The sequence below is a fragment of the Flavobacterium azizsancarii genome, from assembly GCF_027980145.1.
In the GTDB taxonomy this organism is placed as follows: domain Bacteria; phylum Bacteroidota; class Bacteroidia; order Flavobacteriales; family Flavobacteriaceae; genus Flavobacterium; species Flavobacterium azizsancarii.
Genome location: NZ_JAMZNK010000015.1, coordinates 1 through 115,343, shown reverse-complemented (window position 1 = coordinate 115,343; position 115,343 = coordinate 1). Strand labels below are relative to the sequence as shown.

At 33.9% G+C, this 115,343-nt stretch carries 79 protein-coding genes and 1 other RNA gene (1 of these 80 running past the window's edge); 21 read left to right on the top strand and 59 right to left on the bottom strand.

Features of this window, described 5'->3' with window-relative positions:
* On the bottom strand, positions 1–1,256 hold the 5' end (the start) of the coding sequence (locus NJT12_RS11475; protein WP_271336048.1) for a SusC/RagA family TonB-linked outer membrane protein. 1,933 nt of this gene lie to the left of the window's left edge; the window shows 1,256 of its 3,189 coding nt (coding positions 1–1,256); its start codon is at positions 1,254–1,256; its stop codon lies off the left edge, out of view.
* 270 nt (positions 1,257–1,526) lie between these two features.
* Here NJT12_RS11475 and NJT12_RS11470 point away from each other — a divergent pair, with 270 nt between their 5' ends.
* The 3 genes from NJT12_RS11470 to NJT12_RS11460 all read left to right on the top strand — a co-directional run bounded on the left by NJT12_RS11470 (position 1,527) and on the right by NJT12_RS11460 (position 4,919).
* On the top strand, positions 1,527–2,579 hold the full coding sequence (locus tag NJT12_RS11470) for a sensor histidine kinase (protein WP_271336047.1): 1,053 nt from the start codon (positions 1,527–1,529) through the stop codon (positions 2,577–2,579).
* Positions 2,569–3,270 (top strand): LytR/AlgR family response regulator transcription factor, encoded by a 702-nt coding sequence (locus tag NJT12_RS11465; protein ID WP_271336046.1) that lies wholly within the window; start codon positions 2,569–2,571, stop codon positions 3,268–3,270. The genes NJT12_RS11470 and NJT12_RS11465 overlap by 11 nt, the downstream gene beginning before the upstream one ends.
* A 176-nt stretch (positions 3,271–3,446) precedes the next feature.
* Positions 3,447–4,919: an MFS transporter gene (locus NJT12_RS11460; RefSeq protein WP_271336045.1), complete on the top strand. Its 1,473-nt coding sequence runs from the start codon at positions 3,447–3,449 to the stop codon at positions 4,917–4,919.
* 174 nt (positions 4,920–5,093) lie between these two features.
* Here NJT12_RS11460 and NJT12_RS11455 read toward each other — a convergent pair whose 3' ends face one another.
* Together NJT12_RS11455 and fsa are read right to left on the bottom strand one after the other, a co-directional pair.
* Complete coding sequence (locus NJT12_RS11455) at positions 5,094–5,591, bottom strand: hypothetical protein (RefSeq protein ID WP_271336044.1); 498 nt, start codon at positions 5,589–5,591, stop codon at positions 5,094–5,096.
* A gap of 89 nt (positions 5,592–5,680) precedes the next feature.
* Positions 5,681–6,337, bottom strand: coding sequence for a fructose-6-phosphate aldolase (fsa, locus tag NJT12_RS11450; protein ID WP_192187922.1), 657 nt, complete (start codon positions 6,335–6,337; stop codon positions 5,681–5,683).
* Positions 6,338–6,603: 266 nt separating this feature from the next.
* Between fsa and NJT12_RS11445 the strand changes: the two genes are divergently transcribed.
* Positions 6,604–7,890: a GAF domain-containing sensor histidine kinase gene (locus NJT12_RS11445; protein ID WP_271336043.1), complete on the top strand. Its 1,287-nt coding sequence runs from the start codon at positions 6,604–6,606 to the stop codon at positions 7,888–7,890.
* A gap of 28 nt (positions 7,891–7,918) precedes the next feature.
* On the opposite strand, the gene NJT12_RS11440 is transcribed toward NJT12_RS11445, so the two are convergent.
* The 3 genes from NJT12_RS11440 to ffs all read right to left on the bottom strand — a co-directional run bounded on the left by NJT12_RS11440 (position 7,919) and on the right by ffs (position 9,573).
* Positions 7,919–8,722, bottom strand: coding sequence for an SDR family oxidoreductase (locus tag NJT12_RS11440; protein WP_271336042.1), 804 nt, complete (start codon positions 8,720–8,722; stop codon positions 7,919–7,921).
* Between the two features lie 107 nt (positions 8,723–8,829).
* Positions 8,830–9,207 carry a hypothetical protein gene (locus tag NJT12_RS11435; protein WP_271336041.1) on the bottom strand — a complete coding sequence of 126 codons (378 nt, stop codon included), beginning with the start codon at positions 9,205–9,207 and terminating at the stop codon, positions 8,830–8,832.
* A 268-nt stretch (positions 9,208–9,475) separates the two neighbouring features.
* Positions 9,476–9,573, bottom strand: an RNA gene (ffs, locus tag NJT12_RS11430) — signal recognition particle sRNA small type.
* An 88-nt stretch (positions 9,574–9,661) separates the two neighbouring features.
* Here ffs and NJT12_RS11425 point away from each other — a divergent pair.
* Both NJT12_RS11425 and hutI read left to right on the top strand, forming a co-directional pair.
* A complete protein-coding gene (locus NJT12_RS11425) occupies positions 9,662–10,714 on the top strand; it encodes a glutaminyl-peptide cyclotransferase (RefSeq protein ID WP_271336040.1) in 1,053 nt (350 codons plus the stop codon).
* Between the two features lie 164 nt (positions 10,715–10,878).
* Complete coding sequence (gene hutI, locus NJT12_RS11420) at positions 10,879–12,117, top strand: imidazolonepropionase (protein WP_271336039.1); 1,239 nt, start codon at positions 10,879–10,881, stop codon at positions 12,115–12,117.
* A gap of 123 nt (positions 12,118–12,240) precedes the next feature.
* On the opposite strand, the gene NJT12_RS11415 is transcribed toward hutI, so the two are convergent.
* Entirely contained in the window at positions 12,241–13,119 is an 879-nt protein-coding gene (locus tag NJT12_RS11415; protein ID WP_271336038.1) for a hypothetical protein, read from the bottom strand.
* 98 nt (positions 13,120–13,217) lie between these two features.
* Between NJT12_RS11415 and NJT12_RS11410 the strand changes: the two genes are divergently transcribed.
* Together NJT12_RS11410 and NJT12_RS11405 are read left to right on the top strand one after the other, a co-directional pair.
* Positions 13,218–14,264, top strand: a complete 1,047-nt coding sequence (locus tag NJT12_RS11410) for a formimidoylglutamase (protein WP_271336037.1) — start codon at positions 13,218–13,220, stop codon at positions 14,262–14,264.
* Positions 14,265–14,388: 124 nt separating this feature from the next.
* The gene (locus tag NJT12_RS11405) at positions 14,389–15,639 is read left to right on the top strand and encodes a DEAD/DEAH box helicase (protein WP_271336036.1); all 1,251 of its coding nucleotides are present in this window, start codon (positions 14,389–14,391) and stop codon (positions 15,637–15,639) included.
* 129 nt (positions 15,640–15,768) lie between these two features.
* Here the strand turns inward: NJT12_RS11405 and NJT12_RS11400 are convergent, their stop codons facing one another.
* From NJT12_RS11400 to aroC, 3 genes are all read right to left on the bottom strand, one after another.
* On the bottom strand, positions 15,769–17,967 hold the full coding sequence (locus tag NJT12_RS11400) for a response regulator (protein ID WP_271336035.1): 2,199 nt from the start codon (positions 17,965–17,967) through the stop codon (positions 15,769–15,771).
* A gap of 136 nt (positions 17,968–18,103) precedes the next feature.
* The gene (locus tag NJT12_RS11395) at positions 18,104–19,408 is read right to left on the bottom strand and encodes a dicarboxylate/amino acid:cation symporter (protein ID WP_271336034.1); all 1,305 of its coding nucleotides are present in this window, start codon (positions 19,406–19,408) and stop codon (positions 18,104–18,106) included.
* A gap of 53 nt (positions 19,409–19,461) precedes the next feature.
* On the bottom strand, positions 19,462–20,520 hold the full coding sequence (aroC, locus tag NJT12_RS11390) for a chorismate synthase (RefSeq protein ID WP_271336033.1): 1,059 nt from the start codon (positions 20,518–20,520) through the stop codon (positions 19,462–19,464).
* Between the two features lie 188 nt (positions 20,521–20,708).
* Here aroC and NJT12_RS11385 point away from each other — a divergent pair, with 188 nt between their 5' ends.
* Together NJT12_RS11385 and NJT12_RS11380 are read left to right on the top strand one after the other, a co-directional pair.
* Positions 20,709–21,536 carry a UDP-2,3-diacylglucosamine diphosphatase gene (locus tag NJT12_RS11385; RefSeq protein WP_271336032.1) on the top strand — a complete coding sequence of 276 codons (828 nt, stop codon included), beginning with the start codon at positions 20,709–20,711 and terminating at the stop codon, positions 21,534–21,536.
* A gap of 146 nt (positions 21,537–21,682) precedes the next feature.
* Complete coding sequence (locus NJT12_RS11380) at positions 21,683–22,180, top strand: hypothetical protein (protein ID WP_271336031.1); 498 nt, start codon at positions 21,683–21,685, stop codon at positions 22,178–22,180.
* Between the two features lie 271 nt (positions 22,181–22,451).
* Here NJT12_RS11380 and NJT12_RS11375 read toward each other — a convergent pair whose 3' ends face one another.
* From NJT12_RS11375 to NJT12_RS11345, 7 genes are all read right to left on the bottom strand, one after another.
* Positions 22,452–22,880: a protease complex subunit PrcB family protein gene (locus NJT12_RS11375; protein WP_271336030.1), complete on the bottom strand. Its 429-nt coding sequence runs from the start codon at positions 22,878–22,880 to the stop codon at positions 22,452–22,454.
* A 19-nt stretch (positions 22,881–22,899) separates the two neighbouring features.
* The gene (gene bshA / locus NJT12_RS11370; protein WP_271336029.1) at positions 22,900–24,036 is read right to left on the bottom strand and encodes an N-acetyl-alpha-D-glucosaminyl L-malate synthase BshA; all 1,137 of its coding nucleotides are present in this window, start codon (positions 24,034–24,036) and stop codon (positions 22,900–22,902) included.
* Positions 24,037–24,839: 803 nt separating this feature from the next.
* A complete protein-coding gene (locus NJT12_RS11365) occupies positions 24,840–25,322 on the bottom strand; it encodes an ABC transporter ATPase (RefSeq protein ID WP_271336028.1) in 483 nt (160 codons plus the stop codon).
* Between the two features lie 90 nt (positions 25,323–25,412).
* On the bottom strand, positions 25,413–26,204 hold the full coding sequence (locus NJT12_RS11360; RefSeq protein ID WP_271336027.1) for a (Fe-S)-binding protein: 792 nt from the start codon (positions 26,202–26,204) through the stop codon (positions 25,413–25,415).
* Between the two features lie 138 nt (positions 26,205–26,342).
* Entirely contained in the window at positions 26,343–27,680 is a 1,338-nt protein-coding gene (locus tag NJT12_RS11355) for a 4Fe-4S dicluster domain-containing protein (protein ID WP_271336026.1), read from the bottom strand.
* 4 nt (positions 27,681–27,684) lie between these two features.
* A complete protein-coding gene (locus NJT12_RS11350) occupies positions 27,685–28,650 on the bottom strand; it encodes an MlaD family protein (RefSeq protein ID WP_271336025.1) in 966 nt (321 codons plus the stop codon).
* A gap of 51 nt (positions 28,651–28,701) precedes the next feature.
* A complete protein-coding gene (locus tag NJT12_RS11345) occupies positions 28,702–29,829 on the bottom strand; it encodes an N-acetylmuramoyl-L-alanine amidase family protein (protein WP_271336024.1) in 1,128 nt (375 codons plus the stop codon).
* A gap of 49 nt (positions 29,830–29,878) precedes the next feature.
* Here NJT12_RS11345 and NJT12_RS11340 point away from each other — a divergent pair, with 49 nt between their 5' ends.
* A complete protein-coding gene (locus tag NJT12_RS11340; protein WP_271336023.1) occupies positions 29,879–32,635 on the top strand; it encodes a putative LPS assembly protein LptD in 2,757 nt (918 codons plus the stop codon).
* 125 nt (positions 32,636–32,760) lie between these two features.
* Positions 32,761–33,141 carry a RidA family protein gene (locus tag NJT12_RS11335; RefSeq protein WP_271336022.1) on the top strand — a complete coding sequence of 127 codons (381 nt, stop codon included), beginning with the start codon at positions 32,761–32,763 and terminating at the stop codon, positions 33,139–33,141.
* On the opposite strand, the gene NJT12_RS11330 is transcribed toward NJT12_RS11335, so the two are convergent.
* From NJT12_RS11330 to NJT12_RS11305, 6 genes are all read right to left on the bottom strand, one after another.
* On the bottom strand, positions 33,122–33,508 hold the full coding sequence (locus NJT12_RS11330; RefSeq protein WP_271336021.1) for a methylglyoxal synthase: 387 nt from the start codon (positions 33,506–33,508) through the stop codon (positions 33,122–33,124). The two genes, NJT12_RS11335 and NJT12_RS11330, sit on opposite strands and share 20 nt — an antisense overlap.
* A 191-nt stretch (positions 33,509–33,699) precedes the next feature.
* The gene (locus tag NJT12_RS11325; protein ID WP_271336020.1) at positions 33,700–34,074 is read right to left on the bottom strand and encodes a methylglyoxal synthase; all 375 of its coding nucleotides are present in this window, start codon (positions 34,072–34,074) and stop codon (positions 33,700–33,702) included.
* A gap of 12 nt (positions 34,075–34,086) precedes the next feature.
* Positions 34,087–34,938 carry an N-acetylglucosamine kinase gene (locus NJT12_RS11320; protein ID WP_271336019.1) on the bottom strand — a complete coding sequence of 284 codons (852 nt, stop codon included), beginning with the start codon at positions 34,936–34,938 and terminating at the stop codon, positions 34,087–34,089.
* Positions 34,939–35,069: 131 nt separating this feature from the next.
* On the bottom strand, positions 35,070–36,074 hold the full coding sequence (gap, locus tag NJT12_RS11315; RefSeq protein ID WP_271336018.1) for a type I glyceraldehyde-3-phosphate dehydrogenase: 1,005 nt from the start codon (positions 36,072–36,074) through the stop codon (positions 35,070–35,072).
* Between the two features lie 88 nt (positions 36,075–36,162).
* Complete coding sequence (gene pfkA / locus NJT12_RS11310; RefSeq protein WP_271336017.1) at positions 36,163–37,149, bottom strand: 6-phosphofructokinase; 987 nt, start codon at positions 37,147–37,149, stop codon at positions 36,163–36,165.
* A 311-nt stretch (positions 37,150–37,460) separates the two neighbouring features.
* Positions 37,461–41,960 (bottom strand): translocation/assembly module TamB domain-containing protein, encoded by a 4,500-nt coding sequence (locus tag NJT12_RS11305; RefSeq protein WP_271336016.1) that lies wholly within the window; start codon positions 41,958–41,960, stop codon positions 37,461–37,463.
* Between the two features lie 194 nt (positions 41,961–42,154).
* On the opposite strand from NJT12_RS11305, the gene tsaD reads away from it, so the two are divergent.
* The 8 genes from tsaD to NJT12_RS11265 all read left to right on the top strand — a co-directional run bounded on the left by tsaD (position 42,155) and on the right by NJT12_RS11265 (position 49,241).
* Positions 42,155–43,177 carry a tRNA (adenosine(37)-N6)-threonylcarbamoyltransferase complex transferase subunit TsaD gene (gene tsaD / locus NJT12_RS11300; protein ID WP_271336015.1) on the top strand — a complete coding sequence of 341 codons (1,023 nt, stop codon included), beginning with the start codon at positions 42,155–42,157 and terminating at the stop codon, positions 43,175–43,177.
* A 2-nt stretch (positions 43,178–43,179) separates the two neighbouring features.
* The gene (locus NJT12_RS11295; RefSeq protein WP_271336014.1) at positions 43,180–43,893 is read left to right on the top strand and encodes a 16S rRNA (uracil(1498)-N(3))-methyltransferase; all 714 of its coding nucleotides are present in this window, start codon (positions 43,180–43,182) and stop codon (positions 43,891–43,893) included.
* 135 nt (positions 43,894–44,028) lie between these two features.
* Positions 44,029–44,667, top strand: a complete 639-nt coding sequence (locus NJT12_RS11290; RefSeq protein ID WP_271336013.1) for a DUF4159 domain-containing protein — start codon at positions 44,029–44,031, stop codon at positions 44,665–44,667.
* 10 nt (positions 44,668–44,677) lie between these two features.
* The gene (locus NJT12_RS11285) at positions 44,678–45,172 is read left to right on the top strand and encodes a TrmH family RNA methyltransferase (protein WP_271336012.1); all 495 of its coding nucleotides are present in this window, start codon (positions 44,678–44,680) and stop codon (positions 45,170–45,172) included.
* Positions 45,173–45,331: 159 nt separating this feature from the next.
* On the top strand, positions 45,332–46,282 hold the full coding sequence (locus NJT12_RS11280) for a zinc metalloprotease (protein WP_271336011.1): 951 nt from the start codon (positions 45,332–45,334) through the stop codon (positions 46,280–46,282).
* Positions 46,283–46,396: 114 nt separating this feature from the next.
* Positions 46,397–47,488, top strand: coding sequence for an AI-2E family transporter (locus tag NJT12_RS11275; protein ID WP_271336010.1), 1,092 nt, complete (start codon positions 46,397–46,399; stop codon positions 47,486–47,488).
* 2 nt (positions 47,489–47,490) lie between these two features.
* Positions 47,491–48,672, top strand: a complete 1,182-nt coding sequence (locus NJT12_RS11270) for a THUMP-like domain-containing protein (protein WP_271336009.1) — start codon at positions 47,491–47,493, stop codon at positions 48,670–48,672.
* Between the two features lie 2 nt (positions 48,673–48,674).
* On the top strand, positions 48,675–49,241 hold the full coding sequence (locus NJT12_RS11265; RefSeq protein ID WP_271336008.1) for a hypothetical protein: 567 nt from the start codon (positions 48,675–48,677) through the stop codon (positions 49,239–49,241).
* On the opposite strand, the gene NJT12_RS11260 is transcribed toward NJT12_RS11265, so the two are convergent.
* The 36 genes from NJT12_RS11260 to NJT12_RS11085 all read right to left on the bottom strand — a co-directional run bounded on the left by NJT12_RS11260 (position 49,242) and on the right by NJT12_RS11085 (position 113,574).
* Positions 49,242–49,907 carry a M15 family metallopeptidase gene (locus NJT12_RS11260; RefSeq protein ID WP_271336006.1) on the bottom strand — a complete coding sequence of 222 codons (666 nt, stop codon included), beginning with the start codon at positions 49,905–49,907 and terminating at the stop codon, positions 49,242–49,244.
* A 140-nt stretch (positions 49,908–50,047) separates the two neighbouring features.
* Entirely contained in the window at positions 50,048–50,836 is a 789-nt protein-coding gene (locus NJT12_RS11255) for a hypothetical protein (RefSeq protein ID WP_271336005.1), read from the bottom strand.
* A gap of 117 nt (positions 50,837–50,953) precedes the next feature.
* On the bottom strand, positions 50,954–51,154 hold the full coding sequence (locus tag NJT12_RS11250; protein WP_271336004.1) for a hypothetical protein: 201 nt from the start codon (positions 51,152–51,154) through the stop codon (positions 50,954–50,956).
* A gap of 51 nt (positions 51,155–51,205) precedes the next feature.
* Positions 51,206–51,574, bottom strand: coding sequence for a hypothetical protein (locus tag NJT12_RS11245; protein ID WP_271336003.1), 369 nt, complete (start codon positions 51,572–51,574; stop codon positions 51,206–51,208).
* A 216-nt stretch (positions 51,575–51,790) separates the two neighbouring features.
* Positions 51,791–52,285: a hypothetical protein gene (locus tag NJT12_RS11240; protein ID WP_271336002.1), complete on the bottom strand. Its 495-nt coding sequence runs from the start codon at positions 52,283–52,285 to the stop codon at positions 51,791–51,793.
* A gap of 501 nt (positions 52,286–52,786) precedes the next feature.
* A complete protein-coding gene (locus NJT12_RS11235; protein WP_271336000.1) occupies positions 52,787–53,353 on the bottom strand; it encodes a hypothetical protein in 567 nt (188 codons plus the stop codon).
* 353 nt (positions 53,354–53,706) lie between these two features.
* The gene (locus NJT12_RS11230) at positions 53,707–53,904 is read right to left on the bottom strand and encodes a hypothetical protein (RefSeq protein ID WP_271335999.1); all 198 of its coding nucleotides are present in this window, start codon (positions 53,902–53,904) and stop codon (positions 53,707–53,709) included.
* 192 nt (positions 53,905–54,096) lie between these two features.
* Entirely contained in the window at positions 54,097–54,345 is a 249-nt protein-coding gene (locus NJT12_RS11225) for a hypothetical protein (RefSeq protein ID WP_271335998.1), read from the bottom strand.
* A gap of 84 nt (positions 54,346–54,429) precedes the next feature.
* Positions 54,430–54,576: a hypothetical protein gene (locus NJT12_RS11220; protein WP_271335997.1), complete on the bottom strand. Its 147-nt coding sequence runs from the start codon at positions 54,574–54,576 to the stop codon at positions 54,430–54,432.
* 493 nt (positions 54,577–55,069) lie between these two features.
* Complete coding sequence (locus NJT12_RS11215; protein ID WP_271335996.1) at positions 55,070–55,399, bottom strand: hypothetical protein; 330 nt, start codon at positions 55,397–55,399, stop codon at positions 55,070–55,072.
* Between the two features lie 210 nt (positions 55,400–55,609).
* Positions 55,610–55,942, bottom strand: coding sequence for an Imm53 family immunity protein (locus NJT12_RS11210; RefSeq protein ID WP_271335995.1), 333 nt, complete (start codon positions 55,940–55,942; stop codon positions 55,610–55,612).
* Between the two features lie 223 nt (positions 55,943–56,165).
* Positions 56,166–56,594, bottom strand: coding sequence for an RHS repeat-associated core domain-containing protein (locus NJT12_RS11205; protein ID WP_271335994.1), 429 nt, complete (start codon positions 56,592–56,594; stop codon positions 56,166–56,168).
* A gap of 997 nt (positions 56,595–57,591) precedes the next feature.
* A complete protein-coding gene (locus tag NJT12_RS11200; protein WP_271335993.1) occupies positions 57,592–58,605 on the bottom strand; it encodes an outer membrane protein assembly factor BamB family protein in 1,014 nt (337 codons plus the stop codon).
* Between the two features lie 37 nt (positions 58,606–58,642).
* A complete protein-coding gene (locus tag NJT12_RS11195) occupies positions 58,643–68,452 on the bottom strand; it encodes a SpvB/TcaC N-terminal domain-containing protein (protein ID WP_271335992.1) in 9,810 nt (3,269 codons plus the stop codon).
* Between the two features lie 90 nt (positions 68,453–68,542).
* Positions 68,543–70,507 carry a T9SS type A sorting domain-containing protein gene (locus tag NJT12_RS11190; protein WP_271335991.1) on the bottom strand — a complete coding sequence of 655 codons (1,965 nt, stop codon included), beginning with the start codon at positions 70,505–70,507 and terminating at the stop codon, positions 68,543–68,545.
* Positions 70,508–70,538: 31 nt separating this feature from the next.
* The gene (locus tag NJT12_RS11185) at positions 70,539–71,270 is read right to left on the bottom strand and encodes an outer membrane beta-barrel protein (RefSeq protein ID WP_271335990.1); all 732 of its coding nucleotides are present in this window, start codon (positions 71,268–71,270) and stop codon (positions 70,539–70,541) included.
* A gap of 14 nt (positions 71,271–71,284) precedes the next feature.
* Complete coding sequence (locus tag NJT12_RS11180) at positions 71,285–71,986, bottom strand: outer membrane beta-barrel protein (protein ID WP_271335989.1); 702 nt, start codon at positions 71,984–71,986, stop codon at positions 71,285–71,287.
* Between the two features lie 278 nt (positions 71,987–72,264).
* Complete coding sequence (locus tag NJT12_RS11175; protein WP_271335988.1) at positions 72,265–73,086, bottom strand: phospholipase A; 822 nt, start codon at positions 73,084–73,086, stop codon at positions 72,265–72,267.
* Positions 73,087–73,640: 554 nt separating this feature from the next.
* Positions 73,641–75,626: an alpha-L-arabinofuranosidase C-terminal domain-containing protein gene (locus NJT12_RS11170; RefSeq protein WP_271335987.1), complete on the bottom strand. Its 1,986-nt coding sequence runs from the start codon at positions 75,624–75,626 to the stop codon at positions 73,641–73,643.
* A 127-nt stretch (positions 75,627–75,753) separates the two neighbouring features.
* On the bottom strand, positions 75,754–77,202 hold the full coding sequence (locus NJT12_RS11165; RefSeq protein WP_271335986.1) for a glycoside hydrolase family 28 protein: 1,449 nt from the start codon (positions 77,200–77,202) through the stop codon (positions 75,754–75,756).
* Positions 77,203–77,437: 235 nt separating this feature from the next.
* On the bottom strand, positions 77,438–78,997 hold the full coding sequence (locus tag NJT12_RS11160; RefSeq protein WP_271335985.1) for a glycoside hydrolase family 28 protein: 1,560 nt from the start codon (positions 78,995–78,997) through the stop codon (positions 77,438–77,440).
* A 219-nt stretch (positions 78,998–79,216) separates the two neighbouring features.
* Positions 79,217–80,854: a sodium/sugar symporter gene (locus tag NJT12_RS11155; protein ID WP_271335984.1), complete on the bottom strand. Its 1,638-nt coding sequence runs from the start codon at positions 80,852–80,854 to the stop codon at positions 79,217–79,219.
* 216 nt (positions 80,855–81,070) lie between these two features.
* Entirely contained in the window at positions 81,071–82,216 is a 1,146-nt protein-coding gene (locus NJT12_RS11150; RefSeq protein ID WP_271335983.1) for an acyltransferase family protein, read from the bottom strand.
* A gap of 187 nt (positions 82,217–82,403) precedes the next feature.
* Entirely contained in the window at positions 82,404–85,544 is a 3,141-nt protein-coding gene (gene lacZ, locus NJT12_RS11145) for a beta-galactosidase, LacZ type (RefSeq protein ID WP_271335982.1), read from the bottom strand.
* Positions 85,545–85,610: 66 nt separating this feature from the next.
* On the bottom strand, positions 85,611–86,483 hold the full coding sequence (locus NJT12_RS11140) for an inositol oxygenase family protein (protein WP_271335981.1): 873 nt from the start codon (positions 86,481–86,483) through the stop codon (positions 85,611–85,613).
* Positions 86,484–87,182: 699 nt separating this feature from the next.
* A complete protein-coding gene (locus NJT12_RS11135) occupies positions 87,183–90,854 on the bottom strand; it encodes a hypothetical protein (RefSeq protein ID WP_271335980.1) in 3,672 nt (1,223 codons plus the stop codon).
* A 690-nt stretch (positions 90,855–91,544) separates the two neighbouring features.
* Positions 91,545–95,585 (bottom strand): hybrid sensor histidine kinase/response regulator transcription factor, encoded by a 4,041-nt coding sequence (locus NJT12_RS11130; protein ID WP_271335979.1) that lies wholly within the window; start codon positions 95,583–95,585, stop codon positions 91,545–91,547.
* Positions 95,586–95,638: 53 nt separating this feature from the next.
* Positions 95,639–97,468 (bottom strand): metallophosphoesterase family protein, encoded by a 1,830-nt coding sequence (locus tag NJT12_RS11125; protein WP_271335978.1) that lies wholly within the window; start codon positions 97,466–97,468, stop codon positions 95,639–95,641.
* A 33-nt stretch (positions 97,469–97,501) separates the two neighbouring features.
* The gene (locus tag NJT12_RS11120) at positions 97,502–98,350 is read right to left on the bottom strand and encodes a DUF4861 family protein (protein ID WP_271335977.1); all 849 of its coding nucleotides are present in this window, start codon (positions 98,348–98,350) and stop codon (positions 97,502–97,504) included.
* A 71-nt stretch (positions 98,351–98,421) separates the two neighbouring features.
* Complete coding sequence (locus NJT12_RS11115) at positions 98,422–100,215, bottom strand: hypothetical protein (RefSeq protein WP_271335976.1); 1,794 nt, start codon at positions 100,213–100,215, stop codon at positions 98,422–98,424.
* A gap of 615 nt (positions 100,216–100,830) precedes the next feature.
* Positions 100,831–101,403 (bottom strand): hypothetical protein, encoded by a 573-nt coding sequence (locus NJT12_RS11110; protein WP_271335975.1) that lies wholly within the window; start codon positions 101,401–101,403, stop codon positions 100,831–100,833.
* A gap of 11 nt (positions 101,404–101,414) precedes the next feature.
* A complete protein-coding gene (locus NJT12_RS11105) occupies positions 101,415–103,691 on the bottom strand; it encodes a GH92 family glycosyl hydrolase (RefSeq protein ID WP_271335974.1) in 2,277 nt (758 codons plus the stop codon).
* 99 nt (positions 103,692–103,790) lie between these two features.
* Entirely contained in the window at positions 103,791–106,103 is a 2,313-nt protein-coding gene (locus NJT12_RS11100) for a GH92 family glycosyl hydrolase (protein WP_271335973.1), read from the bottom strand.
* A gap of 402 nt (positions 106,104–106,505) precedes the next feature.
* A complete protein-coding gene (locus tag NJT12_RS11095) occupies positions 106,506–108,119 on the bottom strand; it encodes a RagB/SusD family nutrient uptake outer membrane protein (protein ID WP_271335972.1) in 1,614 nt (537 codons plus the stop codon).
* Between the two features lie 19 nt (positions 108,120–108,138).
* Complete coding sequence (locus tag NJT12_RS11090) at positions 108,139–111,150, bottom strand: SusC/RagA family TonB-linked outer membrane protein (protein WP_271335971.1); 3,012 nt, start codon at positions 111,148–111,150, stop codon at positions 108,139–108,141.
* A gap of 237 nt (positions 111,151–111,387) precedes the next feature.
* Complete coding sequence (locus NJT12_RS11085) at positions 111,388–113,574, bottom strand: alpha-N-acetylglucosaminidase (RefSeq protein ID WP_271335970.1); 2,187 nt, start codon at positions 113,572–113,574, stop codon at positions 111,388–111,390.
* A gap of 573 nt (positions 113,575–114,147) precedes the next feature.
* On the opposite strand from NJT12_RS11085, the gene NJT12_RS11080 reads away from it, so the two are divergent.
* Positions 114,148–115,071, top strand: coding sequence for a hypothetical protein (locus NJT12_RS11080; RefSeq protein WP_271335969.1), 924 nt, complete (start codon positions 114,148–114,150; stop codon positions 115,069–115,071).
* Positions 115,072–115,343 lie beyond the last annotated feature (272 nt).

Sequence of the window (115,343 nt, the reverse complement as noted above, 5' to 3'; positions counted from 1 at the left end):
CCAACATTGTTAGGAGAATCACCTAAGCCAGGTCGATTATTTGTTGTTTCCATCATGTAATTTACATTAGCATCTAAAGTAAATTTCTCTGATTTTAAAGTAGCGTTTAAAGTCGCATTATTTCTTTCTAATCCTGAATTTGGAATAACGTCATCATTTTTCATGTTATTAAATCCAAAACGAAGAAATGCGTTTTCACTTCCTCCAGAAAGTGCAATTCCGTTTGTTGTTGTAACACCGGTTCTGAAAAAATCCTGAATATTATTATCCACTTTAGCATAAGGACGCATAGAACCATCAAATATTTTTACCTGTTCTCCTACATGATTAGAAAATTTAGGTCCCCATGCACTAGTCGTATATCCGTAAATTTCACTAGGTGCCTTTAAAGGATCCGGCAAAATTCCGCGGCCTCCAGTACCATATTCATCTTGAAAATCATCATACTTTGCATTTACACGATCAAAACTAACACCGCTGGTCAGTTCTACTTGCAATTTTCCTTTGCTTCCTTTTTTAGTCGTAATTAGTATTACCCCGTTTAAAGCTCTCGAACCGTACAAAGCTGATGCAGCTGCACCTTTTAATACAGTCAGACTCTCAATATCATTCGGGTTAATGCTCGAAAGACCGTCACCGTTATCTCTTCCGTCAAACCATTTACTGGCTGCGGCATTGTCATTATTCAAACCTGAGTTATCAATTGGCACTCCATCTACAATATAAAGCGGCTGGTTACTCTCGCCTATACTAGAAATACCTCTAATAATAACTCTGGCACTCCCTCCTACTCCTGTCGAAGGCATCGAAACATCAACTCCGGCAATTTTACCTGAAAGCGACGATGCTACATTTGTTGTAATCACTTTATTAAGCTGATCTCCTTTAATATCCTGAACCGCATAACCCAGTTCTTTCTTCTGTCTCTTAATACCTAACGCAGTCACTACAACTTCATTTAGGTTTTGTGTATCTTCTGCCAATACAACATTTACTGTAGTTGATTCGCCTACAGTGGCAGTCTTGGTTTTAATACCGATATACGAAAACACAAGAACATCTCCTGCAGATGCTTGTATCGTATATTTTCCGTCATAATCAGATTGGGCGGTTGTTTTCCCTCCTTGAATTACAATACTTACTCCTGGCAGCGGCAATCCGTTTTGATCGCTCACTAAACCTTTGATTGTTTTTACTTGGGCAAGCGTGAGCTGCGCAGTAAACACAAACATAAAGATTAACATAATTTGTTTCATTTTAACATGGTTTTGTTGGTTAAGCGATAAATCTATTGTTAAAATTAACATAAATAAAACATTTTAAACAAACAGCACAAAACCTTAAACCAACGACACAAAACAATCAATAATACGTTTTACGAAAACGATATCCCAAATAGATAATATAAATTTTACCTTTTTTTATAAAATTTTATTCAAAAGAATTGCGTTTTACCCAGTAATTGTTTAAAGTTGCACAATATTTATAAGTAAAAGAATACCTAATAACAAATTGCAAAAGTAAAGTTGACTGAAATCCAAAAATTAAAATTTGACATTAAGCTTAAAAACCACGTTTGGTTTTGGGGCAGCTATTTCACTCTTAACTTTTTACGATGGGGAGCTTACTTTAATGATTATCCTTACTCCTTCAAATCAAACCTGATTGAGTTCTCTTTGCATATCCCACTTGTCTATTTTAATCTTTTTGTTTTAGTACCACGTTATGTATTAAAGCAGAAATATATTACATATACAATTTCGCTGATCATAAGTTTATTTTGCATCTATTTACTAAAAACAGCTCTTACCTATTATATTATATCAGAAAACATCTGGCCTGAGGCGAATAGAGAATATCATCCTTTCGAAATCAACCATATTGTTGCCGTTTGCATTGGCGAATTGTACGTTCTTGCCATGGCATCATCCGTTTACCTTACACTAACGTGGTTAAGAGAGAGAGAAAGAAACAGATCTTTGAGAGAAAATCAGTTTAAAATCAAACTAAAGTATCTTGAAAATCAAATCCAGCCGCATTTCTTTTTCAACACCCTAAACAATCTCTATGCATTGTCATTAGAATCTTCTGATAAGGTTCCGGATGTAATTATAAAACTATCAAATTTGATGGAATATGTTTTATATGATGTAAAAGGAACCAAATTTGTTCCATTAATTAAAGAAATTGATTATATTCAAAATTATATCGAAATTGAGAAGTTACGCTTTGATAATGTAGAAGTTACAGTAAACTTAGAATCTAATATCGATGACATTATAGTACCTCCTCTAATATTCATTTCATTGGTCGAAAATGCCTTTAAACACGGGAGTATAAACAACAATAACTTAAAAATTAAAATCAATTGTAAGATTATCGATAATAAAATATTGGATTTTGAAATCTTAAATAATTTTGTAAATTCACAAAATTTAAATACCAAAGGCGGAATTGGCTTAGTAAATACCAAAAAAAGATTAAAATTAATTTACAAAAACGATTTCAGTTTAAAAAATACCACTAAATTAAACTACTATATAATCCGTTTGCAAATACCTATTAATAATGAAGATTAAATGCGTGTTGATTGATGATGAGCCATTAGCGATCAAAGTCCTGCAAAATTATTTTACAAATTTTACAGATTTTGAGGTAATTGGTACATTCAATAATTCTTTAGAAGCGCTTGATTTTATAAACAGTACTGCTGTGGATGCCGTGTTTCTGGACATTAATATGCCTATGATGACAGGTTTTGAACTTATTAGCTTAATAGAAAACAAAACAAAAGTCATTATTACCACTGCCTTCAGGGAGTTTGCAGCAGAAAGCTATGATCTTGATGTTCTGGATTATTTAGTAAAACCAATTCCATTACCGCGTTTTATAAAATGTATCAATAAAATCACTACTGAATACAATGTAAAAAACAATATCAAGGTTGAAACCACAAAAGGCGATTCTCATATTTTTATCAAAGTCGATAAAAAAATGATGAAAATTAACATTGAAGAAATCCTATTTGTTGAGGGCATGAAGGAATATATAAAAGTTGTCACGCCTGATAAAACTTACATTACCCATAAATCATTAACATCTTTGTCTGAAGAATTACCTGCAGATCGCTTTTTACGCATTCATAAATCGTATGTAATTGCGCTAAATAAGGTAAAATCTATCGAAGGAAACCGTATTCAGATACAATCTTACACCATTCCTATTGGCAGAAATTACAGTAAAGAGGTAAAAAATAAAATTCTTGAATAAACTTTAACTTTTAAATTCATTTTCTAAGTCGGTAAAAATTAACACTTTGTTGAAAAAATGACGTCGTTCGTTTAAATTTAACATTATTTGTGCCTTTTTATTTTTTTTTGATATACTTAACAAATATATTTACGGTCTTCAAAAAACAATAAAATAAAAAATTAACCTCTTAAATTATGAGTTCAGAAAATGTTCAAACCAAATGGGGACAGTTTATCTCGTTGATAATTGTTTTCTTCTTTTGGGGTTTTGTTGGTTCTGCCAATGATATCCTGATTCCGGTATTCAAAAAAGTTTTTACTTTATCTCAAGTACAATCACAATTAGTAGCCTGGGCATTTTACGCCGCATACTTCGTAGGGTCTGTGATTTTCTTTTTAGTATCTACAAAAGTAGATGTTTTACAAAAATTTGGATACAAAAAAACCCTTTCTGCTGGTTTACTTCTTTCAGCAGTTGGATCATTCTTATTTATTCCTGCCGCAACAATGGAAAGCTTTCCATTCTTCTTAACAGCTTTATTTACTGTAGGTTTAGGATTTTCAATCCAGCAAATTGTAGCGAATCCACTTGCAATTAAAATGGGAAGCCCTCAAACAGGAGCTCACCGTTTGACTTTAGCAGGAGGTATTAATTCTTTTGGAACAACAATTGGAGCTATTTTATTAGGAATTGCTTTGTTTGGAATGGGAGATAACAAAAACACATCACTTTCATTAGAAGATATCAAACTACCTTTTATTATCCTTGGACTTGCTTTTATCGCAGTTGCCATTTTCATGAACTTCTCTAAAATCGAAGATCCTGCAAAAGAAGAGGAAGAAGTAGTGAAGGTAGCTCACGAAAAATTCAAAATATCTGACTACCCTCAACTATACCTAGGAATGTTAGGAATCTTCATTTACGTTGGAACTGAAGTTACAATTATCAGTAACTTACCCGCTTTATTGCATACCGCTGAATTTGGTAATGTTTTAGAAGATGCCATAGCGCCATTTATTGCCCTTTATTGGGGAAGCTTAATGATAGGCCGTTGGAATGGTGGTGCAAACGTTTTCAATACTTCTAACTTAGTAAACACAGCATTAAAATTCATTGTACCGGCAGTAGCTTTTGGAGTTATTATTGGAGCTAACATTTTTGCTGCTCACGATGTTTCTGCATTCTATATTTATCCACTTTGGATTTTATTGTTTATTGCCGTAAGTTTTGTAGGTGGTAAAAATGCCGGAAAAACGTTAATGCTTTTCGGAATATCAGGATTATTAATGATGGTTGCAGGATTGGTTTGGCCAGATCCTTCAATTGCTAAATTCTTCTTTATCTCCGGAGGTTTATTCTTATCTATCATGTGGCCGTCGATCTTCGATTTAGCGATTGCAGGTTTAGGAAAAAATACAGGAAAAGCATCTTCATTTTTGATTATGATGATTCTTGGAGGAGGAGTTATTCCTTTGATTCAAGGTAGTATTTGCGACTTTGATCTTACCAGTCCAGGAGGAATCTTCGGAATCACATGGACACATTTCTCTTATGTTATTCCACTTCTTGGATTTGCTTATTTAGGATTTTACGGTTTCTATTGCCCAAAAATTTTAAAAAGACAAGGAATTGATCATAACATTCAAAGCGAAGGCGGAGGTCACTAAGCCAAAATATAAAAACAAAAAAAATCCCAAATCCCAATTTTACATATTGGAATTTGGGATTTTTTTATTTGCAACTTTATCTTTTCCTAAACCCTACCGGTTTTTAAAACCTGTAGGGTTCCTATACGTCAAATCAAAACCTTTGAACCTTTATACCTTTGCATCTTTGAGCCTCTACTTAGCATTTATAACATTTTCCAGATTCTTCTTGAATACTGCTTTATTTTGCGCTGACAACGTATAAACAACATCTTTATCAGCATGTACTATCACTTTGTCTATATTAGCTTCTAAAAGAGCTTTTGGGTCTTTTATTTTCAAAGTGCAGGCACCATCGAAAAAACCATCATCTTCGATAATTTTTTTCGCCTCGATAATAGTTCCGTCATTTAAAACTGCTGAAATTGTCATCGTCTTATTCAGTGTATTAGAGTAAAACCCATCCATGACCAATAATAATCGATATGAATTTTTCAATTCAGGCCCTTTAAACTCATGGCGTGTAATGTTATACCGCAAACCTTTTGCCAGCGTTTGAAATTGCACAGAACAATCCAGTTCAAAACTGGCCACATCACCTGCTTCATTAACCTGTTTTACAATTTTAGCAACCTGAGCATTAGCCACCATATTTCCAATCAAAAAAACGAAAATCAAAATACTTTTTTTCATATACATTTCTTTTTGAGACATATAAATGTAAAAAAAAATCGCCACCTTATTTAAAAGATGACGATTTTTAAATTTTAAATACCTGAGTATTACTTATTTCCTTTTTCGAAATCAGCTACAAATTGAGCCAATCCAATATCAGTTAATGGGTGTTTCAACAACCCGTAAATTGCAGAAAGAGGTCCCGTCATAACATCAGCACCAATTTTAGCACAATTTACAATATGCATTGTATGACGCACAGAAGCAGCTAAAATTTGAGTTTCATAACCATAGTTATCATAAATCAATCTAATTTCTTCGATCAAATTCAAACCATCAGTTGATATATCATCTAAACGACCAATAAAAGGAGAAACATAAGTAGCTCCTGCTTTTGCAGCCAATAAAGCCTGACCAGCAGAAAATACTAATGTAACGTTTGTCTTAATTCCTTTATCAGAGAAATATTTTGCAGCCATTACACCTTCTTTAGTCATAGGCAATTTAACTACGATCTGATCATGCAATTCAGCCAATTCTTCACCTTCTTTGATCATTCCATCATAATCAAGCGCATTAACTTCAGCACTAACATCTCCTTCAACAAGATTGCAAATATCAACATAGTGCTTTAAAATGTTGTTTTTTCCGGTAATTCCTTCTTTTGCCATCAATGACGGGTTAGTTGTTACACCATCTAAAACACCTAAAGCCTGTGCTTCTTTAATCTGAGCTAAATTAGCTGTGTCAATAAAAAATTTCATAATTATATCTATTTAATTGTGTTCCTCTTTTGGGCGTGTCCCTCCGGCTAAGGCTTTCGGCTTTATCTTTTGTTCCGTTTCACTTCACAAAAGGATACCACCTCCATCCCTCACGCAAAATTCCGTGCAAAATTACAATTTATAATTTCCATAAAATAAAAAACTAAAGAAAAATTCTGAATATCAAGATTCAACCACACTATTTCTATAAGATCAAACTAATTTTATTTTTTGTACTTTTAAACAATAAAATTCCCAATAAAAAAGTGCTAGAAGATAACTTCAAACAAGATATAATCAATATCGAGAACATTACAATTGTTCCTAATCTACTTAATGTTATTTGCCAAACTACCGGAATGGGTTTTGCAGCAGTAGCAAGAGTAACAGAGGATCGATGGATTACTTGCAGCGTACAGGACAATGTTAATTTTGGTTTAAAACCAGGAGACGAATTAAAAATAAAAACAACGATTTGTAACGAAATCAGACAAAATCCTAAACCTGTAATAATCGATAATGTAAGCAAAGATCCTGATTATCACGATCACCATACTCCGGCAATGTACAAATTACAAAGCTATATTTCTGTACCAATAATACGTCAGGATGGAAGCTTTTTTGGAACATTATGTGCAATTGACCCAAAACCAAACAGCCTAAAAGAATTCAAAATTAGCGAAATGTTTAATTTATTTGCTGAGCTTATTTCGTTTCACCTTACAGCAGTAGAACAGTCAGCAGAAAACAAACTAATTCTAAAAGAAAAAACACATCTTCTTGAAAAAACAGTCGATGAAAAAAAAGGCATTGAAAAAAAGCTAATCCAAAAGAATATTTCATTAGAAAAAATGAACAGCGAGCTCGAAGCTTTCAACTACATTTCAAGTCACGATTTACAAGAGCCTCTAAGAAAAATTCAGCTATTTACAGATACAATTGAGCGCGAAGAAGCCTGTAATTTATCAGAAAAAGGGAAAGCAGCATTTCACAAAATCAAGTCTTCAGCTTTTAGGATGCAAAATTTAATCAATGATCTTTTGATTTATTCTAAAACAAAATTTGATGATAGAAAGTTCGAACTAAAAGACTTAAATGTTATCGCTAAAGATGTTATTGAAGATCTTACAAATGAGTTTGAAAATAAAAATGTAACTTTTGATATACAAGAATTAGGAAAACTCTCTGTAATAGAATTTCAATTCAGGCAATTACTTTATAACCTAATCAATAATTCATTAAAATTTGCAAGTCCGGACCGCAATTTAATCATCACGGTATCAGCAAAAATTACAAACGGTGAATTAGAAAAACTTTCACCGCTTACCAAATATTATAAAATAACCATTGCAGACAACGGTATTGGATTTGATCCGTCGTACAGCGATAAAATATTTGGACTTTTCCAGGCTCTACACACAAAACCCCTGAAAAGTACCGGAATTGGGCTCACAATAGTAAAACGAATTGTAGAAAATCACAACGGATTTATCAAGGCTGAAGGGATCCTGAATCAAGGAGCAAAATTCGAGATCTTTATTCCAGTAGAATAGATTCGAATTTTGCTCTCAGATTGTATTGTTACAATTTATAATGATTCATTAACATCTTTTCATATACTTTATCAGGAAGAGCACGTTTTAAGACAATCGAAAACTTTTGCATGAAAGCCCCCACTTTATAATGCACGTTTGGCTTTTTTTGCTGCATGATCTTATAAATAAATTCAGCCATTTCAGTAGGATTACTTCCCGCATCGACATGCTTATTCATTGTTGCAAGCGTTTCTCCATATACTTTTTCGTAGGCAGAACCTTTTACAACCGGCGCGTGATAACGTCCTGATGCAATATTTGTTGCAAAATCTCCAGGCGCCACATTCGTAATTTCGATTCCAAATGACTTTACTTCCATACGCAAAGCTTCTGTAATCAATTCCAAAGCTCCTTTTGATGCAGAGTAAACACTGCGATATGGCAATCCCATATAAGCAGCAATCGAAGTAATATTAATAATCAAACCAGATTTCTGCTCACGCAGTTGTGGCAAAACAGCCTTCATTACTTCAATAGGTCCAAAAAAATTAGTCTCGAAATTATTTTTAATTTCTTCCATCGGAATTTCTTCCAAAGGTCCGGTAATTCCAACACCTGCATTATTAATCACCACATCTAATCGACCTGAATTTGCAATAATTTTATTTACGGCCAACTTTATCGATTCGGCATTGCGAACATCCAAAGCAACCAACGGGAAAATTGAATTGAGTACTTTCTCAGGATTTCTGCTTGTTCCGTATACTATGAAACCTTTTTTATGTAAAAATTCTCCAATTGATTTTCCAATCCCAGAAGATCCTCCGGTTATTAAAACGACTTTGCTCATTGCAAGTTAGATGTTAAATGTTATTAGGTAAAAAATTAATGTTTTTTTTATTGCGGTCAAATATACAAAACAATGACTATTTTTTTAAACGATAAACTACGGCCTTATTAATGATCAAGCCAATATTTAAATTCAAGTTTTGATTCTAATTCTTTTATCATTGTTGAATCCTTTACTTCTTTAGAAAAATCAACACTAATCTTATCAGGATCTATTGTTGAATATTGTACTACGAAATATTTATTTAATTTAAATGTAGAACTATCAGGACAAGCACCTGCTCTATTTCGGTATAATTTATCATTTACATAATATTTTACATACGCATCACTAGTTTTTCCTGTTGGCCTACATAAAGTATATCTACAAATAGTCTCACCAGGATATTCTCTGATTTCTTTTTTATAATTTTTTCCTTTAACAACAAGATAAATCAATCCAAAAAATAAAAAGACAAAAAATAGTTTCGAAAATTTTTCTTTCATTAATTAAAGAATTTCAGGCGTAAACGAATAATACATTATAATCTTAGAACTAATTTGTTTATAAACATTTTCCAGATACGTTCCCAGGGTTAAAACCTCGGGCTAAGACTGAAATACAACAAAAATATAGAAATTAGAGCTCTATCTTCTCACATTTCACTAATAACACTTCAAATTCAAAACATCCAAAAATAAAAAAATCCTCCATAAGGAAGACTACTTTTCAATTAATTATAAAAAAAAATCCCGAAAGATCGGGAATAAAAAAAAATGGCAAGCGACCTACATCGCACCGCTCAACCACGTACCCTTGCTATGTTCCCATCCTGGGGGAGTCTGCAGGAGCTGGTCGTGTAGGACTTGCCGGTGCAAATATACAATCTTTTTATATTTTTGCAAGACCTTTGTTGCTATAAAAATATCGTCGTATATTGGCTTATTCAAATTTTTAACTATGAAAAAATATAACTTCCTAACTGTCATTTTATTAGGAATCACATTAATTGGATGTGGAGATAAAAATAAAGCTGAAAATTCTTTATTTAATATTGATGATTCTGCTTTTCCGGCTCATTTTACACAACAAGAATCAATTTCTATTGGAATTTTGAACCCAAATTCGAAAGAAATCGACAGCATTGCATACTTTGTCAACGACAAAAAAGTGGGAAGCACAAAAGGTGCTCAAAAATTTAATTTCGCATTAAAAGATCAAAAATTAGGATATCAATACTTAAAAGCTTCAGTTTATTTTGGATCTGCTTCTTCTGATGCAACCAAAAGAATCGAATTAGTTTCTAATATTGAAGCTAAACCTTTAAAATATAAAATAGTCAATACTTACCCTCACGATAAAAAATCTTTTACTGAAGGTTTAGAGTTCTATAAGGATACTTTGTATGAAAGCACAGGACAAGAAGGCGCTTCTTACTTAAGAAAATACGATTATAAAACAGGAAAAATCTACAAACAAATTGATCTTGACAAAAAATATTTTGGTGAAGGAATTACTTTTATCAACGGAAAATTGTTTCAGTTGACGTGGCAAAACAAAACCGGTTTCATTTATGATGCAAACACATTAAAATTAGAAAAAACATTTGCTTACGATAAAGACATTGAAGGCTGGGGAATGACAAATGATGGAAAATACATCTATCAGACTGATAAAACAGAGAAAATCTGGAAAATGGATCCGGCAACTCAAAAAATGGTAGATTATATCAATGTATACTCAGGAACGTCAAAAATTAAAGCAATCAATGAATTAGAATGGATTAACGGAAAGATTTACACCAATGTTTGGTTTAAAGATGCGATTGCAGTTGTAAATCCAACATCCGGAGCGGTTGAAGGAATTCTGGACATGTCAGGTTTACGCAAATTGATGCCGGATGTAACCAAAGATGATGTTTTAAACGGTATTGCTTACAATCCTAAAACAAAAACAATCTTTGTAACAGGAAAAAACTGGAGTAAAATGTTCGAAATAACAGTTTCAGAATAAAAGTTAAAAGGAAATATTCAATTTTTTTTAATTTCAAATTCCAATATTAAACACGAATTTCACAGATTTCACGGATTAGCTCGTGATAATTTGTGAAATTTGTGTTTTAATCTAATAGCTAAATATCAAAAAAGTCTTTTCTCTAATACAACTAAATTCATATAATGATTACTCTCATCAAAAACATAAAAGAATTACTTCAGGTTCGTGAAACTTCTGTCCCTAAAGTTTCAGGGGCCGAAATGGCAGTTCTTCCTTCTATAAAAAATGCATTTTTAATTATAAAAGACAATCTTATCATAGATTTTGGTTCTATGGGAAATCTTCCGGAAATCAAAGCTGACAAAGTTATTGATGCAACAGGAAGAATTGTTTTGCCTTCATGGTGCGACAGTCATACACATATTGTATATGCAGGAAATCGCGAACAGGAATTTGTAGACAGAATCAACGGATTCTCTTATGAAGAAATTGCTAATCGCGGCGGCGGAATTTTAAATTCAGCCAAGAAACTCAACGAAACTTCTGAAGAAGAAATTTATGAGCAATCAAGACTACGCTTAGAAGAAGTCATGCATTTAGGAACCGGAGCTGTCGAAATAAAGTCCGGTTACGGCTTAACAATTGAAGGCGAACTAAAAATGCTGCGTGTTATTAAAAAATTATCTAAAAATTATCCAATTTCAATAAAAGCTACCTTTTTAGGCGCTCATGCTTTTCCGCTTCATTACAAAGACAATAAAGCAGGTTATATCGAAGAAATCATCACTAAAATGCTGCCGGAAATTGCTCAAAACAAATTAGCAGATTACATTGATGTGTTTTGCGAGACTGGTTATTTTTCTGTTGAAGAAACTGAAAAAATAATGGAAGCCGGAATTAAATTCGGCTTAGAACCAAAAATCCATGTAAATCAGTTTAATTCTATTGGAGGAATACAGGCCGGAATTAAATTTAAAGCCCTTTCTGTCGATCATCTCGAAATTATGACACGAGAAGATATCAACGCTTTAAAAAACACAGAAACAATGCCTGTAGCATTACCATCATGTTCTTATTTTTTAAGTATTCCGTACACGCCAGCCAGAGAAATGATAAAAGCAGGCTTACCAATTGCTTTGGCTACAGATTTTAATCCAGGTTCTACTCCGTCCGGAAATATGAATTTTGTAGTGGCAACAGCTTGTATCAAAATGAAAATGACTCCTGAAGAAGCCATTAATGCTGCAACAATAAATGGCGCTTATGCTATGGGAATCTCTGAAACCCACGGAAGCATCACTAAAGGAAAAAAAGCCAATTTAATCCTTACGAAACCTATTTCGTCTTATTATCAGATTCCATATGCTTTTGGCAGTAATCTCATCGAAAGCGTTTTTCTTGAAGGCGAAATCTTAATGTAAAAGACTTTTCAAACAGATTCTAAAAGCAATTAAAGAGATCATCTAATTCCATAAAAAAAGGTCTGCGAAAACTTCGCAGACCTTTAATATTTTAGTGGTATTATTATTCTAAAATACTAGTTTTTACCTTAAGTTAAAACTAGTTTTAGAAACTAATTCATCATTATCAAAAACATTGATAAAATAAGTTCCTTTAGCAAAATCTTTACCTGGTAAATCTTCACTAACATTCACTGTTTTGTTTTCATACTTAACAGTAGTTTTAAAACTATAAGTTAAAGTATTATCACCAAAATTTTCTGTTTTTTTATCTCCTAAAACATTATTTTTAGCATCGATAACTTGTACATAATACGTTTTATCACCTGATTTTGCAATTTGGTTTTCAGCAACAGTAAAACTAATCTTCAAAATATCTGCACGGCTTGCTTTATCAGTTTCAATTTGTTTTCCAGAACTTCTAAGTTTGTAAGCAGAAGTTTTTGTGTTCAAAATTGATAATTTAGCCCCTTTTTCAACAGTTTTTGCTAATTCTTCGTTTTGACCAACTAATACTTCATTGTACTTTTTAGATTCTCCTAAAACTACGATTGTACTATCTCTTTGAGTTGTTAAAACACCATTTTGTTTTTTCAATTCATCATTTTCAGCAACCAGAGTTTTCATTTTACCTTGCATTGCCTGAACCTGAGATCTAAATTTAGATACATCTCCTTTTGATTTATTCAAATCATCCATTAGAGCTACTACTTTATCTCTTTCCTGAATTAATTCATCAGACATAGAAGTATTTTCAGCGATTGCAGCATCATAAGTTGTTTTTAACTCTTGCAGATCTTTCATAACAGATTCTTTCTCTGTTAGAGTTGTTGTAAGTTCAGTTTTTGTAACATCTGAATCAGACGATAATTTAAAAATATACACTAAGCTACCAATCAGTAGGACTGCTAAAACTGCGATTACCGCTTTTAGACTTGAGTTGTTGTTCTTTGGGTTTTCCATATTTAAAATAATTTTCTTTAAAACAAATTTAAGAATTAATATAAGGTTATAACGTAAGTTACTACAATTATATTATTTTTGGAAAATAAAATTTTTTCATGGAGAAATTAATTCCTTTTACTATTAATGATTTAGCAAAAGTCACAAATCATCGCAGTGGTGAAATAAAGTTCGGAGAAAAGATGATTATCATTCCGAAAGGAGTTGATAAAATTAATTTTCTGAAAGAAAGCGAAGCCAAATATGTGCTTTTGGGAATCCCCGAAGATATTGGTGTGCGCGCCAATTACGGAAGGCCCGGAGCAGCATCCGCATGGGAAAGCGCTATAAAAAGTATTGCGAACATCCAGCACAATCGCTTTGCTAAAGGCAGTCAGATTATTGTTTTAGGACAAATTAATGTCACCCAGGAAATGCGTGATGTCGAAAATCTTGATTTCAATGATATTGACGATCGCTCAAAATTGAGCCAGCTTGTTGAAAAAATCGACAAGGAGGTCTCGCATATTATTTTTAATATCGTAAAAGCAGGAAAAATCCCGATCATCATTGGCGGAGGTCACAATAATGCTTACGGAAATATAAAAGGTTCTGCTCTGGCCAAAGGAAAACCAATCAATGCTATTAATTTTGATGCCCATTCAGATTTTAGGATCCTTGAAGGCCGTCATAGCGGAAACGGGTTTTCATATGCGTATGAAGAAGGTTTCTTAAAAAAATATTTCATTTTTGGCTTACATGAAAACTATACTTCAAAAAGTGTTTTGGATATCATCAAAAAACTGGAAGACAGGGTTCGATACAATACTTACGACAGTGTAAATATTCGCAAAGAAAAAGACTTTAACAGAGAAATGGCTTTAGCATTAGAATTTATCAAAACAGATTCTTTTGGTATAGAAATAGATCTGGATGCAATTCCCAATATTGCCAGTAGCGCCATGACAATCAGCGGATTTTCAGTTGAAGAATTACGCCAGTTTATTTCCTTTTTCGGACAACACAGAAACGCGACTTATTTGCATATTTGCGAAGGAGCACCCGATTTGGCAGATTCTCCTAACAATAATTTAATTGGTAAATTGATTGGTTACTTAATCACTGACTTTATAAAAGCAAACAACGAAAAAGAAAAATTGCCATGAAGGTCAACCGGCTTAAAACCTCATATTTTCCAAATAATAGAAGATTCAAATAAACGATTGGTCGAATAAACCTATCTTTGCACAGAATTTTAGTACTTAAAACTAGAATCTTAATACCTAAGATATGTTATTCGAAGATTTATCACTTTCAAAAAGTATACAAAAAGCCGTATTTGAAGAAGGCTACCTTAACCCTACTCCTATTCAGGAACAATCTATCCCGATTGTTTTGGCAGGAAGGGATTTAATTGGTTGCGCACAAACCGGTACAGGAAAAACTGCAGCATTTGCAATCCCAATCATACATCAATTACACCGAATTGTAGGCTCAACAAAAAAAGCTAAAGTAATTCGTGCTCTTATAGTTACTCCAACACGTGAATTAGCGGTTCAGATTGGACAAAGTTTTGATACTTATGCCAAATATACTAACCTGACTCAATTGACGATTTTTGGTGGGGTTTCGCAAAATCCACAGGTAGATGCGTTAAAAAATGGAGTTGATATTCTGGTTGCAACACCAGGAAGATTATTAGACTTACAAAAACAAGGTTTTCTTGATTTAGATCATTTACACACTTTAGTTTTAGACGAAGCAGATCAAATGCTGGACATGGGTTTTATAAACGATGTAAAAAAGATCGTAAAACTAACACCTAAAAACCGTCAGACTTTATTGTTTTCTGCAACAATGCCAATTGCAATTCGCGAATTAGCCGAAATGTTTTTGCAGGATCCTGCAAAAGTCGAAGTTTCTCCGGTTTCATCAACAGCAGAAAACGTTGAACAGCGTGTTTATTTTGTTGAAAAAACAGAAAAGAGAAATTTATTATACCATTTAATAAAAAACGAAGATTTATCGAATGTTTTGGTTTTCTCAAGAACAAAACACGGAGCTGATAATGTTGTAAAAGCACTGAGAAAAAATAATATCGCAGCCGAAGCAATTCACGGCGATAAATCTCAAAATGCAAGACAACGTGTTCTTGATGCTTTCAAAAATAAAGAAGTTGGTGTTCTGGTTGCTACAGATATTGCTGCCCGTGGTATTGACATTGATCAATTACCATTTGTAATCAATTTTGACTTACCAAACATTCCTGAAACTTACGTACACAGAATTGGACGTACAGGACGTGCCGGAAACGGAGGAATTGCAATTTCGTTTTGTAGTAAAGATGAACACGGATATTGGAAAGACATTCAAAAACTTATAAAAGTGGATGTTAAAACCATTACTGATCATCCGTATCAATGGCATGCAGGAAGTCCTGAAGCAGTGGCAGAGAAACCTAAAAATTCAAACCGAAGCAGTGGAGCACATAAATCCAGAAAGTCAGACGCTTCTAAGCAAAATAAAAAACGCTGGTATTAGTATTAGCATACTATTATTGTAAATAGTTCTGAACACGAATTTCACAAATTAGCACAAAGTTTAATAGTTAAAATTAGTTTGAAAAATTAATTTAACGAAAGAATTAGTGGCAATGAATGAAATTCGTGTTTATTTGTTTATACTCAACTCGTTTTTCGCCTCATTTATTAAATAGCTTATAATTTTAAACAATTTAATAGGTTCAAATGGCTTAATAATAATATCATTGATTCCAGACGAAATTGCTTCATCAGTAATTTCATCCTTGTCAAAAGCTGTCAGAGCTACAATAGGCGTTCTTATCCCTTTTAAACGAATTCTTTTAGTAGTTTCAAAACCATTCATCAAAGGCATATTAATATCCATTAAAATAAGATCAAAATCTTCTTTTTCTAATATATCCAAAGCGCCAAAACCATCGTCAACTACTTTACAGATATAATTATTTTTTTCGATGATCTTCTTTGTTACCAATTGATTTATGAGATTATCCTCTACAATTAAAATTCTATAAACTTCATGTGATGTTAAATCAACTTCGATTTCATCAATAATATTTTTTGTTCTCTGAGGATCATATTCAAAAGGAATAACAAACAAAAACGAGGTTCCTTCGCCAACATTACTTTCAAGACTTATTGTACTGCCAAAAAGCCCTAACAATCTTTTTACAATACTCAGGCCTAAACCAGTTCCCTGATAATCCTCGTCATTTCTGCCAACCTGAACAAATTTCTCAAAAATTTTCCCCTGATCTACAATTGCAATCCCAACGCCATTATCTTTTATAAGAAAATCAAGAAAATAGATCTTTCCCTCTACCTTCTGCAGCTTTACAATAATCTCAACTTCTCCATCTTTGGTAAACTTTAATGCATTACTCACTAAATTCATAAGAATTTGTGCAAGCCGCAACTTATCCCCAATTAAATATTCCGGAATCTCAGGATCTATAGTGATTGAAATCTTATTATTATTTTTTTGAGATAAAAAAGAAAGAGAATTTTTGATCATTGTAATTTCATCTGAAATATTAAATGTCAAATTTTCCAATACCACTTTATTCTCTTCAATTTTATTAATCTGGAGAATATCATTTACTAATGACAATAAATAACGCGCTGAAAATTTCAGGGAACTCAAATGCTGGCTTCGGGATAATTCTTTATGTTCTTCAAGCAACATATTAGTAATACCAACAACACCATACAAAGGAGTGCGCAATTCATGGCTTATAGTCGAAATAAACTGAGTTTTGAGCAAAGAGGCTTCTTCTGCAATTTCTTTTGCCTGAAGGAGCTCTAAATTATGTTTTTTCTTGAATTTTATATTTTTTACTAAAGTGATAATTAAAAAGAGAAGAATAAGGGAAATCAGAATAAACAGAACAACTATTATTCTTGATTTTTTAAGACTTTGGTATTGTGAATCTTTTTCATTTTCTATTTTATCTATCTGTCTTTTATATTCATCCAGTTCAAGACTAAAACCGGCACTCGAAGCTTTCTTGAGTTTTTCCTGATTGTACAATTCATCAGTAATTTTATCATATAAAGCGAGGTTTTCATAAGCTTCTTTGTGCCTTTCGTTTTTATTCAAAAACTTCGAATATTCTAAATGAGCGAATGCCAGATCTGATTTCTCTTCACTGTTTTTTCCGGCCCTTATTGCTTTCTTAAAAAAATCATTTGCTGATACATTTTCATTTTTATGACTCATGTACATCCCGTTAAGCATATTAACTACAATACCAGTAGATCTGTCACCGTATTTTTGGATATTATTGCCTACAAATTTCAAATAAGGATATCCTTCTTCGTATTTACCAATATCAAAATAGGCCCAGGCTATATTTACATTTGTAAAATAAACCTGGCTCATGTCATTAATTTTTAAACCGTAAGCAATTGATTTTTTATAGTAACTGATGCCTTTATCAAATTGTTTTTTTTCGAAACAATATATATTCCCTAAATTATTATAAAGACTGTATTTTATAGAATCGTTGTTTGTTTTATTAGCATAAAACAAACCTTTATTATAGAAGAAAATTGCTTTATCAAACTCTGATAATTCACTGTAATTACCAGCAATAATTTTGTATGATTTTGCTATTAAATAATTATTCTTGGCTGCTGTAGCATAATTTAGTGCTACTCTGGAAGTAATTAATGATTTTTCGAAATTGGCTTTCTTATAATCATTCCATGCTTTTTTTACAAGTGCTGTGATTTTCTCATCTGACATGCTTTCAGATTGCGCACTTGCCGAATTGGCGAAACAATTCAGGAGTAAAAACATCAATAAAAAATTCCGCATTTGGGGCATCAATCGGCTAATTTTATCAAATATACACTTAAAAATAAAAAAAAGCTGTATTTCATTAAAAAATACAGCTTTTCTTTATTTGCTTGCTTATTACTTAATATTTCGATATGTTTTTATTTAAAAAACATCGAATATCTTATATATTATCTGAAATAACATCCTGTCCATCCGGAATGTCATCCATATCATTATCATTTTCCCATTGCCCAACAACAGAAGTTGCCAATGCATTCCCTAATACGTTTGTAGCACTCCTGAACATATCACAAAAGTGATCTATTGGCAAAATCAGGGCAATTCCTTCTACAGGAATTTTAAACATTCCACAAGTAGCCGCTACAACTACCAAACTTGCTCTTGGTACTCCGGCAATTCCTTTACTGGTTAACATTAAAACCAGAAGCATAACCATTTGAGTTCCCAAATCTAAATGCACACCATAAAACTGAGCAATAAAAATACTTGCAAAGGTCATGTACATCATACTTCCGTCAAGATTAAATGAATATCCCAGCGGTAACATAAAAGATACAATTTTATTTTTTACACCAAAATCTTCTAATTCTTCTGTTAATTTTGGAAAAACAGCTTCACTGCTCGTTGTTCCAAAAGCAATTGCTACAGGTCCAACAATACGGCGTAACAACTCTGTCATTCTTCCTTTCAGGAAAATATAACCTACCAGAATTAAAACTACCCAAAGCGTACTTATTCCAATTAAAAACGATCCGAAAAATTTAAAATAGGTAATCAATAACTCTTCTGCATCCCGTATTGCAAATACTCCGGCAATTGCTCCAAAAACTCCAATTGGAGCGAAGTTCATCACATAATTTACCATTTTTAAAACGATATGCGATATTTTATCAAAAGCATTAATAACCGGCTTCACAGTACTTCCTAACGAAGCTGCAGCCAATCCAAAAAATATTGCGAATATAACGATCTGCAAAATCTCATTAGTCGCCATTGCCTCAAAAATACTTTTAGGAACAATGTGTTCAATAAAATTTTCAAAAGACAATATTTTTGTTTTAGCAGTTACCTCAGATGCAGCCGCCATATCTACATGATCTAATTTCAGACCAACTCCCGGCTGTAAGATATTTACATAAAACAATCCTATTAATAATGATATAAAAGAAGCTGTGAAAAACCATCCAAGAGCCTTTCCTCCAATTCTTCCTACTGTTTTTAAATCTCCAAGTTTAGCAATCCCCACAACTAAAGTTGTAAATACTAAAGGAGAAATAATCATTTGTACCAATCGGATAAAAATGGTGGCAAGCATTTTTATTTTATCACTAAATGATTGCGCTGCCTCGGCCGAAATCGAGTTGTGCAATATAATTCCTAAAGTTGCCCCAAGAACCATTGCAATTATAATTTGGCCCGTTAACCCTGAAAGAAATGATTTTTTTTTGGTTTCTTTTACTTGCATTAATTTATTTATTTAGAATTAAAATACCAAGACCCTCACTGTCTTAATTTTTATTAATATGTTTTGTTGATCAAATAAAAATCAGCCAAAACAATTGCGGCCATTGCCTCTACAATAGGCACTGCACGCGGAACAACACACGGATCATGACGGCCTTTTCCGGTCATTGGTGTGATATTACCTTTATTATCTAATGAATCCTGAGTTTGCATAATAGTCGCAACAGGTTTAAAAGCTACTCTAAAGTAGATATCCATACCGTTACTGATTCCTCCCTGAATTCCTCCGGAAAGATTTGTTTTTGTAGTTCCGTCAGGATTGTATAAATCATTATGTTCACTTCCTTTCATTTCAGAACCAGAAAATCCGCTTCCGTATTCAAAACCTTTTACAGCATTTATAGAAAGCATTGCTTTTCCCAGCTCAGCATGTAATTTATCAAAAACAGGTTCGCCTAAACCAACCGGAACATTTTGAATCACGCATGAAACTATTCCACCAACAGTATCTCCCTGTTTACGGATATCACGAATGTATTCCTCCATAATGGCTGCTGATTTTTCATCAGGACAACGAACAGGATTACTTTCTATTTTAGAAAAATCCAAATCCTGATATGGCGTATCTAAATGAATTGGCCCTACAGATGAAACATAAGCATTGATTTTAATTTCAGGTAACATTTGCTTTGCAATTGCACCGGCTACTACTCTGCTTGCTGTTTCTCTCGCTGAGCTTCTTCCGCCACCGCGATAATCACGAAAACCATATTTTTGGTCGTACACATAATCAGCATGACTTGGTCTGTAATTATCTTTTATATGAGAGTAATCATCAGATTTCTGATTGGTGTTCGGGATAATAAAACCTATTGGCGTTCCAGTAGTTTTACCTTCAAAAATTCCGGATAAAAACTGAACTGCATCCGGTTCTTTTCTTTGTGTTACAATTGCTGATTGTCCTGGTTTTCTTCGGGACATTTCAACTTCAATTGCTTCTAAATCAATTTCAATTCCTGATGGACAACCATCGATAATTCCGCCCAAAGCTTCACCATGAGATTCTCCAAATGTTGTAACCTTATATAGGGTGCCGTAGCTATTTCCTGCCATTGTAATTTGTTTTGAGCAAATGTAAGTTTTATGAATTAAATTAAAAAATTTAAAATTAGTATTATTAAGTAAAGGTTAAGTAGTTTAAAAATTACAATTTAATAAAATTGTCGCCAAATTGGTAACCTTTTGATAAAATATAGCTCGCCAGAGTTTCTTTTATTTGTTAAACTTCAAAAAAAGAAAAATTGAAAAAACGAAATGTCGAACTGGTCATTCTCTCAGATGTCCATTTGGGAACTTACGGAAGTCACGCTAAAGAACTAAACAACTATCTATCAAGCATTAAACCCAAAACATTAGTCCTGAACGGGGATATTATTGATGCCTGGCAATTTAGAAAATCATACTTCCCAAAAGCACATTTAAGGGTCATTCAAAGAATAATTGGTATGGCTTCCAAGGGTACAAAAGTGTATTATATCACTGGAAATCACGATGAAATTCTTCGAAAATTTAGCGACATGAACATGGGAAATTTTGCTTTGGTCGATAAATTAGTTTTGGAATTAGACGATAAAAAAGCCTGGATTTTTCACGGAGATGTATTCGACGCGTCTGTACAGCACTCTAAATGGATTGCAAAATTGGGCGGATTGGGTTACGATTACTTAATTTTAAGCAATCGATTTGCGAACTGGTGTTTGGCAAAAATTGGGCGTGAACCTTATTCTTTTTCTAAAAAGATTAAAGCAAGCGTTAAAAAAGCAGTCAAATTTATATCAGACTTTGAAACTACTGCCACAGATTTAGCCATCGAGAAAAAATACGATTATGTGATTTGCGGACATATACATGAACCAAAAATTGTAACAAAAGAGAACAAACACGGCTCTACTTTATATCTAAATTCCGGCGATTGGGTAGAAAACCTGACAGCACTGGAATACCATAAAAAACGATGGAAATTATACTCTTACGCTGAAAGTAACTTTACTGAAGAAGAAAACCTTTTTGAAATGGAGGATATTTTAAGTTCTCAGTTAATTTCTTCTATATTAAAAAACAACATCTAAAATTAAAACTGCATTACAGATAAAAAGCTACTTCCTATACTCCTGGTTAGTTTCAAAAATGTGAATTATATAACAATTTTCAAAAATAGTATACGTTTGAAAATTATACGACACAGTACATTTGAAAAAAATTAATAACCATTTTTATGAAAAGAATCATTTTATCTGCCCTTATGCTATTAGGTCTAGCGTTTACGGCTCAATCGCAAGAAATTTCGAAACACGCTTTAGGGATTCGTCTGGGAGACAATAACGGATTTGGGGGAGAGATATCATATCAATTAGGATTAAACCAAAAAAACAGACTGGAATTTGATTTAGGCTGGAGAAACAGCAGTGATGTTGACGCGATTAAAGGTGTTGCTCTTTACCAATGGGTTTGGAACATCGATGGCGGATTTAACTGGTATGCTGGTGTTGGTGGTGGTATCGCTGCTTGGGATCACGATTATTATAACAACAATTTTAAATATAATGACAGCGGAACTTATGTATTCGCAGCCGGAGATATTGGTATAGAATATAGATTTAGCGAAGCTCCTATTACATTATCACTAGATGCAAGACCGGAAATTGGATCAGGATATTATGATGATGACAACTTTGGATTCGATGTAGGATTGGGTGTTAAATTCAGATTCTAAATAAAAAATAATTATAAAAAGAAATCCTGTCGTTTTTAAGCGACAGGATTTCTTTTTTGTTTTCAATCTTGAGAGAAATCGAAGTATTGATTAAGAATGCATTTTAACGCAAAGTGCGCAAAGTTTTTTATATGCTCGATTTTATAAAAAGTAAAGTGCGCAAAGCTTTGTGTCGAAACAGCTTTGCGAACTTTGTGTTTTCTAAGTGTATTATTATAAAAATCTTAGCGCACTTTGCGGTTAAATTCTCAATCTAACCTAAAAAAAGTGCTTATTTAATGATAATCTCTTTTTTAGAATGTATTTTTACTACCGTATAAGGATATGTTATTACCTGCATAACCATAGCATCCGGAGCAGGATTTAGTTCTTTTACTGTAATGATAATATTTTTATCTGTTTCCTCTACTTTTTCAACCTCAATCGAGTAACCTCCGGTATTCTTTTCCCCCATATTCAAAACAACATAGTTCGAATTGCTAATGTCATCATGTTTCATTTTTTCGGCCAGATGAGGATCAGTTTCTAACATTTTGATTTCGTTTGGTTCAGTCAAAATTTCAAAAAACTTGATATTTCCGCCACCGTCAGATTGTTCCGTTAAAACTTCATATAAAGATTTCGAACCCGAATCTGATGTTTTTTTTACTCCACACGACATCAAAACAAAAACCAATAAAACCGTAAGTACTTTTTTCATTTGTATTTATTTTAATAATCTAGCTTTTATAATCATCGATAGCTCTTTGATACAAAGCTTCGTATTTAGGCAATATGTTTTTGATGTCGAATTTTTTAGCAACCTCTAATGCATTTTCTTTAAACTGATTTAAGACTGCATCATCTTTAAGGATTTTAATTGCATTTGCAGCCATTTCATCCACGTTACCAACATCACTCAAATAACCTGAAAAGCCATCGAAATTAACTTCCGGCAAACCTCCGGAATTACTCGAAATAACAGGAACTCCGCAAGCCATTGCTTCTAAAGCCGCCAAACCAAAACTTTCAGTTTCTGACGGAAGTAAAAACAAATCGGTCATGCATAAAATCTTATCAATTTCATTACTGTTTCCAAAGAAAATTACTTTATCATAAATTCCCAGTTCCATACAAAGAACTTCTGCTTTCTCTTTTTCAGGACCATCCCCAACCATCATAAGTTTAGACGGAATCTCTTTCTGGATATTATAAAAAATCTTAATAATATCCGGAATACGTTTTACTTTTCTAAAGTTACTGATGTGGGTAATGATACGTTCATTTTCCTTCGCCATCACATAACGATGACAAGGTGCCTGAGGATCTTTTGCCATTTTATCCAACTCAATAAAATTCGGGATTACGCGTATTTTATTTTTGATCTTAAACAACTTCAAGGTATCGTCTTTCAAACTCTGGGAAACAGAGGTCACATAATCTGATTTATTGATACTAAAAGTCACTGCAGGTTTATAAAAAGGATGATTTCCTACCAATGTAATATCCGTTCCGTGAAGCGTTGTAATCATTGGAAGATTAATTCCCTCGTTCTTCAGCATTTGCTTCGCCATATAACCGGCATACGCATGCGGAATAGCATAATGCACGTGCAAAACCTCAATTTTATACAATTTTACCATATCTACCAATTTGCTTGACAAAGCCAACTCGTAAGGCTGATAATGAAAAAGAGGATATTCAGGAACGTTTACTTCGTGATAATGAACATTAGGATTCAAAAGTGCCAGCCTAACCGGCTGACTATAAGTAATAAAATGGATTTCGTGTCCGCGTCTGGCTAATTCAAGGCCTAGTTCTGTAGCAACTACACCACTACCACCAAATGTCGGATAACAAACTATTGCTATTTTCATGTATTAAATTTAATACTACGAAAGTACTCAAAAATAGCTTTTAATCGAAGTTTTAGATTGTTAGATTTTTGTGAAGATTAGATTTATCAGAGTATTAGATTATTAGACTAACTTAGAATCTTAGACTATCTTAGACATCAGATTACTTAATTTCTAATTCATCGAAAACCAAATAAAAGGCTCAATATTTTAACCAAACTCAAAACTCATATTCATGCTTATTTTCAGGAGCAGAAAAATTAATTTCCAAAAGAACCTTATGTCCCGCTGTCCGCTATATCTTTTCCTTGCTGGCAGCAGCAAGAAAAAGGATATCACTTCCATCGGGGCTAGATAAGAACTCTAGTTTTCATAAGAACTTCAATCCTAAACCCGACAGGTTTTAAAAACCTGTCGGGTTTGTTACGATCTTCCTTTGTCAGAGTTTAAAACCAAGAACGTAAGGAATTTTAAACTTTTTTTGCAAAGATTAATACGTATTTCGCGTAAAACAACCACAATCTTTCATTTCGACGAAGGACAAATCACACTAGAAACTCCGTACAGAAAGATCAATCTTTGTCGAATATTGGATGTGATTTACTGCGTCTGTTCGCTATCGCTCGGGACTCTTCCGTCGAAATGACAAAAAACACACAGATCCGCTTTAAACATAAGCTTTCGACAAAGCTCCTTACGCTCTTGGTTTTAAACTTTGACAAAGGTTTCTACACAAAACGCACGAAACCCGACAGGTTTTAAAAACCTGTCGGGTTTGTTGTGATGGCGGCAATCATGCCTTTTCTATATTATATAAATTCCTCTTAGAAAAACCTGCTATGCCAACTATCGGCAGCAGGAACTTCCCAAGACTCATTGTATTCTTCGATATTGTTCACCAGATTATTAAAAACAATCGTATTCTCAGATACTGATTTATCTTTAACCATTTTCTTGAAATCAATTAAAGGTTTGTGTGCGATATGTTCACCTAGTTTAAAAGTCACGTTCATTTTATCTAACAAATCAACGTTGTACTTTTTCTCTAAACTCTGGATAAATTCTACTGAGCTATCAATAGAACATCCTGTAGCCGCCTGCACATCCTGATTGACAGCCAAAATAATGAATCGGTTGTATTTCAGTTCATACGAAGCTTCTAAACTTGTTCCGTGAGCTGCCCAACCTTCAACAAAAGCTTTCAGGTCAATTTCTATTTCAGAAAATTCTTCCTCAGAAAATTTTCTGTTTGATTGATAAATCCAAATTTTGGACTCACCTGGTAAATCTTCAAAAGGTATATACATTTTTACTTTTGTTTTTCTTGTTTGTTTTTCTTGTTTCAGGTTTCAGGTTTCAAAACTTAAAACCTTAGCATCTTAGTAACTTAGAACCTTTTATAAATCTTGCGCATTAGCAATTAACTCAGCAATGTCCATCACTTTCACTTGCCCTTCTTTCTCCTGGTGCTTGATACCATCTGTTAACATTGTATTACAGAACGGACAACCTGCTGCAATAATATCCGGTTGTACTTCAAGAGCGTCTTCTGTACGTAATACGTTTACTTCTTTGTTTCCTGGTTCAGCATCTTTAAACATTTGCGCTCCACCGGCTCCACAACAAAGTCCGTTTGCTTTTGAGCGTTTCATTTCGACTAATTCAACATCCAGTTTTTCGATTAAATCTCTTGGCGCTTCATAAATCTTATTGGCTCTTCCTAAATAACAAGAATCATGAAAAGTAATACGTTTTCCTTTAAACTGACCACCTTCGATGGTTAATCTTCCATCATCCAGTAATGACTTTAAAAACTCTGTATGATGAACTACCTCATACTGACCACCTAATTCAGGATATTCATTTTTTAAAGTATTAAAACAATGCGGACAAGCCGTAACAATTTTTTTAGCTTCATAAGCATTCAAAACCTCGATATTCATCATGGCCTGCATCTGAAACAAAAATTCATTTCCGGCACGTTTTGCAGGATCTCCGGTACAACTCTCTTCTGTACCAAGAACTGCAAAAGAAACATTTGCGCGATTTAAAATTCGCACAAATGCTTTTGTAATTTTTTTTGCTCTATCATCAAAACTTCCCGCACAACCTACCCAAAACAAAACTTCTGGTTGTTTTCCTTCGGCCAGCATTTCTGCCATTGTTGGTACTACTAAACTTTCTGACATGTCTCTTTATTATTAAATCGGTTAATTGTTCATTTGGTTAATCGCTCTCTTGAAAAACCTTTTCCATAACATTAAAAACCGAACTTTTTATTTTTTACAATCGAATAAACGGTTAAATAAATAACTTTTTAAACTATTTTAATTCTCATTTTTCCAATTCAATCTGTCCTGCTGATTGTATTGCCAAGGCGCTCCATTGTTTTCGATATTCGTCATCATCGCATTTAACGGCATTGGAGCAGCACTTTGTTCCATAACCAGATAACGGCGCATATCCATAATAATAGACAACGGGCTAATATTTACGGGACATTCTTCTACACATGCATTACATGATGTACAAGCCCACAATTCTTCGGGAGTAATATAATCGTTTAATAATGTTTTGTTATCCGGAACAAAAACACCTTTATTAGCATCTATATTCTTTCCTACTTCTTGTAAACGATCTCTTGTATCCATCATAATTTTACGAGGAGACAATTTTTTACCGGTTTGATTGGCAGGACATGACGATGTACAACGACCACATTCTGTACAAGTATAAGCGTTTAATAGCTGAACCCAGTTTAAATCCTGAACATCACTGGCTCCAAATTTACTTGGCACAGCATTTTCATCTGCCGGAGCAGCAGCAAACGGATCGGCATTTGGATCCATCATTAATTTTACTTCTTTTGTAACCGATGCTAAATTATCAAACTGTCCTTCCGGATTTAAGTTTGCAAAATAGGTATTTGGAAAAGCCAAAAGAATGTGCAAGTGTTTTGAGAAGTACAAATAGTTCATAAAAACTAAAATACCTGCAATATGCAACCACCAAAAAACCTCAAACAACAATCCAACCAATTCATTTGACAATCCGTTAAACATTGGTGCAATAAATTGACTTATTGGAAAACTTCCTGCTTTATGAAAATGCGAAAATCCTCCGGGAACATTTTGCAGATGTAAATCTGAAGCATTCATCAATAAAAACAAAAGCATCAAAACTGTTTCGAAGTACAGAATGTAATTGGCATCACTTTTAGGAAATCCGTTTAAATCAGGATTAATAAAACGTTTTAACCTGATCACATTTCTTCTGATCCAGAAAACTACAACAGCAAAAATTACAAGTAGTGCCAATATCTCAAAAGAAGCAATCAAAATATCATAAACGACTCCTAAATAAGGAGCAAAAATTCTATGGGTTCCAAATAATCCATCAATAATAATTTCGATTAACTCGATATTAATGATTATAAAACCTACGTATACAAAAATATGAAGTATTCCGGCTACAGGGCGTCTCACCATTTTTGACTGCCCAAGAGCAATCAAAGCCATGTTTTTCCAACGTGCTTTAGAATTATCTTTTCGATTTACATCTACTCCTAAATTGATGTTTCGGATGATTTTTTTTACGCTCGATGCAAAAAAACCGAAACCAATTATAAGGAGGATAGCGAATAAAATATTATCTAAATAACTCATCTAATTATTTTTTAGTAGTTGAATCTGCTTCTTCTGCCGGTGCCACATATGGCTTATTTTTCTTTCCAAAAAGAGAAACATTTACGTAACGAGTTGGGTACAAACGAACGTCTTGCAATAACAGCTCTAACTCTTTTGAAGTTTTAGCAAGATTATTATACAAAGCATCATCATTTAATAATTTACCTGCAGTACCTTTTCCTGAGTTTAAGTTACTCATAATACCATCTACTTTAGCTAAAGTCTGGTTTAGGTTTCTAACTGTTTTTCCTAAATCGGCTTTGCTTAAAGAATCAGATATCTTATTGAAGTTACTTGACATTTTATTAAAGTTTGTCACTACTCCATTAATCTGACCTTTATTTGTATCCAAGATAGAATTAAGAGTTCCGGAAGCTCTGTGAAACTGCTCCATAGTCTGACTTAATTCTCCTAATGATTTTTTCAGGTCTTCTTGTCCTTTTTTATCCAGAACATTATTTAATCCGGAAACAAGTGTATTGATATTAAGCAGCATTAAATCTAATTTTTGCTGAATAGGCTCAATTTTACCTCCTAACGATTCTGTTAAGCCAAGCTCAACAACAGACTCAAGTGTCTGACCATCTACAGCAGGATCTTTATCCGCAAGATTAGGCATAATCTTTATTTGTTTTCCGCCAATTAAACTTGGAGAATATAAAGCTGCTTTACTTGTTTTAGAAATTGGAAAATCTGTTTTTAACTGAAGTTCAACTAATAACTTACCGGTTACTTCATTGATTTTGATTTTACTTACTTTACCTATTGTAAGACCATTTATAGTAACGGGTGCTGATGCTGACAAATCTTCAACATTATCATATTCTACATATAATGTCTGGTAATTTGTAAAAAGGTCTTTGCCTTTTAAAAAACTATAGCCCCAAATAAATAATAAAATCGACGCGATGACTAAAATAGCCGTTTTAATTTCTCTTGTTAGTTTCAAAATTCTTAGTGTTTTGTACAAAATTAATATAAATATTCGAACAAAAGGCTATTATTTAATCGCCTCTTGAATACTGATTTTTTCTCCGTCTTTATTTGCAATTAAAAAAGCAGCTCCATATCCTTTATCTTTAGCTTCTTCCAAATATTTTTTGGCAGTTGCATAATCCGAAGTTTCCTGATAGAAATATTTATAAATATTGTTTTCATACAACATTGTTACATTTTTCAGGCCTTTGAAGTTTTTAGGTTCCAGTGGTGTTTTTTTAATGCTGGCAATAAGCTGTACTTTAAAGAAAACTCCTTTTGGGGCATTCTTGGCAACTGCAGCACTTTCGACAATTTTATTTTTTACGGGGGTCGAAGTATCTTTTACCGGTCTCGCATCTATAGATTCGTTAGATCCGTTACCAAAGTACTCTCTTTTATAACTAATAATTGCTTCGGCAACGGCTTTTGCAATATCATTTTGTCCTTCTTCTGAATTTAGAATATTTCCTTCTGTAGGATTAGAAATAAATCCGGTTTCTACTAAAACTCTTGGCATATAAGCTTTATGAAGTACCATAAATGGCGCTTGTTTCACTCCGCCTTGTCTTAATTTTTTTCCCAGTTTTTCAAAATTATCTTCGATTTTACTTGCTAAAGAAATACTATTGTCTAAATATTCTTCTTGCATCATAGTAATTCCAATCATAGATTCAGGCGAATTAGGATCGTAACCTTCATATTTACGTTTATAATCTTTCTCAAGGGTAATTACGGAGTTCTCTTTTTTCGCCGCTTCAAGATTCGATGCCACTTTACTTAAACCCATTACATAAGTCTCAGTTCCGTCAGCAGCAGTATTTTTATTTGCATTACAGTGAATAGAAACAAAAATATTAGAATTGGCTCTGTTGGCAATATTCGCTCTTTCGACCAAATCGATAAAAACATCGGTTTTGCGGGTATAAATAACATTAACATTTGGGGTCGACTCTAAAATCTTTCCCACTTTTAGAACAATAGCCAAAGCAATATTTTTTTCGATCCGTCCGCTATAAACAGCGCCAAAGTCATGATCTCCATGCCCGGCATCAAGTGTTACCTTAAAAACATTTGATTGGCTGAATGCACAAAAAGACGATATCATTAGAAAAAAAGTAAATATTACTTTAATTTTGTTAAATATATTCATAAATCTAAAAGTTAATTTTAATAAAACGTAACTGCTATAATTTTTACAATTGATTATTTTTGACAAAAAATTATATGTAAGTTTGACATGTCAAAAAACAAGCCATAATTTTACAAAAATAGCATTTAAACCTTTGCATACAAACTTATTTAATATCGTTTTATTATCATTTTTCCTAACATTAGGATGTGGTAATTTATATTCGCAAGAGATAAAAAACAAAAAAAAAGCATTACCAGCTGTAAAACAAACAGATAAACCCAAAACTGTTGTTACAGATGTTGCTCCGCCAATTGTCGTTGACACCATAAAATTGGATACGGTAAAAACTAAAAAGAACTTTCTTGATGCTGTTACCAAGTACAAAGCAAAGGATTATGCCAAGTATGATAAGAAGGCTAAGACGCTTACTTTATACAACGAAGCAGAATTATACTACAAAGATGTCGAATTAAAATCTGGAATTATCGTTTTAAATCTGGAAAAAGATGAAGTTTATGCCGGACGTATAAAAGATTCTGCCGGAGTTTTGACGCAATATCCAAATTTTAAACAAGGCGCGAGTGAAGTTCAGCCTGATTCTATCCGATTTAATTTTAAAACAAAAAAAGCTTTAATTTATAATTCAAGGACTGAACAGGGAGAATTTAAAATAAAGGCTGCGATAACGAAAAAGGAAAATGACTCTGTTTATTTTCTAAAAGGGGCGCGTTTTACAACTTCAAAGGATATTGACAATCCTGAATATTATTTCCAGACGAGCAAAGTAAAATTTATTCCGGGTAAAAAAGTAATCACAGGTTTAACCAACATGGTTATTGCAGATGTACCAACTCCTCTTGCCCTGCCTTTTGCCTATTTTCCAATGAGTCAGGAAAAAAGTGTTTCCGGTATTATCATACCTAGTTATAATGACTCTAACACGAGAGGTTTTTCATTGCAGAATATGGGGTATTATTTTGCTTTGAGCGAGAATTACGATTTAACTGTTCTGGGAGATTATTATACGAATGGTAGTTATGCCATGCGCTTTGAATCCGCATATGCAGAAAGATATAAATACAGAGGAAATATAAACGTTCGTTTTGAAAATTTGATCAACAGTGAGCGTGGTTATCCTGATTACAGCAAACAATCTATTTATAATATCCAGTGGTCACATTCTAAAGACACTAAGTCGAATCCTAATTCAAGTTTTTCTGCTTCTGTGAATATGGGTAGTAGTAAATATTTTAAGCGATCTATTAATCAGGCGAACATTGGGTCTAATCTAAATAATACTTTAAGTTCATCTATTTCCTATAATAAAACTTTTAATACAATACCGCAAGCCCGTATCTCATTAACGGCAACGCACCAACAAAACACTCAAACAGAAGAGATCCTGATGACATTACCGGCTTTACAAGCAAGTGTTGATCGTGTATATCCGTTTGTTGGAAAAGACGGTGTTAAAAAAGGATTTATAAAAAACATCAACTTACAATATAACTTAAGTGGTAAAAACAATTTTAAAACAACAGATTCATTGTTTTTCAAACCACAAATGTTCAGAGATGCTCAAATAGGAATGCAACACAGTATTCCGATTAGTACAAACTTTAAAGTATTTAAATATTTTAGTGCAGGAGCATCGACTAACTATCAGGAAACATGGGTAACCAAAACTATTGATAAAAATTACGACAATTCTCAGGGTAAAGTCGTAGACAATGTTGTTAATGGATTTGATGCCTACAGAACTTATAATTTCAGCACCAACCTGGGAACTACAATTTACGGTACTTTCAATTTTGGAGAAGATAAAAGAATTCAGTCTATTCGTCACGTCATGCGTCCGACTGTAACTTATGCTTACACACCAAGTTTCGACCAGTATTACAACAATTATACTGTTGATGCTTCAGGAAAAATCTCTACATATTCAAGATTCGATGGTGGTATTTTTGGAGCTCCGGGTAAAAGCAACTCAAACATTGTATCATTTGCTTTAAGCAACACGTTTGAGGCAAAAGTAAGAGACAGAGACAGCACAAAGACGGAACCTAAGAAAATTATGCTGTTGAACAATTTAAACTTCAGTACAAGTTATAATTTTAATGCTGACGGAAAAGAAACTTTAGCCTGGCAACCTGTTCTTGTAAGCGGTGGAACTCAGTTTTTTGATAATAAAATGAATGTCAATTTTGGGGCAACACTGGATCCTTACGCTATAGATAATGGCGGAAAAAGAATTAGTACTTACAACATCGATAATGGCGGAAGTTTGTTCAGAATGACTAGTGCAAACGTGACTTTAAATTATTCTTTCTCGAATAAGGGAACCGGAAAAGATCAGGATAACAAACAAAGTGAGCGGAATGGTGGTCGAAAGGATGATTTGTTTGGAACAAATACGGACTTGAATGACAGTCGAAACAGCCAGTTTGCAAATGAAAAGGATGATGATACAGATGTTATAACGGAGTTTTTTAACTCTAAGATTCCTTGGGATATGACAATGGCGTATTCCTTAACGTATTCAAATGTAAACAGGGAAAATAAAATCACAGGAAACTCTATTATGATATCTGCCAATATGGATATTACCCCAAAATGGAAGGGCGGAATTTCAACTGGTTATGATTTAGTACAAAAGGGTGTTACTTTTACCCAATTTCGTTTTGAGCGAGATTTATTAAGCTGGAGAATGGCTTTTAACTGGAGTCCTCTGGGTGTAAACGCCAACTGGAATTTCTTTATCGGAATCAAATCGGGAATGCTTAGTGATATTAAATGGAATAAACGCAGTACGTCTAATCGCTAATATCTCTCTTTTAAACATACACTATTCTTGTATTCGATTATCAAAAAAATTAAGTTTAGAGATTTAATCTTAATTTCATTATTTTAAATCACAATTCTTTATTTGAGAATTTTAAAACTATTATTATGAAAAAAATCATTTTTACAGACAAAGCTCCAGCACCAATTGGCCCATACAACCAAGCTGTTTTATCAGGAAATACACTTTATGCTTCTGGTCAGATTGCAATAAATCCTGCCTCAGGAGAAATTATTACTGATAATATCAATGATGAAACAACACAGGTAATGCAAAATATTGCTGCGATTCTGGAAGCTGCAAATATGACTTTCGAGAACGTTGTTAAAGCAACTATCTTCATTATGGATATGAATAATTTTGCTGCTATAAACGCCATATATGGTTCTTATTTTGACGAAAAAACGGCTCCTGCACGTGAAACGGTTCAAGTAGCCTGCTTGCCTAAAAATGTAAATGTAGAAATTTCTATAATTGCAGTGCAATAGCATTTAATAACAATTGTGCCGTTGCTTCGTTTGTTGCCAGCGGCACATTATGTACATCGCAAACCCAGAGCAGCATATTTATATCTACTTCATGAGCATGGTTTGTCAGTGGGTCTTTAAAAAAGAAAACGATTTTAATTTTGCCTTCTGCTACTCTGGAAGCAATCTGAGCATCTCCGCCCATCGAACAAGGAAGCATCTTTTTTACCTTAAATCCTGATTTCTCCGCATTTCTTCCCAGTAATCCTGTTGCAATAAGTTTTATTTTATCGTGTTGCAGTGTAACTTCGTTTTTTATTAAAAAATGAATCATATCTGCTTTCTTATTATCATGGGCAATTATCGCAATTAACGTCTTTCTTTTCATGATTTAACAATAAATATAGTACCAAATTTACGTCTAAAAAGCGAACAAACTCACAATAAGACCATGAATATCAAATATTTAAATAAACCACAATAAAAAACAGCAATACTATTATTATGGCGAATTTAAGGCATAAAAAAAACCGTTTCAGTAACGAAACGGTTTTTGAATATATTTAAATAATGTAAATTCTATAATTGCAAAGCGACAGCATTTAGTAACAACTGGGCAGAAGCTTCATTTGTAGCTAATGGTACATTATGTACATCGCAAACACGAATAAGCATATTAATATCGACTTCATGGGCATGGCTCGCCAGAGGGTCTTTAAAAAAGAATACCATCTCTGTTTTACCTTCGGCTACACGCGCAGCAATTTGCGCATCACCTCCCATTGGTCCTGAAAGCATTCTTTTTACCTTAAATCCAGCGTTTACAGCTTTACTTCCGGTAGTTCCTGTTGCGATCAGCTTAATATTTTCCTGAAGAAGAAGAGTTTTGTTTTTATTCAAAAACTGAACCATATCTGCTTTCTTACCATCGTGAGCTATAATAGCAATTTCCATATTTTACTTTTATTATTGATTAGCAACATGATAAGCTATTAAACCATCAATAGGTCTTCTTAAAACATTTCCTAATTGAAGCTCATATTTATCAAATATTTCCTGTAATTCGTCTTTCAGATAAAAAGCAATTGAACCTACAAAATGAACTGGAACTTCTTTGCAGTTATCATATTGTTTGATGTAGTTTTTTACGAAAGATTTCATTCCTTTGAAAATAATTTTTCTACAAAACTCTGTGTCTTTATGTTTGATTAAAAACTTTGCAAAGGTTGCTAAATAAGCATTTGGATTTGGCTCTTTGTATAATTTATTCTTGATATAATCAGGATCTAAATCATACTCTTTTTCAAATTCAACCGCCAATTCTTTAGGCATTTTATTGAAATAATATTTTCTTATTAATTCTTTTCCAAAAACATTTCCACTACAATCATCCATAGCAATATACCCTAATGATTGTACTTTTTGATGCAATACTTTTCCATCAAAATAACTGCAATTAGAACCTGTACCCAAGATACTCACAATTGCTGCTTCTCCTTTTGGAGTAGTGGCATAAACTGCTGCATAAGTATCTTCATGAACTTCTACAATAGCATTCACGAAATATTCCTGGAATATTTGCGAAAGTTCTGTTTTCATTCTGTCAGTTCCACAACCTGCTCCGTAAAAGAACAAATGTGTGGCATTTTTTTTATTTTGTAATATATCGAAACGGTCATTTAATCTTTCGATAATTTCAGGACCGTCAAGAATTTCAGGATTTAACCCTAAAGTTTGTGTGGTGAATAATACTTTTCCATTATCATCAATTGCAATCCAATCGGCTTTAGTAGATCCACTATCAACTATTAATTTCATTTTATTTAGTTTTTGGATTAGGTTTTCTTTAGCTAAATAAAAAGTGTGTTTTTTACATTAATTAAAGAAGTAACAAAATATGAAAAATCCCGTTACTTTGAGATAACGGGACTTTACAAAAATATATAATATTATTTTAAACCTGCGATATGTACAGATAAATCAATTAATTTACTAGAGTACCCGTATTCATTATCGTACCAAGATACTAATTTGAAGAAAGTTGAATTTAAACCGATACCTGCTGTAGCATCAACGATTGAAGTTCTTTTATCAGAGATAAAATCCTGAGATACTACTGCATCTTCAGTATATCCTAAAATACCTTTTAATTCATTTTCAGAAGCTTTCTTTAAAACAGCCATAATTTCTTCGTAAGAAGTTTCTTTAGCTACTTTTACAGTTAAATCTACTACAGAAACGTCAGCAGTAGGAACACGGAAAGACATTCCAGTTAATTTTCCATTCAAAGCAGGAATTACTTTTCCAACCGCTTTTGCAGCTCCTGTAGAAGATGGGATGATGTTGATGCTAGCAGCACGTCCACCTCTCCAGTCTTTTCTAGAAGGACCATCAGCTGTCATTTGAGTTGAAGTTGTTGCGTGAACAGTTGTCATTAAACCTTCAACAATTTCGAAATTATCGTGAATAACTTTAGCTAAAGGAGCTAAACAGTTTGTAGTACATGAAGCATTAGAAACAACAAGATCAGTTGCTTTTGCGCTTTCGTGGTTTACACCCATTACAAACATTGGAGCATCTGCAGACGGAGCAGAAATAATTACTTTTTTAGCACCACCTTTAATGTGCTCATTTGCAGTTTCGATAGTTGTGAAGATACCAGTACATTCTGCAACTACATCAACATCAACTTCGTTCCATTTTAAGTCAGCTGGATTTCTTTCTGCAGTAATACGGATATTTCTTCCGTTTACGAAAAGTTTTCCTTCTTTTACTTCTACAGTTCCGTTGAAACGACCGTGAACTGAATCATATTTTAATAAATAAGCTAGGTGATCAACATCTAATAAGTCGTTGATTGCTACTACTTCTACATTATCTCTATTGAAAGTTTCTCTAAAAACGATTCTTCCGATACGTCCAAATCCGTTTATTCCTAATTTTACTTTTGACATTTTTCTTAATTTTTGCTTTTGTTTTTATTACACTACTTTAAAGTCTAATTTCCTCACAATAAACTTCTTTCCTTTTTAAACTTTTATTTTATGTTGACATGATATCAGATACTCTCAACAATTCTCTATCAATTTCAGACTTTCCTTTGATAGCTTGTTCAAGAGGTGTCAGGGCAACTTTATCTGCCTGAAGACCTACCATATAATTTGACTTACCTTCTATTAAAGATTCTACTGCTTTTACACCTAAACGGCTTGCCAGAACACGATCGAAACAAGATGGAGAACCACCACGCTGCATGTGTCCTAAAACAGATACCCTAACATCATACTCAGGTAAATTAGCCTCAACGTAATCTTTTAATTCGAATACATTTTTACCAATTTTATCTCCCTCAGCAATAACAACTATACTTGATGATTTTCCTGAAGCTTTACTTTTTTGAAGTGAATCAAGTAATCTCTCGAGACCTAAATCTTCTTCAGGAATAAGAATTTCCTCTGCACCTGCACCAATACCAGCATTAAGAGCAATGTGTCCGGCATCTCTACCCATAACCTCTACAAAAAACAGACGGTTGTGTGAACTTGCGGTATCTCTAATTTTATCGATACAATCTACCACTGTATTCAAGGCTGTATCATAACCTAAAGTATGACTTGTACCAAAAATATCATTATCGATTGTACCCGGGATTCCCATTACTGGAAAACCATATTCTGAATTAAAAATTAATCCTCCGGTAAAACTTCCGTCACCTCCTATTACGACCAAAGCATCTACTCCGGCTTTCACAAGATTCTCGTGCGCTTTTTTTCTACCTTCCGGGGTTCTAAACTCAACTGAACGAGCTGATTTCAGGATCGTTCCACCTTTGTTTACAATATTATTTACGCTTCGGGGTCCCATTTCTTTGAAATCTCCTTCGATCATTCCCTGATACCCTCTATAAATTCCTATGCATTCTATATTATGATAAGCACATGTTCGAACAACTGATCGTATTGCGGCATTCATTCCAGGTGAGTCTCCTCCCGATGTCAGAACCCCAACTTTTTTTATTGTTTTTGGCATTATTTAAGTATTAAAGTGTAAAATTAGCAAACATTCACCACTTTCTAGGCGATGTTTATCATTAATTAATAAAATTTGTTAAATTCAAACGTTTTCGTTAATAAGTTTTTCAATAGCAAAAAATTCATTTAAAATAATAAAAGCCACTTATTTTAATTAAATCTTTAAAATTAACAATACATAAATGAAGTGTTATAAAATTTTAAGCATTTTGCCATTCTCAAAAAATAAATGAGCCTCTAAATTTAGCATAAAAAAAACCATTTGCCTTAGCAAATGGTTTCTTTTATGAATATTTTAAACAAATCCTTTTAAAAATCGTTATCAGGAATCAAACCCTCGTTATTATTTTGTGGCGGCGGCTTTTTCTCTTCTTCTTTTTTATCCGGTTTCTTTTTGTTTTTTTCTGCGTCTTTTTTATTAGAGAACTTTACTAAATCAGGATTTAAATACGAGTCCTGCAAATCGTCTGAAGAACTTTTTATGGCTCTTTCTAGTTTATGGTTTTTAAACAATTTGTTGACCAGCTCGCTAAAAGTATCAAAGTCGACTTCGTACGAAATACCAACTCCCTGAGTATATCCAATTCCCTGACCTATATAATTAATATCATTCTCTTTATTAAACAAACGAAGGTTCATTGTTCCGTCCTCATTAACCCTATACAGTATTTCGATATCTCCAACAATAGCAGATTCGTTAACACCACCTATCGGAACTCCTAATTTTCCGTTTATTGTAATTCTTTCGTTTACCTGAGAGGTTATATTGGCAACAAACTGACCATCTGCCTCCTGCCCTAATCTTTTATCGGCAGAAATATAATTTAAATCGATATTGACTTTATCATTATCTGATTTTATAATTCCTCCTAACAAACTGGATGCAGTTTCTGTCAACGTTCCGGACAAATCGCCCTGACTAAAACCATCTGTACTCATGAATGAACCTGTAGATAATAAATATAATGCCTGTGTCTGGCGAATATCTTTGTCATCTAACTTGTATTGTATCTCTGACTTAAGAACATTACTTACGGACGGGAACTGAATATCAAAATTAGGCTCAGGGCTTGTTAAATCTCCTCGTAAACCAATTACAACTTCTACCGGTACTTTTTTATTAAACGATGAAGTATTATCTAACAGTACAGCCGGATTTGCTGATGTTTTATAAACTGCTTCCAGATTTAACTGAGCTTTCATAGGGTTTCCTTCCCATATGATAGATCCTCCTTTTTTAACTGAGAATTTTTTATCTATTAAACCGCCGTATTTAAAATTATATGTTCCTTCGTATGCCTGGAAATCTCCCCACATATTAAACTTACCTAATGTATTGATTTTAAACAATAATGATCCGTATCCTTTTCCTTTCATACCGTGACCTGAATTACGATCTAAAATTACTTCGACCTCTGCATCCGGCGTAATATCAAAATCAAACTCGAGTTCAAGACCATTATAATTTCTTGTTTTTTCGATTATTCCATTGGCGAGGTTGTATTTTTCTTTTGGAGTTACAAAATGTATCCAACTGCTCTCTCCAACGCTTTGTGCATTGTTAATAGGTATTTTTACTTCTGTACCTTTCTCAGATTTAGCATCTACTTTTATAAATAAACTTTCTGTTGGACCTTTTATACTTGCTGTACCGTTTATAAATGCAGTACCAAAATAGGCTGCATCTTCACTATCTTTTGTATCAAGTGCCAGTAATCGTTTTGATGTAATGGTCAAATCCAGTTTCCAGTCTCCAAAATTATGATGCTCAATACTTCCGTTCAATAATCCCTTAGTACCGTATTTGGTATCTGTTAACTGATTATTCCTGAACAAGAACTTTTCATCTGTTAAATCAATAACCGTTCGGTCGCTCAATTCGTAATCTGTATTAAGGTACGGCACTGTCATTCCGGCTTTTTCTACATAAAGCCTTCCGTTTATTTCCGGTTTTTTAAGATTACCAACTACTGCGGCATTTCCGGAAACAGAACCTCTGACATTAGACAATACATCGCCGCCAACTGTGCCTAAAGTTGCCAGATTAAATCCTTCGAGTTTTAGATTTAAATCTAAAAATGTCTCTTTATTTTCGATTGCAAAAGTTCCGCTTGCCCTAAACGACTCTGTAAAACCATTTTGTATGGACGAATTTATCGTAAACTTTTTAAAATTCTCATCTCCGGAGATATCAAATTTCAAAGTTCCTAAATCTACTTTATTCAAATTAAGATGATCTATAGAAATCGCAGCAGTAGGCTGATAGACGTTCTTATTTTGCTTATAATTTATATTTCCGTTCAGATTACCATTAAAAACAAATTTAGAATTTAATGGTGTAATTTTATTTATATCGACATCTTCAAAATTCAGTACAAGATCCTTATAATCGTTTCCTTTTATAACACCGTTCAAATCAATTTTCTGATTTTCATGGGATAAAATAATATTATCAATTGTAAAGTTTTTAAAATACTGATCAAAAACAATCTGATTGTCTTTTTCCTCGTTTTCGTTCAAATACCATAAATAGTCTTTGAACTTCATTTCTGATTTCTTGATCCCAACAATGTTGTTCTTGTTCTTATCGATAGTATGATACAAATCCAGATTATAATAATCCTCTCCTTTTTCTCCACCTTTAAACTCAGACCGAACAAACAGTGTATCTTTTGAGGTAACATTTATCAAACTAAAATCACGCACTTTATAATAAGGTGTTTTTATACTGTCTAACTCAACGTAAGCATTATAAAGCGTGTTTTTATTATCAATATTAATTCGGATATTATCGAATGTGTTTTTTGCTGCTGTAATTTTCTGGGACTTAAACCTGAATTTAAACTCTCCTAAATCAGCGTCAATTTTTCCGCGCACTACCGTAGATGAATCAATATTAATTTCCGGATAAAGCATTTCTACCACTTTATCATAAACATGAAAATTGAAACGTAAAAACTGGCCCTTCTTGACTTTATAAGGCTTGTAATTGGTATAAAGACTTCCTACAGAATTCATTACGAGCTTATCTAATTGCCCAAACTGAAATTTACCTACTATTTCTCCTTGTACAACATCATTTGAACTAATGGTGATTGTACGTAATTTATCGGCATCGAAATTTGAGTTTACTGTAATTTCATCAAAAGCATACGTAGCCTTTGGATTCTGAAAAACAGCATCTTTGATCGAAACAGTTCCCTGAAGATTTTCTATAGAATTTCCTGTAACTTCAACAACAGCATCTCCTCTAAAATGCGCAATAGAATCATTTAAAAACTTTAATTTTCGCAAATCGGCATTTTCAACATTAATATGAAAATCATACCTGCTTTCGCGTTTGCTTAAATCTACCAAACCATCAAATGTCAAACTTAAATTAGGATCATTTACAGCAACCTGTCCTTTATAGTATGGTAATTTAAAGTTTCCGTTTATAACAATATTGTTATAGGTATATTTATTATAATCTAGTTTTGATATATCTCCTTTTATAATCGTGTTGAGATATTTCTCTGTAAAACCAACACCATCAATATCCAGATTTAAAGTCGTTTTACCAATATCTTTTCGATTCAGTAAGGCGCCAACATTAAAGTTATCCAAAATTATATTTCCGGTATAAGAGGCTTTATCTATAAAATCGATATTATTCATATGCAATTTAGCCTGCCCGTTACCCAGATCCGTAATCATCTTAAAATCGGCTTCCAGAGCTGTTGTCGAGACTTTTGCTTTTCCAACAATATTAAATCTGCCTACTCTCTGCATTTCTTTCGGAAGTTTTTTACCCAAAATACCAGGCAATATCACTACCAAATTATCGTAACTGGAGATTAATCTGTCAAACTTTCCATCCATAGAAAACTTCTGGGTTTTACTTCCCAAAAGATTTTTGAAATTAATTGTTCCGTTGATCTTCGAACCATTTGTATCACTTAAATTAAGTTGTTTTAAATTAAGATCATTTAAAGTTCCTTTTATTTTTGTTTTAATTCTAAAATGCTGGTTTTTACCTAATCCATCATAAAAATAACGAATATCGTTTGAAGCTATCGAAGCAGAATCAAGCGCTACATTAAACTTTACTTTATCAGTAAAATCAAGAAAATCTTCTACTTTATAATTCAGGATAGCTTGTCCGTAAATCCAGGATCTTTTGGTCTTAATGGCTAAGTCGTCAACTTTAATTTGTTTTTTGGTATAACTGAATTTACCCGCAAAATTGGACACATACAAACCGCGATGATCTAAAAAAGAGAATCTGTGAATGGTTGTATTTACATCCGGACCGTATAATTTAAAGTCACTGATATAGGCGTTTAGCTTTTTGAAATCAAGAAATCTTGGGGTATTTTTGTTTTCATCAATAACAGAAAAAGCTCCTTTAGAAATATAAGCGTTTCTGGCTGTAAGCAAAAAGTGTTTGTCAGATTTTGTTTTCTTTCCGGTTTCAAACAATTTAATAAATTTATTAATATTGTTTTCGTCCTCGTTTTTATAGGTTTTCAAATTAAAAATCATACCTGTCAAACGAAGATCCCCAAAAAGCAAATCTCCTTCTAACAATCTCTGGATGCTTAAAATATCAGTTGTAATGATATCAGAGTAGATCAACGTTTTCTTGTGATGATCTAAAATGAGTACTTTCTTGAGTTTTACACCACCAAAAATATTGATCGCTACTTTATCGACACTAATATTGGTTTTAAAATCTGTATTAAGGGATTCTGTAATATAATGTGCAATTTTTGTCTGCACAACCGGCAAAGCCAGAATGATAGCGAGTGCCAACAAAAGTAAAATCAACCCAATTAGGGTTCGTGATATTATTTTCTTTACTTTTTTGATAGCTGCTTTTATTTTAGTTTTCTTTTAAATTTATTTTGAACAGGCAAAGAACGACTGTTTTTGATAAAAATTCTTTAATTTTGGCTTCTCTTATAACAAAAGAAAATCAAATATTTGATTTGTCAAATATAATTCAAAATTCGTGCCTTTATATGCAAAATTCAGAGGTTTTTATTCTTGCCATCGAAAGTTCATGCGATGATACTGCCGCCGCAGTTTTACATAACGACAAAGTACTCTCAAATGTTGTGGCAAATCAGTTAATACACACTCAATATGGTGGTGTAGTTCCAGAATTAGCCTCGAGAGCGCATCAACAAAACATTGTTCCTGTAATAGATGCTGCACTTCGTAAGGCAAATGTACAAAAAGATCAATTAACAGCCATTGCCTTTACACAAGGTCCCGGCTTAATGGGTTCTTTGCTTGTTGGAAGTTCTTTTAGCAAATCATTATCACTTGCCCTAAAAATTCCGTTAATTGCTGTCAACCATATGCATGCCCATATTTTAGCCCATTTTATAGACGAAGAAGGCTTTGACAAACCTGAATTTCCTTTTTTAGCTTTAACAATTAGTGGCGGACATACTCAAATTGTAAAAGTAAATGGCTTTTTTGACATGGAGATTATTGGCGAAACTACTGATGATGCCGTTGGAGAAGCGTTTGACAAGAGTGCAAAAATCCTGGGACTTCCCTATCCAGGCGGACCATTGATTGATAAATATGCTCAATTGGGAAACCCGAAAGCGTTTGCATTTACTAAACCAAAAGTTCCCGGACTGAACTTTAGTTTCTCCGGATTGAAAACGGCGATTTTATATTTTATCCAGAAGAAAAAGCTGGAAAACCCAAATTTTATCGAAGAAAACCTGAATGACATTTGCGCTTCTATTCAATATACGATTATCGAAATTTTGATGGATAAATTGAAATTAGCGGTAAAAGAAACAGGAATCACGCAAATTGCCATTGGCGGAGGAGTTTCGGCAAATTCAGGAATCAGAACAAGATTAAAAGAAACAGAAGGAAAATACGGATGGAAAACCTTTATCCCAAAATTCGAATACACAACCGATAACGCTGCAATGATAGGAATTGTAGGATATCAAAAATATTTATCAAGTCGTTTCGAAACTTCAGCAGTAGTTTCGAAAGCGCGAATTCAATTTTAATTATGCAATTATTTTACAATCCTGACATCGATGAATCAACTGAAAGTTTTTCTTTTGATAAAGAAGAAAGCCGACATATTATAAAGGTTTTACGAAAGAGAGATTCAGACATTTTACATGTTACAAACGGTTTGGGTTTGTTGTTCGAAACTGAAATTACATTGGCATCTGACAATAAATGTATTGTCAATGTACTCTCTATTAAGAAAGCTGACGAACCAAAATTTCGCTTGCATTTGGCCGTTGCACCGACCAAAATGAACGATCGTTTTGAATGGTTTCTGGAAAAAGCTACTGAAATTGGAATTCAGGAAATTACTCCAATTATTTGTGATCGTTCTGAGCGAAAGGTAATTAACCAGGACCGTTTTGAAAAGATTATTTTATCTGCGATGAAACAGTCTAACGAAACTTATTTGCCTAAATTAAATCAAGCGATTTCGTTTAAGGAATTTGTTAAGCAACAAAATGAAGGTTTACAATTGATCGCACATTGTGAAGAGACAGATAAAAAAACATTGAAAGAAATCCTGAAACCTAATGAGAGTGTGACTATGCTGATTGGTCCTGAAGGTGATTTTTCTGAAAAAGAAATTGCACTGGCTTTAGAAAACAATTATCAGCCTGTTTCTTTAGGGAATACCCGTTTAAGAACTGAAACTGCTGCAATTGTAGCATGTCACAGTGTGGTATTTTTTAATGAAAGTTCGAATTAAAGACAATTATTAAAGTAAGATGTCATTTCGACGAAGGAGAAATCGCACTAGAAACTCTACAAAGAAAGTCGTCAATCTTTGTCGAATCCCGCGTGCGATTTCTCCTTCGTCGAAATGACAAAAAAATATATTTATATGAAAAGAATATTTTACTTATTGTTACTTGTTTCAGTTTCTTCCTTTTCACAAGAAATTGCTTTGCTAAAGTATAGCGGAGGTGGTGACTGGTATGCAAATCCTACTTCATTGCCTAACCTGATCAAGTTTTGTAATGCCAATATCAATACCAGAATAAAAGCAAAACCATCGACTGTTGAACCCAGTAATCCTGATTTGCTTTCGTATCCTTTTGTGCATATGACAGGACATGGTAATGTTGTTTTTAGTGACGCTGACGTTAGCAACCTTAGAAATTATCTTAATGGCGGCGGATTTCTTCATATTGATGATAATTACGGAATGGACCAATATATTCGAAAAGAAATAAAAAAAATATTCCCCAATAATAATTTGATCGAAATTCCGGCAAATCATCCCATATTTCAAAAACCATATCCTTTTCCTAACGGATTGCCCAAAATTCATGAACATGACGGGACACGTGCGCAGGCTTTTGGTATTTTTGTAGAAAACAAATTAGTACTCTTATATACCTACGAATGCGATTTAGGCGATGGCTGGGAAGATGCCGAAGTTCATAATGATCCTCTCGCTGTTAGGGAAAAAGCCCTGAAAATGGGCGCCAATATTATCAATTATATCTTTACCAACTAAAATCAAAACAGTGCAGCTTACTCACGAAGAAAATCAGTTTGAAAGAAAAACATTTCCGATAACATTGGTTTGTGACCATATTTATTTTCAGCAGAATATTGGATCGCTTTTTAGAATCAGCGAAGCATTTGGCGTCGAAAACATCATTTTTTTAGGAAAAGATATTCCGCTCACTCCCAGAAAAATCAATAAAACCTCAAGAAGTACGCATCTTCATGTACCTCACTCTATAATCGAAAAAACAACTGATCTTGTTGATTATTTACTTCAGAATAACTTTGAAATTATCGCTTTGGAAATTGCGAGCAATAGCAAACCTCTAAAAGAAGTTGTAATTCCTGACAATCAAAAAATTGCACTTTTGATAGGAAGTGAAATTGATGGAATTTCTGATGAACTTTTAAAAATTTCGAACCAAATTGTCCACATTAATATGTTCGGAAATAACTCAAGTATGAATGTTGTACAAGCAGCAAGCATTGCTTTGTACGAATTTACTTCTTAATAATTTTGTCTTTATTTTTGTAAGAACTAGACTATATAAGGGATTGTAAAAATTCTGACAAATAATGTATTGTAAAAATTTTGCTACAATATATTTTTGTTATAAAATTGCGATATAAATACCATATTTTAATTTTTTATAACAAAAACCCAAATTATTATGAAAAAAGTTCTTATTACCGCATTTACAGCATTCGTGCTGTTTTCTTGTCAAAATGACTCAACAGAATCATCAGATTCAAATGTTAGTGCTATTGCCCAACGTGGCTGTGCGACTCAGGAAGTTTTTGAAGCTCAACTAAAAGCTGATCCTACCTTAGCCATTAGAATGAATGAAATCGAAGCTTTTACCAGTAAAAGTATCCTGACTAATCGTCTTGTAAATGGTAAAATTGAAATTCCGGTAGTGGTTAATGTTTTATACAGAACTGCTGCAGAAAACATTTCGGATGCGCAAATTCAATCTCAAATCGATGTTTTAAACAAAGATTTCAATGCCTTAAATTCAGATTACAATAGTGTTCCTGCTCTATTTTCTGGCGTAAAGGCGAATGTAGGAATTACATTTGTTCTGGATCAGATTATTAGAAAATCTACGACCAAAACTTCCTGGGGAACAAATGATGCTGTCAAGAAAGTGGCACAAGGTGGTTTAGCACCAACTTCACCAACAACAAAACTTAACTTATGGGCTTGTACCATTGGTGGCGGAATTTTGGGTTATGCTCAATTTCCCGGAGGCGCAGCGGCTACAGACGGAGTTGTAATTGATTCTAAGTATCTTGGTCTGGCCGGTTCAGGCAGTGCTCCTTATAACTTAGGAAGAACTGCTACGCACGAAGTAGGTCACTGGATGAATCTACGTCATATCTGGGGAGACGCAAATTGCGGAAGCGATTTAGTAAGTGATACTCCAACTCATAATACAGCAAATTACGGTGTTCCTGCTTATCCTCACTACAGTACTTGCACAGGAACTCCTGTAGAAATGACTATGAACTACATGGATTATGTTGATGATAATGCAATGTATATGTTCTCTCAGGGACAAAAAACCAGAATATCTGCAATATTCGTTACAGGTGGTCCTAGAGCCGCTTTTGGAATCTAAAAAAAACAGATTAAAATAATATGCTGAAAAGCGGGATGATATCATCTCGCTTTTTTTTGTTTAAGCCCCTGTTTTAAAAGCTTTTTTCCTATATTTATATCCTAAAATCGAATCATGATAACATCAAAAATCATTTCTAACGGAATATTAAGAGCTTTAGCAACAATAATTGTCATTCTAAGCATTCTATATTTTCTGTATGAAATACAAACTGTAATTGTTTACTTGTGTATCTCATTGCTATTGTGCCTTATTGCCAATCCTTTGATACAATTTTTAAAGCATAAATTAAAATTTAGCAACTCCTTGGCGGCTATCACTGCCCTTGTTATTTTTATATTGTCAATAGTAGGCTTTATATTATTATTTGTGCCTTTAATTATTACGCAGGCTAATAATTTATCTTTACTGGACACGCATAGTTTGCAGCAGCAATTTATTGAAACAGAAAAAAGCATCGAAGCTTATTTCAATATCCAGCACATGGATTTGAATAAGGTCCTGAAAGATTCTAAAATAACATCAATAATCGATTTTACTTATTTTACAGGTTTTCTAAATTCAATTTTAGGATTTATGGCAAATATGGGAATGGGTTTGGTATCTGTATTCTTTATCACATTTTTCTTTATTAAAGATCAGGATGCTTTTAAGGTGAGTGCCAGAAAAATTCTTCCTGATACAAACGAGGATAAGATTTTAAATTCTATTACTAAGATTAATCACTTTTTAACACGCTATTTTATTGGTTTGCTACTTCAGTTAACGGTTGTATTCATTTTGTACTTAATTGTTTTAATGATTTTTGGAAATCAAAATGCTTTTGTTATTGCTTTTTTATGTGCCATCTTGAATATTATTCCGTACATAGGACCAATCATAGGAACTACTTTAGCGGGAATTTTAACAATGATTAGTATGATAGGAAGCGATTTTCAAACAGAAATTCTACCCAGAACAATTTATGTTATCATAGGCTTTTTAGTCGTTCAGGCAATTGATAATAATGTGAGTCAGCCTATAATTTCATCAAAAAGTGTAAATTCGCACCCGTTAGAAATATTTCTGGTTACTTTGATTAGTGGAATTACTTTTGGAATCGTTGGGATGATTATTGCCATTCCTGTTTTTACGATGGTGAAGGTAATTTTGAAAGAATTTTTTCCTAACAACAAAATTGTCTCCGTATTAACCGAAAGAATCTAACAGTGAACACTTCTATTTTGCACCCTAATATTCAGGAATTTATAACTCTAAGTAGTGGTGCTTCGATTGCAAAATTAGCCCTTCAGAAAAATCCGTTTCCTGAAATTGACTGGATTTTAATTTTAAATCAGATAGAAGCGAAATCTAAAGCCAAAGATAAATTACCTACCTGGTATCTGACTGAAAATATTATTTACCCAACTAAGGTTTCTGTTGAACAAACCTCATCTGAAAAAACAGCGGCTTATAAGGCTTCTTTAATTTCAGGTGAAAGTTTAATAGATCTCACGGGAGGTTTTGGCGTCGATGATTTTTATTTCTCTAAAAGATTCAAGAGTATAGCACATTGCGAAATCAACGAGGATTTATCTGCTATTGTAGAGCATAATTTCGAACAGCTTAAAGTTAACAATTGTACGTTTTATGCCAATGATTCTACAAATGTATTAAATGAACTAAACCAGAAATGGGACTGGATGTATATTGATCCTTCGCGCAGAAATGATGCAAAGGGCAAAGTTTTTATGCTTAAAGATTGTTTGCCGAACGTTCCGGAATTGTTGGATTTTTATTTTGAAAAAACAGATTCAATTTTAATAAAAACGGCTCCGTTATTAGATCTCTCGGCTGGTTTATCTGAACTTAAATTCGTTAAAAACATTCATATTATTGCACTTGAGAATGAAGTAAAAGAATTGCTCTTTGAAATTCATAACCACTACTCGGGCAAAATCACGATCAAGACTGCTAATATTTTAAAGGATAAAATAGAAAATTTTGAATTTTCTTTAGGTGACGAAACTGTATTTGCTCATTATCATTTGCCTCAAAAATATGTCTATGAGCCTAATGCCGCTATTATGAAATCCGGTGGTTTTGATGAAGTAAGTGTTATTTTTAATATCAATAAACTTCATAAACACTCTCATTTATATACTTCAGATGATTTAATTGATTTTCCGGGACGTACTTTTCAAATCGAAAAAGTGATTCCGTACAGCAAAAACGAAATGAAAACTACGCTCTCTAATCAGCAAGCGAATATCACAACACGAAATTTTCCGGACACGGTGGAAAACATCCGCAAGAAGTGGAAAATAAAAAATGGGGGAAATTTGTATTGTTTTTTTACAACTGATAAAAATGATAGCAAAATAGTTTTAATTTGCAGAAAAATTACTTAAATATGAAACAACTAATTACACTAACCTTTTTCTTCTTAACCATTACGGCATTTGCTCAAAAACCATGTGAATACAGTACAAATGTAAACGACTCTATTGGCAGCTATAAAGTAACTAACGAATACCTTATCAGCGAAAAATATTTTGGGGGAACATTTGATTATATCTTCTTTTCGCTGGCACAAACAGATGGTTTGCCAACACTAAATTTACAGCTTATCCAGAAAAGCAAAGATTTTATAAAAGCAAATTGCTTTGATAAAAACTCTAAAGTTTTTCTACAATTAGAAAACGGAAAAATAGTGACGTTAATTCATATCGACAGGGAAAATTGCGGTACGCTTATTCACGACGACAAAGGTTTTGATAATCGTATCAATACCGGAATTTTTATGTTTAAAAAAGAAAATTATGAAGAGTTAAAAAAATCTCCTGTTTCAATCATGCGAATCAAATACCTGACGACTACAGAAGATTATATTGTAAAAAGAGAATTAACTTCTGAGCTAAACGCAAAGGTTTATCACCCCAATACTTACTTTATGGAGAATATGAGATGTGTTGAATAATTAATCACATTTCCATTTCTGATTTGAAACTTTATCATTCAAACCTGCTTTTAAATTATAATGCCACCATTCTGAATCAAAAGAATTGAAACCGTTTTTTATCATTACCGTTTTAAGATATTTTCTATTTGCTTTTACAGATACAGGTAGTTTAGTATAATTATGGCTCGCCTGAATACCAAAGAAATCAAAATCGGTTCCCATTTCAAGTTCAATCCCATAAGCATTTACAACAGTAATATCTACGGCTCCTCCTCTATTGTGAATGGAGCCTTTTTTAGGATCTGCAACATACTTGGGGTTGGATACGATCTCCCACATTTTTTTTTGAATAGACAAAGGTCGGTAACAATCGAAAAGTTTTATTTTGCATCCCTGTTTCATAAATTCTTTGTTTGCTGCAATTAAGGCCTTAACTGTCTTGTAACGCAACAGGCATTCTGCACAATCATAGACTTTTGCTTTTAGAAAATTATCTTCGGTTGCATACTTCATATCGTAGATAAAATCGTTGCTATACTCTTTTAAATTCACAAAAGTTGTATCTGCAATTTCCTGTGTCGTTTCACTTGAATATGCTTCGTTTTGAGCTTTTACAGATACTCCAAACAAAATAAATCCTAAGAATAATAAAAGCTGAAGTTTTGAAGATGTGCTTATTTTCATTGCAAAAATGTATAGTTTAATGTAAATATAAAGATAAAAGTGCTGAACAGAAAAACCTGACTCGCACAAATACGGCTGTTATTAAGCATAAAGCGAATTTTAAGTATGCTGTTGTTCTCTAAAAAAAGCTCCACTTTTTATTAGTCTTTGTACTTTAAACGATGGTCTTTAATTATTTTTTGGCTTTTCAGTTTTATATTTTTAGATAATTGTTTCCAATTCTCATCGTATTCAACTCTATAAACATCGTCTTCATTTCCGGAAGGATAATAAGCTGTTGCTTTTGACTTTGTAAAACTCTGATTGCCTGACTTACCAGGAATGGTATAAATAATCTGCTTAAAAGGTTTTGCATCTAATCCATCACTATCTCCCATATACGATAAATAAAATTCAGGCTTTCCGTCTTTGTCTTCGTCACTGATGGTACAGTTTTCATAATTGAATTCCGGCCAGTACACTACATTACCAAAATCCTGAAATTTAGCTTTTTCAAGTATTCCTCCATGATCGTGCAACAATACAAAAGCATACAAATTATGCTCGCTATAAATTATAGTATCCTGAGGTTTTCCTGTCATATCGCTATGTTTCCAGGTTCCCTCTTCGTGATTCCATTTTTTTGTTTTAAAATTGTAGACCTCGCCAACGCCTCCGTTTTTATAATCAATGGTACGACTGAGTTTATTTATTTTCTTTTTAAAAACGAATTCAAAATGACCATATTCACTTTCGCAACGTACAATCATGCTCGTTTTTCCATATAATTTACTCTCATAGTTAAATTCAGCATCCGGAACAGCTTTCCTGTATTTAATTGAATCTTTTGGATAATAACGCTGTACCAGCAGAGATTTTGTTTGCGCTATTGTAAAATTTATAAAAAATAGTAACGCAATACTAAAAAGGTAATTTGAGATTAATTTCATTCTTTTCAATTCTGATTTTTCAAATTAATAACCACGGCTTTATTAAAGTTCGAAATTAGTTTATTCTAGAAAAATGCAACTACAAGAGTTGGTCTTTTTTATACCAGTTTAGGATATTTATTCTATGGCTTTGAAAAAATTAATTAAAGCTGCAATGGCCAAACCAATTATTATAATCCAATGTTTTAAAGCACCCGCAAATGTAAATGATTTAGAATCCCTACTTTCATTTCTCGCTTTTAACCACCATTTATGCAATTTAAAAAACCCAAATGACGTCAGGCTAAATAAAATAGCATATAATAAATTATAATTCATTTTTTTATTATTTCGTTTTCCTTAAGACACGCTACAGCTGTAGAATAAAAATTAATTCCTTACCGCTTTTAAATACGAAAATGAAAGCAACTCCGGTTTCAATTTTTTGTAATCGACAGCTAAATCATCTTTTAAAGTACTAAAATTCATTTTCTGCTTTTGAGTAGTTCCCTTTTTTACATCTTCAAAAAACGCTAATCCATTGATATCGCTGTTTTCAGTATAATCAGCCGAAATATTTAAATCCTGCAAATTATACTTCGAGTTATTTTTTAGAATTATATAGCCGTCTTTGTAGGTATAACTAACACCATTAACCGTTTCCTTCATAAATTTATTAGACGGCTGTGAAAATTTTTGAGCATACGCTTGTGACATTCCAAACGCAATAAATGCAACCAGAGATAAGATAATTTTCATAAGAATATATTTTAGAATTAGATAATCCTAATTCTTTTTTAGAATTGAGATAAGTCATTATTGACAACGCAAAATTAGGAATTAAGTTAAAATTCAAGACCTGCTAAAATTTAAATATCTCGCCTAATCATAACTTAAATTCGTCTCCCTATCCATTATACAACTAAGGACTAGAAAACGAACTAGAATCCTCAAACAATACCTAGTTATTTTATGCTATATAGTTACTTCAATTCCCTTTTTTTCTAATTCTTCTACCATTTCATTTATCTGTTTTTTATACCACCCATCAAGAAGACCGCCGATACTAATTATGCTTTTATTATCCTTTTTTTTGTAAATCCTAAATTTCATGCTTAATGAACTTGCTCCTTCAAATTCATTTTTATACGTAAATTTCAAATCAGTGTATTTATATGATTCAGTATGTTCTTTAAAAAAGTATTTATTAAAAATTAATTCGATATGTTCTTTTTTAACATTTATAGCTTTTAAATTCTTAAGAAAAGAAAGAATTAAATTTGGAAGAATAATAGTTATACACCATAAGGGTATGGCGTTAGCATATGTCAAATTACCACCAATAGCTATTAATAGGATTAAAAAATGAGAGACTAAAATTCTATATAATAAATATTTTTTATTTCTTTTAAACATCATGTCATTTATTATTTTTTTAAGATTGTCATAAGTTGAAACTCCACTATTCACAGTGCAAAAGGTAATCTAAAGTCAAATTCCATTGTATAAAACATTTTTCCCTTGATATAATTCATTAAAAGAATTTACCGTACTATTATAGTTACCTAAAAAATTAGGCGAAGTAATACTTCCTGCAGCCCAAACTGAAGCAACATCAATACGGTATTGCTTAAACCATTCATAAACAGATTATCATCATCCCAGACTTGAGAAGGTCTGAAAACAACACAAAACTATCAGAAAATTGTTTTTTAACAATCAACTCATTCCCATAATATTTACCCACATAATCAACGTATATTTATTCACTTCGTTCTTCATTTCCTCTAGACCATCTTTTAATCTAGAAGTCCAAATAATTGTTTGATAAATCTTTTCTACTGCTTTAGCAGGATTATTAGAATATTCAGAAAAAGAAATTTTTATTACGTCATTTATCTAAACGTTGAGCTTATGAAATTTTAGATACTAAAAAATAAAAATATTATTACTGTTTTTTTTATTATGTCCTTATTTAATTGTGTTAATATATTTTTGCAGTAATAAATAATCAGCATTGTTTAAATTTTGCAAAACTAGTTTATAATGTGGATCTAATATATTTTTTGGCATAACTTCAATAACCAACTCTAAATTTGTATAATTACCAATGGAATTTATGTAGAACATTCCTAGCTCTGCTACCTCTTTCTTTATAATATAAAAAGGACCTTCATAAATTCTTAAATAATTACAGAAGTACATATATACTATATCATTATCGAAGAAAAATCGAACAAAAGATATTTGATTATTACGTTCTATAAAACCATTAGTCTTATAAAAACTTACTTTAATTTTTTTTGTATTAGGTAACAAAGTTACATCTTTAATATTCTTAGGATTTGGTAATTTTATAGCTGCCCAATATCCTAAAAAAGGCAGAGAAAAGAGAAGAATATTTTTAACAATATTAACTAATTCTTTATTAAAACTAATTTCCCATAAATCTAGTGAGCCCAATATAAAAACTAAAATAAATACAACTAAAATACAATATAATGCAGGGCGATTTGCCTGCTTTGATAACTTTATCATCTTTTGATTCTTTTAACCATTTTTTCTTATTATCAATAGGCAACGACAAAGAAATCTTCACGTCCAAACACCTAGCCCCATAATAGCTAAGATTCGTCTCAGGATCCACCTCTTCTTTCCCATTAAACAAATAAGGCTCGAATGAACTAGAATGCTCCTCAAATAAAACCAAGTGCGATGTAGTCACCTGTTGGCCAATATTTCTGTTTCGAGTTGTAATATACGAAGTACTTTTAAATTCTAAGGTTATTCGTTCTTCAAAAAAACCTCGCCAATTGGCGAGGTTTCTATCTTTTGTGGCATTTGGTAATGGTCTTTCCAAAAATACCATTTTATAATTGATTAAATTTGTTCTACTTTATATACTCCATTTCTTCTCTTGAAAAACCAGCTTTTAAAATAGCAGTAGTATCTGTAATCTCTTTTGAATAATTCCCTCTAACTATTTCTGGTGAATCTAACAAATATCGGAATTCATAAAATTTCCCAATGTCTTTAGCTGATATTTTTTTATCTAACGCACTTTCAAAAGAATTATATTTCTTGTTCAATATAATATACGAGATGAATACTGTAGAAGATTTGGGAAATCTTACAATACTGTCAATTCTACCAATTGTCGTTTCTCCATCTACTTTTAATTTATTTTCGTATTGATAACTTCGTAGCTGACCATACAATACAAAAATAAAGAATGCTAATAAAATTAATAACGGAATAATGTTTTTCTTTTTTTATCATAATTAATCTAATGCTTTTGGCGCAGTATTTGCTCCTACTCCAATAATTGTTTTAAAATATTCTTTTACCATTTGATCGGCAAAACCTGTACCTGAAAGATAATTATCAGACGCTTTTCCGAAGCGATTACATAAGATTGCTGCACCAACTTGAGTAGCCCATCTACTATCAAAAGAATATTGTTTTTGCGGTCCCTCATTTTTAATAATATTATTGGGATTCATAACCGTACCAACCTCCAAAGAATACATTTAAAACTATGTACCCTACATAAATTATTACCACTATTAAAATGGGCAATAAAAAAATATTTTTTCTTAAACTTTTCATTATGTTTATTTTAGTTCTTCAATTGGTCCTACTACAACAGTCTTAATAGGAGTTTTTTTAGCTACAATTGGATTACTTTTTAAATCTGAATTAATATTTTTTACAAATTGATTAAAACTATTAAAATATTGATTTGGTATTAACATATACATACCATAGCTACTTGCATCGAAAAAATCTAAATGTTTATCCCAAAATTGGGAATCTTTTTTTGATTGAATGTTAAGTCAATTTGCTACAACAGCTTCTATTGCTTCTTGTGGAACATCTATACATGAAGATCTAAATAAGTTATAATCTGGTAATCCAGCTTGTTTTTTAGCTGCTGCATATGCAAGTCCATCCTCAAAAGAATTCGTCACAACTTTGATCGCCCTATCAAATAAGGGCTAGAAAACGAACTGGAATGCTCCTCAAACAATACCTCTCCAAAGGCAATGTACTCCAAGTGTTGGCTAATACTTCCGTTTCGGGTAGTAATATACGAAGTACTTTTAAATTATAAGGTTATTCTTTTTTAAACGATCAAAAAACCTTTTATGATAATCTAAAACACATAAAACCACACATTTCTTGGAGGTTTATTTTTTTTATTCATTGTCGATTTTCTTTGTCAAGACAGAAAGAATTTTTACATTATCGTGGTTAATATTCCTTAATCTCGTACACATCACTTTCACTTATAAACTCTTCTATTAAAAAACGTACACGCTCTAAAGAATGAGAGTCATTACTACTATAAAGCCTAATAATTCTATCACTATCAATATTTTTCAAGCACTTCTCAGGATGTTTTTTATGAACAAAATTACTAAATGATTCAAAAAAATCAATAACTATTGAATCACTTTTACCAATTGAATATCCTTTAAAAAAAACAAAGAAAGATTCTACATTTTGAATTGAAAACATCGCCGGTCTTTTTGCAACAAGTTGAACTAAATCGATATTTTCTGTTTTTAAATTACTTTCCATTTTATAAATGTGTTAAAAAATTAATCTATTTTTTAGCACTATCGTATAATTCCCGTCCAGAAACGAATCTACGTGCTTTTGTATCATATTTCCCTAAAACCAATTATATAATCCCCTTTTGGAACCCCAATGCCTTGTCTAGTATTAAGTTCTTGTCGTTAAAAACTCCTTTATTATGCTGACCATCAAAATAAGGGAGCACGAAATACATTACCCTTTATTTTCATTAATTAATTTTGTGACAATATCTTCATCAATAGATTTATTTTCTGTTATTAATTTAAATATTTTTAAAATTACATTTAATTTGAAAGAGTCTCCAGACGCATTAAAAATATTATCGATAATACTATAGCCTATCCAATCATTTTCGGAGAATTCATACACTTTCCAATTTTCATTGTTAACTTCTGTATTTGTGAAATTAAAGTTAATCTCAACATTCCAACCTGGATTGTCAAGAGTTTCTATTTTTATACCTTGATGATGTTCCCATTCACCATCACAATTTTCCGTATACCAATTTTGAATCCAATTTATCATGTTTTAAAAGTTTAATTTGCAGGTATATCTTGACCTTGTACTGCTGGTCTAACATTTCCATTTTGTTGAATATGGGGAGTTTCTACCCTAGCACCTGTCTTTTTATTTACATGAGCTGCTCTCGAATAATCAACTCTTTTTTCTGTTTTAAAACATACTCCCTTACTGTTTTCCTTCGGATTTTTAGAGTCTACCGCGTAAGTTGTATTTCCATTATTATTTATTACTGTATGATCTCACCTACTGCTTCGTAATCAGCAGTGCTATTATTAGATCCTCTTCCACCTCCAGATGTATTTTCAGTTTGCATTAAATCAACTCCTAACTTTTTAAGAGCTGCTAAATTTTTGACTAAGTTAATTGCAGCAGTTGTTCCCATGCCTGCACCATATCCTGCAGTCACAGCTCCTCCTGTAGAAATCACTACTGCTCCCGGATTATTAAAGGAAAAAACATAAGCGCCAACATGAGGATATTTCTCCGACATCCTATCAACACCATACCAGATATTGCTCCAATCGTCATAATACCTAGCCCCATAATAACTAAGATTTGTCTCGCGATGAAGTTTCTTTCCATTAAATAAATAAGGCGAACTAAACGAACTGGAATGCTCCTCAAACAATACCTCACCAAAGGCGATGTACTCCATGTGTTGGCTAATACTTCTGTTTCTCGTTGTAAGATACGAAGCGTTTCCTAAAACATAAGATCATTCTTATAAAAAAAACACAGATATAATTGTTTTTTTGATTTTGTAAATAATTTAAAAGCTTCACAAAATTGTGAGGCTTTCTTTTATTCTAATCATTATAGATTTCTGTAATATACTAATCATTAAAGAAGACCTCAGTCAGATACAGCTACATCCCAACTTTAATCGTAAAACACTCATCATCAGAATATATTAAAGACATATGAGTTTTAAAATTTCTTTTTGTGTTGTTTATTATAGAATCCTGAAAATCTTTTATATTGGAATGAATTCCATAATATTGAACTAAAATAAATCCTTTTCTAAGGACTAAACTATCATTATAAAATTTTAAATATCTAGAATACTCTTTTCACATAGTCTTCAGCTTTTATTTTTTTGCAAGTTCCTGATAAAGCAAAATTTAAAATATATTTGCCTTTTTTAAAACGCATTTGATAAGCACTACAATCTTCTGAAATATTTTTTTCTGTTAATATATAAGGATCTGGCCTTCCAATTTCTTCATCTTTATTTTTGCATGATAGAAATAAAAAAAGAGCTATAATAATTATTGTATATCTTATATATACAAGATATATGTGTTTTTATAGTGAGGTATTTTTTACTTTCAAATCTCATGATCGATATGCTAATAATAATCTTTTTTTTGAAATACTTATCACATGACCCACAATTTTAAGTTATAGATTTATAAAAAAACCTCACAGCAATGTGAGGTTGTCATTTTTATTCTACTCTTTGTAGATTCTCTTTGCTAATGCAAAGTCAATCAGCAAAACCTCTAATAAATTATCAGCTTTTCGTATAACCCCTAAAACATTTTACAAAATTGTTCTCAAAGTAAGCAAAAACTATTGGTAATAAAATTTCACCTATCAAACCTTCAATCCGTACTTCTACTAATAATACTTAGTATAGATAAATTACCAATTTATAATTCAACTATTAGACGTGAATTGTCAGGAAAAACTATTACTGCCTGATTATTTTTTTTATATACTTCTTCAATGCCGCCAAAATCTGATTTTCCTATTAACTCTTTTTTATAATTCAATAAATTAAATTTAAAAACATCAAAATTAGAATCCTGGAAAAAAATATTATTATCAATTAAATACATTTGACCTCCACTTATATCATCTGACGAAGTAAATTTGCCCACAACTTTATCTGTCCTCGTTTTAAAATCAAATTCATTGAGTTTCTTATCATAGGTATAAAAAAATACTTTATTATTTTTTATAAGCGGCTTTAACCTCTCTTCAAACAATAATTGTTTTTTAAAAACTACTATTCCTGTTTCTTTTTCTACTAAATATGCTCCGCCATTTTCATATGAATTATTAAAACCTAAAAATATGTAATCTTCATAAAGTAATGATGTATAAATTCCATCTTCTAGTTTTTTACTCCATAATACTTTACCGTTGGAAATATCAAATGAAGATATAGAGTTACAATTCCAATTTGAGATGTAAAAATTATTGTTGTCAACAATAACTGGGTAAGGAGATAAGTCTGGACTATGGCAATCATCTTTATTTCGTAAAATATTATACAAAACTTCACCATGTTCACTATTAAAAACCATAAAACCATAATTTTTAATATTAATTAAAATTGTTTTTTCATTTAATTTGATGATAGCCTTTACAATATTTGGGGTTTTCTGTTTCCATAAAACCTTTTTAGTTTTTAGATCCCAACAACAAATAACATCGTTTGATTCTGAAAAAAATATCTTATCATTAAAAATTAAAGGCTTATAACCAAAACTATTAGAGAGATTTTTTTCTAAAACTTTTTCATCATTCAAATCTTTAACAACCAATATGGTATCCTCCGCAACATAACAAATATAATTGTCAACTTTATTAAAATTAGAAATAGTTGTTTTAGTATCCAATTGGAAAAATTTATAGAATAATAATAGTAATACTACCATGATAAAAATTGTTATATAATATCTCATAATTTAAAAATTAAAATGCTGTGAATCTTACTGCTCCTCCATTTTTAATTAAAGGATTACAACCGCCTAAACTTCCACACTTTTTATAATAAGGTACAGCTTTTTTCATACCGTGATCATACCTTTCTTTCCAATTCATTAGATTTCCTTCAAATTGTAATTCTGGGGTATTACCGAAAATTACTCCCAATGAAAATAATCCTTCTTGTTTTGCCATATCAGAAAGCGTACCTAAAGTAGCTTTACTTTGTCTTTTATAAATCGGGTCCACCACATCACGCTGTTCATGAGTTAAAGTGGCTCTATCCCAATTGATTGCATCATTACCTTTAAGAGCTGGCCCATCAATCAAATCCCTTAAATTATCAAACACATCTTCAAAAATTGCTTTATTACCATCTTGAGCAAATTTTAATTCATCACTAGAAAGTTTCCAACTAATCAAAACATTTTCAGTAATAGACATTTGTTGCGCTATAATATATGCCGCACCTGCCCATACTGTTTCAAATCCTTTAGATTCGGTTTCTGATTGAAACCATCCATAAAAATCCGTCCTTTGAGAAATTGTTTTATATTCTTTATATCCATCATTTTGTTTCAAATTATACTTATTGGCACTTTTCCAAACATCAGTATTTTTTAATCGATCCTTTCGTAACCAATCACCTTTTCCGAGCTTACCTGTATAATCATCATCATACTCTTTTCTGCCATCTGGGTCTACTAAATTAACAGGATTGTTAAAACAATATCTGTACGGAGTCCAATTTGGGGTTGATTCTGCTAGTGGATCTACACTCAACCAAAGCGAGGTCTTCATATCCAAATACCTAGCGCCGTAATAACTCAGATTCGTCTCACGATCCAACTCTTTCCCATTAAACAAATAAGGACTAGAAAACGAACTGGAATGCTCCTCAAATAAAACCTCTCCAAAGGCAATATACTCGACATGCTGGCTAATACTTCCGTTTTTTGCTGTAATATACGAAGTACTTCCCAAATGATCAGGGTGAAAATAAAAAATATCCTTCTCTGGTAAACCAATTCCTGTAAATCCTTCTCCAGGTTTTATGGTTGTAGGTTCTACAGGGGGACCAAATTGTACCGGTGGTCCCGGCACATCGCCCGGAGCATTAAAAATCGGATTTCTTGGCCAACCTTCCGGTGGTTCCTGATTTTCTTCAACAGGTTTTATTACTTCACTTGGGTACGGATTACCTGTAAACTCTGGTGTGGCATAAATACCCTGTTGCGTTGGCGGTCCCGGAGGTACGCCTAAACTTTTTACATACATATCTAATGCCTTCTGCTGTTCGGCTGTTAGTTTACTATAATTGATTCCTCCCGCTGTTAATTTTAGAGGTTGTGCAAAAGTTCCGTTTCCTAACTTGCTCACGATACGTCCTGCGCCGTCAAAATAATGTTTGGTAAATTTTCCTTTACTTATTACGAAATAAGGAGATATATAACCTGTATAATCATCCGTATGCACAATGGTTGCCGCAGTTTCTCCGTTAATCGCTACGTTTTGAGAATCTCCTGAGCTTTTTATTATTCTTTCTCCCGCTGCGTCGTATGTATATTGGTGAATTCTTCCGTTATCGTTAATACCTGACAAACGGTTTTCTTCGTCCCAGGTCATTTTTCTGAAACTTAGCCCCCCAGCCCCCGAAGGGGGAGTTTCTTCGTAATACGTAGGATTACCGTTGCCATCATACACATATTGTCGCGGTTCTGTCTTTCCTGCTTCAACAATTTTGCTTGGTGCGTTAGGATGTAATTCGTTATCATAATTATAATCTAACACATAGCCTTTTTGTTCGTTGTTTATCGTATGCACTAAATTTTTAGTCGTGATATTGTGCATCTTGTTATAACTCATATTCAGCTCATAACTTGCCTTTGTAAACTCGCCCTGATAGGTTGCTTTTGCTGATTTTAATCGATAAAAATCATCGTATTGGTATTCGTGAGCCGAAGTCCCGCCCAGTGTATTGTTTACAACTGGCGCACTATTTTTGATCCCTAAAACATTACCTACCAGATCATAACTATACGAGTTATTCATGACTTGTCTCGCAGCACTTTTTACCTGCAATTGCTGTAATCTGCGCATTACAGGATCATAGGTATAATTGGTTTCTGTACCGTTACCGTACTTTAAATATTTGCGCTGTTCGAATTCGTCATAACTCAGTTGTTTGATGTAATCGTAGGTGTGGCTTTCTTTCTTCCCCTGCATGCTTTGTAGATTCCCTGCACGGTTATAGGTATAGTTTACTACCTCTCCATCCGGATAGGTCATTTTCTGGATCCTGTTCCAGGTATCATATTCGTATTGCGAAATATAGGTTTGAATATCAGTTGGAGTGATACGAAGTGTACGAATTTCTTTTTCTACTTCGCCTAATTTTCCGTAGAAAAATTCCTGTCCGCCACTGGCATCCTGTAAAAACCATAGCCTTCCTCGACGTGATGCGGTTCCGTCGGCTTTACCATAATTATACTGCACATTATTCTGCGGATTTTTAGGGTATTTAATGGTTTCTAAACGGTTGTAATTATAAATATATTCTATCGCTCCTCCATTTGAAACTGTATTTTTAATATCCTGTGTAATACGGCTTATTAAGTTCCCTGCTAAATCATACTGCATTGTTATAGTTCCTGCATCAGGATGGGTAAACTCAACACGTCTGCCTAGCCAATCGTAACTACTTTTGGTGATATGATCCATAACATCGGTTACTTTAATCATTTCTCCTAATGCATTAGTTTCAAACTTAGTCATCAAATCATTTTGCATACTTAATAAACTCTGACCTTTTGCATCTGTATAGGTTTGGCTTGTTCTATTTAAGGCATCAGTTTTTGTAGCATGCAATACTGTTAGACCATCATAATTTTCTAAGGCAAAAGCCATTGTATTTTTACTTCCGTCCGGCAATGTTACTTTTACTGCACGGCTCACTTCGTCATATTCAGTTCTAGTTGGCGTTATATCTGATATTTCGGTGCTAAAATTATTATCAATTGTTGTGGTTGTGGTTGGATAATAACTTACTATTTGTCTACCTAATCCATCATAAATAATTTTTCCGGAAACAATTTGCGCTTCCTGATCTGCACTTCCTGCTGCTGTAAACAAACTGGCCGTTTTCTTTACCTGCAAAGCTCTTCCTAATCCATCAGCATATGTAAAAGTTTCAATATTCTTATCAAGTTCCGGATCGTAATTTTTGGTTTTAGCATACGGTACCTTGGCTTCCGGGAAATATTCATACGCGATTGTATATGGTTTTCCGGAGGCAATTTCGTAGGGTGCTCTTATAGTTGCAATACGACCTATTCTGTCTAGTGTATAAAGTGTAATTTGATCATTACGATCGGTTGTTTTTATAGGTATACCAAAACGATAATTGTATTCCATTTTGTTTTGGTATCCAAATGCATCTTTGATCTCTGTCATGAACTGATGATTCTCCGGATCATACGTATAATCCAATGTCATACGCTGTGCTTTGTGATTGGCAGGGCCTGTTATTTTCTGCAGATTCCCATAAGTATCATAGGCTAAATCTGTAATTGCAATTTTATCTGCCGCGCTGTAATTTTTTACCTGAATAACTTCAGCTGTTGTGGTGTTGATGGTTGTGGTTCTTTTACGGCGTAAACCTTCGCTAGTAAACACTTCTAACTGTTTTGGTATTCCGCCATAGTAAGGCGTGCTGCTTTCATAATAACTAATTTTTGCTGTTACTTTTTTAGCTGCGCTACCGTTTCCTAAATCCTCGTATTGTGTGATATTTCCGTTGGCATCATAGGTGTTAAATCTATTGGTTTCGAGATAATCGCTTCCGCCTTCGTATACTTTTTGATTGGCGTGAATCATTCCCACAAAAATACGTTTAGCATCACATGATGGTAAATTCAACTCTGAAACAGCAACACTTGCCTGTGTCACTACATCTGTAAAACTATATTCGTTTTCACCTTCCTGACGCATTTTGTTGTTTTTATCTAACGTATAACTTCTTTTTAAAAGATTTTTACGGAAATAATCCTGGTTGTAAAATTCCTGAACAGTAGTTAAGAAAACTGAATTATCGGCAGCATCAATTTGCTCTTCAATTACTTTTCCGAAACCGTAAAATTCTCTTTCTCGACGATCATGATATCCGCCCTCATATCTAAATTTTGCTAATGAGTGATCAATCCCATCACCCACGTGACCGTCAAAAACATCAACGGATTGTAAAACCCATTTGGCCGAAGGATTTTCGTAGCTTGGTTTTACTAATTCGTAATCTACCACATAGCTGTTACCTGCGCCATTGGTTACTCCTTTCAGTTTATTGGTTCTCTTAATATTGGATAGGCGAACTACCAAATGATCTTCATCATCAGAAAGTACGTAATCCAGGTTTCCGTCACCATCCATATCGTTAAAAGTAGCTTCGGTACGAGAAGTACTGAAACCTGCAGAAGCACCCAGACTAGGGGTAATTCTAATCAAGAAAATAGGAATATCATAACTAAAACCTGTACTAAGTCCGTAATTCGTACTATTATTTTCATTCATTCTTGAATACTTAGGATACTCAACTGGTGCCATAAAACTATCACCCATATTTAAAGCGACCATCATTTTACCACCACTATAAATCACTTTATCGGTAAGTCCGTCTGAATTAACGTCAAGCATTAAAGTCTTTGAATTATCAGTTCCTTTTCCAAAATTGAATCCACCAGTAAATGAACCTGATTTGTATGACATTCCGCTAGAAGGACTTATGGCCCAATTCTCAGAATAACCCGTTGCAATACCATCAAAATTCCATTTTTCTTCGGCTAAAAATCCATAACCTGAATTTAAAGCTACTTCTCCAGTTTTCTTGATTCTGTCAGCAAGTCCGTCGCCATTGATATCAATATACATATACTGAGACTCATCTTCATTGGTTCCCATATTACCGGATAATGACATAGTTGCCGAAATACCTATTGATTCCTGTACAGATCTAAGCTCATTTACCATTGAGCAATTACTATCTGAAACAGCTACCATTTTCTGAACCGTTTTTGTAAAACCATGAGAATAACTTCCATCAGAACTAATACCATCTGATTTACTCTCTCCATGACTGTAATTGTAAATTTCGGCTTTTTGATTACTTATTCCTCCTATCGGAGAAGTAAACTGTACCTCTTTTCCACGAACATAATCAGGAAAACGGTCACCGTTAAAATCAGCCATAGTCTGAGTAACATAACTTTTTCCTGTTCCTTTACTTCCTCCCGGTCCAAGTGGTCCTACTTTTAGTCCGGCAGAATAACTGGTACTTTCGTTCTCACTTAAGATGTTTAATGCCATAGTTCCTCCACCGTCTAGACTTGGCAGACTTGCATCAAAATAAGAGGCAATATCATCTTCTCCGAGACGCGAAGTTCCCATAAATCTGCTGTCGATAAAAGTGGTTTCTTCCAGACCAGTCATATTATTTTTAGAATATATGCTCTGCATAGCTACAAAGTAGACTTTTGCAATATCATAACCCTGCTGCTCAGTTTCTGATTGGTTTTCAGGATCTAAATTTGGCTCTGCATTATAAGCATCAGATGTTTTTAATTGCGACACCGCTACTACATCAGAAGCAAAAGTTCCTGTATTATTAATAACAAATCCGCCCCATTCTCTGTGCCCTAATCCTAACTGTAATTCTTCAGCAAAAAATGGCGAATAAACAGCGTATCTATTTGTATCTGCAGACCAGATTGCAGCAAAATCACCAAGTACATTTAAATAAACTGGCATTTGGAAAAGAGCAGCACAATATTGAGTTATTTCATTACTTTCCAACTCCGGAACGCTAATTTCCAAATCAATTGGTAATCCGTTTATAACTTTTGAAAAATCTGCTACCGGCTCTAAAATTGTCAAATCTTCCTGTAAAACGGCATTTACCATTTTATAATATTTTCTGGCTACTAACTGGTTATTTTGCTTTGCCGTAATGGTTACATTGCCATTTAATTTTGCTTTAAGAGGATTAAATCCAGGGATTAAATCAAGATCAGTAGCTGCTAAATTAAGGGATAGAATTCCATCAATAGTAGCAACTTTTTTCTCAATAAGATAATTTCCCAGTCGTTTTTTATAACGTTGCAAATACACATCTATTTTCTTATTTTCAGATACAGCAGGTGCCACAGCTGGCATATTTATCGAAGGATTAAAAGTAATGGTGTTCCAATTTACATTTGTCTGACTTTCTAAAACAAAACGAATCTGCGAAGTTGCATTGTTATTTAATACTCCAATGCTACTCATATTAAAATTAACAGCTTGATTTGCTTTAAACTGCTTTTCAAATAGTACTGTTTCAACTGCTCCGGTATCCAGATTTTTTCTAAATATTCGAAGGGTTACATGATCTGATGTAATAGGTTTTACAAAAGTTCCCGCAAAAGAAATTGTACCGGCTGAAACTAATAAGCCCGAATTTGTACTGCTTACAAAGTCTTTTTCGGCATCATAATTTTTCAGTGAATATAAGTTGGCATCTACAGCATCATCATCTATTGGCAATAAACTGCCTGTATTGTCATTTACTGTGATATACGAAATCTTTGGACTCCACAAAACCTGATCAAAACTTCCATCCATCACAGAACTTACCCTGAAAAACAGCTTCTCACCTTTTGTTACGGTAATTACATCTTCTTTAGTTTTACTATTATAATCTTTTGCGTCAATAGCTTGTTTCCATACTAAACTATTTCCTTGTTGAAAAAACAATTGCACACCATCGGCTTTATCTTTTCCATCATTGGTTAGATATTCCGTTCTTTCTTTTGATAAATCTTTTTGTAATTCATAGGTATGAGAAACTTTGATCTGTCCGGTTACTGGTGCTTGCCACATACGAACCACATCATGCAGCGGATTTTTAATCTGCATCTCCTCGAAAGTCATTGCAGGTGTCGGAAAACTCAGACTAAGTTCTCCATCTCCCGAAACTGGTGAAGGTGTACCTGTACTGCTAGTTTTAAAAGTTGGAATTCCATTAACTAAACGGTTGTAATAAACCTGCCCGTTATTGGCAAAGTCAACTAATCCGTCACCGTTAAAGTCCATAAAATAACTTTTGGTTTTGCTATTTGTATATTGCTTATCAAAACCAACACTGGCACTAACTTTTGAATATCCTATAACTAAATCTACTCCCCAATTAAAAGTTTTACTGGATGAGTTTCCTATATTATTTAATGAGATTTCCTGAATTTCACCAAAACCATTAATTCCCTGGTTCGAAAGATTTTTTCGGTAATAAACATTATCTCCTTTTCTAAATACTTTGTCCGGAAGCTGATCACCATCTAAATCTTCCAGGGTAACAATAGTTTCAGATGATCCCCAACTGTTTCCTCCGTGCGCCCCTACAGTATTTTGCTTAAAATTTCCAGAATCGGCAGATAATCCAACTCCAATTCGATAATTAACCCCGGCTGATTTACCGTTCGAACTATTGCCCAGCGTATGTTTACCGGAAATATCTATATTAGGCAAGATATTATTTTTTAAGTGGTCATCCGGCACACTCCAATTCTGTTCTGGTCCAAAAGGATTATATTTCCCCGAAGCATCACGAATATCATCGAAATAATTCAGCGTATTAGTATAAAACAATTTAGACTCTGAGTCGTATTCTGAAATCGATTCAAGCAATGTTTTCTTAAAAGCGCCTTCTTTATACTTCAGTTCATAGCTACGTACCATATCGCTTTTGTAGCGGACTTCGATTTTTCGCAATAACTGATTGTTCAGTTGCTTGAAACCTAATCTTGCCGAAACTTGTACATCAGGACGATTGGCTTCGCCTAAATCTCCGTTTTTTACAAAAGTTACGTTGTAGTTTCCTTTTGTACTGCCAAATCCTGTATAATATACTTTTTTAAGATAGAGCTCGCCGTCTTTTTTATCGTATTCGTATTCAACTGTATTTCCTTTTAGATCAACCTGAAGACAAAGTGCCCAATGCCCAATATTTCCGGATGCATCCTGCAATATTCCTCCACTCGAAAGTCCTGAAGCAGTTCCTCCATAATAACTGGCAACTCCGCTTTTGTCCCTTACAATCCAATAATAATTTTTAGGGGATGATCCTTTACGGATAATTTGCTGAAAAGCACCTTCGCGTCTTGGGTAAAATTGTTTGTCTGTTGTTCTGCCTACCCATTCGGTTCTGTGTGAGTTCGGGATTAATTGTTCTCCGGCAATCGCATAAGTCTCTGTTTCATTGGCAGCATCGTATCTTGGTGCTCCCCAACGGGTTTCGATGCTTACTGCCGGTGCTGAAATATCCCAGCCCATACCTGCCCAGCTATGTCCGCCATCGCTGTCATATTGCAGGTTAAATGAAGGCTGCATCCCTCCTCTTCCGTTTGGAATCACAATAGAAAATCCGGTACTTGCCGTTCCTCTGCCATTTGCCGAAGGTGGTGCGATTGACTGAATTCCAACTAACGGACTTGCCGCTTTTAGATCCTTGATGCTTGTTGGTGTATAACCGGAAGTTTCCGGAGATTCCGGCATTTTGATGATTCCGGCAATAAAATCAGTAAAATGGGTGGTTTTTGCCTTGATGATTCCTTGTTTAATATCTAATGAATCTTTGGTCACTTCCTGCCACAATCTTTTGTTTTCATCAAAATAAAATACATTGATATCTTTCTCTGTATAACCTTCGGGAATTGTTTTTTTGTCGTACGGTAATGATAAAGTCACTGCTTTATCGAAGACGGTTCCGTGTGGCAATAATCTGAATCCTGCATTTGCTCCTGTTACATTGACCATTGCAGCGTTTAATGGTGCAATATCAATTTTTCGTAAAGCACTTACGGAGACCGAAACATCATTTTTTAAAGCTCCAACCGGAAAAACAGCAAGAAAATCTTTGTACGCTAATTTATTTTCGGTTTGAAAATGAATTATTTTTGTGATTCTTTCTTTTGCATTTTCTAAAGGTCTGAAACTATCTACTTTTAAAAACTGATTTACCTCTAAATGCTCATTTATAAGTACTCCTGTTGTCGTTTCTTTGCTTACAAGAATAGTTTTTCCTGCAGTTGAGCTTTCTAAAACCAATTCGAATTCCGGCTGATTGAGATCAATCGAAATTCCGCCAATACTCATCTTTTTTATCTGGGATGGAAAATTAGTACCTTTTATGTAAAGCTTATTGCCTGACTGTAATAAAGTAAAATGATTAGAAGGAATGGCAGATTTATAAACAATTCTAACATTTTTAATTCGGTATGAATTCGAAATTCCCTCGGGAGCGGTAAATAATAAAACATTATCTCCTTCTCGCAATGATTTTTCTGAAAGCAGCTCGGATTGTTTGTTCCAGTTTTTATTCTGGGATAAAAATTGTCCTCCAATACTAGGCTCATTGTTTAAACTTCTTGAAATCGATGCTGCCTGATCGTAACCATACAATTCATATTCTAAATAGGCACTTTCGTCATTTGATGGTAAAACATCTACCTTGAGATGAAAGACGTTATCATAAGCATCATCAACATCAGATTCATCCATTACACCAATAATTCCTTCGGAAATATCTGCACTAAATGACTTTGTGTTTTTATTTTCGTTTTTAAGAACTGTAATAGAGTCTGATTTTGAGACAGTCAGTTCCTTTTCTGGAGTAGTTTGAGTAAATAAAGAAACGATCTTGTATGGGCCAAAATTGGCTGCAAACAAAAACGAACCTATTAAAAAAACCAGTATTATAATTTTATTTTTCATAAAGCGGGGTAATCGATTATGGACAATCCATCTATTTCTTCAATTCTTTCAATCTCTAATTCGTGTAATCTATTGACAAACAGACCTGAATTACTTCACAATAACTTTGAAAGTTTTAGTTCCAAAATCTGAATTTACTGTTACCAAATACATTCCGGCAGCATTTTTTATAGCATCTTCATACAAATAAGTTTCTATCTGCGTGAATTGTTTTTGTTTCACCAGTGCTCCTGTGGGACTATAAATTGTGATGGTTGCATTGGTCTTTTTGGGAAATTGCATTGCTACCGAAAAACGACCGTCTATGGTAGGATTTGGATATAAAATCAATACGCTTGAATCTGTTATTTCTTTTCCGTCAGAGGTAACTGCAATCTTAGTGGCTGTTTTACATTCCTGACCATTTAATAGTCGAAGTTCATAAATACCGGGCTGATCGATTAGTATTTTAGGATTGTTATCTATAAAATCACCTTCATAAAACCATTGGTATTCATAATTACCTTTTGGCAAACCGGCACTTGCATCAAGTGTCAGGGCGTTTCCATCTTTTAACAGATAATCAGATTTCAGATTTGGAAATGTTCCTTGTTTATCTGCTATAAAAACAGTTTCTGAGTACAAATTCCCTTTTCCGTCACGAACGATATAATCATAAGTTCCTGATGAAAGCTGTAATCCTGTCGTACTTTTTGCTGCCTGGTTCCATTGTTTTACTACAACATCACTTCCTTCTTTTTTTACGGTAACAGTAAACGGTGCTTCACCGCCTTCTATGCTATAGTTTAAACCTCCTGATCCTATAACTCCACAAGTGGCTTCGGTAATCCAGACTCTGCTAAACATCTCGGGGGCTACTTTCAGCGTAAATTTGGCTTTGCCAGATTTTTGTTTGTCCCAATTGAAATCATTCAGCGCCAATTTTTCTGTACTCGAAGTACTTGCCAGACGAATGTATTCGGAATCTTTTTCGTCATATGTTCCTTTGCCTGAGTAATCGACTAATAACCAGTAATAGGTGTCTTTGGGTAAAGTCCCTTTGATAAAATTTGGATTAAAACTCCAGTCCAGACTCAAATCCGCAGGATTTGCAAAATCCAATTGCCACTCTCTTGCAATCCCGATTGGCTCGCCTTGTTCTTGTTTTTTTACCAGAAGATTTTTTCCGTTATCGCTCCAGAATGCAAAAAAATTATCCGGAATTATATTCGATTTACTTTTTAATCCAATGGTCAAAAATCCTTCTTCTGCCATATTACTGCTTTTGGGCTGCAATAATCCGCTGGCATCATCACGGCCAATTCCGGTAATCGAATTTTCGAATCCTTTATGCTGATTGATGTCCCAAATGGTCTGTCCTTTACTGTTCAGGTAATTTTTATTATCAAACTGCGAAAGCGAAATACCATATTTAACGGCTAAATAACTTGCTACTTTTTGGGTTTCAAAACCTGACAATACTCTGTTGTACACCAGAATTTCGCTTATGCTTCCTTTAAATTCTTCGGGTGGTAATTTTTCAAGTTTGGACTTTTGCCCTATCGTTAATGAAGATAACTTTGCAAGACTATCGGTAACATTCTGCTGAAAAAAATGAATGTTGGCTTTATGCGGTTTTATTTTTTCCTGATACGATTGATAGGAATATTTTTTTAGATCGACCAAACGTTTATTGGTCGCTACAGAAAGTGTTTTTTTAGGATCGTTTATTGTCCATAAAAATTGCTCTTTTAAACTGTCTTTTACTTTATAAACCATAAACAAAGTTTGCTTTCTTTTACTTTCTGTCCCCAGAGGTAAAATCAACGAATCTTGTTTGGTATCAAAAACAATACTCGGATTAAAATTAAAAATAGCTCCATTATGTTTTCGGTCTGATATTTTTGCTTCCTTTTTTGTGAGGTTTTCCCAATAATAAGCATCACCACTGCTTCTGGATTTAATCCAAAACTGTGGTTCTTCTACTAATCCCGGCACTGCTTTTTGCTGAGAAAAGATCGCATTGGTCATTAATAAAGCTATAAAAACAGGTATACAAAAAATCTTTTTACACATAATTTCCTAAGTTTAAGGATGGGGGCGATGATTAGAAATTAGCTAAATCATCAAAGTCAAAAGAATAACCAATTATCAATGAAATACTATTGATTTTGTTTTTGTTCTCGCTATAACGATGTCCGTTTTCCTCTGTTGCCAGCGCATCTGTAAGTCCTAAGGTATAACGCGCTCCTATAGAAAGTTTTGAATTGAACTCGTATCCTGCAGAAAGCATTCCATAAAAATAATTTTTACCGGTTAAGGACTCTTTCAGTACTTTTTGCACATTGGCATCGGGTTCGAAATAAGCTCCTGAGTTGCCAAAAATCTCCTGACTATTAGAACTGTATTTAATATTATCACTGGCAATATTAAAACCTACATACGGACCAACTCCTAAATAAAAACCTTCAACAGGATAATATTTAAACTGTGCCCCAACATTTAGATAGCTATAGCCAAAAGTCATTTTGTATTTAAGTCCTTTTATGTCTTCATAATTTAAATCTGTTCCCTGTCCTGAATATGAAATCTCTGTTTGTATACTCACTTTGGCATACGGATATTTCCAGTTGATTACCAGACCTGCCGTTGCTCCAAACTTACCTTCTTCGGCTAGCGTATATCCTTCATAAATTCCTTTTGGAACAATGACATCGGGAAGATTAGACATTTTAGAATAAATTCCGCCGGCAAAAAGACCATAGGTAATCTCTCTGTCACCTTGTGCAAACAACGATTTTGTGCTTACTAATAGAAGAAGCAAAATAATTTTTTTCATTTTTTTTATTGAAATTACCATTGATGAAAACTATAGCCTAAAGAAAAACATACAACACTGCTTTTGTTTTGATTTTCGATAAACTGAAAGGAGGAAGAATTACTTTTTACTACATCTTTTACACCCAGGTAGTAACGTAAATCAAAATGGATACTTTTATGCAGTTCGTAACCTACGGCAAAACATAATGAGAAATCATCTGTACCATCAAGACCGTCTTTATAAAATTGTCTTGTGGCTACATCATACATTCCTCCGGCTTCGTTGGATTTATAGGTTACATTATTGGCAGATAAACTGATTCCGTAGAAAGCTCCAAAACCTAAATTCAAACCTTCGTATGGGTATACTTTGTACAAAGCTCCAATTTGCAGATAAGCATAATGCAAACCAAGCTCAAATTCTTTGCCTGTTGCATCATGATAATTTACTGTTTCGCCTGATTGTCTGAATAAAATTTCAGGTTGTATGGCAACCCGGGTATCATAAAGTTTGAAGTTTAAGAAAAAACCGCCTTCTAATCCGTAAGCACCTTTGCTTTCCATCACGCTATTGTCGAAAGTATTGTCTCTTCCTTTAATGCTTTCCGGCAAATTGCTTATTTTAGAAAATAGCCCGCCAAACTTGAGCCCGTAAGTAATATTGGTTTCATTTTGTGCATAAACTGCACCGCTAAAAAAACAACAAAATATTAATAAGTGTAATAGTACTTTCATCCAAAAAAATTTTGGCGAATATATGTATTAATTTCCAATTTACACTACCTGTGAAATCGATGAAATACAAATTAACACGATGAAATACATAATATAGGTATTTTGAAAAGAAAGTTTATAATTTTATGTTTTTTGGCAAAAAAGTTAATTTTACTAAAAAAAGATAGTTTTTAAAAGTGAAAAATTAACAAAAAAAAATCCTTTCACATATTGAAAGGATTTAAATCTTACTAATGATATTACTGAATAAAAAAGTATATCACGCTTTATTTTTTTATCTAAAAAATACCCATGTTCTCAGGTTTAATAGTAAAGCCAATACGTACCATACTCCTGTGTTCCTGATAATCGATCAAACTTTCTGTATACCCAACAAACCATTGAAGGGTGAGATAATAATTTTCGTTTTTGTATGGTCTCCAGTTTACTTGTGTCTGCAGGGATCCATATTTAATAACGCCGCTTCCTTTTCTAAAAAGAACATCTGCGCTCCATCGTCCGGGTTGTATCTGATATGTTGCACTTGCTTCTCCATATCCTACATATTGAGTGAGATATGGATTATCTTCTTTATCGACTATAGGAATCCAACCTCTAAGCCCAACAACCCATCGTGGAGAAATTTGCGATTTTAATGAAAAGGCAAGCATATTCCAGGTTCTGGAATAAATAGAATCTCTTCCGTTCGACTCGTGTTCTAAGGAGACGGTCCCGTAGGTGAGCCTTCCTCCTTTTAAATAAAACGGACGAACGAGGGCTACTCCAGGATTAAAATTAATCTCTGAAAATGGTTTTGAGCTTGCATAAATATCCCAAAAGGCTTTTTGAGTGTACATTAAATACGGAAAAAAACCACCCCATAAAGGTTTTGAATTCAGCCTTAACTTAAAACTTACCTGATATTTTACATCGGCTGTATTGCGGGTAATAGCAGTATTGATTGGTACTCCTGTTAGAAAATAATTGTCTTTGTGCACCGAGAAACTTGGCTCTTTGAGCAGCGAATCTGCCGCACGAAAATTTTTCGAATCTTCTACAATTTGTGAATTTGTTTTAACGGAAAACAAAATGAGAAACGCTAACAGGTATTTTAAATACATTCTTACAGTTTAAATTGAAGCTTATTTTTAGTTCTTTACTAAGGTAAGGTGTATGGGTATATTTTATTAACTCAAAAAACATAAGTGTTAGCTCATTAACGTAAACCTATTGATTCTAATTAACTCAAGTAGGTTAGTTAATCTGTGTTGTCCCTACGGCAATGTCATTAAGGTAAGAGATTTTTCAATGCAGATTAACTATTTCTGTATCATTAACTCTATCAGAATCCGCAATCTTTTCATCTCAACAAAGAGACCCGAGCTATAGCGAACAGGCGAAGCAAATCAAACAAGAAACGCGACAAAGATTGACGAATAGCTGAACGGAAATAATAGTGTGATCTCTCCTTCGTCGAGATGACAAACTTTGTGTTTAAACTTTGCGGAGAATGGATTAAAATCCATCCCTACAATATATTTTGTTCCTCCGGAACTCTTTCTAAAATTTCATAGTAATGGGTTCTTTTGCAGCAACGGATTTTAATCCGTTGAAAAAAACAAAAGATTTGGTTATAACAATCTACTACATTACCAACAAAAAAATATCTTTATAATTATTTGATTTTCAATTTCAAAATATTCACAGAATAAGCAGGTAATCTCAATTGTGCTTTCTCTCCTTTCAATTTGTATTCGCTTTCTTTTGGGCTTATTTTTTTAGGGTCAGCAAATGTATTTTCATCTTCTAAATTTGGACTTGTCAATGTTATTAAATTTCCTGTAGACTCCAATTTACTTCCCTTTACATCAATGATAATATCCTGCACCACTGCTGCTGTGTTTACTACTTTTATGATCACTTCTTTGGTTTTAGTGTCTTTTACCGCAGAGGCATATAAGTTGTTTTGCCCTGTTAATGTTTTTCTGTCTTGGGTAATCGTTAATAAATCTGTTCCTTTATTGAGCGAAAACAACTTTTGCACATAATAATTGGCAGAGCCATAGGTTTCGAGATTATTGAACCAAATCATGTCCGGTGTCCATTGCCAGGCATCTTCATGCGCCATTAGCGGTGCATAAGAAGTTAAAGTAACGACCTCAGCATTTCGCTCTAATCCCGTCATAAAAGCAGCTTCAGAAAAAGCACATTCCCAATTATTCCTGTTATTGGGATTTGCACCTGAAACACTTTGTGCAGCATATTCGCCAGCAAATATTTTTGGTCCTTTTCTGTCGTATTGATCATAACGGGCCGCATTTTCTCTAAACCATTGGGGACTTTTATAATAATGCTCGTCTATGAGTTCTGCATCCAGTTTTTTAAGTTCCTGCATTGCGTAATCAAAATGTTCTCCATCCGGAGACGGACCGCTTCCTGAGACGATAATTATTTTTGGATATTTTGCTTTTATCGCTTTTTCAAAAACTTTGTATCTTTCAATATAATCGGATCCCCATTGTTCATTTCCAACACCAATATATTTTAGATTGAATGGTTTTGGATGTCCCATATCAGCACGCAATTTCCCCCATGGCGTATCAACTGTTCCATTCGCAAATTCAATCAAATCTAAAGCATCCTGTATATAAGGATCTAATTCTTCTATAGGTGCCAATTCTCCTGTATTGTATTGGCACGCCATTCCGCAGCTTAAAATAGGCAATGGTTCTGCGCCAATATCTTCAGAAAGCTGAAAATATTCATAAAATCCCAATCCAAAACTTTGAAAATAATCCGGCGTCTGTTTGTGTCCAAATTCGACATTCCAGCGGTTCATCATCGTTTTTCTGTTCTCTACTTCTCCTACTGATTTTTTCCATTGATAACGATCTGCCAGCGTCCTTCCTTCTACGATACAGCCACCAGGAAAACGTAAAAATCCCGGTTTCATATCATACAAAAGCTGAACAATATCTTTGCGCAAACCATTTTTTCTGTTTTTCCAGGTGTCTTCCGGAAACAACGAAACCATATCTAAATCGATGGTTCCAGTACCTTCAAAAGTTATTTTCAATTTGGCTTTTGCCTCGGTTTGAGCAGCAGTAAATTGTACGGTATAATTTTTCCATTCTTTTGATGACGGAATTATAACAGTTTCGCCCAACACTTTTTGCTCTTTATCAATAAACTGAATAATTATTTTTTTGATAGTTCCATCAGGATTAGCTGCCTTTAGGGAAAGATTGTATTTGGCGTCTTTCTTAATTCCCATTCCTCTAAATCCTTCATTGATGATAGCATATCCTTTATCGTCATTGATAAGAATACGGCAAAAGTTGGGATTGGTTTTATTTTCTGATACGTTAACAGGTGTTGCTGCACCGGAGTGCATATTCATAGAAGACCTTTTGGTATTGGGCTGCTCCCATCCCATTAATGGTTTATCAAACTCAAAAGAGCGGTTTTTAATCATTTCGGCATACAACCCTCCATCAGCGGCAAAATTGATGTCTTCAAAAAATAAACCAAACATTGTAGGTTGTATTTTGGCAACGGTCTTCGCAATATCAACTTCTAATGTTGTCTTTTGGGCATTTACATAAATATTGCTTAACAACAGCGTGCAAAGGACCAATTTTATAATAGTATTGTTCTTCATTTTATTATTTTGAATTGAATCTATTGAAATTAATTTTAACATATCGAAACATAGGCTATTGTAAACTTAAAAAAAGTATTTCACTTAGCTAATAATACACATATCTGGCTATTTGAAAAAAACGAGTTTATTTTTTACTCTTTTTTACCGCTTCTAACTTCTCAGGAAATGCTGATTGCCCTTCGAGATTATTAATGATTAACGCATCTACATTTTTACTTTCGACTGCATAAGTAAAATAATCCGGTTTATTTTTTCCCCATTCTACGGAACAGTTCTGCATTTTTATTTTTTCTGCCGAATCAAAATAAAAACCGGCGGTGCTTCCTTTTACAAAACCTTCTAAATCAGACGGACGACGATCATAAATACCGCCTTGATGCGGGGTTGTTTTATCAATAAAAACGCTGACATTATCAAACACAATATTTTTTATTTTGTCTTTTGATTCTGCACTTACATATACTCCATTTTCTCCTGTGCATTGAATATTGCTAAAATAGATGTTTTTTATTTCACCCACTTTTCCCTCAACAGCATCTTTTGGAAAACGCCAGTTTGCATCTTTATGATTTCCTTTTGCCCTGCGATATGCCGTAATATAGATAGGTTCTGCTTTTCCCCACCAGGTATCTGTGGTTAATTTTGCTTCGATAATTATATTCGAAAATAAAATGTCGCTTACGGTTCCTTCATCTCGATTTTGAATTCCTAATGCACGATTGCTGTTTTTAATGATGCAATTATTGAACACAACCTGTCTGATCGCATCCATATTTTCTGAACCAATTTTGATCGCACAGCTGCTGCTGGTCATAGTACAATTGGTAACGGTTATGTTTTCGCAAGCGCCAAATTCTTCAAATTCACGTCTGTTTTTCAGACAGATGCAATCATCGCCACTTTCGATATAACAATCGCTGATACGCACATTCTTGCAATGATCTAAATCGATACCATCGCTATTGCGGACTTTCAGACTATTGAGTAATGTAATACCACTAATGACAACATCATTACAGCCTACAAGGTGAATCGTCCAATAAGCAGAATTACCGATATGAACATCTCTAATCCTGATATTTTTTCCGCCAATAATAGTCAGCACATGCGGTCTTGGATCTAAGACTGTAAAAGGTTTCAAAACATAAGAATCTTCGAGTTCCTCTCCCATAAAAGAAATCCCGTTTCCGTCTATTTCTCCCGTTCCGCTAATGCTGAAATTTTCTACATTTTCGCCACCAATCCAGATGGTTCCTTCTCCGGGATTACTGCGAAATGCACTTTTGGTATATAGTTTTTCATCCGGACTTGCCAATAATTTAGCGCCTGCTTCCAGATGAACATTAATCCCTGATTTTACATTAATTGGTCCTGCCAAAAAAGTAAATGGTGCGGGTATTAATACTCTTCCACCTGTTTTACTACAGGCATCTATTGCTTTTTGAATTGCCGCCGCATCATTGGTTTTTCCATCTCCTTTGGCTCCGTATTTTTTTATATTATAGACCTTTTGTGCTGAAGCGGTCAAGGAAAGACAAAAAAGTATTATAGCGATTATAAGTTTCTTTATCATTTTATTTTTTTATTAAAAGATTGCTTTAAAACGAACGCATGGACATCAGTCTAAAATAAACACGTATTTTACTAATTGTCACTAATTACTTTATGAAATTAATTTCACAAAGTAGGTTAACGTAATTGAAATTTGCGCGAATTAGTCGAAGCAAATCCATGTTTATAATTGATTCATACTATTCGTGTCTACACGGCAGACTCTAAAATTACTTTGTGAGTTTTGGTAATTAAATTTATTTTGATGGCAAGACAAACGTATTTTGTTCGGGTTCTATTTTTCTTTTTAAAGCCGCAGCATCCAGATTATCAGAGCGAACATCCTTAAAAATAATTTGATTCGTTTTGTCCGAAGGCACATTTACATCCCTCATAACAAGTCCGTTTACATCATCAAAAACAAAAGCCGGACGGAAATCTTCTTTTTCGAGAGTCACTTTTATATTTTTCATTACGATTCCGTTTACGTGTCGAACATAAAATCCCCATGAAGGCAATTCTCCAAACATGGTAAATTCCGGATACCCTTTTATATTTTCCAATACATCTTTTAATCGGGTCAAAGGCAGATACGCCATTCCTTTTGAAGCTCTTCCGGGATATGTAATTTCGATATTTTCGAGAGTTACATTTTCGATAGGATATCCCGGGATTCCGGCAATCGAAGAAGGGAATGGATTATGGAAATAATCTACTTCGGGTCCGCGTAAATCATAATCGATATCCGGGCGTCCGAAAGGAATTTGGGCTTTTACGTTTTTTATCGAAACATTTTTAATATAACCCGGTTTGTCTCCGTTTCTATGGCCTAACCTGATCAATATCGCATTTCCTGTATTTACGGCAGTAATATTCGAAACGGTAATGTTCTCAATTTCGGCACCATCAACAGATTCTATAGCAATGGCCGACCTGAAAGTATCAAAAACCTGAATGTTTTCTATTGTTACATTTTTGAAACTCCCATACGAACCTGTTCCAAATTTAACGGCATTGGCACTCGATCTGATCGTGCAGTTGGCGATATAAATGTTATTGTTCTGCAATCCCGGAGAATCTGATTTCAGACAAATTCCATCATCAGCAGAATTGACGTCACAATTTGTAATTCTTACGTTCTCACATCCGTCAATATCAATTCCGTCATTGTTCCAATACGCTCTGCTGTCAACTTTTATTCCATCGACCACGATATTACTGCTTTGCTCAAAACACTGTACCCAACCTGAACTGTTTTTTAGTGTAATAAGTTTCATTGTGATAGAATCGCATTTTACGAAAGAAACCAATTTTCCTCTTCCGTCTCCGGGACGCAGTCTTCTGTAATTATAACTGGCATCTATTTTTACTCCTGTATGGTGCAGACTGTCCACTGCCAGAGCCAGTTCCCTGCCCTGTCCATCAATAATTCCTTTTCCTGTAACAGCAATATTTTTTGCCGTATGAGCCAGAACCAAAGCTCGTACTCCTTCTAATTTTGGATAATCATTAGGGTCTGTACTTCCTAACAAAATTGCGCCTTCTTCAAAAAATAATTCGACATTACTTTTTATTATGATGCTGCCTGATAAAAATTTTCCTTTTGAAAAAACAACTCTTCCTCCTTTATTTTTATTAGCCGCATCAATCGCTTTTTGAATTGCTTTTGTATTTAATGTCTTTCCATCGGCAACAGCTCCAAAAGCAGTTACTAAATAGTCTTTTCTTTTTCCGGCATGCATTTCAACATTAAAACTGAGCTGTAAAAGAAAAAGTAAAACGATACAACTTCTGAAAATCTTATTATTATTATTCATAATGCTTTGTTATTTAATAAACGCTTTGAGACGTATTACATAAAAATTTTATTAAACACACAGAAATATATAATTTAAGTATAAATATGAATACAAAAAGAAATATATTTCTTCTAAACAGCTCATTTTATGTATTTTAAACAATTGAAATACCTTTTTTAAGTCTACAAAAAATCTATGTTTCTATGTGTTGAAAACAGGTTAATTATTAATTTAAAATTACCAAAAGACGGTATATAATGCTATTAATACACCGCTGATAATAAATGATCCAATAATAAACTCTGAGGAAACCCTGAACATTGATTTATCAATTTCGATTTTTAATGTTTCCTGTTGTTCTTTAGTTTCAGGGTTTAATAGGCTAATTGCAACCATTATCAATACGATTAAAAAAAACGAGATGGTCATTCTGTCTAAAAAAGGATAATCCGGAAAAGCACCATTTGTCCATACCGGCAGGAATTTTAATACTGCTGCTAAAGGTACGGTCAGCAATGCCCCCGCAAGTCCGGCTGAAGGCGTTGTTTTCTTCCAGAACATTCCCAATAAAAAAATAGCCAAAACTCCCGGCGAAAAGAAACCAACATACTCTTGTATGAATTGATAAGCCTGATCTAATGATTTTAATGCCGGAGCAACAATTGCAGCAATAAACATGGCGATTATCACGACCCATCTTCCGGTAAGGACTAATTTTCTTTCTGAAGCATTTTTATTGAAATACTTTTTATAAATATCTAAAGAAAAAATCGTCGAAATACTATTTGCTTTTCCTGCTAACGAAGCTACGATTGCTGCGGTTAATGCGGCTAGGGCAACTCCTTTTAATCCCGCCGGTAATAAATTCATTAAAGTTGGATAAGCCTGATCCGGTTTTAAAACTCCTGCGGCATCTACCATTTCTTTTTGAAACATACCGTTTTGATGCATTACATACATAGCAATCCCCGGCAAAACAGCTATAATAGGCACTAATAATTTCAAAAAAGCAGCAAATAAAATTCCTTTACGGGCTGTTTTTAAATCGGCTCCCAAGGCGCGCTGAACAATATACTGATTACAGCCCCAATAGGCCAGATTATTGATTAGCATACCTCCTACAAGTACAGAGATTCCAGGAAGTTCAGCATAATGAGGGTTTGATTTGTCAAGGATCATATGCAGGTGTCCCGGTGCTTCTTCTTTTAGAACCATGAGCCCTTTCAGGATATCTTTTCCAAAACCAAACTGCTCTGACAATAAGGTCAGGGACAAATAAGTGGTTACCAAACCTCCCATAATCAATACGATAACCTGAAACATATCTGTATATCCTATGACTTTCATTCCTCCTAGTGTAACGATTATAGAGAATAAACTTAATCCGATAACACAAAATTGAAAGCTGACGGGTGCGATTGATGAGATGGCCAAAGCACCTAAATAAATGATCGAGGTAAGATTTACAAATACATAAATCAACAGCCAGATTATGGCCATAATGGTACTCACTGTATCGCTATATCTTTTTGCCAAAAATTGCGGCATCGTAAATATCTTATTTTTAAGATAAACGGGTAAGATGAATATCGCGACAACGATTAATGTGGCAGCCGCCATCCATTCATAAGACGCAATCGCCAGCCCAATCGCAAAACCGGAACCGCTCATTCCTATAAAATGTTCAGCCGAAATATTAGAAGCAATCAGGGAGGCACCAATTGCCCACCAGGTAAGAGAACCTTCGGCAAGGAAATATTCGTTAGAACTCGTTGTTGCATTTTTCTTGCTTCGGTAAATATACATTCCGTAACTCGAGACCAGTACGAAATAGATAAAGAAAACAATGTAATCTGCGGTTTGTAATGCATTCATAATGGTGTGGTTATTTTTGGTTAGTCAGTAAAGTGCATTCTAAAATGTGTATGTTTTTAAACAAGTGCAAAGCTTAAAATAAGTCAGTCTTCCTATTATTCTTAACCCCCTCTTTTCTCTTTATTCTTTCCTCTCTTTCTATAATCTATTCTCTTCATTCTATTCTCATCATTCTATTCTCATTATTCTATACTCTTCATTCTATACTCTTTCCTCTCAAACTTTCAAAAACCATCTCCTCTTATACAAAAAATAAAGCAAAACAAGCTGCACTACTGTTACGGACAAAGCTGTAAAAACGGGTTGCCAAAGGAGAGGAAAGAACTTGATGATTCCTCCAAATACAAAATCGGCTGTATATTTAAAATCTACCAAGCCTTCTGCTGCTATATAAATCAAAATCGAATTTGAACCGATTAACAGTAAAGGGAATGCCCATTTATGAAATCCCAAAATATCAATTGTCAGATAGAAAAAAGTAAAAAACAAAATACTAAATCCACCTACAAAACATACAAAAGAGCTTGTCCATAAATGTTTATTAATCGGGAAATCATAATCCCAAATAATTCCTATTAGGATCAAAACAATTGCCGAAGCAACCATGACAGTTAATTTATTCTTTCGTGAAAAGTAGTTATCCGTCTTTAAAAATGTGCCTGAAAAAACACCCAACAAAGCCGTCGCAATTGCTGGTATTGTCGAAAACAAACCTTCAGGATCATATACTGTGCTGTGCAATCTTCCCGGCAAAAACAAACGATCAATATAGCCTTCTAAGGAACCTTCTTTGGTCAAAATACCTGCTCCAAAATCAGGAACAGGAATAAATTTCATTGTCAGATAATATCCTGCCAGAATACCTGTAAACCATATCAGTTGTTTTTTTAAATCAAAATTCAAATAGATCATACCTGCAAAAAACCAGGCAAGTCCAATGCGCCCCAATACACTGGCAAAACGGGTTTGATCAAACCCGTCAAAACGCAATAAGCCGTTGACAACAAATCCTAAAAACAATAATATAGAAGTTCGTTTTAGCATCGATCTGTATATTTTCTGTTTTTCTTTTGTTGGCAGTTCTCTTGGCGTTTTTACACCTGCCAGATTCATTTTCTTTTCGAAAGAATACGGCATAGAAACCCCGGCAACAAATAAAAAGATGGGAAAGATCATATCATAAAACGTAATCCCATTCCACTCTGCGTGGTGCAATTGCGACGACATCCAGATAAAAACGGGAATTGGTACAGCCTTCGCCAGCGCGTGCATGATATGTTCTCCGCTCATAATCCAAAACATAACAAACCCTCTCAGAGCATCCAGAGAAACCAATCTTTCACTTGCAATAGTTTTATTCATATTGTACTTATTTAAAAGCATATTTATCCTGTTGAGCCTCTTTTGTGAGATCAAAATTTTATAATTATTTCCTTTTATGGTATAGATGATGCATCAATACAATTCGCTAAAAAAGCAATTGTATGACTACAGAAATTTGAAAATTAAAAGCAGCAACAGGTACTTTACTGCTTTTAATTGTCCTTTATTACTTTGGTTCTATTGGCTTTATGACAAAGCCGTAACTGTATTCATTTTGTTTTAGTAAATACTGTTCGTGTGGATATTCGCCCCAACTGTTGTCTCCACCTAAACCCCGTTGTGCCAGATCAACACAAACAACAACTTCATTTCTTGGTGTAATATCACTTGAATGCATGTTCTTTTTTGTTAGTCCCGCATCAAAATCACTTGGATAATTATTCAAAGTACTCATTCCTAAAGGCTGTAATCCTTTTATTTCTAAACCTTTTCCGTTTTGATTTGAAAGTTTGAACCAACGGATATCTGTTTTATATCCGTTTTCCTGAGGACGAGTATAAGGAACATATTGATCGGCCACTTTACTTGTATAAATTCCTTTCAGTGACGAATCATTTCTATCTGAATAATTTTCCCAAGGTCCTCTTCCGTAATAATCCAGATTTTCGAGCGTATTTTTAAGAACGAAAATCATCCCGAAACGTGGCATATCCGGCACCGGATTAATTCCTTTTTTATAAGAAGGAACTATTTCTAAAGCGCCGTCACTACCCAAAGAATATTTGATCGTATAATCAGAAGCAATATCGTTAAGCTTCATTTTTGCACTAACATATTTTTTTCCGTTTTCTTCAATCATCTGAATATTTTCTAAACTGCTGTTTTTTCCGGCTGTTCGCCACACATTCGCTTTTACATTCATCTTATTTCCGTAATCATTATCTGTTGGAGCTCTCCAGAAATTAGGTTCCGGATATTGTTTAAAATATTCCTCTCCATTGAAACTATAATACGAAATCAAACCTGTCGCCTTGCTGATCTTCACAATAACATTGGTTGTACTCAAGATAAATTCATTTTTCTCCTCCTGAACTTTTGATGAAGAAGCGGTTGTTTTTTCAAAATAATTATCCCCATCCAAAACAAATTGTTCTTTAGCAATTGCAAAATTTTGAGGCAAAACTTCTGAACCAATTTTAGTATAAGCAAAAACATTAAGTAAATATTCTACTCCTTGTTTTGACTGCAATTTTGGTAAATTAAGTTTAAATTGTTTTTTTGATTTCGGATCTAAAGCGACATCAATTGTGCCCTCTTTTATAACGTTTCCGTTTTCTAAAACCTGATATTTAAAATTGTACTGATTCAGATTCGTAAATCCAAAATCGTTTATGATATCGATTACTCCATTCTTGATATCAACGGCTTCAAACAAAATATCCTGATATACTTTTTTTACTTCAAATGCTCCGGGATGCGGTGTTCGATCCGGCCAGACTAATCCGTTATGGCAAAAATTCTCGTCGTTGGTGTAATTCTGACTTCCCATATCTCCTCCATAAGACCAGTAATTACGTCCCGCTTCATCTTTTACCAGAAATCCCTGATCTACCCAATCCCAAATAAATCCGCCCTGCATGTTTTTACTGCTTCGAATAATATCCCAGTATTCCTGAAAATTACCGTTGCTGTTTCCCATGGCATGCGAGTACTCGCACATAATAAACGGACGGGTAACTTCTTTGCGTGCCGCATATTCTTTCATGTAGGCAATTGTTGGGTACATGGGACACACAATATCTGTGTTTTCATTTTCTCTTGCCTGCTCGAACTGTACCAAACGGGTGTTATCTCTCTTTTTGATCCATTTATAAGCTTCATGAAAAACGGGTCCGTTGGCACATTCGTTTCCTAAAGACCAAAGTATTACCGATGGTGCATTTTTGTCTCTTTCTACCAGACTGTAAATTCGGTCTAAATGTGCTTCTCGCCATTCCGGAAGATAAGCAGGATGTGTTTTGGGATTCATAAAACTTTGTCCCTCTACTCCCATTCCATGACTTTCAATATTGGCTTCGTCTACTAAAAACAAACCGTATTTATTACACAATTTTACCCAAAGGATATTGTTTGGATAATGACTACAGCGTACTGAATTGATATTCAACTGTTTCATCAGCTTAATATCTTTCATCATCGTGGCTTCATCCTGATAATGTCCTGTTACAGGATTATGCTCATGAATATTCACGCCGTGCACCATCAATCTTACACCGTTTACCAGTAATTGCCCTCCTTTTAGTTCTACTTTTCTAAAACCTATTTGAGTAGCTACTGTTTCGATTATATCTCCTTTTTCATCTTTTAAGGTTAACAGTAATGTGTATAAATTAGGCGTTTCACTGCTCCATAATTTGGGGTTTGATACCTTTTGCCCAAAATTGACTGTTTGAATTGTATTGCCTTCAAAATTTACTTTTACATCTTTAACAAATATATTTTTACCGGAAGCATCTACCAGTTTTGCTTCTAATTGTTGATTGTTTACGGCTTTTGACGTCAGATTTTTTAGAGTAACTTCTACATTTAAGCTTCCGTTTTTATACTTAGCATCTAAATCAGGTTTCGCAAAAAAATCAGCAATTCTGGTATCATTTGTACTATATAAATAAACATCTCTGTCTATGCCGGAAAGTCTCCAGAAATCCTGATCCTCGAGATAAGATCCATCGCTCCATCTGTACACTTCAACAGCCAGGCTATTATTTCCGGTTTTTAGGTATTTCGTAATATCAAATTCTGCCGGACTTTTTGTGTTTTCCGTATACCCTACTTTTTCTCCGTTTACCCAAATGTACATTGCTGATGTTCCTGCTTCAAAATGAAGATAAACATGGCGATTTTTCCAGTTTTCCGGTACTACAAAATCTTTTTTATAAGAACCAACCGGATTATCTGAATGATTTATAAATGGCGGGTTCCTCTCAAAAGGATACGTAATATTGGTGTAAATGGGCACTCCATAACCGTTTAATTCCCAGTTTGAAGGCACTTGCAATTCTTTCCAGTGTAAAGTACTGTAATCTTGCTTATAAAAATCTTTTGGACGCTGATCGGGTGTTGGCGACCAGGAGAATTTCCATTTTCCATTCAATGAAAAATACCACGGCGAATTACTGTACTGATCCATTATTGCAGACTTTTCATCTGCATAAGGAAGAAATGCCGCTCGTGCCGGTTCTCTGTTGATTTGAAATACTTCCGGGTTTTCCCAATCGTTTCTCTCTTTTTTATCCTGCCCAAAAACTGTCGTTCCGTAAATTACAAACAGGCTTAATAAAAGTATTGTGGTTTTGATTTTCTGCATTTATTACTGGTTTAGGTATCTTTAGATTGAAAGATTTATAAAATTCAAAAAATAAGCAATCTTGGTTTAAAACTTCATTTTCTCCGGCAAATATTTAGCGACTAATTCTTTATAATACGGCAATAATGCTTTTACATCTGGTTTTACGGGTGCCTTTGTATATAAATCGTAAGGATTGAATTTGCGTACCCAGTCAAACATTTCTACATCTTTCTCATTCATCAAATGGGCATAGGCATTTTCTTTGTGCTGTGAATAAAACGAGTGATAACGAATCATATATAAGGCAGGATCCGGCAGATAATCTTTCATAATCTGATACAGATATTCATCGTGTCCCCAGCTCATTTTTACTTTATCAAGTCCGCAATTTTCAGCATAAACACCAAATTTAGTATTAAATCTTTCATCTGTAAAATCTGGATTTTCTGAAAAAAATTCAGGGTATACAATTTTATCCGAGTAAGAACAACCTACCGGAAATGTATCGCCAACAACTGCCCATTGAGGTTCGCCAAACAAACATAAAATCTTTCCTAAATCATGTATAAAACCGGTCAGTACAAACCAATCCGGATGACCATCTGCCCTGATAGCTTCAGAAGTTTGTAAAAGGTGTTGCGTCTGGTCTAAATCAATATCAGGATCACTGTCGTCTACAAGTGTATTTAGAAAATCAACGGCTTCCCAAATCGACATTTCTTTTTTATTAAACTGTAAAAATTCAGCTTCTTTACTGCATACAAAATCGTAAGTCTGATAGGTATGATTTATTCTGTAAAATTCCTTAACGGTTTCTACTCTCTCTGAATCGACATAATTTCTAAACTCGTCTTTTTCTTTTACGGGTTCAGAAGGATCCGGATATCGTACTAACAAATCGTCTTCCCATTCATCCAGATTATGCAACGGATTATTACTGTCTAGTGGCTTTTTCATAAGATCTAAAATTAAATGTTACCTGACAAAAATAGCCTTATCATTAGAGAACAAAATGGACTAATACATCAAAAACATGGATAGATTTTAAATTTATGTGATTTTTTTAATAACAAAACATTAAGTAACCAATTCTTTTTCAAACACATAAAGATCTCCTGTTGATTTAGGGCTAATTATCAAATAAATAATTGCCATCTATCTCAGCTGAGAAATATAATTTAAATAAAACCTGAATATTGGGACAACAAAGCTGTTGTTTTTTGGCTAAAGCCAATTTATCTTTCATACTAATTTACCTCCAGCTAAAGCAGGAGGCAATTCAAAGAGAATTATCAATTATCAAAATAAAATGGATCGATTTTGACACGAATTTCACGAATTTTCACGAATTAAATTTGTCATAATGGTAAAATTCAGAATAATTACAATTCGCAAAAATTCGTGAAATTCGTGGCTAAAAACACCTAACCAAGACGCACTGCTGTGCGCCTCTACGATCAAAAATGTGAATATCTCGCAACAAATCATAAAAATACATAACAATTAAAATTCGCGAAGATTCGTGAAATTCGTGGCTAAAAAAAACACATAACCAAGACGCACTGCTGTGCGCCTCTACGGTATAAAAATTTCAAAATTTACTTCAATTAAATTCATCCAATTCGTGGCAAAAAAATAATTGAAACATTCTTTTTCCTAATCAAATCGCTCTTTGTATTTTTTGAATAAAGTATTCATTACCAGAAGCACAACTCCAACTCCTAATAAAACCAAGGCTCTGATTAGGAAATCTGCATTTGATAAATCGAAAAACATAAGTCGGATTACGCAAACACCTACTAAAGAAAGTGACACGTAACGGAAGTATTTCTCTTTAAGGATAATTCCGAGTATCAGTAATCCTAAAGATTCTAAAATCCAGAAGAATGTCAAGATTCCTTTGTCGAATGAGAGATATAAAAATAAACCAATGCTAAATGTAGCAGGATAAATTATAATACTGTTTCTGAACTGAAAATCTTCAATATACTTATAGATGATAAAAACGTATAATGCCAAAAGGGCAAATATGATCAGATAAACAAATTCAAATTTAGATTCGTAATACGTGAAACTAATAAAAGCCAAATGGAAATTTGCCAGTAAATAATACACGATACTGATTTCTTTTTTATCTCCAATTTTTTTATAATAAAGCCCCAGGTTTATTATAGCGGTTGTCGCCCAAAATACAGGAAGCCACTTGTGTTCTAACTGTGAGAACATAATGATCGAAAGCCAAATATTTATGACAATTTGATAATCTATTTTTAATGATTTTATAAACTCTTTTTTGTTCATCAGCAGTACTAAAACAACCAATAAAACAATACTGGAAAGTTGTAAAACCCAAGCTAACCACGTAAAATCATTTAGTTCTTTGATGCTGTAAAAAACAGATGTCATAATAGACAAAAGCCCAATAAGTATGACCGATTCCGGGACTAATTCTATTTTTTCATATAATATAAGACCAAAATTCAGGATGGCTAAAAGCATAAATAGTGGCGCTAAATAAACTACTTCTACCTGAATAAATAATAAAGCGATTACCCAAAGGTTTTGAATAATAGGTAAAAATGCAATAAACATTTTACCATCTTCTTTTTGGCTTTTTATTTGCAGGTAACTATAGCCCACAGATAATAAAACAGTAATTGCCTGTATCGCATATAAAATATTTTTGCTCACCGTATTTGCTTCGAAAGCAGCTAAATAAAGGCTTAGAAATATCCCTCCAATTAAAAGCACAAAAGAATAAATATTATAACGTTTAAATCTGTAAATTTTTTGAAAAAGCCAAAAAGTAACTAATGCCAGACCTCCTAAATAAACAGGAATATAATCGAGCGAAATACAGGTAAATCCAAAAACCAGGGCGTTAAAAAGAATGAATTCAGAATTGATGACATTGAAATTTCCCCAGCCGGAAACAACAGCATTCGATTTGTTCCTGATTTTATCTGCAAATAATATATATATTTCAATTATTGATAGTCCAATGGCAATGAATCCAATTTCAGTATTGCTCAAAAATCGGGTATTATAGGCAAATAACGCGCTTCCAAATACCGAGAAAGCAAGACAAAAACCGTACAGCAAGATCTGGTTGTCCGTCGTAAGTGTTTTACGTTTGAACTGAATCCATAAAAACTCATGATTGAGTAAAGCGATAGCAAACCATCCAAAAATCTGGATAATAGTATAAGGCGCTAAATATTTATATGAAAGCGAAATTAATAATAGATTGATACCAATGATTCCGATAGTTTTGACAATCGAATCATCATTATACAATAATTTTACAAACCAGTTTAACGTTACTATAGTTACAATCCCTAAAGCAAAGACAATATCCAAATTAGATTTTGGCTCTGTGAGCGTTAACATTAATCCTGTGCCAATGGTGATGACTAAAAAAGTAAATCGTCCAAAATCGAATGTGTTTGTCTTGAATCTGAATCGTAAAAGACACCACAATAAAGCAATAAATAAAAGCGGGTAATAAAACGAAATTTCGATGGTATGGTACCAGCTTATAAAAAGCAATATGGAGAAAAATACGGAGAAAACCCCGTTTAAACTCAAATCTTTCTTGAAGAAGAAAACATCAATTTCAAGATATTCTTTTTTTACAGCACAAAAAACAGGAACCAGTAATGTTGCAAATGTCATAAAAATGACCGCTGCAAAAGAGTTCGTAATATGGATTTGCTCAAAAGACGGATTAATGTACAAAAGGAAAAAAACTAAGGCCACCAAACAGAAAACATGATTGATCGCTAAAAATATTTTATGCAATAAAATTTCTTTGCTTTTATAAACAACAAACAAACAAGCGATCACCAAAAGGTACAATCCGCAAACGATAATATCATAGCCTACCATCCAATCGTTCAGCATTATGATGCTTAAAGCAAAGAGTATAAACGAAACCATTCCGTCTAAATGATACAACCAGATAATCTTTTTCTTTCTGGCAAAAAGGGTTGCACAAAGACAAAGAACCGCGGCTGTAAATAGAACGAAAATTTTGATTTTGCTTCCGGTAGAATGCAATATCAAACCTAAAGCAAATAAAACCCAGTTAACAAGGTGCGTTATAAAAGCGATTCGGTCAAAACGAGTATTAGCATAAATACTGCGGTATTGCATGTACATACAACTTACTGAAACCAAAACAATACCAAGTATGGCAAAGATGTTTTCAGACGAACTTAAAACACTGGTTCCTTGTGTAAACCAAATGTCAAATATTATAAAGGCAGAAATAACAATCAATAAATGATATTCCCATTTTTCTTTATAAGATAAAATTATTCCTGCTGTTGCCGTTAATGAAGCCAATAAAAATGTAATTAATAATTTTTCAGGAATTACACATAAAATCAGAAAACTCAGTATCACGTGAAGGGATAAAAAAGTTTGCTGTTTTATGATGTAACCAATATATAAATTGATCCCAATTCCAATCCCGATGAGCGAATATGCGAGCGGAATATTATCTATAAAAGCAAGCGCCGGAATTTGTGAGGCACCAAAACAACCAAACAAAAACAAACTTGCTCCGGCACTGCGAAGCCAAAGTCCTGTCTTAAACCATTTTTCTTTTTTCTGCAGGAAATAATACGACCCCGCTAAAATTCCGGCATAAAGCCACAGAATCAAAATCCTGAACATTGGCGAGACTTTCATGGCAGTATAAATACTCAGGTAGCCAATCCCTAAAACCATAATGGCTGTTCCTAAAATTCCGGTCCAGTTTTCGGCAAATTGCTGCTCCAGTTTCTTGATTAAAATAGAGAAAGCGCTTTCTACATAAACTTCTTCCTCGTATTTCTGAGGTTCCGGCTGTTCTTCGATCTCATATAATTGCTGAGGACGAGTTTCTTGTATTTCAATATTTTCTACTGATTCCGGTGTTTTTATTTCCGCTATACTTTCTTTATTATCATTGATATAAATGGTTGGATTCTCGAAGCTCAACGCCAGTTTTTCGAGAGCTTCTTCATTGCCTGCATTTCTCTCATTTTGAACAGAATCCTCAACAATATTGAAATTATCAGGAATGATCGGAGGAAGAACTTCCTGTATTTGTTCAGGAATTTTTCCAATTTCCTCGATTTTTGATGCTATACTTTCGGCAACAAAATCAGGTTGTGTTATTTGTTTTTTGATTTCTTCCATCTCTTTTTTCAAAGAGTTGAAATCATCTTTATTTTTTCTACAGAGAGAATCTAAGTATTCGTTTTCCTTTTTTAGATTGGAAAAATTATTAAATAAGATCGCAATACAGGCAATTAATGCCAAAAGAATAAAATTCTCCATAGTTTAAATTTAGAATCGGCTAATGTAAGAATTATACTTTTAAATCAATTTTAAAAAATAAGTTTCTCATTTTATGCTCAATTTTTTGCGTTTACTGTTAAAATTCGGATATAATGTATTGAACACCATAATAGTTTACCAAGAATCGAACGAATTATCACGAATTTGATTATTGCAAATAATGTATTTAGGTTCGCCACGAATTACACGAATTTGATTTCTGTTAATTCGTGTAATTTGTGGCAAAAAACCGCTAGCATAAGACGCACTGCTGTGCGCCTCTACGGTATAAAATGTGCTCAGAATATATTGAACGTACTATTAGGTTCGCCACGAATTACACTAATTATCATGATTTGTGTTAATTTGTGAAATTTGTGGCTAAAAAATCGCTAGCCAAAGACGCACTGCTGTGCGCCTCTACGGTATAAAATGTGCTCAGAATATATTGAACGTACTATTAGGTTCACCACGAATTACACTAATTATCACGAATTAATTTGTGCAAATTCGTGTAATTTGTGGCTGAAAAACCGCTAGCACAAGACGCACTGCTGTGCGCCTCTACGGTATAAAATGTGCTCAAAATATATTGAACTCAATTTTAAATCTGCCACGAATTACACGAATTAACACGAATTAATTCGTGATAATTCGTGCGATTCATGGCAAAAAATCATAGATTGACCATTAATTAATCAATTTACTAGGCGGAAAACCAAACTGTTTTTTGAAACATCTGCTGAAATACAAAGGATCATTAAATCCTACTAAATTGGTGACTTCAGAAACATTGTATTTTTTGGTTTTTAGAAGCTCTGCAGCTTTCTTCAAACGTATTGTCCTGATAAATTCATTTGGTGCCAAATCCGTCAGTTCCTTAATTTTCCGGTATAATTTAGAAGAGCTTACACCTAATTTATCGCATAAAAAATCTGTCGACAGATCGACTTCACTCAAATTATCATTGATTAGCGTTGTGATTTTACTCATAAATTCCTCATCAATTGGCGAATGCGTCAATAAACTTATTTTACTTTCGACTTCTCCGGAGAATTTTACTTTGAGTTCTAATCTTGATTTGATAATATTTTCAATGACTGTTTTTAGCAACAAAGGTTCAAAAGGTTTTACCAGATAACCATCAGCGCCCATATCATATCCTCTTACTTTATCTACATTTTCTGCCAATGCAGTTAATAAAACAACAGGAATATGACTGATAAATTCATCGTTTTTTAGTTCTTTACAAAATTCTAATCCGCTCATAACCGGCATCATGACATCTGCAACACATAAAATAGGTTTTATTTGTCGGCAGATTTTCAGGCCTTCTTCTCCATTTTCGGCATCATAAACTTTATAATAATCAGAGAGATAATCGACCAGATACTTTCGAAGTTCAATGTTGTCTTCTATAACAAGTATTTTTTCTTTTAGCTCTGTGTTCTGAATAATCTTTTTTGCTGCTTTTTCAGGAATAAGCATGCTGAGATTATCATTTTTCAAAGCATATTCAAATACTTCTTTACTGTCGTAAGATTCCCGATCTATTGGAAGCTCGACTCTAAAAGTACTTCCCTTTCCCGGTGTACTTTCTACAGCTATACTACCCTTATGAAGTGCTACTAAAGATTTTACTAACGATAAACCAATTCCTGATCCTGTATTATTGGCTTTACTATTTGATGCCTGATAAAATCTTTTGAATATTTTTTCCTGACTTTTTAGAGGAATTCCAATACCATCATCGCTTACTTCTATTATCAATACGCTTTCAATGCCGGATTTTAGCCTTAGGCATAAATCTACATTTCCGTATTTATTAGTGAATTTTAAGGCATTAGATAACAGATTATAAAGAATCTTATCGTATTTATCGTTATCGATCCAGCCGTTGATACTTTCAATATCAGAAATAAAATTTAATTTAATTTTCTTATTGTAGGCCATTTCTTTATACGAATCAAAGATGTTTTTTGAATAGGCCAGAATATCTGTTTTCGAAACTTTAAGTTTTAATTCGCCTGACTGTGCTTTTCTAAAATCAAGTACCTGATTTACGAGATTTAAAAGTCTGCTGGCATTTTGATAAATCAGGTTGTACCTGCTTTTTTCATATTCGGTTGCATTACTGTTATTTTCATCCAATAATTGTTTGGCAGGGCCTAAAATAAGCGTTAGCGGAGTTCTTAACTCATGCGAAATGTTGGTAAAGAATCGTAGTTTTTCATTGTTGAGCTTAACATCGTGTTCTCTGTTTACTTTTTCAGTCAGCAATTCTTGTTTTAACCGGATGCGGTGTTTGATCTCTCTTCTGATAAAATAAAAAATACAGGAAAGTGCCAAAATAAAGAGCACAAACGAAGTTGGCGTTAACCAAAAAGGCGGCAAAATCTTTATTTGATAGGATACCACTTTGCTCCAGTGCCCGTCACTATTACTCGATTTTATTTTGAATACGTATTTGCCGGGATAAAGATTGGTATATTGAACAATTCTGGAGTTACTATTGGCTGTAACCCAATGTTTATCAAAACCTTCAAGCATATACTGAAACTTATTCAGCTTTTCATTTGCAAATGAAGGCGTTGAAAACTGAAGTGAAAAATTTCGGTTTTTGTAGTTCAGTTCTACTTCTTTACCATAGTTTAAATCTTTCAGAAGCGGAATCTGTCCATTGATTTCCATGTCCGGAAACACTTCTTCATTCTGAATTTTAAATTCGGTAATAACCGGTTCCGGTGACCATTTATTTCTTTTCATTGTATGGGGCGAAAAGGAAATAATACCATTTTTGCCTCCTAAATAAATAGTGGAATTATTGAAATTAAAAAAACCACCTGAGCTAAAAACATCTAATCTGTTACCACTATTGACATGATAAATATTGATGTCTTTCAGATCTGATTTGACCCAGGCAATGCTATTGTTATTGATGTTTAGCCATAAATTTCCGTTTACATCAGAAACCATATCAGTAATCCACTTTCCTGAAAGCTCTTTAAAATTGGTAATTGTTACGAAACTGTTCTTTTTAGCATCATAGAGACATAATCCAAAACGGGTCGAAGCCCAAATTCTTCCTTTGTTGTCGATAATAACATCGCTTACATTGTCTTCGTGCGGTAAAGCGTTTTCTTTTTTAGAAAGTGTTTTATACGTTTCTATTTTACCTGATGGGTAATTGTATCGTACAACGCCTGTTTCTGTGGCGAACCAGACATTATTTTTGCTGTCTTTTTCTATTGCATTAATCTGGAAACCGGGTAGTAATTTTCCTTTGTCTGCCAGAACTTCTAAGGTTTTAGTATTTAATATAATCGCACCTTCGCCAAAAGACCCTACCATAAGAGACTGCTCACTGATTTTGTTGAATGCAAATACGGGGGATGTATCAAAGCCAACGCTAATTTCTGTTGATGAATTAGTACTATAATTATAAACCAGTACATTACCATCCCAGAGACCACAATAAAAAATCCTGCCATCATCTGAGTAAATACTGGCAATATCTTTTGCTTTATTGTGGAGCGGTACAAACCCTTTGGCACTCGAAATAAAGAGTCCGTTATGACTTGTTACCACAATTACTTTCTCATCATAGGTTTTAGAAAAACCACGTATACGAGGTGCCTGATTGCCAATAAAACGCGATATATCTTTGTTGAGTGTAAACTGATTTTCGTATGGATCGTATTTATCTAATCCGTCTTCTGTCCCAATCCATAATACTCCCGAAGCATCAAAATACAATGCCGAAACTAAATTATCTACTATCGAGGTATCATCTGATAATACGGAATAATACCATTTATAATCACTGGTTTTAATATCTTCTAACTGCTTACAAACTAATAATCCACCTAAAGTTCCTACCCAATATTTACCATCCGGTGCCTGGGCAACAGACAAAAAGTACGGACCTAAACTGCCTCGGATTTCTTTGTTTTCGATGTATAAATTTATAAACTGATCGTTCTTTTTATCTAATTTATACAAACCTTCGCGAGTTCCTATAAAGATATCGGACTTGGCGTCTTCGTATATAAAATTGATATACGGATTTTTGACATTCGAATTAGGAACTGAGAGTGCATAATTATTTATTTTTACAATTGCTCCTTTGCTGTCTAAGGTTATTTTTGCAACTGATCCTTTCTCATAACTTCCAATCCAGATATTGCCTTTTTTGTCTTCAAAGATTTCTTTTACGTAGTCAAAACCTTTTATCGGAATTTTTTCGAATCTATTTTCTTTTAGGAAAAACATATAAACTCCTTTGGTTTTGGTTCCTACCCAGACTCTTTTAAATTTATCAACATGAACGGAACGAATCTCTTCTTCGGGCAGACTGTTTGGATTATTTTTTTGTTTTAAGAAAGTTACAAAAACCTGTGTATCCATTTTAAAAAGGGTGAGTCCTTTTCTGGTGCCTATCCACAAATGATTCGATGCTTCATCGAGTTCTAATGCCGTAATATCGTCGTTGTTTAATTTGTTTGTGCCTGATGCGGCACTCATATAATTTTTGAACTGATAACCATCAAAACGATTCAATCCTGAAAATGTTCCAAACCATAAAAACCCTTTTTTATCCTGCACAATATGTCTCACAGAATTATGAGATAAACCATTGTTGTCATTATAATGCGTGAATTTTATATTCTGCGAATTAGAATAAAAAAATGCAATCAGACAAAACAGTAGGATATAAGGATTCGGTTTCATGAAATGGATTATAACTGCAATATACTCTTTTAGGCTAAATTATTATTATATTTTTAAGGAGTTATTCGCGAAATTTTACTGGTTTTTAAGTTAATTTCAAAATGATCCGCAGGCTGGCCTTTCATTGTTTTCAAAAATATTCCTGACCACAAAACCCACTTTTGATCTTTTGATTTTTCTAACTCTTTGCAGACCATTTCATATTGTTTTAATCTGCTGGTTCCTATCTCGCGAAGGGCGAGTTCATCTGCATTTTTTAATCTGTAGAAATCGAATATCATATCAAAACCATTCCAAGATTCAAAATCTTGAAAGGTTAAGGAATTCGATTTTAATGTTGCAGCAACTTCTGTGTTATTTTTATTGAAAAGCAGTAACTCTTTTCCGGAAAGATCCTGAATTGATTTTAAAAATGCAGTCGGAAAATCTTCGGGCAAAAACCTGAGACGTACTAATTCTTTCAAATGCCATTGGGTAAAATCTTTATAATCTTTGGCATTCAAAACTTCTTTATTCCAAATTGCGGGGCTTTTTATATTTTGCAAATGGGCGTATTCTTGTTTATAGAAAGGGAATAAACTATTGAATTTTGGAACAGAACCTACCACTACCGTTTCTACCTCAACATTGGTCTGAGAATCAATGGTCAGTATTTTATACGCCGGCATATAAGCGGCCAAAGATGGCGTTTGAATATTAAATAAAGTATTGCCTTTAGCTGTTGTTTGTACTCCTGTATCGTTGATGTGCATGTGTCCGCCAAAATGAATCTGAATGCCTGCATCTGCAAATTGTTCTGCTACCTCTTGATTGGGAACTCTTGACAACTGCATTTTGTCAGCACCAAAAAGTAATTTTAATTCGGGCGAGGCACCATTATTAAAATCAACCATAGGATAATGACTAAAAGCAATTAATATTTTACCTCTTTGTCTGGCTTCTGCCGAAACCTCTCTTACCCAATTGATTAAGTGATTTTTATAAATAAGAACATTATTATAACCAATACTGGCTCCGGAAAAATCATTGGGATTATCTGCTAAACCTGATAATTTTTTATTGGGAACATAGGCATTGGCATCTATCGCCAAAAGCCAGACGCCTTTTACGGGTTCAACCAAATAACTGGCATCGGGAAGCGATAAATTGGTGTTTTTTATGGTATATGTTCTCTTTTCTAAAACAGATTCTGCTGCAGCTTTATCAAAATTATAACCTTCATACGCATAGGTTGAAAATGGTGTCTCCCAATACAAATCTTTCTTTTGTGGAAAAAATCCAAAAGAAGCCATTTCGTTCAATGTCTCTTTATATCCCCAGTTTTTTATATCGGCGGTGATAATGGGTTCTAATTGATTGTCTTGTTTTTTGAAATTGGTTTTAGAACTGCTTATAATTTGTTCCTGACCGTCTTTGCCCAGAAAATCGGTTTTTACGGCTTCTTGCGCAAAAGGTTTTACAGCATCATGATTTCCTGTGGTTACAAAAAAAGACATGCCTTTTTCTCGTGAATATTGATCCAGTATTTTTCTCAATCCGCGAACATGAACCGGTTGTCCGTCATCGCTAAAATCACCAGGAAGAACAACTAGTTTAATGCCTCTTTTTGAGATGTCATTTAATGCTTCTAAAAAAGCAAAGTAATTTTCATTAAAAATTCGGGTCGAATGCAATTGCGAACTCATTGTTCTTATATTGGCATACTCCCCGGTTACAGGATTTTTGATTCCCTGATACTCATTGTCTTCAAATTTTGCAAAAATATCCTGTAAATGAGCATCGGCAATAAAGGCTATTTGTACAATGTCTTTTTTTTCTGCCTGTTTTGATTTACAGGCATATAAAGAAAGTAATAGCATTAATATTCCCGATACTCTTAACATGTGATATTATTTTAAAACTCAGGAACTATCAGCCTATTTTATATAAGCTTCTAATTTATCCAAAGTATTGATTTCTTGTTCTCTGGCACTTGCCGATATAATTTTTGTTTCTAAAGATTTGGTTGGTTTCGAGATTAATAAATACTGTGTTCCATCATCTGTACTTTTTTCATAATCTTTAGGATTGTATATTATAGCAGCACCTATAGGTACAATTTCTGCAGCAACATCTTCAGGATGTTTTCCCCAGACTGCGATGTAATTAGTTCCTCTTTTTGTTTCAAAATCTTTGAAATAATTTACTCCTGTAGCAAATTGTACTTTTTCTCCGGTCAAACTAACAGCTTCTACTTTTGCATCTCTTTTTCCTGAAGTAACCGTAACACGAACTAAAATATCAACTTTTTTTCCTTTGTAAGGAACTCCTCTTGAAATCATTTCCATCCAAGAAGTTGTATCTGTTTTCCCTACACGTGCCAAACGATTCGTAACAGGATTCAACGGTACTAGTTTTTCGCCGTCCCAAAGTTTTACACCTCCTAAACCTACAGTTGATGCTACTTTGTAATAATCAGCTCCCCATCCTTCTTTTTGCTGTTCCGGAGTTGGATACCATTGTGCTTTTTTTAATTCTAAACCCGGTTTTGCTTTAGAATAAACGTCTATGGCAACTTTATCACTAAAATAAATACGCAATGCCATCCACTCATTTTCAATTGCGGGCCCGTGATGCCCAATTGTTTTATATAAATCTCCCGATTCTGAACCTATGTCAGTCAGGTATGTTATTTTTTCAGATTTCATATACAAACTGGTGTCTGTATTATTTTGTGCAAAGCAAATTGAGCCAAACAACAAAGCAGTGATAAATGATAATTTCATGATTTTTATTTTATATATTTAATTTTTGTGAAATTAAACTAAGATTTCAACAATACCCAAAGATTTTATTATTAAAATAGATTCATTTTGTGATGAAATGGTGTAAATCCTGTTATATAAATACGTTTTCCACTAGTTCTAAGGGTTCCCTGATGATAGGTATATTCTTCACTATCTAAATTTTCTACGTTTAAATGTTCACATTTTCCCGGACCAAATTGTATTGTATCTCCCGCCATAACAATTTCTCCAATGCCGGATTTAAGGAAATAGTTATTTTTTTCCTCTGTTATGTCTCCCTTAATTGTAGTTTCTTCATTAAAACACATTTCAATAGTCACTTCGACATTTGGCGGGCCCTCTACTTTAAAATCTAAACTTAATGCTCCGTTGTTTTCAGTAATTTCGATTGTTGTGATTTGCTTTTTTACATTGCTTTTTATTCTCGAATCAAAATCCATTTTATTCCAGAACCTACCGTCCAGCGATTCAGATAATTTATAATCTCCATCTGCTTTGCGAAATTCCGGGGCAAGAGGCTGATAATAATCTGCTTCTTTGATTTCTTTCAAAATGTACTTATTCCCTTCTTTTACAATACCGTTGCTGCTGAAATATCCCATTCTAAAAAATGACGTAGACAATCGCATGTATTTTAGTATTGAATTTCCTTTTCGATACATTAGAAAATTAGGATTTGAAGATCTTCCTGATACAATCTGAACGGGCTGGTCGTTGCCCCCAAATAGTGTTACAGAAGTTTTTCCGCGTCTGATTCTTGCCAGATTAGAGATTTCAAAAAACTTTTCAAAATCATCATCAACCTTCCCATTCACAGCAATTTGTTTCTGAAGCGCTGCATTTTCCATAAAAAAAGCCAACGAGTCTGATAAGATATCATTTGTAAATTCCGGCAGATTTTCGATCGCATTTACCATATAAGCAAATATTGGATTACGACTATGAATTGCCATATAGCGATACTGCAAATAAAACCTAGTGACTTTTAAGGACATGAACTGATCTTGTCTTTTGGAATCAACCGTCACTAAATCGCCGTTGGGTTCTGTATAATAAAAATAAGTGATTAGGTTCTTGTGTACTATTTCTAATAATTCCGGTCTGTTGAGTTCTCTTGACATTGTAATCAAAGCTTTGTCAATAACCGCCGAGTAAACACCACTTCGCTCAGAATAATGTCCGTCTTTATTGATATAAATGCCTTCGGCCAGCCATTGATCAATTCTTTTGATATATCTCGCATCGGGATAAAGGGAATTAATACTGGATAAAGCGGCACAAATAACCCATCTGTGATTTGGAGTATGAACACCGCCCGTTGTCATAGCTTCGCCGGCATTTAAAATAAACTTTTTTAATTTATCTCTTAATTCTGTCAGATCAATTTGTTTTTCTCTCTTTAGCAAGGCTGCTGCAGGACAAATATATTCTAAGATAAAAGCCGTATCAGGAGGTGATTGCCTGTTTCCTCCGGCGTCTAATGTGCCATCTGCATATTGTGATTTCAATAAAACGCCGGTTGCACGATTTAACTTTTCAGACACAAGTCCGGATTTATAATATTCAGATCCGGGATTTAATAGTGACGCTGTCATCACGGTTATTGAATTTGCTACCAAACGAAAATTACTGACTCTGATATTTGGGTCAGCCGGTTTTTCGTTTAATATAGCCCGAACCTTCGCATCATTATTGAAAATGAGCTTTTTCATTAATTGAATATCTTCTTTATCTGTATTACGATCGAAAAATATATCATTGGCAAAAACAACATCACTAACCAATGCTCCCGCTAATGTGAGGCCTGATAATCTAATAAATTCTCCACGGCTGATTTGTTTCATGTATTATTTATTGTTTTTTAAGTTTCGAATTATCTTTTTATGCAATGAAAATTTAGGAAAACAGATATATCAAATCGAAATATTTCACCCCGATGGGGTTCTTGAATATTGATTCATTATTTTTTCTATAAATATGTCATCCCGATGGGATTTAAAAATCTCAATTTCATTTCATTAAAACTATAAATGTGTCGTTCCGCTGGGATTTATCAATTATTATCACATTTTTATATCAAGCTCCGGAGGAGCGATATATTTATAGCAAATCAAATCCTGTACACAGAATAAAGCTCCAGATGAGCGATATCTTTATAACAAAATCAGAATCCCGCACACAGAATAAAGCTCCAGAGGAGCGACATATTTATAACAAATCAGAATCCATGCGCAACATAAAGCTCCAGAGGAGCGACATATTATACCTGCAATTAATATCACATTCATAAAACCAAAATCATCACAACGACATAGCAAATTCTAATATTTCACCCCGATGGGGTTCTTTCATATTGATTCATTATTTTTTCTATAAATATGTCATTCCGCTGGAATTGAAAAAAAAAATAAATTTCAATTAATTAAAACCTATAAATCTGTCGTCCCGCCGGGACTTAATCAATTAATATTATCTGCTATTTTCACTAATGTGAAATTTATTCCTAATGGGTTTTTAATTATTTTACAGATCAACGGAAATTCGGGATTTTTCACAATCCACATTTCAGTTTCATCAACCTGTGCTACGACGTGTAAAGTATCCAGTAGTTTACCTTCTATGTCAATATTGTTATTCACTGAATTTTCGTCTAACACATAGGTTGTATTATTGTAGATGAATTTGTTGTTTTTTAGCAAATCCTGATAAGCAGATTGCGAGATCATAAAAAATGTCTCTGTTGGTCTCAGGTTCAAAACCGGTGCGTATTCTCCCTGATTAAAACTGAGGGCATTACCGTTTTTCAATGCTTCCGGCAATGTTACAATACTGCTTTTTACACCTCTGGTATCTAAATCGAAAATTAGCTTATCACTGATTATTCTGGATGTAAGTGTCAAAGTTCTCGTTTGCCTGTGAAGTTTACATATATAGCTTAATTCTGTATTGTTCTTAAGGGTTGGAATGTATTTTTGCGCTGTTCCTATCTGATGCATGGCACACACAAGAAGGATTAAAATTGTGTTTTTCATCTTGTGCTTCTTTATTTTGTTGGTGGTAAAATTGCAGTTCCCCAAGCGGAAGGTTTTGAATCCATTTCGAGAACCAATTCGCCGCCTTTGGCAACATCATCGTGTAAAATCCAGGCTTTGCTGTAGTGCTTTCCGTTTAGTAAAGCTGATTTTATATATCGGTTTTTATCACTCATTTTTTTTGCCGAGATTTTAAAATACTTCCCATTTTCTAACTGCAGCGTTGTTTCCTTAATCAGTGGTGTATTCAATAAATAATACGGCTGACCTGCATTAGGATACAATCCCATCATATGAAATGCCAGCCAGGAAGACATCGCTCCTGAATCATCATTACCGGGCAAGCCTTCATGTGAGCTATTGAAATTATCCTTGATAATGGTTCTGATTCTGTCACTGCTTAAATAAGGTTTCCCGATCCAGTGGTACAAACACGGGGTTAAAAATGATGGTTCGTTTGCTACGTTATACAATTTGGTATCAAAAAAAGTATCAAGTCTTTTTTGAAAAGCTGCTTCTCCTCCGGATTTACGAACGAGTTCGGGAACATCATGCGGAATACTTAATGAATATTCCCAGGAATTGCCTTCGTAAAAAAAGACGCACCAATGGCACACGTACCAAGGCGATTCAATGATAACTGGGGTATATTTGAATGTTGGCTTTTGAATTTTCGATTCTCCAAAAACAATATCGTCCAGCCATTTCCCTGAAGCATCTTTTGGCATGATAAAACCTGTTGATCCGTTATTTACATAATCTGAGCGCCAAAGATTTTGCCAGTTGTCGGCTTGTTTTATGTATTGATTGTAGAGATCCGTATGGTTCAGTCCTTTGGCAATTGTTGCAATATTATAATCATTATAGGAGTAATCAATAGTTCGGTTTCCTGCTCGATCTGTACCGTAGGGCACATAACCAAATTTCAGATAATCTAATAATCCGCCCCTGCCTTCTTTTTCCTCATTTCCTCCGGGTGGTACTGTGGCATCTTTAAGCATGGCCTGCAAAGCCAGTTCATAATCTATACCTTTTAGATTTTTTACAAAAGCATCGGCTAAAACGACCTCTGCATTCGAACCGCCTTGTGTACGGCCATTATCATTTCCGCTGCGGCCTTCGGGCAGATAACCTTCGCGTTTGTAAATGTTTAGCATGGCATTGACAATTTCGACCTGACGTTTGGAATCTATTAGTGTAATCAAAGGGCTGGAACTTCTAAAAGTGTCCCAAATACAATAAAAATCATCGTAATAAGGCTCATCGTTTGTCCACAATGGATTCTCTCCTGTTCTGTCTGTCGGCATTATCATGGTGTGATACAAACCTGTATAAAACATTTTTCTGTATTCTTCAGATGTATCTGCCGAAAGCTGGATACGGCCTAACAATTGTTCCCATTTATTTTCTAAGCTCGCTAAAACTGTATTAAAATTCCAATGCGGAATTTCTACTTCGATATTGTTTTTTGCTTTTAATTCGCTTAAAAAAGAAATTCCGATTTTTACATTTAATTCTTGTTTTACTTCGTTACCAAAAGAAAATAATGCTGCTGTTTTTTTTCCTGAATCAAATTGAGCAGATTGATTGTTGTAAAATTTCCCGTCTTTCCAGGTTACATACTTTGCAATTGGCTGATCAAAAACTGCCCAAAAATAAACGGTATAGGCACGGCCATTATTCCATCCGCCGCGAATTCTGCTATAACCGCGAACTTCTGTATCGGAGACGATTTCTATTTGAGAACCTACAAATTGCTGCGCTTCCCTTCCGTCCGATTTTGATTCTTCTCCTAAGAAAAAGCCCGGATCAATCTTTACATTTTTAGCTGTGTTTTTAGGATAGGTAATTCGATAAAAGGCAACTTTCTCTGCTGTTGTTATTTCTGTTTTGATATTATTTTCTTTGAAAACGGTTTCATAATATCCCAGCTTTACAATTTCTTCTGCTCTGTAAGATGTTTGATCTAACTTATCTAAAGCACCTGAAAAAGGCATGATTTGAATGTTTCCATACTTTGGCCCGCCACCGGTACCGCTTACATGAACCTGACTGAATCCTGTTACTTCTTTTGGCAACGGAAGCCAGCCGCTATTTGGACTAACTGTGCAATCCGGACTTGGTTTCACCATTCCGTACGGGCATGATGGACCAATAAAAACCCTGCCAACTCCTTCTGATCCTATCATGGGATCTACATAATTGTGAAGCTGCTTTTGGGCATTTATTTCGTGGGTACAGCATAATGCTATTCCTAGAAAAGTTATGATTTTAATAGATAATTTCATTTGCTTTATCTGATATTTCTTTTTTAATAAACAGTTCTTTTTTTCACACTAAGAATCTATGTTTCTATGTCTGAAAAATTAATCACCCAACTAATTTATTTAGTGTTTTGGTGTCTCGGACATTTCTAAATTTAATTCTCCTCCGTCTGTAATGGCTGAATGAGAAATACTGAAATTTTGTACCGGAATATTGTTGTATTTTATTTCCTTGATATAAATGTTTTCCGGACTGTTATTATTGGCATTAATAACAAACTTTTTGCCTTTATAATAATTTGGATTTAATTGAATCGACACTTTATTAAATATTGGACTTCCTATCTGGTACTCGGGATTTACCTCTGTACCTCCATTCATTTGAAACAAACCAATTTTAAGCAACACATTCAGGCTTCCCATTAATCCCTGATCTTCATCTCCGTTATAACCTGTAGCCGGAGATAAACCACTAAAAGTTTCTTTTACTACATTTCTTGTCCAATACTGTGTTAAGTCAGGTCTCCCTAATAAATTAAAAATAAAGGAGGTTTGTATCGAAGGCTGATTTCCAAAATTGATCGGAATACGGCTGAATTCGGGATGTAATTCGGCATCGTGTGAAGTACCGGAAGTAAATTTTAATTTTTGAGAAGCTTGAAATTGACTGTTTAATTTTTCTGCCGCTTTTTCTTTTCCGCCCATCAATGCTACTAAACCGTTGATATCATGAGGTACAAACCAGGTCGATTGTGCGCCATTAGATTCTATAAAACCATTTTCATATTTATAGGGATCAAAATTTTCAAGCCATTTTCCGTTAACATCTTTTGGACGCATCCATCCGATTGTTGTATCAAAAACATTTTGATAATTTTTAGCTCTTGCCATAAAATAATTATAGTCATCATCATGCTTTAATTTCTTCGCCAATTGTGCTAATGTCCAGTCTTGATAAGCATATTCCAGTGTTTGGCTCGCACCATCCTGATGACTTCCAAATTCACCTTCAGGAATGGGATAAGGAACAAAACCATTATCGATATAATATTTTAATCCACCGCCAATGTCCGTCGTATGTTCATAGCCCGCTTTTCCCATAATACCGTTGAGCATATGGTTTTTTTTGAGTGCGGTATAGATATTTCCTAAATCTTCTGTTATAATTCCTTTTTGAATAGCACTTACAATAAATGGTGTCGTAGAAGCCCCGGTCATGACAAATGTATCATTACCTCCGGATGGACCACGCGGAATCATTCCGCCATCTTTATAATATTGCATTAAGGACTGAACAAATTCACCCATAATTTCTGGATAAGCAAGACCCCAAAGCGTATTTATTGTCCATTGTGCTCCCCAAAATGAGTCTGAATTGTATTGATTAAATTTAGGTTTTCCTTGTTTATCTAAAGGCAATTGTCCTATTCTGAATTTGTCTCCTGTATTATCAGGATAAGCGCCATTTGCATCACTAATCATTTTTCTACCCTGCAAAGCATGCCACAGATCTGTATAAAATCGTCTTTGATCTGTTGTAGTTCCGCCTTCTACTTCAATTCTGCCCAGCAAATTATTCCATTCGTTTTTTGAATCTGTAACTACCTGATCAAAATTCCAATGTGGTAATTCCTGCTGTATATTATTTGATGCATTTTTTACTGATGTATAGGAAATCCCTACTTTCATTAATACCGTTTTATCCGCTTTGTCTAAATTTATTAAATAATTATTTGTCTTGTTATCGTGTTCGATCGAAGTAATAGGTGTATTCAGTTTAATTTTAAAAAATACGGTTAAGGGTTTCGGACGTCTAAAATTGGTACTCAATACTAATGATCCGGAAAGTTCATCATCACTATTTTTCTGCAATATTCCGTTTGTATTATCGCAAGGTCCCAAGATTGTATTGAGATTAAAAAGAATTGCTTTTTGCTCTTTCTCTGGAAATGTATAACGATGAAAACCTACTCTTTTTGTACTGGTCAGTTCCGCTGTAATTTGATATTTATCTAATAGTACGGAATGATAACCCGGAGTTATTTTTTCGGTTTCATGACTGAATTTAGAATAAAAACTGGTAAAAATGTCTTTTTTACTGGCTGTGGAAATAGTTACAGGCATTACGGAAACGCCGGACATTTGCCATTCATGAATATGACTAAAACCTTTTATTGTGTCTGTTGTATACTTGTAGCCGCCTCCCCAATCGCCATTGATTTCTGTATCGGGACTTAAGTTTACCATACCAAACGGACGGCTTGCAGAGGAAAAGAAAAACCATCTTGAATTTTCGGTATCCAGCTGAGGATAGACCATATCTACTAATGGTTTCTTTTTTGCAACAGCATTTTTTTCTGTTTTACATGACACTAAAAAAACAAGAAAGAGACTTATTCCTATACGTCCTATTTTATAAATTTTATCCAATTTCATTTATTCTGATTGTATTGATAGGGACTACGCTTTTATTTGTGGGGAATTGTGTAAAGTGTATTCGGTAATTGTTGCCATGATTTTCTGAATTTTGAAAATGCGGTATTAAAAACCAACACTGGCAATCTGGCTTTTTAATAAAAAAGGAGAAGGAATTTTAATCCTCTTCTCCTTTTTATAAAGTTGCAATCTGTTTTAACTCGCTGATTGTGATTAATTTTAACACATAGAAACATAGTTTTAAATTCTCAAAAAAGGCGTTTCACTTATTTTTAATGCACGGAACTATGTGCAAGAAATGTTTCTTATTGCCTTCTTTTTTACTTTAGAATCTATGTTTCTGTGTATTTAACTTTTTAATAATTACACTCAACGGTTATTCAATTTACTTTTAGAAATAGCCTAATATCCGGCATTCTGTGTCAGGGCGGGATTTAAAACCAAAGCATTGGTTGGAATTGGGAATGTACGACGATAGGTATCTGAGTTTGTTTTGAATCCCCATGATCCTTCATATTTCCCAAAGCGGATCATATCGTTTCTATGCCATGCTTCCTGCGCAAATTCGCGACTTCTTTCCTGATAAAGTTCTTCCAGAGTAACACCGCTCCATGCTGCAGAAGTAGTTCTGTTTGAACGAACCATATTGACCAATGCCAATGGTGTTTGTCCTAAAGTTGCGGCACCTCCGCGAAGAATTGCTTCTGCTTTCATCAGGATAACATCTGAATAGCGTAAAAACGGTACATCGTTATTTTGATTACGGCTTGTTGACGTTGCATCAGGATAAAACTTAATATTTCTATACCCCATGTTCCAGGCAATTTCATCATTTCCGCAGTCAAATAAAGCAGCATTCTGGCGCAGTACAATATCCGGCGTTAAATTTACCTGATACGTATAGGCCGCACTACCATCTGATCCTGTATAAAACTGGTCGTAACCTTTCTTTGTAGTGCTTACCATTACAGGCGTAACACCATCATTCATGAATTGTAATCCGGTTAACCATTGTTTGTTACGAATATCAGTAACATCGTTGAAATAGGCATAAAATGATGGAATTGTACTTCTTGGTGCACTTGGTGTAAAAGGAATTCCAAACTTTGCTCTTTCAGAACGGGGCACATCATAACGGGCATGATACATTTGACCATTATATCCTACCGTTACTGCTGAAGCGTCATAAGGAACAGCAAAAATAAACTCTTTCATTTGCGGTCCGTTTGCAGGATAAAACATCTGAAGATAAGTGCTTCTTGGCTCAATCGCATACAATCCGGAATTAATAACGCCATCGCAAGCTGCAATACAATCATCATAACGTGCTGTTCCGGTATAAACTTCAGCATTCAGATACAATTTTGCAAGCAATGCATTGGCAGTTTGCTTATTTGGTCTTCCGTAAGTGGTAACTCCTGCAACAGGATTTAAGTTAGGAAGTGCTTTTTTTAATTCTCTTTCGATAAAATTAAAAACGTCTTTTCGATCTGATTTCGCGTGAGCAGTAAAATCTCCGTAAACGGTATCCAAAGGCACATTTCCGTAGCTGTCCATCATCATATAATAAGAGATGGCACGCATGGTTTTTAGTTCTGAAATCATAGTTGCTTTATCAGCACCTGTCGGCATTGTTTTATCTAAAATTGAAATCGCCTGATTGGCTGTTCCAATCACTTTTGACGACCAATCCCAAAGACTTGAAACCCAGCCATTGTCCGGTGTCCAATTGTGGTAATGCAACATACTGTAGTTCTGATTATCGAACCAGTTCCCTCCTCTTGCCGGCATAATTGATTCATCTGTGCTCAATGATTGCGTGAACCACCATGCAAAGGAATACTCGCCGCGAAAAGCAGTATATACCGGACCTGCGGTCTGAATATATTGTGTTGGATTCTGAGGAAAAACTTCTGGTGTAAGCTGCGTTGTAATGGGCACATCAAGGTCGTCGCAAGACCATAATAAACCAACCATAAGTATTGGAAGTCCTATATGTTTTAATATATTTTTCATGTTTTTTAGAATTTAATTTTTAGAATATCACGTTTAAACCAAACAAGAATGTTCTGGTTTTTGGATAGAAGTTATTTGAATCTACACCCGGAGCTGTTCCTCCTTGTTCTACTTCCGGATCAATTCCTGTATATTTAGTAATTATAAATAAATTATTTACTGTTTCGTAAATACGGATTTTCTTGATGTATTTACCCACTTTACCAAAATCATATCCTAAAGTTAAATTATCTAATCGAAGGTAACTTCCGTCTTCTATAAAGCGCGTTGAATACTTATAGGCATTTAAATCATTTGGCGATTCATTTTGCGCATCAACAAGAATATTCGTTGTCATTGCAGTACTTGGCCTGAATAAATCGGCACGGGTTGCGTTGAAAATTTTGTTTCCAAATACTCCGCGGAAAAAGATATTCAAATCAAATTTCTTGTAAGTGAAATTATTATCCCATCCCAATAAAAATTTAGGCTGCGCACTTCCTGCATAATGATAATCTGTACCAATGGCAGGATTGGTTGTTAAGCTGCCGTCTCTGGCAACATATTGGGAAACACCATTGGCATTTTTTCCTGCGTACTGAAGCGTAAAGAATTGCCCCAATGGTTTTCCTTCCTTAAAAATTTGTAACGTGCTTCCTGTCTGACCACCTCCATCTGGCTGTACTCTGCGTATTGAATCTCCTCCAACAAATAATGGGTTCTTCAATTTTGTAATCTCATTTTTATTTGTTGAACCATTTATAGTTGTTGACCAGCTGAAATTTTTAGTTTTAATGGCATTAATACTCAAAGACCCTTCAATACCACGATTCGACATATTACCACCGTTGGCTACAATTGTTCCTACAGGCACTAATACGGGATTTACAGCATAATTAAAAATCATATCTGTTGTTTTCTTTTCGTACACATCAACAGAACCTGATACTCTCCCTTTTAATATCGTAAAATCAAGACCAAGATTTGCGGTTGCTGTTTTTTCCCATTTCAAGTCGGGATTCGCTGCCTGGTTTGGTCCGTAAGCTCCAATTTGTTGTCCGTTATAATAGAATGTTCCAAGACTTCCAGAAATAAATTGAGCGGTATAGGCATTAAATCCGGAAGAGTTACCGGTTTGTCCCCAGCTTCCGCGAAGTTTCAAATCGCTAAAAACATTCTGACCTTTCATAAATCTTTCTTTATCAATTCTCCATGCACCACCTACTGAAGGAAAGTACCCCCATTGATTATTGGTTCCAAATACTGAACCTCCATCTCTTCTGATGGTTCCCTGCAGAAGGTATTTGTCTTTGTAATTGTAATTTAAACGTCCAAATTGAGAAATCAAACGTCTTTTTTGATACGCTTTACTGTCTCCAAAATTTACAACATAACCGTTTACAGAAGTATAATTGCTTAAAGCAAGGTTATTATAACTCACATTATCTACAGGAAAATTAGTTGCTGATGCCTGAAATCCGTCTCCAAGAACATCTTCCTGCCATGAATAACCAATGACTGCCTTGATTTTATGATCGCCAAAAGTTTTGTCCCAATTCAAAAAACTCTCTACAATTGTATTACTGTTTTGGTAAGAATTTCTCATTGCTGATCCGTTTACACCAAAATTCACTAATTGTTTAACCTGAGGCGGATCTGGATTATTGTAAAAAGCAGAGCTATTGTATTGCTGATAATAACTGTCATAAAACTCTCCGTGTAATGAATTTAATTGTTGGTAGGATAAATTTAGATTATACGAAAATCCATAAGGAAGTTTTAATTCTGCTGTAAGGCTCCCCACAAAATTATTTGTTTTCGTATCATCATCTCCGTGTTCAATTAAAGCAACAGGATTGAAATAACTGGTTTGAACGAAATTTTCGAAAAATGATCCGTCCGCATTTCTAATTGGTGATACCGGAAGATGGCTTACAGATTGTTGCAGCGCTGTATTACGCTGAGGAACATTGGTATATTTCGTATTAGAGTTCGTTACATTCAAACCAATTTTCAGGTTATCATCAAAAGCAAATTGCTCTACCGCTAAACGTGCAATAATTCTGGAGAAATCACTGCTCAAAAGAACTCCTTCTTTGTTTACTGCCGTTACACTTGCAAAATAATTACCATGCTCACCACCTCCGCTTAAAGAAAGGTTATGACTGCTTGACTGTGCTCCTGAACTTCTAAGAATTGCTTTTTGCCAATCTGTATTTGCTCCCTTATCATTTTCAGGCGTAAAATTTAAATTATTTTTTGATGTAAATGCTCTCAATTGATTCGCATCCATCATATTAAGTTGATTGGAAACATTCTCAACACCAAAATAATTGCTGTACGTAATCTGGCTTCTGTCTTTACTTCCTTTTTTAGTCGTTACCATGATTACTCCATTTGCAGCACGGTTACCATAAATGGCAGTAGCGGCAGCATCTTTTAAAACATCAATACTAACAATATCTTCTGATGCGATAACAGAAATATCAACACCAGGAATACCATCTACCACATAAAAAGGTCCCTGAGAGCCATTTAATGTTGAGACTCCACGCAAAACTACCGAAGATTGTTTTGTTGGATCGCCACTTGTTGAAACATTAAGTCCCGACACTTTTCCTTGCAGCATTTGACCCACATCACTAATTACTCCTCTGTTTAACTGATCTCCTTTTATAGAAGCGACAGATGTAGTTAGATTTTTACGCGATCCTTTTCCATACCCAACCACTACAACTTGTTCTAAATTAGTTGAGCCGGAATTTAATTTGATCGTGTAATTTGTTTTTGAACCATCTAGTTTGAGACGTTGTTCATCGAATCCTATAAAAGAAATAATCAATGTGGCATTTTTGTTTGAAACAGTCATTTTAAATTTCCCGTCAAAATCTGTCACAATGTTATTCGAAGTACCAATTTCGAGCACATTGGCTGCTGGTAATGGCATACTCTTCTCATCCAGAACCACACCTGATATTTCAGTTTTTTGTGCCCATGAATTAATTGAGAAGCCCAGAAAAAAGGCTAGTAATAAAAGCTTAAGTTTTTCCATATTATTATTTGGTTAATTGGTTAAATAGTAAGGCGAAAATAGTATTAATGAATTCTTAACAAATGGACAGGTTATTCACAAACATGGATTTTTTTAGTAAACACAGCAGGAATAAGGGGTTCAGCGATTTATTTTTTTGTGCATCAGAATTAAAAACAAAAATATCCTGACAAAAAAAGTACTGACTTAATTCAGATCATCTGCTTAATTATCCTTATTGGTCTGCATTTATCCCTGTTAACGATGCTTGTACATTGCAGCACTTTCACTCCATTTTACTTCCCAGTTTTTTATTGATGCTCTTACATTCGATTCATCAAATGAAGTATTATTGATTTCTGACTCTCTTAATGCCAGCAAAAACATTTTCCATCTTGGCCAGTAAAATTCTGCATACATACCACGCCATGATCGGGAAGCATAATCATTTAGATGTCCTTCTCCTCCCCAAAGTGTAATTATTGTTTTTGCATTTTTCACATATAGTTTTGATTCTTCAGTATTGCTTCCGTAATCCCACGCAGATTGCAGCCAATGGTTTAAATCATTCAATGGCTGTCCCGAAAGCATATTATCTATACGTAAAGCCTGATTCTCTATTTCCTTAAATAATTCATCTCCTTTTGGCACGTCTTTACGTTCATAAGCTTTTACACATTCTATCAATAAATCATCTATACAAAGCGAAAAGTAATGTCTGGAAACATCTATTAAATCATAAGTATAAAGGCTGTTTTTATTGAAGTTTTCACTTTCTTTCTTCAAAATATCCAAAGCTTCTTTTAGCTTTTGTTTATCTCCCGGATTTCCTTTGAATTCTGTTATTTCCAGAGTTGGTCTTTTAAAAAATAAATACGCTCCGGCCCTATCATCCCACCAGCGCGTTTCCCAATACTTGGTACTGTATACTGATTCCAGCAATAACTGCCAGGATTGAAAAACAGTATCCGAAATATTTTTTCCGTATCGTGCTTTCAAATATTTTTTTAGCCAGTCCGCTATTGGTTCCTTACCTTGCGTCCAGGGCAGATCGTAGATGTACTCGTAAACTATCGAGTTATTGTTTAAGCCCTCAGGCATTACTCCATATCCTACAACATTTCCTTTGTTTGGATTTTTAAGTAAACTGGTCAATTCATTTTTATAGAAATTCAGATCCCCATACACAGGATTAGATCCTCCGTAATTGTGCACATATCCATACGTCCATTGTTTTCCGTAAAAAGCCTCCTGATTTTCCCAAACTTTATACCGGTCATTAGCATAATCCTGAATTATCATTCTGTCGTTTGGTACTTTGCTTAAAAAAGCACTGGTAGCTTCTTTAGTCCAAAATTCTTTATTATCACCAAAAAGCCAGCCCTGCATCACCCATACTGCTCCGGGAGAAGCTTCATTAATAGTTTCGAATATTGTTTTTCCGTAATCTGAAAGCTCGTCATATTTGTGTTCTTCAGAAACAGGCGGCGTTATTTCGTTGAAAGAATCAGCCAGATAAAAATCAGAATGTCCGTATAGTTTAGTATAGATTTCGATAAAGCGTTTTCCTATTTCTTTAAACAAAGGATCTTTGGAATCTAATAAATAGGTACTCGCAAAACCTCCACCGGACCAGGATTTCAGTTCACTTATTTTTGATTCGGGATGTTGCTCTGCAAATGCTTTTGGTACATAACCACTAAAAGCAGGCACTACGGGATACATCCCCAGAGCTCTCATTTTTTGCAAGATCTGTTTTTGAAGCGTGCTTTTCTTCTTAATCCATTCCTGAGGCAATGGTCCTTCAAGACTATTTATATTCCCCATTCTCTGCCAGGGCAAAAAAGCAGGTCCGGTAAAATGCGCTGCTAATTGACTGTCTGTTACCCCATATTCTTTCCATAATTCCTGCCAGACTGCTTCTTGCCCTTCCATTGCTGTAGGCAGATTAATGCCGTGAAATGCCATCCAGTCTATTTCTTGTTCCCAGCGTTTCCAATCCCACCAAGGAGTAGTGTAACCAAATGTACAGGCGTTTAGATATTCCCGGTATTCAAACGGAGTCGATTCTTTTTTTGAATACTTGGGCCAGCTTGTAGGCAAATCGACTCTGTTTCCTTCCCAACTGACGATAACTGCTCCAATATCCCTTAGAAAATTATATGCTGCATAACAAAGAGCAGTATTAGACGTTCCCTGAATTTTTACCTTATTGCCTTTGGTTGTTATTTCAAACCAATCTGATTGATTCTTATTTTCGATAATTGTAAAATCAAATTCACTCGCTCTTTTACCAATAAGTCTTTCTAGTACAGCTTTTGAACTTTTCGTGTTTTCGATATTTTGACTGTACACATCGGGTACTAAAAAAAATAGCATTACAAAAAAAGGAATTACAAATTTTAAGGAGTTATTGATTCTGACTTTCCAACATTCTATTTTCATATGGTATTATATTTATCTAATTAATGTCTACTATTTATTCTGAAATTGATACAAAAAATAGGGAGACATAATCTCCCTATTAAAACAAAATCAAATTTTCAACCCAATATTCTTATGAAACATTACTACATGAAACTTTTTGAATTGTTTCCCGACATCATTAATAAATGAAATACTGAATTGAAGATAAAAGTATAGAGAATGAATTTCTCAGTCATGGACACATCATTCAAAACTATAGACATATCCTGTATGAATGCTAAAATCTTAAAACAGCTATAAATATTAAATCCCACTTTTAAAGTATTGTAAATATGATCCCTGATTTTTTACTTGAAAAGAAATACAAATTTGAAGTTTTCAGCTGATTGATTTTAAAACCGCAAGTTTTTGTAAACCAAAAATCTACATGGAATAGGGTTGTTTTTTATTTCGTATACGCCATTATGAAACGGAAAAAATTAAAATTATAATTTGTATTTTCGTTTAACTGAAAATTTACTGCTTTAAATCACTCTAACTTTTACCACTAAAAAGTTAGTTGATAATGTATAACACCCAAACAAAACGAACATGAAACTATTGAAAATATTTGCCGGATCAATTATAGTATCATTTCTTGTTTCTTCCTGCTCTACTGTTTTAAAGAGTACAAAAATTAATTATCTAACAAGTAACTATTGTCAGCCAACCATTCAGTATGATTATTCTCAACTCGAAACTCCAAAAAATAAAATACAAAAACAGGATAGCATTTTAAATGCCCATTTATCCAAACATGATCTCTTAGTCAGCCAGGCTATTGGTATTGAAACTTATTTAGCAGAATACCTGCAAGTAAAAAAAGATACTTTAAAAAGATTGGTCCTAAAACAAAAAATCACTGATCGCCTCATGCTTACAACTATAGAAATAAATGCATTGGCATCAGAACTAGATTGTAATGGCGAACGCATCAATAAATTAGCAGACTATATTGATGACATCAACAATAAAAAAACTAGAAATCTAACAGTAGCTTCTGTGACTTTAGGTGCATTAACAACTGTGGCCACTGTTTTAATAAAAAATAATAATGCCGGTAATATAGTGGGTGTAACAGGCGGATTATTAAGTGCGGGATTAGGAGCATTAACTATTTCTCCAAAAGGTAAAAAAATCGAACTAAGGCTTCAAAGGAATCTACTGGGGAATATTTGGTACAATGATAATACAAACGAAGCATATCCTAACTCTATATGGACTCTTATAAACGAAAAACAATTTAGCAATTCCGGAGAAAATGACCTGCAGGAAAGTATCAAAAACCGATGGACACAATATAATTTTGATGGTAAAATAGATTCTAAAACACAAAAACTCTTTTTTGATGATGGCGGAATCTACACCGCAGACGATTTACACTCAAGAGCGAATATGCTAAATGAACTACAGGCTACTATTCGTTCTCTTGAACAGGATTTAAAAAGCTTAGCAGTGAGACTTAATAGTTTTTAGAATGTTAATTCGATTGAGCGGATTTTAGCGAATGTACAAGGACAAGCCAACTAAAGATTTTCGAGAGCTTAACTTATATCTGGTTTACCGCAAAAGGATATCTTCTTATTCAGATTGTCTAATCTTTTTTGCCTAAACTACAAAGCATTATAAAACATTATCCCAGTATTTTGTAAAACAAAAAACCCTGTTTCGCTAGAAACAGGGTTTTCAAAAGAAAGGCGACGACATACTCTCCCACATAACTGCAGTACCATCTGCGCAGGCGGGCT

What these genes read in the sequence shown, in the direction of transcription:
- NJT12_RS11210 (WP_271335995.1), bottom strand. Translation starts at nt 55,942, where the DNA reads ATGATAAATTGGATTCAAAATTGGTATACGGAAAATTGTGATGGTGAA.
- NJT12_RS11090 (WP_271335971.1), bottom strand. Translation starts at nt 111,150, where the DNA reads ATGGAAAAACTTAAGCTTTTATTACTAGCCTTTTTTCTGGGCTTCTCA.
- NJT12_RS11435 (WP_271336041.1), bottom strand. Translation starts at nt 9,207, where the DNA reads ATGAAAGAAAAATTTTCGAAACTATTTTTTGTCTTTTTATTTTTTGGA.
- NJT12_RS11100 (WP_271335973.1), bottom strand. Translation starts at nt 106,103, where the DNA reads ATGAAATTGGATAAAATTTATAAAATAGGACGTATAGGAATAAGTCTC.
- hutI (WP_271336039.1), top strand. Translation starts at nt 10,879, where the DNA reads ATGATTACTCTCATCAAAAACATAAAAGAATTACTTCAGGTTCGTGAA.
- NJT12_RS11410 (WP_271336037.1), top strand. Translation starts at nt 13,218, where the DNA reads ATGGAGAAATTAATTCCTTTTACTATTAATGATTTAGCAAAAGTCACA.
- NJT12_RS11190 (WP_271335991.1), bottom strand. Translation starts at nt 70,507, where the DNA reads ATGTGTAAAAAGATTTTTTGTATACCTGTTTTTATAGCTTTATTAATG.
- NJT12_RS11375 (WP_271336030.1), bottom strand. Translation starts at nt 22,880, where the DNA reads ATGAAAAAAGTACTTACGGTTTTATTGGTTTTTGTTTTGATGTCGTGT.
- NJT12_RS11275 (WP_271336010.1), top strand. Translation starts at nt 46,397, where the DNA reads ATGATAACATCAAAAATCATTTCTAACGGAATATTAAGAGCTTTAGCA.
- NJT12_RS11235 (WP_271336000.1), bottom strand. Translation starts at nt 53,353, where the DNA reads ATGATAAAGTTATCAAAGCAGGCAAATCGCCCTGCATTATATTGTATT.
- NJT12_RS11460 (WP_271336045.1), top strand. Translation starts at nt 3,447, where the DNA reads ATGAGTTCAGAAAATGTTCAAACCAAATGGGGACAGTTTATCTCGTTG.
- NJT12_RS11185 (WP_271335990.1), bottom strand. Translation starts at nt 71,270, where the DNA reads ATGAAAAAAATTATTTTGCTTCTTCTATTAGTAAGCACAAAATCGTTG.
- lacZ (WP_271335982.1), bottom strand. Translation starts at nt 85,544, where the DNA reads ATGCAGAAAATCAAAACCACAATACTTTTATTAAGCCTGTTTGTAATT.
- NJT12_RS11115 (WP_271335976.1), bottom strand. Translation starts at nt 100,215, where the DNA reads ATGAAACAAATCAGCCGTGGAGAATTTATTAGATTATCAGGCCTCACA.
- NJT12_RS11345 (WP_271336024.1), bottom strand. Translation starts at nt 29,829, where the DNA reads ATGAATATATTTAACAAAATTAAAGTAATATTTACTTTTTTTCTAATG.
- NJT12_RS11290 (WP_271336013.1), top strand. Translation starts at nt 44,029, where the DNA reads ATGAAAAGAATATTTTACTTATTGTTACTTGTTTCAGTTTCTTCCTTT.
- NJT12_RS11335 (WP_271336022.1), top strand. Translation starts at nt 32,761, where the DNA reads ATGAAAAAAATCATTTTTACAGACAAAGCTCCAGCACCAATTGGCCCA.
- NJT12_RS11150 (WP_271335983.1), bottom strand. Translation starts at nt 82,216, where the DNA reads ATGAATAAAACTATTGCAAGTGAAAGATTGGTTTCTCTGGATGCTCTG.
- NJT12_RS11405 (WP_271336036.1), top strand. Translation starts at nt 14,389, where the DNA reads ATGTTATTCGAAGATTTATCACTTTCAAAAAGTATACAAAAAGCCGTA.
- NJT12_RS11465 (WP_271336046.1), top strand. Translation starts at nt 2,569, where the DNA reads ATGAAGATTAAATGCGTGTTGATTGATGATGAGCCATTAGCGATCAAA.
- NJT12_RS11395 (WP_271336034.1), bottom strand. Translation starts at nt 19,408, where the DNA reads ATGCAAGTAAAAGAAACCAAAAAAAAATCATTTCTTTCAGGGTTAACG.
- fsa (WP_192187922.1), bottom strand. Translation starts at nt 6,337, where the DNA reads ATGAAATTTTTTATTGACACAGCTAATTTAGCTCAGATTAAAGAAGCA.
- NJT12_RS11205 (WP_271335994.1), bottom strand. Translation starts at nt 56,594, where the DNA reads ATGGAGTACATCGCCTTTGGTGAGGTATTGTTTGAGGAGCATTCCAGT.
- NJT12_RS11220 (WP_271335997.1), bottom strand. Translation starts at nt 54,576, where the DNA reads ATGTATATGTTAATACCAAATCAATATTTTAATAGTTTTAATCAATTT.
- NJT12_RS11440 (WP_271336042.1), bottom strand. Translation starts at nt 8,722, where the DNA reads ATGAGCAAAGTCGTTTTAATAACCGGAGGATCTTCTGGGATTGGAAAA.
- NJT12_RS11195 (WP_271335992.1), bottom strand. Translation starts at nt 68,452, where the DNA reads ATGAAAAATAAAATTATAATACTGGTTTTTTTAATAGGTTCGTTTTTG.
- NJT12_RS11250 (WP_271336004.1), bottom strand. Translation starts at nt 51,154, where the DNA reads ATGAATTATAATTTATTATATGCTATTTTATTTAGCCTGACGTCATTT.
- NJT12_RS11255 (WP_271336005.1), bottom strand. Translation starts at nt 50,836, where the DNA reads ATGAAATTAATCTCAAATTACCTTTTTAGTATTGCGTTACTATTTTTT.
- pfkA (WP_271336017.1), bottom strand. Translation starts at nt 37,149, where the DNA reads ATGCCAAAAACAATAAAAAAAGTTGGGGTTCTGACATCGGGAGGAGAC.
- NJT12_RS11400 (WP_271336035.1), bottom strand. Translation starts at nt 17,967, where the DNA reads ATGCCCCAAATGCGGAATTTTTTATTGATGTTTTTACTCCTGAATTGT.
- NJT12_RS11085 (WP_271335970.1), bottom strand. Translation starts at nt 113,574, where the DNA reads ATGAAAATAGAATGTTGGAAAGTCAGAATCAATAACTCCTTAAAATTT.
- NJT12_RS11165 (WP_271335986.1), bottom strand. Translation starts at nt 77,202, where the DNA reads ATGATAAAGAAACTTATAATCGCTATAATACTTTTTTGTCTTTCCTTG.
- NJT12_RS11380 (WP_271336031.1), top strand. Translation starts at nt 21,683, where the DNA reads ATGAAAAGAATCATTTTATCTGCCCTTATGCTATTAGGTCTAGCGTTT.
- NJT12_RS11120 (WP_271335977.1), bottom strand. Translation starts at nt 98,350, where the DNA reads ATGAAATTATCATTTATCACTGCTTTGTTGTTTGGCTCAATTTGCTTT.
- NJT12_RS11160 (WP_271335985.1), bottom strand. Translation starts at nt 78,997, where the DNA reads ATGAATAATAATAATAAGATTTTCAGAAGTTGTATCGTTTTACTTTTT.
- NJT12_RS11355 (WP_271336026.1), bottom strand. Translation starts at nt 27,680, where the DNA reads ATGAGTTATTTAGATAATATTTTATTCGCTATCCTCCTTATAATTGGT.
- bshA (WP_271336029.1), bottom strand. Translation starts at nt 24,036, where the DNA reads ATGAAAATAGCAATAGTTTGTTATCCGACATTTGGTGGTAGTGGTGTA.
- NJT12_RS11110 (WP_271335975.1), bottom strand. Translation starts at nt 101,403, where the DNA reads ATGAAAAACACAATTTTAATCCTTCTTGTGTGTGCCATGCATCAGATA.
- NJT12_RS11140 (WP_271335981.1), bottom strand. Translation starts at nt 86,483, where the DNA reads ATGAAAAAGCCACTAGACAGTAATAATCCGTTGCATAATCTGGATGAA.
- NJT12_RS11095 (WP_271335972.1), bottom strand. Translation starts at nt 108,119, where the DNA reads ATGAAAAATATATTAAAACATATAGGACTTCCAATACTTATGGTTGGT.
- NJT12_RS11415 (WP_271336038.1), bottom strand. Translation starts at nt 13,119, where the DNA reads ATGGAAAACCCAAAGAACAACAACTCAAGTCTAAAAGCGGTAATCGCA.
- NJT12_RS11155 (WP_271335984.1), bottom strand. Translation starts at nt 80,854, where the DNA reads ATGAATGCATTACAAACCGCAGATTACATTGTTTTCTTTATCTATTTC.
- aroC (WP_271336033.1), bottom strand. Translation starts at nt 20,520, where the DNA reads ATGGCAGGAAATAGCTACGGCACCCTATATAAGGTTACAACATTTGGA.
- NJT12_RS11180 (WP_271335989.1), bottom strand. Translation starts at nt 71,986, where the DNA reads ATGAAAGTACTATTACACTTATTAATATTTTGTTGTTTTTTTAGCGGT.
- NJT12_RS11265 (WP_271336008.1), top strand. Translation starts at nt 48,675, where the DNA reads ATGAAACAACTAATTACACTAACCTTTTTCTTCTTAACCATTACGGCA.
- NJT12_RS11080 (WP_271335969.1), top strand. Translation starts at nt 114,148, where the DNA reads ATGAAACTATTGAAAATATTTGCCGGATCAATTATAGTATCATTTCTT.
- NJT12_RS11330 (WP_271336021.1), bottom strand. Translation starts at nt 33,508, where the DNA reads ATGAAAAGAAAGACGTTAATTGCGATAATTGCCCATGATAATAAGAAA.
- NJT12_RS11105 (WP_271335974.1), bottom strand. Translation starts at nt 103,691, where the DNA reads ATGAAATTATCTATTAAAATCATAACTTTTCTAGGAATAGCATTATGC.
- NJT12_RS11175 (WP_271335988.1), bottom strand. Translation starts at nt 73,086, where the DNA reads ATGTATTTAAAATACCTGTTAGCGTTTCTCATTTTGTTTTCCGTTAAA.
- NJT12_RS11215 (WP_271335996.1), bottom strand. Translation starts at nt 55,399, where the DNA reads ATGGAAAGTAATTTAAAAACAGAAAATATCGATTTAGTTCAACTTGTT.
- NJT12_RS11170 (WP_271335987.1), bottom strand. Translation starts at nt 75,626, where the DNA reads ATGAAGAACAATACTATTATAAAATTGGTCCTTTGCACGCTGTTGTTA.
- NJT12_RS11280 (WP_271336011.1), top strand. Translation starts at nt 45,332, where the DNA reads ATGAAAAAAGTTCTTATTACCGCATTTACAGCATTCGTGCTGTTTTCT.
- NJT12_RS11455 (WP_271336044.1), bottom strand. Translation starts at nt 5,591, where the DNA reads ATGAAAAAAAGTATTTTGATTTTCGTTTTTTTGATTGGAAATATGGTG.
- NJT12_RS11365 (WP_271336028.1), bottom strand. Translation starts at nt 25,322, where the DNA reads ATGTATATACCTTTTGAAGATTTACCAGGTGAGTCCAAAATTTGGATT.
- tsaD (WP_271336015.1), top strand. Translation starts at nt 42,155, where the DNA reads ATGCAAAATTCAGAGGTTTTTATTCTTGCCATCGAAAGTTCATGCGAT.
- NJT12_RS11425 (WP_271336040.1), top strand. Translation starts at nt 9,662, where the DNA reads ATGAAAAAATATAACTTCCTAACTGTCATTTTATTAGGAATCACATTA.
- NJT12_RS11200 (WP_271335993.1), bottom strand. Translation starts at nt 58,605, where the DNA reads ATGGTAGTATTACTATTATTATTCTATAAATTTTTCCAATTGGATACT.
- NJT12_RS11130 (WP_271335979.1), bottom strand. Translation starts at nt 95,585, where the DNA reads ATGAAACCGAATCCTTATATCCTACTGTTTTGTCTGATTGCATTTTTT.
- NJT12_RS11360 (WP_271336027.1), bottom strand. Translation starts at nt 26,204, where the DNA reads ATGTCAGAAAGTTTAGTAGTACCAACAATGGCAGAAATGCTGGCCGAA.
- NJT12_RS11245 (WP_271336003.1), bottom strand. Translation starts at nt 51,574, where the DNA reads ATGAAAATTATCTTATCTCTGGTTGCATTTATTGCGTTTGGAATGTCA.
- NJT12_RS11135 (WP_271335980.1), bottom strand. Translation starts at nt 90,854, where the DNA reads ATGGAGAATTTTATTCTTTTGGCATTAATTGCCTGTATTGCGATCTTA.
- gap (WP_271336018.1), bottom strand. Translation starts at nt 36,074, where the DNA reads ATGTCAAAAGTAAAATTAGGAATAAACGGATTTGGACGTATCGGAAGA.
- NJT12_RS11260 (WP_271336006.1), bottom strand. Translation starts at nt 49,907, where the DNA reads ATGAAAATAAGCACATCTTCAAAACTTCAGCTTTTATTATTCTTAGGA.
- NJT12_RS11225 (WP_271335998.1), bottom strand. Translation starts at nt 54,345, where the DNA reads ATGTATTCTTTGGAGGTTGGTACGGTTATGAATCCCAATAATATTATT.
- NJT12_RS11125 (WP_271335978.1), bottom strand. Translation starts at nt 97,468, where the DNA reads ATGTTAAGAGTATCGGGAATATTAATGCTATTACTTTCTTTATATGCC.
- NJT12_RS11325 (WP_271336020.1), bottom strand. Translation starts at nt 34,074, where the DNA reads ATGGAAATTGCTATTATAGCTCACGATGGTAAGAAAGCAGATATGGTT.
- NJT12_RS11320 (WP_271336019.1), bottom strand. Translation starts at nt 34,938, where the DNA reads ATGAAATTAATAGTTGATAGTGGATCTACTAAAGCCGATTGGATTGCA.
- NJT12_RS11295 (WP_271336014.1), top strand. Translation starts at nt 43,180, where the DNA reads ATGCAATTATTTTACAATCCTGACATCGATGAATCAACTGAAAGTTTT.